The 115,343-nt window shown below is 65.7% G+C and carries 98 protein-coding genes and 1 tRNA gene (2 of these 99 cut by a window edge); 52 read left to right on the top strand and 47 right to left on the bottom strand.

Annotated features, from left to right (window positions below; genetic code table 11):
- The 6 genes from ALVIN_RS13095 to ALVIN_RS13120 form a co-directional block, all read left to right on the top strand.
- A protein-coding gene (locus ALVIN_RS13095; RefSeq protein WP_012971800.1) for a thiamine pyrophosphate-dependent enzyme crosses the window boundary here: on the top strand, positions 1-792 show its 3' end. It extends 837 nt beyond the left edge of the window; the window shows 792 of its 1,629 coding nt (coding positions 838-1,629); its start codon lies off the left edge, out of view; it ends in the stop codon at positions 790-792.
- Between the two features lie 14 nt (positions 793-806).
- Positions 807-1,292 (top strand): 2-oxoacid:acceptor oxidoreductase family protein, encoded by a 486-nt coding sequence (locus ALVIN_RS13100; protein WP_012971801.1) that lies wholly within the window; start codon positions 807-809, stop codon positions 1,290-1,292.
- 86 nt (positions 1,293-1,378) lie between these two features.
- On the top strand, positions 1,379-2,716 hold the full coding sequence (locus ALVIN_RS13105; protein WP_012971802.1) for a phenylacetate--CoA ligase family protein: 1,338 nt from the start codon (positions 1,379-1,381) through the stop codon (positions 2,714-2,716).
- A 22-nt stretch (positions 2,717-2,738) separates the two neighbouring features.
- On the top strand, positions 2,739-3,176 hold the full coding sequence (locus tag ALVIN_RS13110) for an ACT domain-containing protein (RefSeq protein WP_012971803.1): 438 nt from the start codon (positions 2,739-2,741) through the stop codon (positions 3,174-3,176).
- Between the two features lie 38 nt (positions 3,177-3,214).
- Positions 3,215-4,513 carry a phenylacetate--CoA ligase family protein gene (locus ALVIN_RS13115; protein ID WP_012971804.1) on the top strand — a complete coding sequence of 433 codons (1,299 nt, stop codon included), beginning with the start codon at positions 3,215-3,217 and terminating at the stop codon, positions 4,511-4,513.
- Between the two features lie 39 nt (positions 4,514-4,552).
- A complete protein-coding gene (locus tag ALVIN_RS13120) occupies positions 4,553-5,350 on the top strand; it encodes a DUF4412 domain-containing protein (RefSeq protein WP_012971805.1) in 798 nt (265 codons plus the stop codon).
- Between the two features lie 345 nt (positions 5,351-5,695).
- Here ALVIN_RS13120 and ALVIN_RS13125 read toward each other — a convergent pair whose 3' ends face one another.
- The 14 genes from ALVIN_RS13125 to bchF all read right to left on the bottom strand — a co-directional run bounded on the left by ALVIN_RS13125 (position 5,696) and on the right by bchF (position 22,560).
- The gene (locus tag ALVIN_RS13125; RefSeq protein WP_223295221.1) at positions 5,696-6,988 is read right to left on the bottom strand and encodes a TerD family protein; all 1,293 of its coding nucleotides are present in this window, start codon (positions 6,986-6,988) and stop codon (positions 5,696-5,698) included.
- A 94-nt stretch (positions 6,989-7,082) separates the two neighbouring features.
- Positions 7,083-8,444 carry an AMP-binding protein gene (locus ALVIN_RS13130; RefSeq protein WP_012971808.1) on the bottom strand — a complete coding sequence of 454 codons (1,362 nt, stop codon included), beginning with the start codon at positions 8,442-8,444 and terminating at the stop codon, positions 7,083-7,085.
- Between the two features lie 32 nt (positions 8,445-8,476).
- Positions 8,477-9,076, bottom strand: a complete 600-nt coding sequence (gene bchJ, locus ALVIN_RS13135) for a bacteriochlorophyll 4-vinyl reductase (protein WP_012971809.1) — start codon at positions 9,074-9,076, stop codon at positions 8,477-8,479.
- Positions 9,073-10,404 carry an oxygen-independent coproporphyrinogen III oxidase gene (hemN, locus tag ALVIN_RS13140; protein ID WP_223295222.1) on the bottom strand — a complete coding sequence of 444 codons (1,332 nt, stop codon included), beginning with the start codon at positions 10,402-10,404 and terminating at the stop codon, positions 9,073-9,075. Before hemN ends, bchJ begins: the two co-directional genes overlap by 4 nt.
- Before the next feature lie 393 nt (positions 10,405-10,797).
- Positions 10,798-11,628 (bottom strand): putative photosynthetic complex assembly protein PuhE, encoded by an 831-nt coding sequence (puhE, locus tag ALVIN_RS13145; protein WP_012971811.1) that lies wholly within the window; start codon positions 11,626-11,628, stop codon positions 10,798-10,800.
- 128 nt (positions 11,629-11,756) lie between these two features.
- Positions 11,757-12,215 carry a photosynthetic complex assembly protein PuhC gene (gene puhC, locus ALVIN_RS13150; RefSeq protein WP_012971812.1) on the bottom strand — a complete coding sequence of 153 codons (459 nt, stop codon included), beginning with the start codon at positions 12,213-12,215 and terminating at the stop codon, positions 11,757-11,759.
- Positions 12,216-12,227: 12 nt separating this feature from the next.
- Positions 12,228-12,887 (bottom strand): photosynthetic complex putative assembly protein PuhB, encoded by a 660-nt coding sequence (puhB, locus tag ALVIN_RS13155; protein ID WP_012971813.1) that lies wholly within the window; start codon positions 12,885-12,887, stop codon positions 12,228-12,230.
- Positions 12,884-13,663 carry a photosynthetic reaction center subunit H gene (gene puhA, locus ALVIN_RS13160; protein ID WP_012971814.1) on the bottom strand — a complete coding sequence of 260 codons (780 nt, stop codon included), beginning with the start codon at positions 13,661-13,663 and terminating at the stop codon, positions 12,884-12,886. Before puhA ends, puhB begins: the two co-directional genes overlap by 4 nt.
- Positions 13,664-13,897: 234 nt before the next feature.
- A complete protein-coding gene (bchM, locus tag ALVIN_RS13165) occupies positions 13,898-14,599 on the bottom strand; it encodes a magnesium protoporphyrin IX methyltransferase (protein WP_012971815.1) in 702 nt (233 codons plus the stop codon).
- The gene (bchL, locus tag ALVIN_RS13170) at positions 14,599-15,504 is read right to left on the bottom strand and encodes a ferredoxin:protochlorophyllide reductase (ATP-dependent) iron-sulfur ATP-binding protein (RefSeq protein ID WP_012971816.1); all 906 of its coding nucleotides are present in this window, start codon (positions 15,502-15,504) and stop codon (positions 14,599-14,601) included. Before bchL ends, bchM begins: the two co-directional genes overlap by 1 nt.
- Before the next feature lie 2 nt (positions 15,505-15,506).
- Positions 15,507-19,241, bottom strand: coding sequence for a magnesium chelatase subunit H (locus tag ALVIN_RS13175; RefSeq protein WP_012971817.1), 3,735 nt, complete (start codon positions 19,239-19,241; stop codon positions 15,507-15,509).
- Positions 19,216-20,796, bottom strand: coding sequence for a ferredoxin:protochlorophyllide reductase (ATP-dependent) subunit B (gene bchB / locus ALVIN_RS13180; protein WP_012971818.1), 1,581 nt, complete (start codon positions 20,794-20,796; stop codon positions 19,216-19,218). Before bchB ends, ALVIN_RS13175 begins: the two co-directional genes overlap by 26 nt.
- 4 nt (positions 20,797-20,800) lie before the next feature.
- Positions 20,801-22,045: a ferredoxin:protochlorophyllide reductase (ATP-dependent) subunit N gene (locus tag ALVIN_RS13185; protein ID WP_012971819.1), complete on the bottom strand. Its 1,245-nt coding sequence runs from the start codon at positions 22,043-22,045 to the stop codon at positions 20,801-20,803.
- A complete protein-coding gene (bchF, locus tag ALVIN_RS13190; RefSeq protein ID WP_012971820.1) occupies positions 22,042-22,560 on the bottom strand; it encodes a 2-vinyl bacteriochlorophyllide hydratase in 519 nt (172 codons plus the stop codon). Before bchF ends, ALVIN_RS13185 begins: the two co-directional genes overlap by 4 nt.
- A 449-nt stretch (positions 22,561-23,009) precedes the next feature.
- On the opposite strand from bchF, the gene ppsR reads away from it, so the two are divergent.
- From ppsR to ALVIN_RS13265, 14 genes are all read left to right on the top strand, one after another.
- Positions 23,010-24,443, top strand: coding sequence for a transcriptional regulator PpsR (gene ppsR / locus ALVIN_RS13200; RefSeq protein WP_043796315.1), 1,434 nt, complete (start codon positions 23,010-23,012; stop codon positions 24,441-24,443).
- A gap of 150 nt (positions 24,444-24,593) precedes the next feature.
- A complete protein-coding gene (gene chlG, locus ALVIN_RS13205) occupies positions 24,594-25,508 on the top strand; it encodes a chlorophyll synthase ChlG (protein ID WP_043795674.1) in 915 nt (304 codons plus the stop codon).
- Positions 25,509-25,606: 98 nt separating this feature from the next.
- Positions 25,607-26,797: a geranylgeranyl diphosphate reductase gene (locus tag ALVIN_RS13210; protein ID WP_012971823.1), complete on the top strand. Its 1,191-nt coding sequence runs from the start codon at positions 25,607-25,609 to the stop codon at positions 26,795-26,797.
- Positions 26,794-27,081, top strand: coding sequence for a hypothetical protein (locus ALVIN_RS13215; protein ID WP_012971824.1), 288 nt, complete (start codon positions 26,794-26,796; stop codon positions 27,079-27,081). The genes ALVIN_RS13210 and ALVIN_RS13215 overlap by 4 nt, the downstream gene beginning before the upstream one ends.
- A 59-nt stretch (positions 27,082-27,140) precedes the next feature.
- Positions 27,141-27,217: transfer RNA gene (locus tag ALVIN_RS13220), tRNA-Arg, on the top strand.
- 446 nt (positions 27,218-27,663) lie between these two features.
- Positions 27,664-29,742 (top strand): vWA domain-containing protein, encoded by a 2,079-nt coding sequence (locus ALVIN_RS13225; RefSeq protein ID WP_050750334.1) that lies wholly within the window; start codon positions 27,664-27,666, stop codon positions 29,740-29,742.
- Positions 29,743-29,755: 13 nt separating this feature from the next.
- Positions 29,756-30,523: an ABC transporter ATP-binding protein gene (locus tag ALVIN_RS13230; protein ID WP_012971826.1), complete on the top strand. Its 768-nt coding sequence runs from the start codon at positions 29,756-29,758 to the stop codon at positions 30,521-30,523.
- Positions 30,520-32,415, top strand: coding sequence for an FtsX-like permease family protein (locus ALVIN_RS13235; RefSeq protein WP_012971827.1), 1,896 nt, complete (start codon positions 30,520-30,522; stop codon positions 32,413-32,415). Before ALVIN_RS13230 ends, ALVIN_RS13235 begins: the two co-directional genes overlap by 4 nt.
- A complete protein-coding gene (locus tag ALVIN_RS13240; RefSeq protein ID WP_012971828.1) occupies positions 32,405-34,105 on the top strand; it encodes a formylglycine-generating enzyme family protein in 1,701 nt (566 codons plus the stop codon). The genes ALVIN_RS13235 and ALVIN_RS13240 overlap by 11 nt, the downstream gene beginning before the upstream one ends.
- 31 nt (positions 34,106-34,136) lie before the next feature.
- Positions 34,137-34,796 carry a glycine zipper domain-containing protein gene (locus ALVIN_RS13245; protein ID WP_012971829.1) on the top strand — a complete coding sequence of 220 codons (660 nt, stop codon included), beginning with the start codon at positions 34,137-34,139 and terminating at the stop codon, positions 34,794-34,796.
- On the top strand, positions 34,793-35,338 hold the full coding sequence (locus tag ALVIN_RS13250) for a hypothetical protein (RefSeq protein ID WP_012971830.1): 546 nt from the start codon (positions 34,793-34,795) through the stop codon (positions 35,336-35,338). The genes ALVIN_RS13245 and ALVIN_RS13250 overlap by 4 nt, the downstream gene beginning before the upstream one ends.
- The gene (locus tag ALVIN_RS13255) at positions 35,335-36,459 is read left to right on the top strand and encodes a S41 family peptidase (protein ID WP_012971831.1); all 1,125 of its coding nucleotides are present in this window, start codon (positions 35,335-35,337) and stop codon (positions 36,457-36,459) included. Before ALVIN_RS13250 ends, ALVIN_RS13255 begins: the two co-directional genes overlap by 4 nt.
- Positions 36,449-41,179 (top strand): coiled-coil domain-containing protein, encoded by a 4,731-nt coding sequence (locus ALVIN_RS13260; RefSeq protein ID WP_012971832.1) that lies wholly within the window; start codon positions 36,449-36,451, stop codon positions 41,177-41,179. The genes ALVIN_RS13255 and ALVIN_RS13260 overlap by 11 nt, the downstream gene beginning before the upstream one ends.
- A 34-nt stretch (positions 41,180-41,213) precedes the next feature.
- Positions 41,214-44,702 (top strand): PQQ-binding-like beta-propeller repeat protein, encoded by a 3,489-nt coding sequence (locus tag ALVIN_RS13265; RefSeq protein WP_012971833.1) that lies wholly within the window; start codon positions 41,214-41,216, stop codon positions 44,700-44,702.
- On the opposite strand, the gene ALVIN_RS13270 is transcribed toward ALVIN_RS13265, so the two are convergent.
- The 5 genes from ALVIN_RS13270 to egtB form a co-directional block, all read right to left on the bottom strand.
- Complete coding sequence (locus ALVIN_RS13270) at positions 44,674-45,798, bottom strand: phosphotransferase enzyme family protein (RefSeq protein WP_012971834.1); 1,125 nt, start codon at positions 45,796-45,798, stop codon at positions 44,674-44,676. The two genes, ALVIN_RS13265 and ALVIN_RS13270, sit on opposite strands and share 29 nt — an antisense overlap.
- Before the next feature lie 35 nt (positions 45,799-45,833).
- On the bottom strand, positions 45,834-48,065 hold the full coding sequence (locus ALVIN_RS13275; RefSeq protein WP_012971835.1) for a RelA/SpoT family protein: 2,232 nt from the start codon (positions 48,063-48,065) through the stop codon (positions 45,834-45,836).
- A gap of 3 nt (positions 48,066-48,068) precedes the next feature.
- Positions 48,069-49,310, bottom strand: coding sequence for a DUF1015 domain-containing protein (locus ALVIN_RS13280; protein WP_012971836.1), 1,242 nt, complete (start codon positions 49,308-49,310; stop codon positions 48,069-48,071).
- Between the two features lie 138 nt (positions 49,311-49,448).
- The gene (gene egtD, locus ALVIN_RS13285; RefSeq protein ID WP_012971837.1) at positions 49,449-50,480 is read right to left on the bottom strand and encodes an L-histidine N(alpha)-methyltransferase; all 1,032 of its coding nucleotides are present in this window, start codon (positions 50,478-50,480) and stop codon (positions 49,449-49,451) included.
- Positions 50,477-51,769, bottom strand: a complete 1,293-nt coding sequence (gene egtB / locus ALVIN_RS13290; RefSeq protein WP_012971838.1) for an ergothioneine biosynthesis protein EgtB — start codon at positions 51,767-51,769, stop codon at positions 50,477-50,479. The genes egtD and egtB overlap by 4 nt, the downstream gene beginning before the upstream one ends.
- Positions 51,770-51,978: 209 nt before the next feature.
- Between egtB and ALVIN_RS13295 the strand changes: the two genes are divergently transcribed.
- The gene (locus tag ALVIN_RS13295; protein WP_012971839.1) at positions 51,979-52,641 is read left to right on the top strand and encodes an LON peptidase substrate-binding domain-containing protein; all 663 of its coding nucleotides are present in this window, start codon (positions 51,979-51,981) and stop codon (positions 52,639-52,641) included.
- A 9-nt stretch (positions 52,642-52,650) separates the two neighbouring features.
- On the opposite strand, the gene ALVIN_RS13300 is transcribed toward ALVIN_RS13295, so the two are convergent.
- From ALVIN_RS13300 to ALVIN_RS13315, 4 genes are all read right to left on the bottom strand, one after another.
- Complete coding sequence (locus tag ALVIN_RS13300; protein ID WP_012971840.1) at positions 52,651-53,793, bottom strand: hypothetical protein; 1,143 nt, start codon at positions 53,791-53,793, stop codon at positions 52,651-52,653.
- Positions 53,790-54,293 (bottom strand): DUF4365 domain-containing protein, encoded by a 504-nt coding sequence (locus tag ALVIN_RS13305; protein ID WP_012971841.1) that lies wholly within the window; start codon positions 54,291-54,293, stop codon positions 53,790-53,792. Before ALVIN_RS13305 ends, ALVIN_RS13300 begins: the two co-directional genes overlap by 4 nt.
- 174 nt (positions 54,294-54,467) lie before the next feature.
- On the bottom strand, positions 54,468-55,178 hold the full coding sequence (locus ALVIN_RS13310; RefSeq protein ID WP_012971842.1) for a glutamine amidotransferase: 711 nt from the start codon (positions 55,176-55,178) through the stop codon (positions 54,468-54,470).
- Between the two features lie 24 nt (positions 55,179-55,202).
- Complete coding sequence (locus ALVIN_RS13315) at positions 55,203-57,437, bottom strand: PAS domain-containing hybrid sensor histidine kinase/response regulator (RefSeq protein ID WP_223295223.1); 2,235 nt, start codon at positions 57,435-57,437, stop codon at positions 55,203-55,205.
- A gap of 139 nt (positions 57,438-57,576) precedes the next feature.
- Here ALVIN_RS13315 and ALVIN_RS13320 point away from each other — a divergent pair, with 139 nt between their 5' ends.
- Together ALVIN_RS13320 and ALVIN_RS13325 are read left to right on the top strand one after the other, a co-directional pair.
- Entirely contained in the window at positions 57,577-57,903 is a 327-nt protein-coding gene (locus ALVIN_RS13320; RefSeq protein WP_012971844.1) for a HesB/IscA family protein, read from the top strand.
- 18 nt (positions 57,904-57,921) lie between these two features.
- Entirely contained in the window at positions 57,922-58,341 is a 420-nt protein-coding gene (locus ALVIN_RS13325) for a SufE family protein (protein ID WP_012971845.1), read from the top strand.
- Here the strand turns inward: ALVIN_RS13325 and ALVIN_RS13330 are convergent.
- The 4 genes from ALVIN_RS13330 to nifL all read right to left on the bottom strand — a co-directional run bounded on the left by ALVIN_RS13330 (position 58,338) and on the right by nifL (position 64,304).
- Positions 58,338-60,470, bottom strand: a complete 2,133-nt coding sequence (locus ALVIN_RS13330) for a xanthine dehydrogenase family protein molybdopterin-binding subunit (RefSeq protein ID WP_012971846.1) — start codon at positions 60,468-60,470, stop codon at positions 58,338-58,340. The genes ALVIN_RS13325 and ALVIN_RS13330 overlap by 4 nt on opposite strands.
- The gene (locus tag ALVIN_RS13335; protein ID WP_012971847.1) at positions 60,463-60,927 is read right to left on the bottom strand and encodes a (2Fe-2S)-binding protein; all 465 of its coding nucleotides are present in this window, start codon (positions 60,925-60,927) and stop codon (positions 60,463-60,465) included. The genes ALVIN_RS13330 and ALVIN_RS13335 overlap by 8 nt, the downstream gene beginning before the upstream one ends.
- A 122-nt stretch (positions 60,928-61,049) precedes the next feature.
- Positions 61,050-62,639, bottom strand: a complete 1,590-nt coding sequence (gene nifA / locus ALVIN_RS13340; RefSeq protein ID WP_012971848.1) for a nif-specific transcriptional activator NifA — start codon at positions 62,637-62,639, stop codon at positions 61,050-61,052.
- Positions 62,640-62,657: 18 nt separating this feature from the next.
- Positions 62,658-64,304 carry a nitrogen fixation negative regulator NifL gene (nifL, locus tag ALVIN_RS13345; protein WP_012971849.1) on the bottom strand — a complete coding sequence of 549 codons (1,647 nt, stop codon included), beginning with the start codon at positions 64,302-64,304 and terminating at the stop codon, positions 62,658-62,660.
- Between the two features lie 384 nt (positions 64,305-64,688).
- Here nifL and rsxA point away from each other — a divergent pair, with 384 nt between their 5' ends.
- From rsxA to ALVIN_RS13390, 9 genes are all read left to right on the top strand, one after another.
- Positions 64,689-65,264 carry an electron transport complex subunit RsxA gene (gene rsxA, locus ALVIN_RS13350; protein ID WP_012971850.1) on the top strand — a complete coding sequence of 192 codons (576 nt, stop codon included), beginning with the start codon at positions 64,689-64,691 and terminating at the stop codon, positions 65,262-65,264.
- Between the two features lie 99 nt (positions 65,265-65,363).
- A complete protein-coding gene (locus ALVIN_RS13355) occupies positions 65,364-65,900 on the top strand; it encodes an RnfABCDGE type electron transport complex subunit B (RefSeq protein ID WP_012971851.1) in 537 nt (178 codons plus the stop codon).
- The gene (rsxC, locus tag ALVIN_RS13360; RefSeq protein WP_012971852.1) at positions 65,897-67,411 is read left to right on the top strand and encodes an electron transport complex subunit RsxC; all 1,515 of its coding nucleotides are present in this window, start codon (positions 65,897-65,899) and stop codon (positions 67,409-67,411) included. The genes ALVIN_RS13355 and rsxC overlap by 4 nt, the downstream gene beginning before the upstream one ends.
- A 1-nt stretch (position 67,412) precedes the next feature.
- Entirely contained in the window at positions 67,413-68,504 is a 1,092-nt protein-coding gene (locus ALVIN_RS13365; protein WP_012971853.1) for an RnfABCDGE type electron transport complex subunit D, read from the top strand.
- Complete coding sequence (gene rsxG, locus ALVIN_RS13370) at positions 68,501-69,163, top strand: electron transport complex subunit RsxG (protein ID WP_012971854.1); 663 nt, start codon at positions 68,501-68,503, stop codon at positions 69,161-69,163. The genes ALVIN_RS13365 and rsxG overlap by 4 nt, the downstream gene beginning before the upstream one ends.
- Positions 69,160-69,870, top strand: a complete 711-nt coding sequence (locus tag ALVIN_RS13375) for an electron transport complex subunit E (RefSeq protein WP_012971855.1) — start codon at positions 69,160-69,162, stop codon at positions 69,868-69,870. Before rsxG ends, ALVIN_RS13375 begins: the two co-directional genes overlap by 4 nt.
- Before the next feature lie 21 nt (positions 69,871-69,891).
- Positions 69,892-70,173 (top strand): RnfH family protein, encoded by a 282-nt coding sequence (locus tag ALVIN_RS13380; RefSeq protein WP_012971856.1) that lies wholly within the window; start codon positions 69,892-69,894, stop codon positions 70,171-70,173.
- 120 nt (positions 70,174-70,293) lie between these two features.
- Positions 70,294-70,959, top strand: a complete 666-nt coding sequence (gene phoU / locus ALVIN_RS13385; RefSeq protein WP_012971857.1) for a phosphate signaling complex protein PhoU — start codon at positions 70,294-70,296, stop codon at positions 70,957-70,959.
- Positions 70,960-71,009: 50 nt separating this feature from the next.
- Complete coding sequence (locus tag ALVIN_RS13390; RefSeq protein ID WP_012971858.1) at positions 71,010-71,999, top strand: TIGR00341 family protein; 990 nt, start codon at positions 71,010-71,012, stop codon at positions 71,997-71,999.
- A 137-nt stretch (positions 72,000-72,136) separates the two neighbouring features.
- Here ALVIN_RS13390 and ALVIN_RS13395 read toward each other — a convergent pair whose 3' ends face one another.
- The 7 genes from ALVIN_RS13395 to typA form a co-directional block, all read right to left on the bottom strand.
- Positions 72,137-73,015 carry an HlyC/CorC family transporter gene (locus tag ALVIN_RS13395; protein ID WP_012971859.1) on the bottom strand — a complete coding sequence of 293 codons (879 nt, stop codon included), beginning with the start codon at positions 73,013-73,015 and terminating at the stop codon, positions 72,137-72,139.
- Entirely contained in the window at positions 72,996-73,532 is a 537-nt protein-coding gene (gene ybeY / locus ALVIN_RS13400) for an rRNA maturation RNase YbeY (RefSeq protein ID WP_012971860.1), read from the bottom strand. Before ybeY ends, ALVIN_RS13395 begins: the two co-directional genes overlap by 20 nt.
- On the bottom strand, positions 73,529-74,500 hold the full coding sequence (locus tag ALVIN_RS13405) for a PhoH family protein (protein WP_012971861.1): 972 nt from the start codon (positions 74,498-74,500) through the stop codon (positions 73,529-73,531). Before ALVIN_RS13405 ends, ybeY begins: the two co-directional genes overlap by 4 nt.
- A gap of 5 nt (positions 74,501-74,505) precedes the next feature.
- A complete protein-coding gene (gene miaB / locus ALVIN_RS13410) occupies positions 74,506-75,831 on the bottom strand; it encodes a tRNA (N6-isopentenyl adenosine(37)-C2)-methylthiotransferase MiaB (protein ID WP_012971862.1) in 1,326 nt (441 codons plus the stop codon).
- Positions 75,832-76,051: 220 nt separating this feature from the next.
- Positions 76,052-76,606: a cache domain-containing protein gene (locus tag ALVIN_RS13415; RefSeq protein WP_012971863.1), complete on the bottom strand. Its 555-nt coding sequence runs from the start codon at positions 76,604-76,606 to the stop codon at positions 76,052-76,054.
- A 70-nt stretch (positions 76,607-76,676) separates the two neighbouring features.
- Positions 76,677-77,243: an acetate uptake transporter gene (locus tag ALVIN_RS13420; protein WP_012971864.1), complete on the bottom strand. Its 567-nt coding sequence runs from the start codon at positions 77,241-77,243 to the stop codon at positions 76,677-76,679.
- Between the two features lie 159 nt (positions 77,244-77,402).
- Positions 77,403-79,214, bottom strand: coding sequence for a translational GTPase TypA (gene typA / locus ALVIN_RS13425; protein WP_012971865.1), 1,812 nt, complete (start codon positions 79,212-79,214; stop codon positions 77,403-77,405).
- 657 nt (positions 79,215-79,871) lie between these two features.
- Between typA and ALVIN_RS13430 the strand changes: the two genes are divergently transcribed.
- The 11 genes from ALVIN_RS13430 to mtgA all read left to right on the top strand — a co-directional run bounded on the left by ALVIN_RS13430 (position 79,872) and on the right by mtgA (position 90,358).
- Positions 79,872-80,828, top strand: coding sequence for an AAA family ATPase (locus ALVIN_RS13430; protein ID WP_012971866.1), 957 nt, complete (start codon positions 79,872-79,874; stop codon positions 80,826-80,828).
- A gap of 51 nt (positions 80,829-80,879) precedes the next feature.
- Entirely contained in the window at positions 80,880-81,284 is a 405-nt protein-coding gene (gene uraH / locus ALVIN_RS17225) for a hydroxyisourate hydrolase (protein WP_012971867.1), read from the top strand.
- 156 nt (positions 81,285-81,440) lie between these two features.
- The gene (locus tag ALVIN_RS13435; RefSeq protein ID WP_012971868.1) at positions 81,441-81,995 is read left to right on the top strand and encodes a hypothetical protein; all 555 of its coding nucleotides are present in this window, start codon (positions 81,441-81,443) and stop codon (positions 81,993-81,995) included.
- A 97-nt stretch (positions 81,996-82,092) separates the two neighbouring features.
- Complete coding sequence (locus ALVIN_RS13440; RefSeq protein ID WP_148217520.1) at positions 82,093-82,548, top strand: hypothetical protein; 456 nt, start codon at positions 82,093-82,095, stop codon at positions 82,546-82,548.
- A gap of 77 nt (positions 82,549-82,625) precedes the next feature.
- The gene (locus ALVIN_RS13445; protein ID WP_012971870.1) at positions 82,626-83,543 is read left to right on the top strand and encodes a DUF58 domain-containing protein; all 918 of its coding nucleotides are present in this window, start codon (positions 82,626-82,628) and stop codon (positions 83,541-83,543) included.
- A 1-nt stretch (position 83,544) separates the two neighbouring features.
- Positions 83,545-84,087: a DUF4381 domain-containing protein gene (locus ALVIN_RS13450; protein WP_012971871.1), complete on the top strand. Its 543-nt coding sequence runs from the start codon at positions 83,545-83,547 to the stop codon at positions 84,085-84,087.
- The gene (locus ALVIN_RS13455; RefSeq protein WP_012971872.1) at positions 84,080-85,120 is read left to right on the top strand and encodes a VWA domain-containing protein; all 1,041 of its coding nucleotides are present in this window, start codon (positions 84,080-84,082) and stop codon (positions 85,118-85,120) included. Before ALVIN_RS13450 ends, ALVIN_RS13455 begins: the two co-directional genes overlap by 8 nt.
- A complete protein-coding gene (locus ALVIN_RS13460; protein WP_012971873.1) occupies positions 85,113-86,186 on the top strand; it encodes a VWA domain-containing protein in 1,074 nt (357 codons plus the stop codon). Before ALVIN_RS13455 ends, ALVIN_RS13460 begins: the two co-directional genes overlap by 8 nt.
- The gene (locus ALVIN_RS13465; RefSeq protein ID WP_012971874.1) at positions 86,183-87,631 is read left to right on the top strand and encodes a tetratricopeptide repeat protein; all 1,449 of its coding nucleotides are present in this window, start codon (positions 86,183-86,185) and stop codon (positions 87,629-87,631) included. The genes ALVIN_RS13460 and ALVIN_RS13465 overlap by 4 nt, the downstream gene beginning before the upstream one ends.
- Positions 87,625-89,475 carry a BatD family protein gene (locus ALVIN_RS13470; protein WP_012971875.1) on the top strand — a complete coding sequence of 617 codons (1,851 nt, stop codon included), beginning with the start codon at positions 87,625-87,627 and terminating at the stop codon, positions 89,473-89,475. The genes ALVIN_RS13465 and ALVIN_RS13470 overlap by 7 nt, the downstream gene beginning before the upstream one ends.
- Positions 89,476-89,698: 223 nt before the next feature.
- Complete coding sequence (mtgA, locus tag ALVIN_RS13475) at positions 89,699-90,358, top strand: monofunctional biosynthetic peptidoglycan transglycosylase (protein ID WP_223295225.1); 660 nt, start codon at positions 89,699-89,701, stop codon at positions 90,356-90,358.
- 61 nt (positions 90,359-90,419) lie between these two features.
- Here the strand turns inward: mtgA and ALVIN_RS13480 are convergent, their stop codons facing one another.
- The 3 genes from ALVIN_RS13480 to ALVIN_RS13490 all read right to left on the bottom strand — a co-directional run bounded on the left by ALVIN_RS13480 (position 90,420) and on the right by ALVIN_RS13490 (position 92,844).
- Positions 90,420-90,932, bottom strand: a complete 513-nt coding sequence (locus tag ALVIN_RS13480) for a DUF4124 domain-containing protein (RefSeq protein WP_012971877.1) — start codon at positions 90,930-90,932, stop codon at positions 90,420-90,422.
- Between the two features lie 132 nt (positions 90,933-91,064).
- Positions 91,065-92,120, bottom strand: coding sequence for a 3-deoxy-7-phosphoheptulonate synthase (locus ALVIN_RS13485; protein WP_012971878.1), 1,056 nt, complete (start codon positions 92,118-92,120; stop codon positions 91,065-91,067).
- Between the two features lie 109 nt (positions 92,121-92,229).
- Positions 92,230-92,844, bottom strand: coding sequence for a histidine phosphatase family protein (locus ALVIN_RS13490; RefSeq protein ID WP_012971879.1), 615 nt, complete (start codon positions 92,842-92,844; stop codon positions 92,230-92,232).
- Between the two features lie 184 nt (positions 92,845-93,028).
- Here ALVIN_RS13490 and ALVIN_RS13495 point away from each other — a divergent pair, with 184 nt between their 5' ends.
- The 3 genes from ALVIN_RS13495 to ALVIN_RS13505 all read left to right on the top strand — a co-directional run bounded on the left by ALVIN_RS13495 (position 93,029) and on the right by ALVIN_RS13505 (position 94,469).
- Positions 93,029-93,328: a hypothetical protein gene (locus ALVIN_RS13495; protein WP_012971880.1), complete on the top strand. Its 300-nt coding sequence runs from the start codon at positions 93,029-93,031 to the stop codon at positions 93,326-93,328.
- Positions 93,329-93,416: 88 nt separating this feature from the next.
- The gene (locus ALVIN_RS13500; RefSeq protein ID WP_012971881.1) at positions 93,417-93,881 is read left to right on the top strand and encodes a hypothetical protein; all 465 of its coding nucleotides are present in this window, start codon (positions 93,417-93,419) and stop codon (positions 93,879-93,881) included.
- Positions 93,882-93,974: 93 nt separating this feature from the next.
- Complete coding sequence (locus ALVIN_RS13505) at positions 93,975-94,469, top strand: bacteriohemerythrin (RefSeq protein WP_012971882.1); 495 nt, start codon at positions 93,975-93,977, stop codon at positions 94,467-94,469.
- A gap of 21 nt (positions 94,470-94,490) precedes the next feature.
- Here the strand turns inward: ALVIN_RS13505 and tadA are convergent, their stop codons facing one another.
- Genes tadA through guaB form a run of 3 tightly spaced genes read right to left on the bottom strand, consistent with a single transcriptional unit; the run spans position 94,491 to position 98,052 of the window.
- Positions 94,491-94,955: a tRNA adenosine(34) deaminase TadA gene (tadA, locus tag ALVIN_RS13510; protein WP_050750337.1), complete on the bottom strand. Its 465-nt coding sequence runs from the start codon at positions 94,953-94,955 to the stop codon at positions 94,491-94,493.
- A gap of 53 nt (positions 94,956-95,008) precedes the next feature.
- Positions 95,009-96,583 (bottom strand): glutamine-hydrolyzing GMP synthase, encoded by a 1,575-nt coding sequence (gene guaA / locus ALVIN_RS13515; protein ID WP_012971884.1) that lies wholly within the window; start codon positions 96,581-96,583, stop codon positions 95,009-95,011.
- A 2-nt stretch (positions 96,584-96,585) separates the two neighbouring features.
- Complete coding sequence (gene guaB, locus ALVIN_RS13520) at positions 96,586-98,052, bottom strand: IMP dehydrogenase (RefSeq protein ID WP_012971885.1); 1,467 nt, start codon at positions 98,050-98,052, stop codon at positions 96,586-96,588.
- 165 nt (positions 98,053-98,217) lie between these two features.
- Here guaB and xseA point away from each other — a divergent pair, with 165 nt between their 5' ends.
- From xseA to ALVIN_RS13550, 6 genes are all read left to right on the top strand, one after another.
- Positions 98,218-99,567, top strand: a complete 1,350-nt coding sequence (gene xseA / locus ALVIN_RS13525; RefSeq protein ID WP_012971886.1) for an exodeoxyribonuclease VII large subunit — start codon at positions 98,218-98,220, stop codon at positions 99,565-99,567.
- A 135-nt stretch (positions 99,568-99,702) separates the two neighbouring features.
- A complete protein-coding gene (locus tag ALVIN_RS13530; RefSeq protein ID WP_012971887.1) occupies positions 99,703-99,993 on the top strand; it encodes a YMGG-like glycine zipper-containing protein in 291 nt (96 codons plus the stop codon).
- A 189-nt stretch (positions 99,994-100,182) separates the two neighbouring features.
- Positions 100,183-102,087 (top strand): ATP-binding cassette domain-containing protein, encoded by a 1,905-nt coding sequence (locus ALVIN_RS13535; RefSeq protein ID WP_012971888.1) that lies wholly within the window; start codon positions 100,183-100,185, stop codon positions 102,085-102,087.
- Complete coding sequence (locus tag ALVIN_RS13540) at positions 102,080-102,649, top strand: DUF2939 domain-containing protein (protein ID WP_012971889.1); 570 nt, start codon at positions 102,080-102,082, stop codon at positions 102,647-102,649. Before ALVIN_RS13535 ends, ALVIN_RS13540 begins: the two co-directional genes overlap by 8 nt.
- Positions 102,650-102,657: 8 nt before the next feature.
- A complete protein-coding gene (locus ALVIN_RS13545; protein ID WP_012971890.1) occupies positions 102,658-102,960 on the top strand; it encodes a hypothetical protein in 303 nt (100 codons plus the stop codon).
- Between the two features lie 40 nt (positions 102,961-103,000).
- On the top strand, positions 103,001-105,505 hold the full coding sequence (locus ALVIN_RS13550) for a glycogen/starch/alpha-glucan phosphorylase (RefSeq protein ID WP_012971891.1): 2,505 nt from the start codon (positions 103,001-103,003) through the stop codon (positions 105,503-105,505).
- 72 nt (positions 105,506-105,577) lie between these two features.
- On the opposite strand, the gene ALVIN_RS13555 is transcribed toward ALVIN_RS13550, so the two are convergent.
- The 7 genes from ALVIN_RS13555 to ALVIN_RS13585 form a co-directional block, all read right to left on the bottom strand.
- Positions 105,578-106,513, bottom strand: a complete 936-nt coding sequence (locus tag ALVIN_RS13555) for a 2-dehydropantoate 2-reductase (protein WP_012971892.1) — start codon at positions 106,511-106,513, stop codon at positions 105,578-105,580.
- 139 nt (positions 106,514-106,652) lie between these two features.
- Positions 106,653-110,048 (bottom strand): acyl-[ACP]--phospholipid O-acyltransferase, encoded by a 3,396-nt coding sequence (locus ALVIN_RS13560; RefSeq protein WP_012971893.1) that lies wholly within the window; start codon positions 110,046-110,048, stop codon positions 106,653-106,655.
- Positions 110,049-110,078: 30 nt separating this feature from the next.
- Positions 110,079-111,215: a glycosyltransferase gene (locus ALVIN_RS13565; protein WP_012971894.1), complete on the bottom strand. Its 1,137-nt coding sequence runs from the start codon at positions 111,213-111,215 to the stop codon at positions 110,079-110,081.
- A gap of 100 nt (positions 111,216-111,315) precedes the next feature.
- Complete coding sequence (locus ALVIN_RS13570; RefSeq protein ID WP_012971895.1) at positions 111,316-112,374, bottom strand: BPSS1780 family membrane protein; 1,059 nt, start codon at positions 112,372-112,374, stop codon at positions 111,316-111,318.
- A 24-nt stretch (positions 112,375-112,398) separates the two neighbouring features.
- Positions 112,399-114,381, bottom strand: a complete 1,983-nt coding sequence (locus tag ALVIN_RS13575; RefSeq protein WP_012971896.1) for a tetratricopeptide repeat protein — start codon at positions 114,379-114,381, stop codon at positions 112,399-112,401.
- Positions 114,382-114,492: 111 nt separating this feature from the next.
- On the bottom strand, positions 114,493-114,954 hold the full coding sequence (locus ALVIN_RS13580) for an OsmC family protein (RefSeq protein ID WP_012971897.1): 462 nt from the start codon (positions 114,952-114,954) through the stop codon (positions 114,493-114,495).
- A 23-nt stretch (positions 114,955-114,977) separates the two neighbouring features.
- A protein-coding gene (locus tag ALVIN_RS13585; protein ID WP_012971898.1) for a DJ-1/PfpI family protein crosses the window boundary here: on the bottom strand, positions 114,978-115,343 show its 3' portion. It continues 222 nt past the right edge of the window; 366 of the gene's 588 nt are visible here — the last part of the coding sequence; its start codon lies beyond the right edge, outside the window; it ends in the stop codon at positions 114,978-114,980.

Below are 115,343 nucleotides of genomic sequence, written 5' to 3' on the forward strand. Positions count from 1 at the left end.
ATCGAGGAAGGCGACCCGGTGCTGGTCGACGCCCTGCGTGCCGTCGGTCTGCCCGCCGAGGGCAAGCCCGAGATGTATCGCTTCGGCGAACTCAACGTCGAGCGCGTACGCCGCATCCTGGCCAACGACACCAGCCCCGAGGCCGTGCCGCCCAAGGGCAAGCCGCCCGAACTCTGCCCCGGCTGCTCGCATCGCGGCGTCTTCGAGACCCTGCGCGATCTCGACTGCATCGTCTCCGGCGACATCGGCTGCTACACCCTCGGCGTGCTGCCGCCCTTCTCGGCCATGGACACCTGTGTCTGCATGGGCGCGAGCATCGGCGTCGGTCTGGGTCTGCGGCATGTGCTGCCCGAGGAGCAGGCGCGGCGCGTGGTCAGCGTCATAGGCGACTCGACCTTCGTGCACTCCGGTCTCACCGGCCTCGCCGAGATGGTCTACAACCCGCCGCCGACCGGCCATCTGGTGCTCATCCTCGACAACGGCACCACGGCCATGACCGGCCAGCAGGAGCATCCGGGCACCGGGCGTCTGCTCGACCACTCGGCCACCAATCTGCTCAACTTCGAGGAGACGGCACGGGCCATGGGCGTACAGAACGTCCATGTCATCGACACCACCTCGCTCAAGGACGACTCGCTGCGCGATCTCATCACGGATCTGCTGGCGCGTAACGAGACCTCGCTGATCGTCACCCGTCAGCCCTGTGTGCTCGCGGCGCCCAAGATCCGGCTCTACGAGAAGGCCAACGCCGAACAACGGGCCGCCACCTGCTCGGCGGATCTGGTCGATTGAGGAATTGAGACACCATGAAAGTCAAGAACGTAGTCATCGCCGGACTCGGCGGTCAGGGCGTGCTCAAGGCGTCCGACATCCTGGCGGATGCGGCCTTTCGCGCCGGCTTCGACGTCAAGAAGAGTGAGCTGCACGGCATGAGCCAGCGCGGCGGCTCGGTGAGCAGCGACGTGCGCTATGGCGAGGGTCTCCTCAGCCCCATGGTCCCGCCGGGCGAGGCCGATGTGCTGGTGGTGCTGGAAGAGACCCAGGTCGAGATCAACCGCCCGACGCTGCGGGCGGGCGGTGTGCTCATCGGGCCGGACGTCATCGCCCCCGAGTCGCTCAAGAACAAGAAGAGCCTCAACGTCGCCCTGCTCGGCGCGGCCTCGACCGTGCTCGACATCGCCGACGAGCACTGGATCGCCGCCATGCACGCCAATCTGGCCGAGAAGCTGCACACGCTCAACGAGCAGGCGTTCGAGATCGGACGCGAGGCGGCACGCGCGCGCGCGGCCTGAGCTGAGAGGCAGGATGGGCATCGCGTTCGCGCGGCCCATCCCACGCCTCCCCCTTCTACAACCGACAACGCTTTACCGAGGCCCTCATGCTGAAAGAGCTTTGGAACGACGCCGAGGGCGGCTTCCATCCCGCGAGCGCCCCCGATTTCCTGCCCCAGACGGCGCTCAAGGAAGTCCAGCTACGCCGGTTGCGCGCCGTGGTCGCGCGCGCCTATGCCAACGTCCAGCTCTTTCGCGAGCGTATGGACGAACGCGGACTGACGCCCGAGTCGATCCGGTCGCTCCAGGACATCCGTCATCTGCCGTTCACGGTCAAGACCGACCTGCGCGATACCTACCCCTTCGGACTCTTCGCCAGCCCCATGAGCGACGTGGTGCGGCTCCATGCCTCATCCGGCACAACGGGCAAGCCGATCGTGGTCGCCTACACGCGCGAGGACGTCGAGGTCTGGTCCGAGGTCATGGCGCGCACCTTCGCCTCCTGCGGTCTGCATCGCGGCGACATCCTGCAGAACGCCTTCGGCTACGGACTCTTCACCGGCGGACTGGGCGCGCACTATGGCGGCGAGGCGCTGGGCGCGACCGTGATCCCGATCTCGGGCGGCAACACCGACCGCCAGATCATGCTCATCCGCGACTTCAACGTCACGGCACTCTGCTGTACCCCGAGCTACTTCACGCACATGGTCGAGCGCGCGCGCGAACTCGGCATCGATCTGCGCGATCTGCCGCTGCGCGTCGGCATCTTCGGCGCCGAGCCCTGGACCGATGGGATGCGCCATCACATCGAGGCCGAGGCGGGCATCAAGGCGTATGACATCTATGGTCTGTCCGAGATCATCGGCCCCGGCGTGGCCGCCGAATGCTCGGCCCAGGACGGACTGCACGTCTTCGAGGATCATTTCTATCCCGAGATCATCGACCCGGATACCGGCGAGCCGCTGCCCGACGGAGCGGAAGGCGAGCTGGTCATCACCACCCTGAGCAAGAAAGCGATGCCGATGATCCGCTATCGCACGCGCGACATCACCTCGCTCATCACCGAACCCTGTTCGTGCGGACGCACCATCCGCCGGATGCGGCGCATCGGGCGGCGCTCCGACGACATGTTCATCATCCGCGGCGTCAACGTCTTCCCGTCGCAGGTCGAGGCCGCGCTCATGGCCGTCGAGGGCACGCTGCCGCACTATCAGATCATCCTCACCCGCAAGGGCGGCATGGATCGCATGGCCGTCGAGGTCGAGGTCACGCCCGAGGTCTTCAGCGACAGCATCCGTGGACTGGAAGACATCCGCACCCGTCTGGCCCAGTCGATCGAGCGGATTCTCGGCATCCGGGTCGAACTGCGTCTGGTCGAGCCGCACACCCTCGCGCGCAGCGAGGGCAAGGCCAAGCGCGTGATCGATCGGCGCAACGAAGGTTGATTTCTCAAGCGAGCACACGGCTATGAAACTGCAACAACTCTCGCTCTTCCTGGAAAACCGTCCCGGACGGCTGGAAGCCCCACTGTCGGCCATCGCCGCCGAGGGCATCAACATCCTCACCCTGTCGCTGGCCGATACGGCCCAGTTCGGCATCCTGCGTCTGATCGTGCGCGACTGGGAGAAGGCCAAGCGCGTGCTGGAACAGGCCGGCTGGGTGGTGAACCTGACCGAGGTGGTCGCCGTCGACGTGCTCGACCGTCCGGGCGGTCTGGCCGAGGCGCTGCGCATCCTGGAAGACGCCGACCTCAACATCGAATACATGTACGCCTTCTCGCTGCGCCGCGGCGACAAGGCCATTCTCATCTTCCGCTTCGAGGATCCGGATCGCGCGATCCAGGTGCTGACCGACAAGGGTCTGCACGTGGTCGATGGCGAGGAGTTGATGTCCTTCGTGCCATGATGTCAGTGAGTTCAACGACGACGAATCAGGCCCATCCGATGTGGGATCGGGCCGCCGAAACCCTGCCGCGCGCCGAGCGCGAGGCGCTGCAACTCGAACGGCTGCGCGCCCAGGTCGAGCGCGCGCGGCGCGTGCCCTTCTATCGCGACATCCTCAACCACCGCGAGCTCGGGCCGCACAGCATCCGTTCGCTCGACGACGTGCGGCGTCTGCCCTTCACCACCAAGGACGACATGCGCCGCCAGCATCCGCTGGGACTGCTCGCGGTGCCGCGCAAGGAGCTGGCGCGCATCCACGGCTCGTCCGGCACTACGGGTAAACCGACCTTCGTCGGCTACACCGCCGGCGATCTCCAGATCTGGTCGGACCTGTGCGCGCGCTTCCTGGTCGCCGGCGGACTGCGGCCCGAATACACGGCACAGGTCGCCTTCGGCTATGGGCTTTTCACCGGCGGCTTCGGTCTGCACTACGGCATCGAGAAGGTCGGCGCCGCCGTCATCCCGGTGGCCGCCGGCAACACCCGCCGCCAGCTCGAGATCATGCGCGACCTCGATCCCGAAGTGCTCATCTGCACCCCGAGCTATGCCCTGACCATCGCCGACACCGCGCGCGAGATGGGGTTGGAGCCGCGTGCGCTGCCGATCCGCATCGGTCACTTCGGCGGCGAACCCTGGACCGAGGACATGCGCCGCGAGATCGAGGAGCAGCTCGACATCCAGGCGTTCAACAACTATGGCCTGTCCGAGATCATCGGCCCCGGCGTGAGCGGCGAGTGTATGGCGCGCACCGGGATGCACATCCAGGAGGATCACTTCCTGGTCGAGTGTCTCGACCCCGAGACCCTGGAGCCGGTTCCTGAGGGCGAGCCGGGCGAGCTGGTCATCACCGCGCTCACCCGCGAGGCCATGCCGATGATCCGCTACCGCACGCGCGACATCGCCCGGCTCTATCGCGATCCCTGCCCCTGCGGGCGCACCACCCTGCGCATGAGCCGGGTCACGGGCCGCACCGACGACATGCTCATCATCCGCGGCGTCAACGTCTTCCCGTCGCAGATCGAGGAAGCGCTGTTGCGCGTCGAGGGCACCACGCCGCACTATCTGATCGAGGTCAGCCGTCCGGGCACGCTCGACGAGGTCCACGTCAAGGTCGAGATCCATCCCGAGATCTTCTCCGACCGCATGGACCGGATGCAGGCGCTGTGCGAGCGCATCAGCCGCGAGATCCAGACCGTCGCCGGCATCCGCGCCCATGTCGATCTGGTCGAGCCGCGCAGCATCGAGCGCTTCGTCGGCAAGGCCAAGCGCGTGCTCGACAAGCGCGGCCTCACGGATTGAATCGCCCGACCCTTTTCACCCCACCATGAGAAACCACCGATGAAGCATCCTGTCCTGCGTTCAGCCCGATTCGTCTCGCTCGGCCTGACGGCGCTCCTGGCGAGTGCCCTGTGTTCATCCATCGCCCTGGCCGAGGAGGACGGCGTCTTCATCGAAACGGTGAATCGCAGTTCGGGACTGACCGGCGAGGCGCCGACCGAGGAAGTCAGCCAAACCTTCGTCGCTCACGGCAAGATGAAGGTCGCGAGCGCCGACCCGAACGGAACCGACATGATCCTCGATCCGGCCACGGGTGAGATGACCTTCATGAATCACGGCGTCAAGGAGTTCTACAAGATCAACGCCAAAAGCATGATGGAAGGGCTGTCCAAGCCGGGTATGGATCAGATGCGCGCCATGATGGAGCAGACCAAGGTCACGGTCGAACCGACCGACGAGACGCGCGAGATCAACGGCTGGAACTGCCGCAAGTATCGCGTGGCCAAGACCGGCATGATGGAGATCGAGCAGGAGATCTGGGCCACCGAGGACGTGGATCTGGACCTGGATCGTTACACCGATCTGATGAGCCTGTCCGGCCCCGATGGTCTGCTAGGTGATTCCGAGGCCGGACGCGCGCAACGCGCCGAGATGGAGAAGATCAAGGGCTATCCGATCCTGACCAAGTCCAAGATGCAGCTCATGGGCACCAACATGGAGAGCGAGACCGAGGTGCGCGTCATCCGCCGCGAGCCGATGGCGGCCAGCCTGTTCGAGGTGCCGGCCGATTACAAGGAACGTGAGATGAACATGCCGGGCGCGCCGAGTGCGCATGGTGCGCCGGCCGGGCATCCCTGAGTGTGATCGCGGCTTGCTCGGGCCATGCGCCCGAGCATAGCGTCGAGCAGCGTGACTCCCTGCATCGTCCTCGATCGTTCTGGCCCGTGACAGGGCTGGGCTGTAGCCACCATGCCGACGCGGGTGTCGGAGTTTTCGATGATCTTTTTCAGCGGGGGCATGGATTAGGTTTCAGGTTGGGGCATTGGCAGCCGCTGGGTCGGCGCCTGGAGGCAAAGACACCCCATCGATTTGCCACCGAGTAAACTGTTCGGGGACTTGACAGCGAACCCGTCGAGCAGGATTGGCGGCCAGGTCGAATCGGTCGGCGGCGTGGCGTTGGGGGCCGTCATGACGCTCTCCCGGTCATGGATGAATCAGTGTGTCTTCCACGACCTGCTGGATGACCTCGTTGTCGAAGCTGCATCCGGTGTCACGCTTGATGACGAGGCGGATCTTGTTGATGACGTCCTCGGTCAGGAGGGCACGGATGAGGCTTTCGCGTGTCAGGGCGCTGACCTCGTTCCAGTGTTTCTCCAGCATCCCCTTGCGCGTCATCCCAAAGCGCGAGATCAACAACAGGCGTTCGCAGTCCTCCAGACTGACATCAGGCAGCAGGTCAACCGAGAAGACCAGATTGGCCGTGACCATGTCATGCGTAGCGATATGGTAGACGCGCCAGGTGGCGAGATTGGTCAGCAGTGCCCAGCGGATGCCGGAATAGGCACCGTAGGAGGTGGACTGGAAGACATGCTTGTCGCGCAAAGTGAGTCCTGCACGCTTACTCTCGCCGACGATGAGATCCTGATCACCGACAGCCAGCACATAGTCGGCCTTGCGCCCCTGAACCTTCTGCTCGGCCTTGATCTCGTCCATTGAATACCCGAGCACGTCCATCAGGATCTTGTCGAGGATCATGCGGGTATTGCTCTCGTTGAGCTGATTGTCGACGGCGGCCCGGATTTGCGGCAGGAAGCGGCGCAACGCCTTCTGCAGGGCTTCGGCCTTTTCAGCGCGCACCTGCTTGGGTGAGCGACGGCGACTGAGGGTGACGGGTGGATTGTTCCTGTCGTCTTCGGAGGCTTCAGTTTCCTCGGCCGTCGACGACTGGAGGTTGACGCCAAGTGCTGTGGCCAGGGTGTCGAGTCCACCGTTGTACCCCTGCCCCACGGCACGGAACTTCCAGGTTCCCTGGTGGCGGTAGAGATCACCAAGCATCAAGGCGCGTTCCCGTCCGGCAGGCTTGAGATCGAAGCGAATCAATTCGTCTTCGCCGGCCAGATCCGTGAGACGAATGTAGAGTTGGTCGAGCAACCCGCAATGAGGGCAGCCTTCGACATCGGGTTCAGTCGCCAGGGTGACGGTGAAGATGATCTTGGTGACATCTTCGGGGACACGATCCAAAAAGGCGCGGAAACGGCGCTGGTCGTCGTCTGGCTCGCTCTCCAGAATGAGCGAGCCGCACGGTGTTTCGGCCTGGTTGTAGAAGACGAAGTCCTGATCGTGTCGTACCTGGCCTGTCGAACCGATCAGAAACGCACAGGCGTCGATGTCCCAGGACACCCCGGCATCCCACCCGATACCGACGAGGATACGGTTTTGAACCAGCGGCGCATTGGCCCCCTGTTGCAACTCCAGCCCCATGATCTCATCCCTCAACCTTGAACCATGACAGGATGATTGTAGCTACAAGCGTACTTGAACACACACCGATCGAACCGAGATCCGTCTCAACAAGCCCTGTCCTGACGTTTCAACAACCAGACGACTGAACCAAGGCCGCAATTCGGGCGCGGTCGTATTTGCCTGAATCGAGCAGCGGCAGCCACTCCAGTCTGAGAAAAGCGCGCGGACACTCGGGGCCGCTCAGATGGCTTTGGCACCAGTCGGCCAATTCGGTCTCATCACGTGTGCCGGCATAGACCGCCGTCAATCGATGCCCCCAAACGGGGTCCAGGCCGGCGACGATCTGCACCTCGCTCACGCCAGGCGCCTCCTGCACGACTTGGGCGACCTTGGTCAGTGACACATTCGTTCCGCCGATCACCCGCCTATCGTCGGTGCGTCCCAATATCCGCAACTGCTCCGTATCAGTCAGACAGCCGAGATCGGCCGGCGCGAACCAGCCCCCCTCCTCCAGTCCCTGCCCTGGCCGACGTTCAGGATTGGCGTAGCCGAGCATCAGCATGGGTCCACGGATGCGCAGACGTTCGGGCGATGCGTCACACCCCGGCGCCTCGACGTCGACATCGGGCAGGAGCGTACCGACGAGGCTGGTATCCAGCTCGCCATCATCCACCGCGAGCGGTCCACTGGTAGCGATCTGCGACCCGGTCTCGGTCATGCCATAGGTGAGCCGGATCGGCCAGCCGGCCGCCAGCGCGCGTTCGGCCAGCGGACGGCTCAGAGCCTGTCCGCCGACCAGCACCACGCGCAGACTCGGCGGCGCCCGCCCCCCCAGATCCAGCAGACGTGCGAGCATGGGCGGAACGAGCGAGACATGGGTCACACCATGCGCCTCCAGCTCGCGCCGCACGGTCGGCGCATCGAAGCCATCATGCAGCCGCAGACGCGCGCCCGCGCGCGCCGCGCGATAGAGAATGGCCGCGCCGCCGATATGACTGAGCCGCAGACAACAGAGCCAGGTCGACTCGGCCGTGACGCCGAGCCGCGCATTGACGCGACTGGCCGAGGCCCGCAGTCCGGCGTAGCCGTGCATGACGATCTGGGGATGACCGCTGCTGCCGCTGGTCTTGATCAGGAGCGCGGCGCGTGATTCGGGTGAGACGTGTGTGGTTTGGGTCGCGTCCGAGAGCGGGACCAAGCCGGTCGAATCAGGATTCCACAGCCATTCGACCCCAGCCAGCTTCGCCAGCGCCAGACGCTCGGTCGGGTCGAGGCCAGAACGATAGGGAAAGAGCCCGGCACCGATCCGGCCGAGCGCGAGCATCGTCAGGGTCAGATCGAGGGCAGGCGAGTCGGGCGCCATCACGACCTGTCCGGGTCTCAGGCCGCACTCCATGAACGCAACGGCACGCTCAGCGACCTGATGCGCAAACGCATCCGCCTCGAGCCGGTCCCCATCGGTGATGAGCACCAGCCCCGGATCGTTCAACCAGTAGGAATCGTGCGGAAGCGAGCGACGCGCTATGACCAGCGCCCCTCGAACAGGCAGCTTGGATCGCCCATGGCCTGACAGGCGGTCTCGGTGAAGACGGTATCCGGATGCACCAGCACCCGGAACAACCGCTCGAAGGTGCCGGCATAGAAGTCGCACAGCGGCTCATCGGCCATGGTCCCGCGACAGAGCGGCGAATGCGTGATCTCGATCCGTGGCGGACTCTCGGACGTGACGGCGAAATGCCCGGTCCCGACGAAGGTCCAGGCATTGCCCGAGATCGCCTTGAGCAGGGTGCGACTGGCCAACTTCGCCGGCAGGATCTTGAGCAGCGCCTGAGCCGGACGCGGAATGCGCCGCGCGAGCAGATAGTCGCCGGTCCGCCGCCCGGCATCGCGCGCGATCTCACGCGCCTCGGCGATCCCGAGTTCATCGCGCAACGCCTGTTGCAGCGCGATGACCTCTTCCTCCGGCACCATGGCCTCGGGGAGCGCATCGAGATAGCCGCCCAGGCCGGCCCGCTGGAACACCGCCTCGGCGACCGTGCGCCCGCGCTGTTCGTTCAGCGCCTCGAAGACGCGGATGATGGCATTGGGGCCGATACGGCCATGATTGTCTGTTTGACTCACGAGGACATCCTGAAACGCCACTGACTACTACTGCAATCGATCAGATCGTCCTGATCGGAACAGAGACCATGCAGGATGTAACGCCCCTGGGGCGTGACCCGAATGCCCTCCTCCGAGATCTCGACCAGACCCTGCTCGGCCTTGCGGCAGAGCTGTTCGTACTCGTGATCGAGATCGGCCGCCGAACTGGCCGGAAGCTGAAGATTGCACATGAGATGGAGCAGAGCCTGACGCCGACGCCGGTCGGCTTCGTCGAGACGCCGGCCCCAGGCCACGGGGAACTGACCATTGTTCAACCGCATCTGCCAGACACGCAGATCGCTTTCGTTGCGGATCAGCGCATCGGCCAGTTCGGCCGTGCCGCTCGGCCCGAACGCCAGTACCTGACGGTCTGCGCTGGTGGTGTAGCCGAGCGAGTTGCGATAGAGCCGCCCGTCGACCTGCGCCTCATAGAGCTCGTCGTCTTCGAGCACGAACAGATCCAGTCCGACCCAGCGATAACCGGCCTCGGTGAAGGTGCGCACGGCGCGATGGAAGAGCGCGAGTTTTTCGGCGGGGGTCGGGAGATGGGCGGTGTTGATGGCGTGCTGGTGGGGGCGGCGGGCGGGATCATGGGCATAGCTGAAACAGGCGACCCGATCCGGCCCCAGATCCAGCACCTGGTCCAGAGTCGCCTGGAAGCCGCGCGGAGTCTGGAACGGCAACCCATAGACCAGATCCAGATTGATGCTCTCGAACCCGGTCTGGCGTGCGGTCAGGAAGACATCGCGCACCATGTTGAGCGACTGTACCCGCCCGATGGCGCGCTGCACGTCGAGATTGAGATCCTGGACGCCAAAGCTGATACGCTCGAAGCCTAGGCCATGGATGAGTTCGAGCTGACCGACCGAGGCACGACGCGGGTTGCACTCGATGGAGGCGCAGGACTCGGGAGCCAGTTCGAAATGGCTCTCGACGATCTCCATCAATCGTGCCAGTTGCGGTTCGTTGAGATGGTTCGGGGTGCCGCCGCCGACATGGAGCTGCTGAATCGGACGACGCCGACCGATGCGCTCCGTCACCATGTCCATCTCGCGCTCGAGTGCGTCGAGATACTGGTCGACTTTCTCCAGACTATGCGTCACCGTCGTGTCACAGGCGCAGTAGAGACAGCGCACATGACAGAAGGGCACATGGATGTAGAGCGCTAGATTACCATCAGGTGCCTGACGAAGTGTGTCCAGGACGTCCAGATACTGCGTCTGTGTGAAAGGCTTGTCCCCGGCCGACCCCAGGGAGGACATCGGACAACCAGGCGCCGCGAGGTCGTGCCGTTCGAGGAATTCCAATGGAAGGCTCGTAGGGAGAGGAGGCGCCATGTCTGTCACCCACCGAATCGGTTTGAGTCGTTGTCATTCTAGTCCTCACAGCGGGAACCCGCACGATCGCCTGACCCCGACGCAAGCTCCTGAACACGCCTCACGCCGTCCACGCAGCGACTGTCATATCGGCGCGATTCGATCGCGCATCGCCAGCGATCACTCGACCGGACACGGGCGTTCAGATTGGATTGACTCGGGATGCACCGCAAGCGCTGGAGTGCGACGGTCCCCAAACGTCGAGCGGGGAGTATAGCGAGACTCGCCCCCAAGCTCCAGTGTATCGCCTAAAACTGAAAAAGTTCCCAAGCCATGGGGCGCCCAACGGGACTCACCGCGCGGCCGCTTCAGACCATGGTGCCGTCAGGGTGAGGCAACCACACGCTGGTGCGTCATCGCATCGTTTTCGGTCGTGCTCGGATGCTCAGTCTGGTCCTGGTGAGGCGGTAGCGCCCAGGCCCAGAGCGCCTCATCAGGCAACGGCAGCACCAGGAGCCAGTGCTCCAGGATCGCGAGTCCCAACAGACTGGCCACCAGGATCAGCCCCACGGCGTCGGCACCCGTGACTTCGGGCGAGAGCGCCTCCAGCACGATCAGCACATCGACGATGGTGGCCAGGGTGACGGAGACCGGAAACAGCAGATTCATCGCGCGCTTGACCATGTAGGTCTTGAGATAACGCAGCGGCTCAGGCAGCCAGTCCTCGTTGAGGTTGGGCACGCCCAGGAACAGATTGAGCTTGGCACTCCAGCGCATGATCCAGAGCACGATGAAGGTCCAGGTACCGACCTTGTTCGGCTCGCCCCAGGTGGCCAGCACCATGAACAGCACGGTGCCGAGGATCAGGAGTTCATGATAGAGACTGGTGAGGATCGCCAGTCCGAAGCGCCTCCACTTCGAGCAGCCCGGCGGGCAGGCCGTCTTGCGCGGCCCGGTGATCAGGCCGGTGAAGTAGCTCATCTCGATCACGCCCCAGATCACCACGCCCGCCGTAAAGGCGACATAGGCACCGGCCACGCTGGTCGAGGCACTACTCACGATCAGGACAAAAATAGCGATGGCCAGGACGACCGAACCGCCCATCAGCGTCCAGCGGAAAGTGCGTCCGGGCAGATTGTCGAGATAGAGCACGACCCCCGTACTGAACCACCAGAGTCCGAGCGCGAACAGGAGTGGGAAACCGTAATCAGCCATGCGTGAACTGCGTCTCGGAGGTAGTCGGCGTGGAGGATAGCGGAGAACGGCCCGATGACGGGCCGTTTGTGATCAGAGCCGACACGCGCACGCCCGCTTGCGGACGCACCCGTGTTCGGCCCTCCATCTCAGCGCTGCACGGGCGCCGAGGGCAGGAACACCGCGAACGACGCCTCGTTGTCCACACCATAGGCACGCAGGTCGAGCCGGATCCCCGTGATCGGGTCTTCGAGCGTCAACATGCCATCCTCGCGCCGCGCTAGATGGAAGGGTTCGCTGATGTCGGCCTTGAACCCCTTGCGCTGGCGTTCCATGCTCCGCAGCATGCCGCGCACGAATCCCTCTCCGCCGGGCGGCAGGGTCTGGATGAGCTCGCCCGAGGCCCCGTCACGCACGGCCATGGAGCCGTCCGTCTGCTCGACGAAGCGGATGTCGCGCGACTCGACCTCGGCCAGGAAGGGAGCCTGGGGCATCATGTAGCCGGTCAGACGCGCAAAGGCGATCATGACGATGGTGAAGCCCAGCAGGGCGCCGACAGCGATCAGGACGCCCTTGGGAAAGGTGCGCCCCTCGAATGCATCACTCACTCACTGACCTCATCAGGATAGGGTTTCGGTCGCGGATGCCAGGGCCGCGTCGTCCATCGCCTCGGTGCCGGATACCCGCGCCGTCGCTTCCGACTCCAGATAGTCCTGGAGCGCTTCGGCCAGGATGCCGGCGACCTTGGCTGCATCCGGTATGGTGCGCAGCATCGGCTGGACCGGGGCGAAGTGCCAGGGCCGCACATGCGGCCAGAAGATCATGTAGGACGGCTTGGCGGATTGATCCAGGAGCAGTGGAATGTCCCCGGTGCCGTCCTCGTAGACACGCAGATCCGCTGAACGTACCTGCTTGAACGGCAGGTTCATCATCATCGGCAGGGCTGCGCCGATACGCATGACCACACGCCTGTTGGTGATGGTGTAGAGACTGGAGCGCGCCATCGACCACCCCAACCAGGTCAGGGCGCCGATGGAGACGGCCGCCAGCAGCAGGATCCAGGTCAGTCCCTGGACCAGGCTGGCCAGGGTCAGACCGTCCGAGGCATCCACCAGCACGGCCAGGACCGCCAGCACGCCGAAATAGATCGCCACCTCACGGACATGAAAGGCTCGCCGAGCCAGGGATTTCCAGCTCGGCGAACCCTGCCAGAGCACCTCCTCCCCAGGAGGCAGGCGCTCGGGCAAGCCCGGAATGGGCTCGACGTCGTATTCCCTCACAGCAGAGGACCGGCACGCTCAGCTGTGGCGTAGAGCTTGCCGCCCGCGTAGTAGGCGCAGACCTTGTCTTCCTCGTAGAGGGTGATCTGGTCCGGCTTGGCCAGCGTCGGGACGTTGGCGAAGTGCGCAGCCTTGATTGCGGCGACCTTGACCTTACGTGCCTTCTTGTCGAAGCGGCTGAAGCCGATCGGCAGCAGGACGTTCTTGCCGCCGGCGGCGACCTTGACTTCCAGATAACGGATCTGCGGCTCGGAGCGGTCGACCCAGACGTCAGAGACAGTACCAGCGACCTCGCCGTCGAGACCGACGACGGTCATGCCGCGCGGATCGGGATCACGCTCGGCGATGGAGAAATCAGTGGCGACACGCAGCGGCACGATCTTGGGCAGACCCTCGAAGGTCAGATCGCAATGCTTGGCGCGATCGGGCGAAGCGGACGGACCGAAGCCGGAGAGCATGGGATCGCCGTTGGGCTCGAAGGGTGCGCCCGGGAAGGGAGCGACCGGCGTAGCGTTGATCGAGGTCGGAGCCTCGACGCGCGGAGCCATGACGGTGCCGGCATTGTGCGGCAGGACGAAGGTCTTGGGCTCAGCCAGATCGGGGAAGCCGACAACCTTGACGCGACCGCCTGAGCGCTCGGTGCGATCGGAGTCGAGCGGATAGCCTTCGCGCTTGTCTTCGCGACGCAGATAGATGATGAGACCGGCGAAGAAGAACCAGAAAGCCCAGATGGTGAGCTGGGCGACGTCCATATATTCAGTGATGGCAGCAGACATGAGTTAACCTCCGTAGGAGTAAATAGCTAGCCAGGACAACAGCTAGACCGATGCGTGGCGACCGCCGTGGACCGAATCCATTCGCCAGGCGCACGGACGGACCCAGGACGACCAGCGTAGCGAAACACAGATCTCGATTCCAACCGCCTTGGGTCTGCCGGAACAGCACGCCAAGGCCCCACACCCAACCGCCGCGATGGACAGCCCCCATCGCGAGCGTCTTACCGCAACGTCTCAGCGCGGGAGCAGCTCCAGCCCCTGAGACATATAGAACCCGACGGCGATGCGCCGTGTCCTCTCGGGCCGCCAACCGCTCAGCCCGGATTCCGCGCCGATCAACCCACGCAGTTTCGCCTCACTCACCGGCTCGATGGCCGGCGAGCGATCACTGCGCGGGAAGAGCTGACCGACCGCATGCATGATGGTCAGCGGAATCGTCCTCGGCGCGAAGGTGAAGACGATCGAACCGCTGGTACGCGCGGCCAGCCCCGCCAGGACTTTCACCACGTCCTCGGGACGATAGTGGATGAGCGAGTCCATGGCGACCACATGATCGAACCGACCATGGGCCGGATCGAGCATGTCGCCGGCCTGAAAATCGACCGAACCCGCCCCCAGATCGGACGGCAACCGCTCGCGGGCGATCTCGATCAGGGTTGGGGCGACATCGATGGCGACCACCTCGGCCCCGCGCCGCGCGGCCTCGACCGCCAGCATCCCGGTGCCGCAGCCGGCATCGAGCAGACGCTTGCCGGTCAGATCCTGCGGCAGCCAGCTCAGGAGCGTCTGACGCATGTCGTCGCGCCCGGCGCGCACCGTCTCGCGGATGCGGCTGACCTTGGCGTCCGAGGTCAGCTTGGACCAGGCGTCAGCAGCCGTGCGATCGAAATAGGTTTCGATCTTGCCGCGTCGTTCTTGATAGGAGGCGTCTGACATCAATTGAACCCCAGAAAATCGAAGATGTCGCGGTCGGCCATCGGACGGGCCTCCAGCGGCTCGACGCCATCCAACAACTGCTGCGCCAATTGCAGATACTGCTGCTGCGCCGCTTCCAGACCCGAGCCGGGTTCCGGCTCCATCTCGAACACGGTCGACTTTTTGAGACGACTGCGGCGGATGATGTCGAGATCCGGCAGATGGGCCAGACGCTTGAGCCCGACCGCCTCGGCGAAGCGGTCGATCTCGTCGGTGTTGCGACTGCGGTTGGCGATCACGCCACCGAGCCGGACCTTGTAATGCTTGGACTTGGCCTTGATCGCCGCCGCGATGCGGTTCATGGCGAAGATCGAGTCGAAGTCGTTGGCGGTGACGATGAGCGCGCGCTCGGCATGTTGCAGCGGCGCGGCGAACCCGCCGCAGACCACGTCGCCGAGCACGTCGAACACCACGACATCGGTGTCTTCGAGCAGATGGTGCTGCTTGAGAAGCTTGACCGTCTGACCGACCACATAGCCGCCGCAGCCAGTACCGGCGGGCGGACCGCCGGCCTCGACGCACATCACGCCGTTGTAGCCTTCGTAGACATAGTCGCTCGGACGCAGCTCCTCGGCATGGAAGTTCACCGATTCGAGAATGTCGATGACCGTCGGCACCAGACACTTGGTCAGGGTGAAGGTCGAGTCGTGCTTGGGATCACAGCCGATCTGGAGCACGCGCTTGCCGAGCTTGGAGAAAGCGACCGACAGGTTCGATGACGTCGTGCTCTTGCCGATGCCGCCCTTGCCGTAGACGGCGAAGACCTTGGCGCCCTCGATCTGCATGTCGGGGTCGAGCTGAACCTGCACGCTGCCCTCCCCGTCCGGGTGACTGGACAGGTGGAAGCCGCTGGATGATGCCTGCATCGTCACGCCGCCGCCTCCTGGAACACACCTTCGAGCCGATCTTCCAATTCTTCTCCCGCGCGTCGCAGCGCTTCGAGCGTCGCCTCGTCGGGCGACCAGTAGTTACGTTCATGGGCCTCGATCAGGCGATTCGCGACCTTGGCCGAAGCGGTCGGGTTGAGCGCCGCGAGCCGGTTGCGCATCTCCTCGTCGAGGACGAAGGTCTCGGTCAACTGCTGATAGACCCAGGGTGCGACCTGTCCGGTGGTGGCCGACCAGCCCATGGTGTTGGTGACATGGACCTCGATCTGGCGCACGCCTTCGTAGCCGTGCTTGAGCATGCCCTCGTACCACTTGGGGTTGAGCATGCGGGTGCGGGTCTCCAGTGCGACCTGTTCGGCCAGGGTGCGGACCACGCCGTCGCCGCGCGTCTGGTCGCCGATGTAGACCGGCACCTCGTCGCCCTTGTACTGACCGACCGCCTTGGCGATGCCGCCGAGCGTGTCGAAGTAGTGGTCGACGGTGGTCACGCCCAGCTCGACCGAGTCGAGATTCTGATAGGCCAACTGGACCTTGCCGAGACAGCTCTTGAGCAGTTCGGTCTGCTGCACCGGCTTGCCCGAGCGTCCATAGGCGAAGCTCTTGCGGCGGGTGTAGGTCTCGGCCAGCTCGCCCTCGTCGTCCCAGGTGCTGCTGTCGATCAGGTGGTTGACGTTGGCGCCATAGGCGCCGTCGGCGTTACTGAAGACGCGAAGTGCAGCGGTCTCCAGGTCGCCGCCGTGGGCGGCCTGATACTCCAGCGCATGCTTGCGGATGAAGTTCTGCTCGACCGGCTCGTCGGCACAGGCCGCCTGATAGGCGGCATCGGCCAACAGCTTGGTCTGCAAGGGCAGCAGGTCGCGGAAGATGCCCGACAGGGTCATGATCACGTCGACGCGCGGCCGGCCCAGTTCCTCCAGCGGGATCAGGGTCGCGCCAGCCAGACGGCCATAGTTGTCGAAGCGCGGACGCGCGCCGATCAGGGCCAGGGCCTGACCGATCGGACCGCCCTCGGTCTTGAGGTTGTCGGTGCCCCAGAGCACCAGCGCGATGGTCTCGGGGAAGCCGTTGCCCTCGGCCAGATGGCGTTCGATCAGGAGCGCGGCGTGTTTGAAGCCGTCCTTGACCGCGAACAGGCTCGGCAGCCGGAAGGGATCGAAGCCATGCAGATTGCGTCCGGTCGGCAGGATCGCCGGGGTGCGCAACAGGTCGCCGCCGGGCGCGGGCGGGATGAAACGTCCGTCGAGCGCGCGCAGGATGGCCGGGATCTCGGTGTCCTGGACCAGCAGACGGTCGATCTCGGCCAGCTCGCGGAAGAGCGTGACATTGTCCTCGGACGTCGCCATCTTGGCCGCCTTGAGCGCCTTCTCGGGCGACTTGCCGGCGATCAGGGCCTCCAGCGCGGCGCGCTCGGGGCGGATGTCCTTGGTGGACTCGGCGATCGCCATCAGCAGATCGACGCGCTCTTCCTCGGTCGGTCCCTCGCCGACGACATGCAGACCGTGCGGGATCAGGGTGTATTCCAGCTCCAGCACGTCCTCGTTGAGCTTGGCAATGCGCGACCCGACCTCGTCCTCGGTCCAGGCCGGCTCCAGTTGCGCCAGCTCCAGCTCGGCGGCCTGGGCCTGGATGATCTCGGCCAGGGATTTACGCTCATCGACCTCGGACGGCGGCAGTGAACGCCAGCGCTCCATCGAACCCTTGAGATCGATCAGGCCCTTGTAGAGTCCGGCATGGGCGATCGGCGGGGTGATGTAGCTGATCAGGGTCGCGGCCGAGCGGCGCTTGGCGATGGTGCCTTCGGACGGGTTGTTCGAGGCGTAGAGATAGATGTTGGGCAGATCCGAGATCAAACGATCCGGCCAACACTCGGCGGACATACCGGCCTGCTTGCCGGGCATGAATTCGAGCGCGCCGTGGGTGCCGAAGTGCAGCACGGCATGGGCGCCGAAGTCGTCGCGGATATAGCGATAGAAGGCCGTGAAGGCGTGGGTCGGCGCAAAGCCCTTCTCGAACAGCAGGCGCATCGGGTCGCCTTCGTAGCCGAACGAGGGCTGGATGCCGACGAAGACATTGCCGAACTGGGCGCCGAGCACGAAGATCGAGGCACCGTCGCTCTGCTGCTTGCCGGGGGCCGAACCCCACTGCTTTTCGATCTCGGCCAGATAGGGTTCGCGCTGGACGTGGTCGTCGACCGGGATGCGCGTATGCACATTGGCATGGGCGCCGTAGCGCGCGGCATTGCCGTTGACGATACGCTCGCGCAGATCGTCGACGCTCTCGGGGAGATCAACACTGTAGCCAGCGGCGTCGAGCGCGCGCAGGGTGTTGTAGAGCGAGGCGAAGACCGACAGATACGCGGCCGTACCCGTATTACCGGCGTTCGGCGGGAAGTTGAACAGCACCGCCGCGACCTTGCGCTGGGCGCGCTCGGCACGACGCAGACGCACCAGCTTCTCGACACGCGCGGCCAGCATCTCGGTGCGTTCCTTGTGCGCCTGCATGTCGCGCGCGCCGTCTTCCGCACCGCCGCCGCTGCGTCCGCCATAGACCAGCGAACCAGCGGCACCGTCGAGTTCGGGGATGGCGACCATCATGGTCGCCTCGACCGGCAGCAGACCCTGAGCCGATTCCTGCCACTGATCGAGCGTCTGGAACTCGACGGCGAGCGTGGCCAGATAGGGCACGTCGAGCCGCTTGAGAATCTCCTCGGCGGCATTCGAGTCGTTGTAGGCCGGACCGCCCACCAGCGAGAAGCCGGTCAGCGAGACCACGGCATCGACAGTCGCGATGCCGTCCTGCATGAAGAATTTCTCGATCGCCGGACGTGCGTCCAGACCGCTGGCGAAGGCCGGGACGACGTGCAGACCGCGCGCTTCGAGCGCCTGGATCACACCGTCGTAATGACCGGTATTGCTGGCGAGCACATAGGAACGCATCAGGAGCAGACCGACGCGGCCTTTCTTGGCGTCCTGGATGCCGGGCAACTGCGCGAGCTTGTCGGAGATGCGGCCCTTCATGCGCGGATGATAGAGACCGACCTCGGGATACTCGACCGGGGAGGCGACCTTGAGCGAACCGCGCAGATGCGCCCGCTCGCCACCGGCATAGCGGTCGACCAGGAAGCGGATCATGTTGCCCAGGTTCTCGTCGGAACCGGCCAACCAGTACTGGAGGGTCAGGAAGTAGGCGCGCACGTCCTGCGCGGTGCCGGGGATGAAGCGCAGCAGCTTCGGGATACGGCGCAGCATCGACATCTGCTGGGCGCCGGCGCTCTGCTGGCGCTCCTTGTTGCCACGCAGCTTCTTGAGCAGGGCCATCGGACCGCCGCTGGAGGAGCCGTCCATGCTGAAGCCGCCCATGCGGGTCATCTTCATCAGCTCCGAGGCCGACATGCAGACGATCATGGCGTCGCAGTGGTCACGGCGGGCAGAGAGCGCCGGCAGGATCGGCTTGAAGTGCTCCTCCATGACCAGCATGGTGACCATGATGATGTCACCCTCGGCGATGTCCTGCTTGCAGCGTTCGAGCGAGGCCGGATCGTCCGCCCACTCGGTGGCCGCGTGCAGCCTGAGCTGCAAACCCGGCAGATCGCGCTGAACCTGGGGGAGCGCGCGCTGCGTCGTTCCCGCCAGATGGCCATCGAGATTGACGATGACGACGCGAACCGGTGTCGCGTTGGAGCGGGTCTGATCAGCGGCCGAAGTGCGCTTTGGCATCGTAGAGCGTCTCCACAGTGATGGTCTGGATCCCGCGTTCTTCGGCGAAGCGCTCGGTGTTGCGCTTGGCTTTGCCACGCACGAAGAACGGGATCTTTTTCAGTTCCTGCTCGGCGTCCGGTGCCCACACCATAACCCCATCGGCGGCGACGGCAGTCTCCGTCGGCTCCGACTGAACTTCTGGCGCCAGCTGGCCCATGCGCGCGGTCGTTGGCCCCAGGTGTGAGGGTGTCGCGCCATCGTGAAACTCGAAATCCTCCCGGAACATGGTCACGAGGTGTTCCTCGAGTCCCATCATCAGCGGGTGGACCCAGGTGTCGAAGATGACGTTGGCGCCCTCGAAGCCCATCTGCGGCGCATACCGGGACGGGAAGTCCTGGATATGCACCGGCGCCGAGATCACCGCGCAGGGAACCCCCAGACGCTTGGCGATGTGGCGCTCCATCTGGGTGCCGAGCACCAGTTCCGGGTGCAGTTCGGCAACCTTGGCTTCCACCTCGAGGTAGTCGTCCGTGATCAGCGGCTCGACGCCGTAGCGCTTGGCCGCCTCGCGGACCTCGCGGGCGAACTCGCGGGCATAGGTGCCCAGGCCCACGACCGTGAAACCGAGCTCTTCGGCCGCGATCCGCGCCGCGGCCACCGCGTGCGTCGCATCACCGAAGATGAAGACCCGCTTGCCCGTCAGATAGGTCGAGTCGACGGACCGCGAGTACCAGGGCATTCTAGACGAGATTGGCTCGTGCGTCGTGTCGACTTCGAGCCCGGCGGCGCGCGCGGCTTCCTGGAGGAACTCACGGGTGGCGCCGATGCCGATCGGGACGGTCTTGACCACCGGCTGACCGAAGCTGCGGCGCAGCCAGTCGCAGGCTTGGTCGGCGACCTCGGGATAGAGACAGACGTTGAAGTCGGCCTCGGGGATGCGCAGCAGATCGGCGGGCGTGGCCCCGAGCGGGGCGACCAGATTGACGTCGATGCCGATCGAGTCGAGCAGGCGCGTCACTTCCAGAATATCGTCGCGGCAGCGATAGCCGAGCGAGGTCGGACCGAGCAGATTGGCCTTGGGCCGTGCGCCCTGAGCACGCAGTTCGCGCTCGGTGCCGGGTGCCGGGACACGGCTCTTGAGCAGACCGCGAACCATCTGATAGAAGGTCTCGTTCGCGCCCCAGTTCTCCTTGCGCGTATAGGCCGGCAGTTCCAGCGGCAGTACGGGCACCGGCAGCCCCATGCCCTGAGCCAGCGCGCCCGGCTGATCCTGGATCAGCTCGGCGGTGCAGGACTCGCCGATCAGGATCAGCTCCGGCTTGAAGCGCTCGTAGGCGGCCTCGACCGTGGTCTTGAACAGCTCAGCGGTGTCGCGTCCCAGATCGCGCGCCTGGAAGCTGGTATAGCTCACGGGCGGGCGCGAGGCACGGCGCTCGATCATCGTGAACAGCAGATCGGCATAGGTGTCGCCCTGCGGAGCATGCAGGATCAGGTGCACGCCCTTCATCGAGGCGGCGATGCGCATGGCGCCCACATGGGGTGGCCCTTCGTAGGACCAGAGTGTCAACTGCATGTCGTCAAACCTTCAGCAAGGCGCCGCGCACCAGGGGGCGCGCGAACAGCTCGGCCAGATCGGCCGCTTGATCGAAGCCATGGACCGGCGTGAACACCAGCTCGATCGACCACTTGGTGCGCAGGCCCTCGGCCTCCAGCGGATTGGCCAGCCCCAGACCGCAGACGGTGAGATCGGGCCGTGCCGCACGCACGCGGTCGAGTTGCCGGTCCACGTCCTGCCCCTCGGTCAGATGCAGATCCGGCGGCAGCAGCGGCAACTCGGCCTCCATGAGCTGACGATCCAGGAAGGGCGTGGCCACCTCGACCAGCTCCATGCCGCATTCGCGCTGGAGGAAGCGCGCCATCGGGATCTCGAGCTGTGAGTCGGGCAGGAAGCAGATGCGCTTGCCGGCCAGGAGTTCGCGCTGACGGGCCAGACCCTTCTCGGCGCGGGCGATGGCCGGAGCCGTGACCGCCTCCAGCCGCTCGGCGGGGATGCCCCAGGCGTCGGTCGCGGCCTTGAGCCAGGCGCGCGTGCCCTCGATGCCGAACGGATAGGGCGCGGTGAGCAGGGTCGCGCCGCGCTTCTGGAGCGCACGCGCCGTCTCGCCGACGAAGGGCTGGGCGAGCAGCATCAGGGTGCCGTTGCCGACCGACGGATACTCGGTCGCATGACGCGGCGGCAGGAATTCGACCGGGCCGATGCCCAGCTCGTCGAACAGCCGCTTGAACTGATCCTCGACCACATCGGGCAGGGTGCCGACGATCAGCAGCGAACGCTCGCCCGCCGGACGGGTCGGCAGTTCGGGCAGCAGCGCCTGCAAGCACGCATCCTCACCCTGGGTGAAGGCCGTCTCCAGCCCACTGGCCGAATAGTCGAGCACCCGCACCCGGCCGCGATAGACCTCGGACAACCGCTCGGCGGCCTTGCCCAGATCGAGCTTGATGACCTCGGACGGACAGGAACCGACCAGGAACAGGGTCTTGATGTCGGGACGGCGCTCCAGCACTTCGGCGGCCACGCGGTCGAGTTCCTGATTGCAGTCGGCCAGACCGGCCAGATCACGTTCCTGCAAAATCGCGGTCGCAAAACGCGGCTCGGCGAAGATCATCACACCCGCCGCCGATTGCAGCAGATGGGCGCAGGTGCGCGAACCGACGACCAGGAAGAAGGCATCCTGGATCTTGCGATGCAGCCAGACGATGCCGGACAGACCGCAGAAGACCTGACGCTGCCCCTGCTCGCAACGAATCTCGGGCGCGCTCATTCGGCGGCTCCGGCGAGTGCGCCGTCCTGGGCGCTATCCTTGCGCTGACCTTCGAGCCGGGCCATGCGCAGCTTGATCAGGAACTGACCGGCGTTGATGATGTAGGTCGCATAAGCGGCCAGGGCGATGAACATCTGAGTCTGACTGTCGAGCGTGAAGATCGCGATCAGATAGGCCGTATGCAGCGCCAGCACCAGCATGCTGAACACGTCTTCCCAGAAGAAGGCTTCAGCGAACAGATACTTGCCGAAGACCACCTTCTCCCAGATGGACCCCGTGATCATGATGGTGTAGAGCACCAGGGTCTTGACGATGACCGAAATGGTCGCGGCCAGATAGCCCTCGCCGGTCGCCAGATAACGCAACACGAGATAGAGGCTGATCAGGAACACCACGAACTGCACGGGCGCAAGGATCCCCTGAACCAGGGTCCATGACGATTCGTCCCGCCGCCGGCGCTCTTCCGGGGTGTAGAGTGGCCGACGCGGGGGCTGTGAGGCTGAATGCTGGGTCATCTGCTGTGCTTGGGCCGAAATGCGATTGAAAGATCCCCTAGATCTTCACTGAATCGTTAGCGGAAATCTAGTCCGCTTTCCCCGAGGCGTCAACCAAACTTTACGTAAACCTGACTTGACAACCCGGAACAAGCCACCAAAATAGGGGTCAAGCCCCGGATTGGGAGCCGCTCGACTCTGGCGTTTGCCCGATCCCCTACTCCTTAATAGGGAATAAAGATCTGCTTCCGTTCCAGTCCAGTGAGCCGGCCCGAACCGAGGATGAGAGCCTTGACGCGCCTGGGTATCGAGCCGAGCCGAATGAACACGAAAACTGGAGGTGACTGTCCATCGCGGCGGAAGATGCGTCCGATGGCCGCCGGGGAATCCATCGCGCCACTGGCCGTGGAGACTCCGCGCGCCTGTAGAGTCCTGGGTATGCCCATGTGGCTGTGGAGGGTCTGGTGGCCGTGAGTCCGTTCAGAGCTCCGACTGAAAGTCTCGGCACCCTCGATGCCGCAACGGCGGCAGCCTTGATCGAGGGACTGGCTGACGTCGCCGTTGTGCTCGACACGGCCGGGATAGTCCAGGACGTTTCCTTCGGCAGCGAGGATCTGCGCACCGATGTCGATGCCGACTGGATCGGTCAGCCGTGGCTGGCGACCGTTTCGCTCGACACCCGCCCCAATCTCGAAGCCCTGCTCGACGAGGTGCAGCGTGTCACGGTCACGCGTTGGCGCCAGGTCACCCATCTCGGCGCGCGCGGCACGGAGATTCCGGTCCAGTATCGCGCCCTGCGGCTCAAGGGCGACGACGGCCCGATCATCGCGGTCGGCCGCAACCTTCAGGGCATGGCGGCGCTCCAGCAGCAGCTCATCGACGCCCAGCAGGCCCTGGAGCGCGACTACTGGCGTTTCCGTCAGGTCGAGACCCGCTACCGGCTGCTGTTCCGCATGGTCTCGGAGGCCATCCTCATCATCGACGCGCCGACCCAGCGCGTGGTCGAGGCCAATCCGGCCGCCGGCCAGCTCTTGGGCGAAGCACCGGCGCGCATCATCGGTCGCCCCTTCCCCGAGGGCTTCGACACCGAAGGCACCCAGGCCATCAACGGCCTGCTGGCGGGCGTGCGCGCGGCCGGGCGTGCCGACGACGTGCGCGCGCGCTTGATCGACGGCACGGAAGAGTTCCTGGTCGCCGCCTCGCTGCTGCGTCAGGAAAACGCCTCCTTCCTGCTGGTGCGGCTGTCGCCAGTCCTGGCCGAATCGGCCTCCAGCGCGCCGCCTGACGCCAAGGCGCGCTATCTGCGCGTGCTGGAGGACGCCCCGGATGGCGTGGTCATCACGGATGCCGACGGGCGCATCCTGAGCGCCAACGCCACCTTCCTGAGCCTGGCCGAGCTCCCCACCGAGCAGCAGGCACGCGGTGAGTCGCTCGACCGCTGGCTCGGACGCCCCGGAGTCGATCTCAGCGTGCTCATGGCCAATCTGCGTCAGTACACCACGGTGCGGCTGTTCGCGACCCTGCTGCGCGGCGAATATGGCACCACCACGGATGTGGAGATCTCGGCGGCAGCCGTGCGCAATGGCGAACGGCCCTATTTCGGCTTTTTCATCCGCGACGTCGGGCGCCGGCTGCACAGCGAGCCGCCGGCCAGCCCCGAGCAGACACGCTGGCTGGATCAGCTCACCGAGCGCGTCGGGCGCGTGCCGCTCAAGGAACTGGTGCGCGAGTCGACCGACACCATCGAACGGCTGTGCATCGAGGCGGCGCTCAAGCTCACCGGTGACAACCGCGCCTCGGCCGCCGAACTCCTAGGCTTGAGTCGGCAAAGTCTGTACGTCAAAATCGACCGCTATGGCATCGTCGCGGATCATGCCGCACAGGCGCCTGCCGAAGAACCATAAAACCGTTTTGCCACGCCCGATACGCCTCACCATCGCGCCTGAATCCAACGACCTGTTTGCAGGTTCGGGGGTTCGCGCCTCGCGATGTCCAGGCGCCTCGGAGTCGGGCGATGCATGGATCAAACCGCACCCAAGACAGGTTTCCCCCGCATGAATCAGACCACGGTCATCGCGACCCGGACCTATCCCGAGCCCAAGGCCATTCTCGAAGTCCTGCATCCCATCACCTGGTTCCCGCCGATGTGGGCCTTCACCTGTGGTGTGGTCTCTTCAGGCGCACCGATCCTGGAGCAATGGTGGCTGCTGATCGCCGGGATCATCCTGGCCGGGCCGCTGATGTGCGCCACCAGTCAGGTCGTCAACGACTGGTACGACCGTGATGTCGACGCCATCAACGAGCCGGATCGCCCCATCCCCTCCGGGCGCATCCCCGGTCGCTGGGGTTTCTATCTGTCGCTGATCTGGACGGTGGTCTCGCTGGCGCTCGCCTATGCGCTCGGTCCCTGGGTGTTCGGCATGGCCCTGATCGGCATGGCCATCTCCTGGGGTTACAGCGCCCCGCCCTTCCGCTTCAAGGGCAACGGCTGGTGGGGCAATCTGGCCGCCGGCATCTCCTACGAAGGTCTGGCCTGGGTCACGGGCGCGGCGGTCATGATCGGCGGCGCCCTGCCCGGCTGGGAGATCCTGGTGCTGGCGCTGCTCTACAGCCTCGGCGCGCACGGCATCATGACGCTTAACGACTTCAAGGCCATCGAGGGCGACATCCAGATGGGCGTGCGCTCACTGCCGGTCCAGCTCGGCGTCGAGAAGGCGGCCTGGTGGGCCTGTGGCGTCATGGGTCTGCCGCAGGCCGTCGTGGTCGCGCTGCTGTTCTCCTGGGACAAGCCGGCCCATGCCATCGCCGTCGGCGTGGTGCTGCTGATCCAGGTCGCCCTGATGGTCCGTTTCCTGGCCCGTCCGGTCGAACGCGCCGTCTGGTTCAGCGGACTGGGCGTCACCGTGTATGTCACCGGCATGATGATCAGCGCCTTCGCCGTGCGCGGGCTGATGACGGCGGCCGGCTGAACCTCGCGGATGCGGGGCGGCGCTGGATGTTCAGCGAAGCGCGCGCCCTCCATCCTCCCTGTCAATCCTGAACGAACGCTCCAGCAACGAGATTCCCCATGTCCAACCTCGAAACCTTCGACGTCGTCGTGATCGGCGGCGGACCGGCCGGCGCGACCGCCGCCAATGATCTGGCCAAGGCGGGCCGCTCGGTGTGCCTGCTCGACCGTGCCGGGCGCATCAAGCCCTGCGGCGGCGCCATTCCGCCTCAGGCCATGCGTGACTTCGATCTGCCCGAATCGGTCCTGGCCAACCGCGTCAGCTCGGCGCGCATGATCTCGCCTTCGGACCGCAAGGTGGACATGCCGATCCAGAACGGCTATGTGGGTCTGGTCGACCGCGAGCACTTCGACGAGTGGCTGCGCGCGCGTGCCGCCGAGTCCGGCGCGACCCGTCGTACCGGCACCTTCGAGAAGATCGAGCGCGATACGGACGGCACGGCGATCGTCGTCTACCGTCCCGGTCAGGGGCGCAACGATTCGCCGAGCGAACAGATCCGGGCGCGCGCCGTCATCGGCGCCGACGGGGCCAACTCCTTCGTCGGCAAGCACTATGTTCCGGGCTATGAGACGGTCAAATACGTCTCGGCCTATCACGAGATCCTGCGCACCCCGCCCGGTTTCGACGGCAGCCGCTGCGATGTCTACTACCAGGGCGACATCTCGCCGGACTTCTACGGCTGGGTCTTCCCGCACGGCGATACCATCAGCGTCGGCGTGGGCACGGCCGTTCCCGGTTTCTCGCTGCGCGCGGCCTGTACCGAACTGAGCCGGCGCGCCGGACTGGGCGATGCCGAGATTCTGCGTCGCGAGGGCGCGCCGATTCCGCTCGAACCGCTCAAGTGCTGGGACAACGGGCGCGACATCCTGCTGGCGGGCGATGCGGCGGGCGTGGTCGCTCCAGCCTCGGGCGAGGGCATCTATTACGCCATGATGGGCGGGCGGCTGGCGGCGCAGGCCGTCGACGAGTTCTGTCGCACCGGCGATCCCAAGGCGCTCAAGCAGGCGCGCAAGCGCTTCATGAAGGATCACGGCAAGGTGTTCTGGGTGCTGGGCATCATGCAGCGCTTCTGGTATTCCAGCGACAAGCGCCGCGAGCGCTTCGTGAGCCTCTGCGCCGACCCGGACATCCAGTATCTGACCTGGGAAGCCTACATGAACAAGCGTCTGGTCAAGGCGCGTCCGGGCGCCCATCTGCGGATCTTCTTCAAGGACATGGCCCATCTGCTGGGTCTGGTGTCGCCGCGTTGAGTGACCTGTTCGCCAGCGGTCGGATCATCGATCTGATCCTGGTGCTGATCGTGGTCGAGGGCCTGGTATTGGCCCTCGTGCACCGGCGCACCGGGCGCGGGCTTCCGCCCTCGGATCTGATCGGCTTTCTGCTGTCGGGGTTCCTGCTGATGCTGGCGTTGCGGGCGGCGTTGGTGGGAGCCTGGTGGGGCTGGATCAGTCTGGCCCTGACCGGATCGCTCATCACCCATCTGGCCGATCTGCTCTGGCGCTGGCGGCGGGCGGGTCGGCGTCCGCCCGGCTGACTCAGGCGGGCGGCATGGCCCGGATGCCCGCCTTGCGCTAGAATGACCTCACTGTCAAAGCCCTCGTAGCTCAGTTGGATAGAGCAATCGCCTCCTAAGCGATAGGTCGCAGGTTCAAATCCTGCCGTGGGCACCAAATCCCCCTGCCGGCCTGAAAGCACTCCTTCTCATCGGCGCCTTACGGGTAGTGGGCAGCGCCATCGTCACCCCGACTCGAAAGCTCACGCCAGATCGGCCCCGCGCTCCGCGTATTTCGCTCTTCGCCCAACGGCTAGCGGCCCTCACGAACGGCTCGACTCCGGCCCCGTGAATACGACTCGGCGCGCAGAATCCATCTGTATGGTGCCAGATGCCGCATCATTCTGTCGCATTTGAACTCAGAGCGCGCACAACATACCAGCCTCGTTCTCGGCACTGAATTCGTCTCCGAAAACCTGGAAGCCTGACTATAATCTGACTGGCTTCTCGGTTCGTGAACAAGCTTGGGGACACATCATGCCTTGGAAGACAGAACACAGAGAAAGATCCTTCGCTCACACGTTCGCTTTCGGTAGCCTCCTGGCGGCAAGCTGCGTCTTATGGATGCCGGCGGCGCAGGCCGATCTGTCCGAACTGGAAGGCGATCACGGCCATCCGTCCCAGACCACCGGGACACCCTCGACACCACCCGCACAGCCGATCGACGACGGCCTCTCCTGTCCGGGCGATTCGCCCTGTATCGAGACCGCGACCCAACTGACGCTGCGGGTGTTGCCTCGCCCCTTCTCGAACATTTACCAGGAGCCGGTCGCCGATGGGGGCGCGATCGTCCAGGCCAATCCGCCGGCCTTCCGTCCGCTCTACGCCTTCGAGCGCCGTGACATCGATCTGCGCGAGGGCGCCGAACCGCGCGGCTGGTATCGCGTCGGGCGGACACGCACCCAGGCCGACGGCTGGATGCAGGCCAAGGATGTCTTCGAGTGGCGTCAGGCGCTGCTGGTCTCCTTCACCCATCCGGGCGATCCGATCGAGGGGCGTCACCCGGTGCTCATGTTCAAGGATCGCGAGACGCTGCAAGCCATCGTCGACGACATGGACATGGCCGCCAGCGCTCAGGCGCTCTACGATGAGATCGATCGCGGCGGAACGCCCGAGGCCGTCATCAGTCTGGAGCCGAAACGCTTCGTCGACATCACGACCCACTTCTACATGCTGCCGATCCTGCAATGGTCGCAGACCCAGATCGATGGCGACGATGTCCGCCTGCTGCAACTGGCCTCGGCCGTTCCGGGCGCGCGCGGCGCCGATACCCTGCAAACGCCTGAGTATCGCGAGCAGGCCCAGACCGGACGCGACACCGCCGATCAGGGCATCGAGGACATCGCCGTCGATATCGTCTTCGTCATCGACACCACGCGCAGCATGCAGCCCTTCATCGATATGACCCGCGACGCGGTGGCCAGGATGGCGCGCAATTTCAGCGAACGCACCCAGGATCGCTTCCGCTTCGGTCTCGTGACCTATCGTGATTCGCTCGAAGCCGTGCCCGCGCTCGACTATCTCACCCGCAATCACACGCCGACCCTGGTCACGGCCGAACGCCTGGCCGAGATCCTGGACACCGACGCCAAGGCGACGCGCGTCGGCAGTCTGGGGTACGACGAGGACGTCTTCGCCGGTGTGGATGCGGCCTTGCGTCAATCCCCCTGGCGCGAGAAGTCGATCAAGTTCGTCATCCTGATCGGTGATGCCAGTTCGCACCTCAAGGGCGATGCGCACAATTCGACCCGCAAGGACGAGACCGATCTACGGCGCGAATACGACGACGCCAACGTCCATCTGCTGGCGATCCATCTCCAGAACCCCAAGGCGGCCGAGGATTTTCCGCGCACCCTGCAGCAGTTCGGCACCCTGGCGCGCATCCGCGGCAACCCATCGGAACAGGCGCTGGAACAGGTCGACACGGCTCAGGAGGACGCCTATCGGCGGCTGGTCGACCGCGTGACCGCCGGCATCAATACCGAACTCGAACGCACGCTGGCGGCCAAGGCTCCGGTCGCGCCGACCTCTCCGGGTTCAGCGACGTCCCCAACCGTGCCGGGCACGCCTCCAGCCGAGACGCCCGAAGTCTTGAGTTCGGTCTCAGGCATCTGGCAGGCGGCCCTGATCGAGTACATCGGCCAGTCGGCCAACCCGCCCAAGGACATCGTCGCCTGGTCGCTCGACCGTGACCTGATCAATCCGGCCGACCGCGCCCTGGAAGTCCGGGTGCTGGTCACACGCGAGCAGTTGAGTTCGCTCGCCCAGGCGCTCGACAGCGTGATGCAGGCACTGATGCGTGCCGAGGTGACGCAGGCGCAGTTCCTCGAATCGCTGCAAAGCGTCTCGGGGCAGGCGATGAAGCGCCCGGACGATCTGGCACAGGCCCAGCGTCTGGCCGATACCGGACTGCTGCCGGCCTTCATCCAGTCCCTGCCCTATCGCAGCGACGTGCTGGCCCTGACCGACGAGATGTTCGCGAGCATGACCGCCGAGCAGCGCGCTCAGTTGGAATGGAGCATCCTGGCCAAGCTCGAACAGTATCGCGCCATCAACGATCAGGTCGACGCCTGGTTCAGGCTCAACGATACGGATGCCGACAGCGACATGGTCTATCCGCTGCACATCGACTATCTGCCCTGAGCGGTCGCTGAAGATGGGCGACGGACAGGCACCCATGGTCCGGATGGAGTCGATTGTCAAGCGGCGCGGTCAGGCCGACAGCGGGTTCGAACTGCGGGTGCCCGAGTTGCGGGTCGACACCGGCGAGGTGGTAGCCCTGATCGGCGAGAGCGGCTGCGGCAAGAGCACGCTGCTGGATCTGATCGCGCTCATCCTCGGGCCCACCTCGGCGGGGCGGTTCTCGCTGCACCTCGCCGGGGAGGGCGCCGGGCAGGATCTGGCGGCGCTCTGGGCTCGGGGTGACGAAGGCGCGCTGGCTGCGCTGCGGCGCGAGGCGCTCGGCTATATCCCGCAAACGGGCGGACTGCTCTCGTTTCTGAGCGTGCGCGAGAACATCCGTCTGCCCTGCCGCATCAAAGGCGTCAGTCTCGCGGATCGCGAACTGGAGACCCTGGCCAAGCGCCTCGGCGTGGCCGAGTGTCTGGATCGCAAGCCGCATGCGCTCTCGATCGGACAGCGCCAGCGGGTCGCGATCCTGCGTGCCATCGCCCATGGTCCGCGTCTGCTGCTGGCCGACGAACCCACGGCCGCGCTCGACAAGCCGCGCGCGCGCGCCGTCCTGGCCGACATGAACGCGCTGGCGCGCCAGCAGCATCTGGCCGTGGTGGTCGTCACCCATGATCTGGATCTGCTGGCCGAGCATGTCGACCGGGCCTATACCTTCGATCTCGAACGCCTCTCGGAATCCGAGACGCGCTCGACCTGCCGCGCCCTGGATGACGCGAAGCGAGTCCCGGCATGAAGACACATCGCCCAGGGCGTGCGCGCCTGGTGCCGGCCCTGGCGGCGGCGCATCTGCGTCACGACTGGATCCTCACGCTCTGTCTGGTCATCGCCCTGACCGCCGTCATCGCACCACTCCTGGTGTTGCTCGGACTCAAGCACGGCACCATCGAGACCCTGCGCGAGCGGCTGGTCGAGGATCCGGTCTATCGCGAACTGCGTCCGACCCAGACCCATCCCTATTCCGAGAACTGGTTCGCGCAGGTCGCGGCCTGGCCGGGCGTGGCCTTTCTGACGCCGACCATTCTGCCGCTGTCCTCGGTGGTGCAGGTGGTGCGGGCTGATGAGACGACGAGCCTGTTCGATCTGATCCCGACGGCGGCCGGCGATCCCTTCTTGCTCGAAAACGGCGTGCCTGTGCCGGGTGAAGACGAGGTGGTTCTCACTGCCGAGGCGGCGCGTCTCAGCGGAGCGACGGTCGGCGACCGGCTCAACGTCCGGGTCAGCCGCACCCGTGGCGGACGCTCAGAGAACGTCCAGGCGGAGTTGAAGGTGGTCGGCATCCTGCCGATCGGTGCCGGCACCCTGACCCGGCTCTATGCGCCATTGGCGTTCGTGCTCGACGTCGAGTCTTATAAGGAAGGCTATGCCACCGCGCGGCGCGGCTGGCCGGGCGATACGCCCGACCCCTATCCCAGTTTCGACGGCGTGGTGCTGCTGCTCGACGAGCCGCTCTCGCCGATCGTGCGCACCGGGGCCATCATCCAGACCGGGTTCGCGCGTATCGGGGAAATCACGCGCGATCAGGCCGAGACGCTGCTGGGTCTGCCGATTCCGCAGCGGCTCCATGCCTACGACCTGAGCACGCCCAACACGCCGATCACCCAATCCAACATCCGCGCCATCCAGACCAAGCTGCGCGGTCGCGAACCACTACTGCTGCCCTATGTCCGCGACCTCGAACTCATCGGTGCTGATGGTCGGCCGTGGCGTCCGGCCGGGCTTTCAGTGGACGCTGCACAGGCCGCGCGGCTCGATCTGCCGCCCGTGCCCTGGGGCGGTTTCCAGGCACGCCGTGAGCGGGCCGAGGAACTGACGTCTGTGCTTTGGCCGACAGACGCAGAGGCAGACACCGGCTCGGACATGGATTCGGACTCCAGCCCGGACGCCGCTCCCCGTCAGGAGACGGATGACGACCTCGCGGTCACGAGTCCGGGACGCGCGGAGCTGTCCTTCATCCTCCGGTCCCTGGGGCCGAGCCCCCTGTCCGAGCCGCTGGCGCCGATCGAACTGCTCGGCATCCTGCGCACGGCTCGGGATCGGGCCGTGACCTATGTCGCATCGGGCGGACGCTTCGAGATGCAGCGTGCCGGCTATCGGGGATTCCGGCTCTATGCCGCCGGCCTCGACGATGTGCCGCGACTCTATCGGCGTCTGCGCGAGCAGGGTCTGGAAGTCGATGCCGCGATCGAAGCCATCGAACGCATCCAGGTGCTCGACGGCGGAGCGACGCGCCTGTTCTGGCTGATCGCCCTGCTCGGGCTGTGCGGCGGAACGGCGGTGCTGGTCGCCAGTCTCTATGCCGCCGTCGATCGCCTGCGCGCCGAACTCGGCATCATCCGGCTGCTCGGGCTGTCGCGCGCGCATGTGGCCTTCTTCCCGATCGTCGAGGGACTCATGATCGCGGCCCTGAGTCTGGCGGTCAGCTTCGGCGCCTATGGCGCGCTCGCCGCCGTCATCAATCGCAGCTTCGCCAACGAGCTGGCGCCGGACGAGCGCTTCTGCGCCCTGCCCGCCTCACTGATTGCGCCCATCGTGCTGACCACACTGCTGCTGGCCTGTCTGGCCGCGCTGGTCGCGGCCTGGCGCTCAACCAACATCGATCCGTCGGAGGTCGTCCGTGCCGATTGAACGCCGTTCGATCCAGGGTTTGCGTCCGCTATTCGGACGGCTCGGGTTCTGTCTCTGCCTGTGCCTGATCGCCGTCCCTGTGCTCGCCGAACCGCCGCCGCGCACACCCGACAACCCCAAGCCGGCCGAGGGCGATGTCGTCATCGACCTGCCCAACGCATCCCAACTCGTCTTCCGGCGTCTGGCGGTGCCCGGTCCCGGCTTTTGGGGCGATCAGCAGCGCGTCATCCAGATCGGCGATGCCACAGGCGGGATCTTCGAGGGACTGCAACGCACCCAGATCAGCGGTTCTTTCCCAAACGCCGACGGCACCGGCTGGGAGATCCTGCTGGCCAAATACGAGCTGACGCGCGGTCAATACATCGCCGTCATGGGTCTGGAGCGTCTGCTCGCGGTCAGCGCCGATCCCGAGGATCAGAAGATCCCGACCCTGGACGGACGCGCCAAGCGCGAGGCCCTGATGCGTCCCCTGGCCTCGGTCAGCCATCAGGACATCCAGGACTTCATCCGCACGCTCAATCAGTGGCTGTTCGACCCCGCGCATCCGGAGCACGCCGCCAAGCTGCCGAAATATGACGGTGTCCCCGGCTTCATCCGTCTGCCGACCGAAGAAGAACTGGAATACGCCACGCGCGGCGGTCAACCGGCCCTCGAAGCCGGCACCTTCGATGATCGCCTGCCCTTCGATGCCGCTCGTATCGACGAGTACGCCTGGCATCTGGGCAATGCCAAGCATCAGTTGCGCCCGATCGGTCTGCGCCAACCCAATGATCTGGGCCTCTACGATCTCATCGGCAACGCGCAGGAGATGACCACGGGCGTCTTTCGTCCCGAGATCTGGCAGGGCAAGCCGGGCGGCGTAGCGGTACGCGGCGGGAGCGTCTCGACACCGCCTGCCGATCTGCGCAGTTCCTTACGCGCCGAACTCGACGTCTATGCCTGGAAACCCGACGAGGGCCGGATCGAGGAACGGCGCTCCTACAACACGGGCGTGCGTCTGGCGATCGGCTCGAACGTGGTTCTGACGACCGCGCAGCGCAAGGCGCTGGAGGATGAATATCTCGCCTACCGTAACGAGACGCGACGCGCCATGCCGGTCGGCCGCACGCTCGACAACCTGGTCGCCCAGGCCAGTGTGCAGCTCGGCACCGTCGATCCCATCATCGAACGGCTGATGGCCGAGAACCCGTCACTGCGCGAGCCGCTGCAAACGGTCCAGGTCTACATGGACCGGGCGCGCGACCGACTCGAACTGGCCCAGCGCGAGAGCGCCCGCAGTCTCGCCCAGGACGCGGCGCGCAACGGCGTCAATCTCAGCGTCTATCTCTCGCGCCTGGAACGTCTGGCCGCCACCCTGGAATCGGCCCGGAAGCTCGCCGAACTCTCGACCCGCTATCAGGACCAGGTCGAGGCCGTCGAACGTTCGATCCGGGAGATCGAGACCGCCGCGCGCGAACAGTTGCAGGGCTATCGCGACAAGATCGCCAAGCTCGGCGAGTACGAGCCGGACTATATCGCCCACGCCTTCGCGGCACTGGGCGAACGCGAGCTTCCGGTGCGCGAACGCGCGGTGATGGAACTGCTCGCCGTCCATGTCGAGGAGTTCGCCGAACAGCGCCGGGCCGACCCCGAACGCTGGATGGAGGAGTTCCGTGCACGTTTCAAGGACTTTCAGGACCAGAGCCACTGAATCCCGCCCCAAACACCCGAGGACATCGACCATGACCCAATCGACGCCCAGCTCGACCCGCATCCTGCCCTGGCTGCTGAGCGCAGCACTCGTCACGGGGTGCGCCAATATCCAGGACGACCAGAAACGCACCCAGGCCGAGGGAGCGGCGGCCGGCGCCGTGCTCGGCGCGCTCGTCGGCTATGCCATCGACAGGGAACGCGGCGCGGCCATCGGCGCCCTGATCGGCGGCGGCGCCGGTTTCGTCGTCGGCAACGAGATCGCCAAGCGCAAGAAGGCCTATGCCAATACCGAGGATTTTCTGAATGCGCAGATCGCCCGCGTGGCCGAGTTCAACCGCACCACACTCGCCTACAACGACAAACTGCACCGCGAGATCGCCAGTCTCGATCGTGAATCCAAACGCTTGCAGGCCCAGTACAAATCCGGTGCGGTGAAGAAACAGACGCTGGTCAGCAAGCGCAATGCCCTGAATGAGAAGATCGCCGGCAGCAAGAAGCTCGAACAGACCCTGGTCCAGGAACAGCAGGTTCAGTCGCAGATCCTGGCCGATGAGCGCAAGACACGCCCGGCGAACGATCCCTATATCCGCAAGCTCGAACACGAGGTCAAGACGCTGCAAGGCAACATCGATACGCTGCGCAGCAACAACACCCAGTTGGCCCAGATCGATCCGAGGTTGTCGGTATGAAGCCGTCCATTGGCTGGTCGATGGCACTCATCGCACTCTGGCTCAGCGGCTGCGCCTCGGTGTCCACCGATCCGCGCGAAGGCGGACTGGCGGGAGGTATCAAGGGTCTGAGCACGGGCGCCTATGACGCGCGCATCCAGGAGCGCGAGGATCGTCTGGCGGTTCTGCGTCAGGTTCAGGGCGAGCTGGAGACAGAGCGCAATGATCTCGAGTACACCAAGGCCCAGCGTCAACGCAAGGTTGCCGCCGAGCGTGCGCGCGTGCGCCGGATGAACCGCGACATCGCCGCTCTGAACCAGCGGGTCGACAGCCTCTCGGCTTCCGCGAACCGCAACGATCAGCGGGTCCGGACACTGCGCACGCGGGTTCCGCAGATCCAGAGCCAGTCGGCACGGCTGCAATCGGATCTGGATGCGCTGGAGGGCAGCGGTCTCGGAGACTCGGAGGCCGATCTGCGGCGCGCCCAGCTCGAACAGCAGCGGGCGTCATTGCAGGCTGAGTACGACCTGCTCAACCAGATGTCGCTGGATCTGGCCCGGTGACAAGGCACCGGACGCGCGCAGTCCGCACACTGGCGTTTCTGGCCGCTTGCGCGTTCGCGCTCACGGCCGGAGGCGCCGGGGTTCCGCTCGACGAGATCCGCCAGGTGTTGCGCGAGCAGGCACTGACGGCACCGGCAGAGTCGCGCTTGCGCGACCTGGACGCGACGAATCTCGCCATCGGGTTGCAGGCCATCGACCCGGCGGCGCGCTATTTTCCGCGCGCGCTCTATCGCTCGCCGAATCAGGGCCGCGACGCCATGAGCGGCATCGGCGCCGAACTCCTGCCGAGCGGTGACGATCTCTGGCTGCTGCCGTTCCAGGGTGGCGCGGCGGCGACGGCCGGTCTGACCGATCGCGCGCGACTGCGGACGATCGATGGTCGACCCATCGCGGGCTTGAGTCGGGATGAGATCGCCCAGCGACTGCGGGGGGCGGAGGGCTCGCAGGTCGTGGTCGGCGTCGAGGAGGCGGATGGTGGCGAGCGGCGTCTGACGATCGAACGCCGGTCGTTCCGCCCGCTGGATGTCGAGCTGGTGCAGCCGGGCGCGCATCGCATCCTGCGCGTGCGTGAGTTCGTCGCCGGACTCACCCGCCCCGCCCTGCTGGCCACGGTGGACTTCATCGAGAACACCGCCACTCACCAACCCGAGCACGCACCGCTCATCCTCGATCTGCGCGACGCGACAGGCGGCGATCTGTTCGAGGCTCTGGATATCGCCGCGCTCTTTCTGCCCGAGGGCGCGCATCTGGCGACCCTGGTGGCGCGCGGCGGGGTGACGAAGACGCTCCGCGCTCCTGCGGGTACGGATCTGGAACAGCCGTTGATCCTGCTGATCGGGCCGGGCACGGCCAGCGCCGCCGAGATCCTGGCCGGCATCCTGCGCGACCACGGGCGCGCCCGGCTCGTCGGCCAAACGACCTACGGCAAGTGCGACTCGCAAACCGACGTGCGTCTGTCCGACGGTTCGGTGCTGCGCTTCACCAACCGGGCGGTGCGCCTGCCGAGTGGCGAACACTGCTCCGGCGTCGGGGTCGCGCCCGATCTCTCAGTCGATACGGCCACGCTGAATGATCTGTCACGACTGGTCCCGAGGGCCATTGGAGCTGCTCATGTGCGCTAGCCGGCACCCATCCCTGTTTTGGCACCTGGTACTGTCAGCGTTCGCTCTGCTGGTGACACTGGCCGTGCCGGCCCCGGCCTGGTCGGACGATCCGGAAGCCGAGTTTCATGCGCTCGACTACAGGATGCGCGAGTGGGAAAGAATTCGCCAAAGTACCCAACGCATCGTCATTCCGCAACACTTCGAGCGGGATCTGGCGCGCTGGGAGCAGTTGTCCGGTCAGCTCGGTTTGAAAAAAGCCAAACAGGCCGGTGATATCGCCGAAGCCGAGGCGGCCAAGAATGCCCTGTTCGAAGTCATCAAAAGCGAAAAGACCGTCGAACTCGCTCTCAAGAGTGTCGACTTGGCCATCGAATCCGCTCAGCGCGAGCATGATTTCTATGCCGAGTGGGAGCGCAGCGCCTCCATCGATACGGGCGTCGCGATCACTGGAAACGATGCGGCAAGCGAGCGTGAAAAGCGGCGATTGAAATTCCAGCAGCTCAAGGACGAAGCCGTTGCGCGACAGCGTGAACTCCGTCAGCACATGGCGCGACTGGAGCAGCAGAAAAGTCACCTGACGCACTTCAAGTCGAGCGCCAAAGCGCTACTGACGGCCAAGGATATCAGCAGCGATGTCGAGCAGGGCAATTTCTTCGAGGCGGCTGAAAAAGCGATCGATCAGGGCAGCGCACTGGCCGAGACCTATTATTCCAAAGAAACCTTCGATGCCGTCTCCGAACGGCTGGAGGTCGGCAAGGGTTTTCTCGGCACGGCACAAAAGCTCAAGGATGGAAACTATCTCGACGGATCGATCTCGGCACTGGATACGGTCGACAAGCTCCTGACCGACCACTCGTCAAAGCTCAAAAAGGAAACCGAGACACTGCGACTGTTCATGGAGTCGGATTTCACGGATCAAGCCCTGAAGAAGCAAGCCTTACAGGTCATCTCCATCGCGAACGACCGCAAGAACCAGATGGAAGCCGCCATGGCTTTCAAGAACAAGGTGAAGTTTTCCTCCAAGGCGCTGCGTGAATTCAGGGAGGTCGTCAACGCCGTTCGTCTGATCGATGCCGAGATCCAGCATTACCAATCCCTGGCCGCTGTTCCAGGGCGCTCGGAGACGACGACCAAACTCATCTATGGCATGGAAGTCCTGGGCGGCGCCTTCGATCGACTGGCCGACAAACTGCCGCCCGGTTTGAAGGAAACGGTTGGAGAATTCCTGCATTTTTATGCCGATGCGCTGCGTCTTGGCAACAGCATCGATCAACTGGTCAGAGATTATTTCAAGAACAAGGGCTACTGCGACAACGATCAGGGCGATCATGCTTGGTCGGTTGCAACCAAGCATATTTTGAAAACCTGGCCGAGGGGCGAGCTGTGCCTCAATTTCGCGCCTGAGTTCGCCCAATCCGGACTGGCCGTCTATGAAAACACGGGAGAAGGAGCCGTAGATCCAATCTATTTCTTCATCCCGAACTGGGGTGACATTCCGGTCGACCTGACGCGCAGTCAATATGCCCGACTCGTCAAGATCGCGTCAGACTATACGGCCTACGCGCATTATGTCGAATCGAGTTATCGGCTGACAGCGAGCGATCTCGGGCAGATCATTGCGGCCATCAAGTCCGGGAGCAAGCACTTTACGCTCAATGACGGCTATCTCAGCGACACCACGATCGACATCGATGATCTGGCGCGCGATGTCGACGCGCTGATGCATCTCCGATCCGCACTGGGCGAGGAATTGAACGCCGGCAATCATCGCGCCATGATCGATGCCTGGCTGAAGTATTCACAAGACATCGAATTCTACGATCGACTCTACAGATCCACCTGTGAATTCGATCTGATTCCAGACAACAGCGTCCGGCACCGGCTGTTCGTCATCTGGCTCAAAGACAACGCCCAATACCGGCGTTTCATCGAACGTCAGCGTTATGCGAATCCCGCGTCCAAGTGCCGAGAATCCGTCGCCGACGACCCGGATGTTCCGGAGCAAAAGCCGGGGGAAAAGGATGAGGACGATTCGATCATCACGCCCCCTGAACCGGCGGCCAGTTGTTCCTACACCTACTCAGACTGGGGCGACTGCAACCGCACCACCAAGACCCAGACGCGAACGGTCACAGCCCGCGAGCCGGCCGGCTGCGCGGAGCGCCGGACGCCAACCCTCGAACAGTCCTGCACTCCCCCGCCGACTGAGGAGGAACTGCGCCACCGCTATTTCAACTGCCTCTGTCGCTGCTCCAGCGGCTGGGCGGGACACATCGGCGTCTGGTACGACCCCGAGGGCAAATCCGTTCCCGAATGCGAGAGTTCCGGACCCTGCTTCGGCGGCGCCGGCGCCTTCGGCTGCACCCGCCGGCATTTCTTCGCCGGGCCGAGCGACTGCGCCAAGGGCTGTTGGGAAGGCTCCTGGGGCAAGGGCACCTATGACCCGGCCAAGGCCGATGCGTTGCGCAAAGGCGAGAACCGCCAATACAAGAAACCCCTGAGCGTCCAGATCGAGGCGTCCAAGAACCCGGCCGATTTCGGCGACATCGTCGACCTGACCGCCAAGACCTCGGAAGGCTCGGGCGGCTACAGCTGGAGCTGGAGCGGCTGTGCCGAAGACGCCGCAAAAGACCGAGCCAAGGTGCCCTTCACCCAATCATGCCGACCCTGCACGGCCAATGTCACGGTCACGGATCAGGACGGCGATACGGCCTCCGACTCGCTGCCGGTGCAATGTACCGCGCTCAGCGTCAAGCTGACCAAGGAGCGTCCGGCCGAAAACACCATCCCGGTCGGCGACAAGGCGGCGCTGCTCGCCGAGGTGTTCTCGGGCGATCAGCCGGCCGGCGGTCGCTTCGCCTATTACTGGGAGCCGAACCCCGACGTCCAGTACGGCGGTGATCCGAAGAACCCGAGCTACGAGACCAGCGGCGGCGCGCAATCGCGCAACACGGCGCTGTTCCGTCAGACCGGCGCCACCCCGGTCTGGGTCACGGTGCTCAAGCAGGTCGGCGAGACCAAGGTCACAGTGGGCGAGTCCGAACAGATCCTGATCGACGTGATCAGCCCGCAACTCAGCCTCAAGGCCGACAAGACCAGCCCGCTGATCGGCGAGACGGTGGTACTCACCGTCGAGGAAACGCCGAAGATGAGCGACGATCTGGTCAGCTTCTGGTGGGAATACAGCGGCGAGGCCAGCAACCCAGGTGTCCACCCCAATACGCCCAACAGCCGCGCCTGGTCGTACAAGCCCAGGAACGACAAGCCCGTCACCATCACCGTGCATGCCAAATCGAAGGACAGCGGCGAGGAACTCGACAGCGCCTCTCTCACCCTCACCGCACGACGCATCCAGGTCAGCGTCAGCGGACCCAAGATCGCCGGTCCGGCGCCCATGATCTGGAAGCCGGGAGTCGGTCTGGTCGCCGCCGAACGTCAGGTCGCCGAGCAACAGCGGGTCGAGTTCGCCGCCACGCTCAACCCGTCCGTCGACAATCCGCGCTACCAGTGGCGGATCGAGCCGTCCGGCTGTTCGATCCATTCACCGAGCTCGCGCGACACCGGCGTCACCTGCGCCGGCACCGGCCGCTACAGTCTCAGCGTGACCGTAAAGAACGCCGACGGTGCCGAGCTGGGCATCGGCGCCGGTCAGCTCAGTGTCAGCGTCTCGCAGGCCTCCGTGGACTCCGGTCGGAAGACGGCCAAGGCGATCGAGGAAACACTCGCGCAGGCCCGCGAACAGGCCGGGCGCGGACGTCTGGACGAGGCGCTGTCGCTCGCCAAGCAGGCGCTCGCACTCGATCCCGCCTATGCGCCGACCAAGCAGTATGTCGCCAGTGTCGAGAAGGCCAAATCCAGTCTCGATCGCGACATCGCCGCCATCGAACAACTCATCGGGCAGGGCAAGCTGGACGCGGCACGCTCACGGCTCGACACGCGCGCGAAGGCGTTCCCCGAATATCCCCCGCTCATTGAAACCCGGAAGCGATTGGAACACGCGCTCGCGTCCTCCCGTAAGGAGGGTGGCAATACGGCGGCCAAGGGAGGCGACAAAACCTTCGACAACGGCAACATCTACGGTGTCCAGAACGGACCGACCTCACCCACGACCTTCGAGCTGAAGCAACCGCGCATTCTGACACTGATCCAGAACTACCACTGGAACTCGGGTCGTGGCGCGACACCCGGCACCCTCGCCCTGCGCGACGCCCAGGGTCGCCAATACGGCCCCTGGCCGGCCGAGGGCAGTCCGGGGCAGGGCGGCGTGCCCAATGCCTACTGGACGGCGCGTCCCATGATCCGGTTGCCGGCCGGCGTCTACACGGTCATCGACTCAGATCCGGCGTCCTGGGCGCAGAACGTGCAATCGGACGGACGCGGCTTCACGCGCATCGAGACCCAGCCGCCCGATGCGACGACGAACGCCATGCCATCAGGATTCATCGGTGAATGGGACACCAACTGGGGACCAATGCGGCTGGAGCCTGATCCGGACTCACCGAATGCCATCCGAGGAACCTACACGCATGACAGCGGGCGTATCTCCGGTCGACTCTCCGAGGATGGACGCCGCCTCACAGGCACATGGTCCGAGGCGCCCTCCTATGCGCCGCCCCGAGACGCCGGACGGCTGACTTTACAGCTTGCCGATGATCAGGGCTCCTTCACCGGAATCTGGGGCTATGGTGACCAGGACATGACCGGCGAGTGGTCTGGAACACGCCGGCACGAACCATGACGACATCCATACACCAACCATAGAGGACAAGACGATGCGCGATCGAAGACACAACGACTGGCGCTGGCTGTCCGCCGGACTGCTGCTCCTCCTGGCTCAGGGCGGCGTCTCGGCCCGCGAGACCTTCGAGGTCATGGAGGTCGAGGGCCGGGTCGAACAGGCGACGGGGCCGGCCGAATTGCAGCAGCTCGATGCCGAGAACCGGGTCACGGTCCGCGCCCTGATCGGATTCGGCCGTCTGCCCGAACCGCTCAGGAAACTGGTGCTCGAACTGCGGGGACTGGGTGTCGATGCCCTGGGCGCGGGTGCCAACGAGATCCGCGACTTCATCGCCCAGGCCGAAGCCGGGACGCTGAAAGCGGACCCGCAACAGTTGCAGGCGCTGCTGGCCCTGCTCGAACACCGCGACTATCTTGACTGGACACCGCTGGCCCCAGGCGCCACGGTCGAACTCGACGCGCGTGACTGGATTCGCGGCGATGGACGCGCCGTGCTGCAAGCGGCGTCCGGCCAGCGCCAGACGCTCGCGGCCGAGGAACGCCCGAGCCAGGCCGGCTCCACCGGCGCCGGCCCGGATCGGGAGCCGATCGCACCCGCGACCCCGATCGACGAAACAGTCGCTACCGTCCCGACCGAGCGGATCTGGACGAGCGACGGTCCGGGGATGCGTGTCTTCGACCATCGCCGCCCGGATCGCGGACTGTCGCTGGAGACGCTGGAAGCGGCCAGCCTCGCCGCCCTGCCCGATGGCGGCTATGTCGCGGCCGGCAGCGTCCAGGGGCCGGGGGGACGCGAGATTTGGGCCGCGCGCTTCGATGCCAATCAGGATCTGCTGTGGTCGCGCGCACTCGGCGGCGCCTTCGATCTGCACGTCACGGCCGCGACCGCGCTGGGCGACGAGGGTGTTCTGATCGGCGGCTCGCTCAACGAGAAACAGGCCGGGTTCCTGATCGCCCTGGACGCTCAGGGCGAACCGCGCTGGACACAGGTGCTGGGCGGGTCGACAGACACCCCTGCCGAGGTGCCGCTGGCACTGGCCACCGATGCCGCCGGCAACGCGCTCATGGCCGGCGAGACCCTTGCCGCCGATCGTCCACCCCAGGGCTTCGCGGCGCTCATCGCCGCCGATGGTCAGCCGGGATGGCGCCTCGACCTGCCTGCGACCGCCGGTGTGCGATCCGTCATCCTCACCGACACCGGCTGGTCGATCGCCGGCGCATCGGCCGGCACGTCCGGCGCACCCTGGGCAGCCGGTCTCGACCCGACGGGACATCTGACCTGGGAACGGACTTATGCCGATCTCGCGGCGCGTGGCGAACCCGTCCTGGCCGGTCTGGACGATGGCGGAATCGCGCTGGCGGTTCGAAGCGCCGAGGGCCATGGCGATCAGCTCTGGCTGCGCCGGCTTTCTCCCGACGGCGAGCCGCTGGAGACCCGGCGGCTGAGTCTGGCGTTCGGCGAGCAGGACGGTCTCGACACCCTGACGCGCCTGACGCGCGACGCCGAAGGTGCGTTGTGGCTCGCCGGCATGACCCAGGGACAGGACGCCTGGCTCGCGCGCCTGTCGAGCACGGGCGAGGTGCTCTGGAGCGGCCGCTATGGCCGCGCGGCCCTGGATCGCTTCACTGATCTGCATGTCCGGCCCGATGGTCTGATCGCCGTCGGCTACACCCAATCCGAGGACACCGACGCCCGTGGCCTGTGGGTCGTGACGCTCGACGCCACGGGTCAGCCGCGCCCCGCTCCCGAATACTCACCGGCGGCGCGCGACCTGATCGCCCGTTTCGAGTCCAACCTTGCATCGCTGGACGATGACGTGCGCCTCGGCGGCGCACCGCTGATCAGCCAACAGGCGGATGGCGGGTTGCGCTTCGCCCTGCCCTTCCTGCGCATCGACGATGGGCCATCCGACTCCAATGAATCGACCTCGCTGGATCTGAACTGGCTGCGTGTCGACTTGACCCCTGGGGCTGTTCCGAACACCTGGCAGGCCACCATCGACTGGCCCGAGACCCTGACACTGCGCAACGGCGACGGCAACGAGATCGGTACGGTCCGCACCGCCGGACATCGCCTGGAACTGGACTGGCCGGCCCCCGATGCCCTGCCCACACGCCTGGATTTCACCCTCGAAGATCTCCAGGTGCACATCGACGGTCAGGCCCGACTCCAGCCCATCCATCAGGCCCTCGGCCTCCCGCAGGGTCCGGACAGCCTGGGAAGCGATGACACCGACCTGGGGCTGATGACACTGGGTGCGCTGCATCTGGCGATCACCCCGGAATCGGCGCCTGAAGCCGCGCGCACGACAACCTCACAGTCCATGGAACTGGCCGATCTGCGCATCCAGAGCCGCTCGGGAACCGACACCGTGCAGCTCGGCGGTCTGCGCGTCAGCGCCGACTATCGTGACCTCGATCTGGCCGCGCTCACCACCGGCTATGGCTCACTGCTCGAACTGATCGAGTCCGATACCGAGACACCGGACATCGAGACGCTGCGCCAGACGATCGAACGCCTGCTCCAGGCCAGCGGCCAGGTCGAGACCTCCGTCGTCATGACCGATTTCGCCGCGAATCTGCCCAGTGAGGACATCGACTACCGGATCGCTGAATTCAGCGTCTCGGCCCAGGGCGGCCCGGCCGACGCGGCCGGTCGGTTGTGGAATCTGCGGACCGGCTATGGGTTGCGCGGCCTGACGATGAAAGAGGACGGGCAGGACAACAGGATCGATGCCTTCAGTGTCGATCTCGCCATCGACCGGCTCGCGCTGGCCGCGATCCTGGATGTCGCGCTGGCTCAGGCGCTCGAGCAGCCGCCCGCCGAGGCCAGTCTGGCACAGGTGCTCGGGCAGCCGGTCGCGGGCGCGAAGCTGGGCTTCGCGATCGACGCCCTGCACATTGCCACACCGGATGAGCCGCCGGTGAATGTCGATGCCATGCACTTTGCGCTGGCCCTGAGCGACGCCAATGGCCCAAGGCCCCAACTGACACTGCGCTACGACCACGCCGGTATCGGACCGATTCCCGATCTGCCGCCCGAGCTCGTTCCGGGCAAGGTCGACCTGGGTCTGGTGCTGTCGGGGCTGGCGCCCAGCACCCTGGCGCCGGTCCTGCTCCAGGGCGAACCCGATCCGGCTCAGATCCTCGGGCTACTGGCGCAACAGGCCGCCCGGCTCGACATCGAGACGATCGACGTCGACATGCCTGGAACCGGGGTCCGGATCACGGGCGTGGCCAACGCCGAGGAGACCGCCGCGCCGGATGATCCCGGCCTGATCCGCCTGGATCTCGACATCCAGGTGCGCGACTTCGATACCCTGATCGCGCGGATCGGCGAGACCCTGTCGCCCGACGAACAGCGCGACCTGAACGCCACGGCGGCCCTGATCAAGCTGATGGGCAACGAAGAGCCGCAGGCCGATGGTTCGACGCTGCACCGCTTCGAGGTGACAGGTGACAGCACCGGGGAGCTCAAGGTCAACGGCAAGGATCTCACGCCGATCCTCGAAGCGGTCCAGTAGCCGATGGCCGGCCGGGAGCCGGATGAAACGCAGCCTCGATCGCGGCCCGGATCGCCGACTCCCGGCGCTCGATATCGGCGACCAGGGCGAACTGGATGCGCGCCTTGATCAGATTGCGTCCCGGCCGGTCGACCTTGAAATAACGGTCGCCCTGGAGGTGATCGGTGAGGAAGCGTAGACCCAGCTCGAAGGGCATCACCCGGATGCCGTCGAACAGGCACGCGATGTCCCCATCGCTCAGCCAGCCGCGCGTCGCCTCGGCATAGCCGGCGAGGATCGCCTCGGCGAGCGCGAGATCGAACCGAACCTTCGAAGGATCGGTCTCGCCCTCGCCGAGAGCATTGCAGCAGGAACGCAGACAGTCGCCCAGATCGTGCTGGATCAGCCCCGGCTGCACGGTGTCCAGATCGATCAGCGCCAGCGCGCGCCGCCCGTCCAGGTCGAAGAGGATGTTGTCGAGCTTGGGGTCGCCGTGGGTCAGACGCGGCGCGATCCGGCCGGCCTGCACGGCACGATCCAGCGCTTCGGCCAGATCCAGCCGCGCCTCGATGAAGTCCAGGAGCGGGGCGCTCTCTGGCGCGGCAACTCCCGGATCGGACAACGCGCGCAGACGTTCGAGATAGCCCGCTGTGTCGTGATAGCCCGGCAGCGTAACCGCGAATTCCCGGCTTGGCAGCGCCGCCGCCCAGCGATGGAAGCGCCCGAGCACCCGGCCGACTTCGCGCGCCTGAGGCGCGCCCTGGAGCCGGGACAGAGTGCGGGTGTCGGGAACGAAATCCATCAGGCGCCAGACCGACCCCGCGTCATCGCGCACGAAGCTCGCGTCATCGCGGGTCCGGATCAGGGCCGGCACATGCAGTCCGAGCGATGCGGGCGGCTCGGGATGGCGCGCCAGTCGCGCCAGATTGGCCATGATCCGCTCCGGCTCGGGAAAGACCCGGCCATTGATGCGCTGGAGCACATAACGGCGTCCGCCCGCGTCCAGCCGATAGGTATCGTTGATCAGACCACAGCCCAGCGGAGCGATGGGGCCAAGGGGCGGATCGATCGCAAAGTGCTCGCACAGCGCGATCAGAGAACGGACATCGGCTGACATGACAAGCGCCTCACATGACGGCAGCGATCCGAGGATCAATGGAACCGGCGAACCTGATGGACCTCGGGGAGCTGCTGGAGCTTGGTCATGAGTCGCTCCAGATGCGCGTTGTCCTCGACCTCGATGGTGAAGCGCATCGAGGCCGTGTCGGTGCTGCGCTCAGAATGCGTCTCGACCCCGATCACATCGACGTCGGCATCGGCGAAGATCGAACTGACGTCGCGCAGCAACCCCTTGCGATCGGCGGCCACCACCAGCAGATCGACAGGATAGTGACTCGGCCCCGAGCGGTCGGCCCAATGCGCCTCAATCAGACGCTCGCGCTCCTCGGCGCCCAGATGACGGATGTTGCCGCAGTCGCGCCGATGGATGGTCACGCCGCGCCCACGGGTGACGAAGCCGATGATGGGATCATCGGGCACCGGCTTGCAGCAGGGCGCCATGTGGGTCATGAGATCGTCGACGCCCTCGATCACGACATCACTGCCCGCCCCCGGCTTGTGATGGCGCGGCGGACGCGGCTTGATCTCGGGTTCGCGCTCGCGTTCCTTGGCCTCCTCGGCCTTGGGTTCGCCGACCTGACGCGCCACCTGACCGACGGCCAGATCACCGCGTCCGATGGCGGCGAGCACGTCGTCGCCGCGCTTGAAGTTGAAGCGCAGCGCGATCTCGTCGAGATGCGGCTTGTCCGCGATGCCGAGCCGCGCCAGCTCGCGCTCCAGCAGCCCACGTCCCTCGTGCAGATGCTTGTCGAAGTCCTGCTGCTTGAACCACTGGCGCACCCGGTTGCGCGCGCGCGCCGTGGTCAGATAGCCGTGATGCGGACTGAGCCAGTCACGGCTCGGGGCGGTGTTCTTCTGGGTCAGGATCTCGACCGTGTCGCCACTGTGGAGTGTGTGGTTGAGCGGGACGATGCGGTCGTTGACCTTGGCGCCCCGGCAGCGGTTGCCGATCTCGGAATGGATGGCATAGGCGAAGTCGAGCGGTGTGGCGCCCTTGGGCAGCTCGACCACCTTGGACTGGGGCGTGAGCACATAGATGTGCGCCGGCTCGAACTCGGCCTTGAAGCGCTCCAGACGCTCGCCGGCAGCCTCATCCTCGTTCTTGGTCTCCAGCCACTGGCGCATCCAGACCACACGGCGCTGGAACTCGGCATCATGGCCCTTGGCCTCCTTGTAGGCCCAGTGCGCCGCCACGCCGAACTCAGCGTGCTGGTGCATGGCGTGGGTGCGGATCTGCACCTCCAGCGCCTTGGCCTCCGGTCCCTCGACCGCCGTGTGCAGCGACTGATAGAAGTTGCCCTTGGGGGTGGCGATGTAGTCGTCGAACTCCTTGGGGATATGGCGCCAGAGCCCATGCACCACGCCGAGCGCGGCATAGCAGTCGGCCACCGAGTCGACCAGGATGCGCACGGCGCGCAGGTCGAAGATGTCGGCGATGTCGACGTTCTTGCGCTGCATCTTCTTCCAGATGCTGTAGATGTGTTTGGGACGGCCGGTGATCTCGGCGCCGATGCCCAGCTCGTCGAACTTCTCGCGCAGGGTCGCCATGACCTCGGCGATATAGTGCTCGCGCTCCTCGCGCCGCTCGGCCAGCAGCTTGGCGATGCGCCGGTATTCCTCGGGCTGGAGATAGCGCAGCGACAGGTCTTCCAGCTCCCACTTGATCTGCCAGATGCCGAGCCGGTTGGCCAGCGGGGCATAGACGCGCTGGGTGTCGCGCGCGATCTTGGTGCGCCGCTCGGGTTCCAGATCCTTGATCGCGCGCATCAGATGCACCCGCTCGGCCAGCACCACCAGCACCACGCGCACGTCCTCGGCGATGCCGAGCAGCAGGCGACGCAGGTTCTCCTCGTGCTGGGGCTGGTCCTTGGCGGTGATCACGGCCTCGACGTTGGCGAGCTGATCGATGCGCGCCAGATCGTCGACCATGCGCGCGATGCCGGGACCGAACCCCTCCAGCAGCGCCGCTTCGGTCAGCTCGCCGCCGCTCCAGTCCAGACAGCCCTTGAGCAGGGCCGCGACCAGGGTCTCGTGATCCATGCGCAGGCGCGCCAGGATGTCGGCGGTGGAGAGTCCGTGGCGGATCGGAGTCTCGCCGGTATCGGGGCGCGGCTCGCCCCGGCAGCGCGCCAGCACCTCACAGGCACGGGCGAGACAGGCGCGCTCATCGACCGGATACTGCGTCTCCAGACTGTCGAGCCAGTGCCGGATCGCCTCGGCGTCGTCGGTGTGCGGCTCGGGGAGGTTGTAGAGTGGTTTGACCATCTTTTACAGAACGAGGCTGACCAGCCCATCGGCGAGCTTGGGTTCGAACCAGGTGGACTTGGGCGGCATGACGTCGCCCCGGTCGGCCACGGCCATCAACTCTTCCAGGCGGGTCGGATGCAGGGCGAAGGCCACGGCCATCTCGCCCGAGTCGACGCGCGCGGTCAGGCCGGCCAGTCCCCGGATGCCGCCGACGAAGTCGATGCGCTCGTCGCGGCGCGGATCCTGGATGCCGAGGATCGGGTCGAGCAGATGCTCCTGCAACCGGCTCACGTCCAGGGCCGCGACCGGATCGGCGGCGGGCGGGATGGCATCGGAGAGCGTCAGCCGGTACCAGACACTCTGGAGATACATCCCGAAGACGCCTGGGCGCTCGGGTGAGACCGGCGTGTCGAACGGCTCGACGGTGAAGCGCTCGGCGACCCGTTCCTGGAAAGCCCCGGCGTCCAGGCCGTTGAGATCGCGCACCAGTCGGTTGTAATCGAGGATGCGCATCTGATCGTGCGGGAAGACGACGGCGAGGAAGCCCTGATGCACCTCGGCGGCCTCTCCATCCTGATCCCCGCACCGTCGCGAGGCGGCCACGCGCGAAGCGGCGGCCGAGCGATGATGTCCGTCGGCGATGTAGAGACTGTCGAGCCGATCGAACGCCTGAGTCAGATGCTCGATCACGCCGCGTCCGACGACCGGCCAGAGCTGATGGCGCACACCATCGGCAGCGGTGATGTCGACCTCGGGCGGCTGATCGGCGGCGACGGTGGCGAGTGTCCGGTCGATGTCGGGCGTGGCGCGATGGACCAGCAGCACCGGCCCGGTCTGGGCGTCGAGCGCCTGGATCTGGCGCACGCGGTCGTCCTCCTTGGATGGGCGGGTGAACTCGTGCTTCTTGATGCGCCCGGCGTCATAGTCGGCGATCGAGGCCGAGACCACCAGCCCGGTCTGGACATGCTCGCCCCGGATCACCCGATAGACGTAGTAATACGGCTCAGGATCGCGGACCAGCACGCCTTCGGCCAGCATCCGCTCCAGGTTCTCATGGGCCTTGGCATAGACCTCGGACGCATAGGGGTCCGTGTCCTCGGGCAGATCGACCTCGGCGCGCGAGATGTGCAGAAAGCTCCAGGGTCGCCCCTCGACCAGACGCCGCGCCTCGGCGGTGTTCAGCACGTCATAGGGCGGCGCGGCGACCTCGGCCGCACGACCGGGCGCCGGACGCAGACCGGCGAAGGGTTGGATCAGTGACATGGCGCTCGCTCCCACACCAGTAGCCGTTGGAAAACCATCGAAGAGGCGATGGTATCAGGTCCGCTGGAAACGATGAAAACGGCCGTCGCCTCCAAAGCGCGGGCGAACGCCAGGCCGTCGCATGCCGTGCGACTGGGATCAGGCCTCCTCCACGATCAGACAGTGGACGCTGAACAGGTCGTCGGCGTCGGTCCATACCTGCTCGGAGACGAAGCCCGCCGAGCGCGCCAGCCGCTGGAAGTCCTCGATGCCGTATTTGTAGGAGTTCTCGGTATGGATGGTCTCGCCGAGCCGGAAGTCGAACACCTGCCCGGCCACGCGCACACGCTGGTTGCTGCGGCTGACCAGATGCATCTCGATGCGGCCGGCTTCCTCGTTGAAGAAGGCGCGATGGCGGAAGGCATCGACCTCGAAATCGGCGCCCAGCTCGCGGTTGAGCCGGGTGAGCAGATTGAGATTGAAGGCCGCCGTCACGCCCTGGGCGTCGTTGTAGGCCGCGTCCAGCACCGCGCGCTCCTTCTTGAGATCCACCCCGATCAGCAGGCGTCCGCCCGGACCCAGCACGCGTGCCACCCGCTTGAGGAAGGCGCGCGCCTCGTCCGGATCGAAGTTGCCGATGCTCGATCCGGGGAAGAAAGCGGCCAGATCGCGCCAGTCCGATTCCAGCGGCAGCTCGAAGGGGCCGGAATAATCGGCGCAGGCGGCGCGGATCGACAGCTCCGGGAAGCGCTCGGCGAGCGCCTGGGCCGATTCGAGCAGATGGGCCTTGGAGATGTCGACCGGGATGTAGACCCTGGGCTGGAGCGCGGCGAGCAGGGTCTGGATCTTGAGACTGCTGCCGCTCCCGAGCTCGATCAGTACCGAGCCGCGCCCGAGCCGGTCGGCCATGGCCGCGCCATGCTCGCGCAGGATCTGGATCTCGGTGCGGGTCGGATAATACTCGGGCAGTTCGGTGATGGCGTCGAACAGCTGCGAGCCGTGCTGATCGTAGAACAGCTTGGGCGGCAGCCGTTTGCGCGGCCGGCTCAGACCCTCCAGCACCTCGGCGCGCACGTCGGCCGTGGTCGGATGGAAGTCGAAGAAGCGGATGCGCGACTCGGCGCGCTCGCCCGGTCCGGTGTGTCCCTGCGTCATCGGTGAAGTCTTCGCTGCGGCCGTGTCCAGTCTCATGCTCCCACCTCCGCCAGCCGGAAGCCCATGAACTGCCAGCGTTCGTGGGGATAGAAGAAGTTGCGATAGGTCGAGCGGACGTGATCGCGCGAGGTCGCGCAGGAGCCGCCGCGCAGCACCATCTGGTTGCACATGAACTTGCCGTTGTACTCGCCGAGCGCGCCCGGCGCGGCTCGATAGCCCGGATAGGGCAGATAGGCCGAGCCGGTCCACTCCCAGACGTCGCCGAAGAGCTGCTTGAGGCCGGCGCCCGGTCGAGCCGGACGCGGATGCAGCACGCCGTCGTCGACGAAATTACCGGCGATCGGCTGGCCGTGCGCGGCGTGCTCCCACTCGAACTCGGTCGGCAGACGCTTGCCGGCCCAGGTCGCATAGGCGTCGGCCTCGTAATAGCTGACATGGCAGACCGGCTCGGCCGGGTCGAGCGGACGCATGCCGGAGAGCGTCATCAGCGACCACTCGCCGTCGCGTTCCTCCCAGTAGAGCGGCGCGCGCCAGCCCTGCTGCTTGACCGTCGCCCAGCCGTCCGAGAGCCAGAGTCCGGTGTTTTGGTAGCCGCCGTCCTGGATGAATTCCAGGAATTCGCCGTTGGTCACGGGCCGGTCGGCGAGCGTGAAGGGGGCGACGAAGACGCGATGGCGCGGTGCTTCATTGTCGTAGTGGAAGCCTTCGCCCGTGGCGCCGACCTCGATCAGACCGCCTTCGAAGTCGAGCCACTGGAGCTGTGCGGGTGCGCTCGGCGCGGCGACGGGTAGATCGGCGCGATAGGCTGGACGCAGCGGGTTGTGCGCGAAATGATGCTTGATGTCGGTGACGAGCAGTTCCTGATGCTGCTGTTCGTGGTTGAGTCCGATGCGCAGACGTTGCGCGACGGTCGACCAGTCGGCGGCCGGACACGCGGCGATCAGGCGCGTCATGGCCGCGTCGACATGCCGCCGGTAGTCATAGACCTCGGCCACCGTCGGGCGTGCGAGCAGACCGCGTTCGTGACGCGGCCAGAAGCCGGTGCCGGTCTGCTCGTAATAGCTGTTGAACAGATACTCGAAGCGCGGATGGAAGACCTGGTAGCCCGGCAGGAAGGGGCGCAGCAGAAAGGTCTCGTAGAACCAGGAGACATGAGCCAGATGCCATTTGGGCGGGCTGGCCTCGACCACGGTCTGCAAGCCATAGTCCTCGATCTCCAGCGGCTCGCAGAGTCGCTCCGAGAAACGGCGCACCCTGGGGTACTGCTCGGCGAGTGCCGCGCGCATGGCGTCGATCCGGTCCTGAGTGGCTGATGTATCCGACATGGGTTCCCTCGTGATCGATGGATGGCGCCCGCTTGGGGCCGTCGGTCGGGAAGGTGCGGTCGGACGCGGGGATTTCCAGGTTCGCCATGGTGAAAGGCTGGTGATTCGAGGGCGATGCCCCATTTCAGGACAGGTCAAGCGTGAAAAAGGATGTTTTCACCTCTACCAGATTCAGGATTCATCGCGCGGTTCGACTGGAGCCTTCATTGATGACTCGTACCCCGTTCTTCCCCAAGTTCTCCGACCTGCCGCCTGCCCTGCCGCTGTTTCCGCTGGCCGGGGCGGTGGTGATGCCGGGCGTGCAACTGCCGCTCAATATCTTCGAGCCGCGTTATCTGAGCCTGGTCGCCGATGTGCTGGCCTCGAACCATCTGATCGGCATGATCCAGCCGACCAGCGAGACCCTGATGGATGATGTGCCCGAGATCCATCGCGTCGGTTGCGCCGGGCGCATCACCTCGTATAGTGAGACGCCGGACGGGCGCATCATCCTGGTGCTCACCGGGGTATGCCGTTTCCAGGTGACGCGCGAGATCGAGGAGCACAACGGCTATCGGCGCGCGCGGGTGGATTGGGAGCGTTTCGCCGCCGACTATCATGGCGATGAGCAGCGCATCCCGGATCGCCCCGGCTTTCTCGGCTCGCTCAAGACCTATTGCCAACTGCATGGCGTCGAGATCCCCTGGGACGACATCGAGAAGCTGGCCGATCAGGAGCTGACCAATCTGCTGTGCGCCCACCTGCCGCTCAGTCCCGAGGACAAGCAGGCGCTGATCGAAACCCTGCCAACGACCGAGCGCGCGGTCCTGATGCGCGGGCTGCTCGACATGGCCTCGGCCTCCAGTATGCGGGTGGCCGAGCATCGGCATTGATGGCGTACATCAGTCAGGAGAGATGTCCTCGTCCTCCCCCAGTCCGACGCTGACCAACTCCGCGCTGGTGAGCCGCCAACGCTGCCCGCTGCGTTCCAGATCACCACGGATCAGCACCGGCAGTTGTTGGTCATGGGCCTGAACGGCTTGGCTGTAGCCGGCCTCGTCGAGAGTCGTTTGGACGGACTGAATCTTGCCGTCGATCACGGCCCGAAGCGTCACCCGGCCTTCGGCTTCCTTGTGGTCGCGCTGGAGCTGGTAGACGGTTCCAAACAGCTCCATGTCCGGGCGCGAGTGCCGTTCGCGAAAATTTCGCGCCGCTTCGCTCAGAATCGCGCCCGTACTCGGTGAGAAGCGCACGCGCTGATGGGGCGTGGCTCCGGGGCGGGTGCGCGCCCAGGTGACACCGACCTCCAGACGATCGGCGTATTGGATGAGCTTGGCGACCGCCTCACACAGATTGGCGCTGACTCCGACGCCGACGGCCCGCTCGAAGGCGTCCATGCCTGCCGTCGTGGCTTGCTCGGCGGCTTGGTTACAGGCCGTCAACGCCTCCATCAGGCGCCGCGTCACCTTGCGCTCATAGGGTTCGTCGTCGAAGGGTAGCCAAGCCGGATCGAGCGACGCCTGCAACAGTGGCGGCACAGGCGCCAGGAGCTTGACTACGAAACTGCCGTGCTCGGTCTGACCCAGGCGAACCCGCTGGACATACTCGTTGGCCTCGCGATTGGCGCCGGCGCGATACAGGGCGCGCGGATTGGAGACGGCACAGGCGGCGGCCAGCAGCATCTCGCGGGTCTGCGTCACCAGTCCCTCGCCCGTGGTCAGGCTCACTGAGCCATCTTCGCTGTTCCCGGCGGCACGCACCCGGATCACGTCGTGATCGGCGCCGAGCAGGTCTCGATAGAGTGTGAGCGCATCCCGCTCGGTGGCCTCGGTCAGAATCGCGATCAGTTCCGCGACGACCGAGGCGTAGTCGGCGATGGCCTGGGTGCGTGGGATGATCAGCTCGGGCTGATGTGGATGAGCGTAGACATCGGCATGTTGACCATAGGATTCGAGACGCTCCCAACCCTCGCCGCGCACATAGGCCGCAAGTGCGGCGGGCGTGATGGCGCGCAGAGCCTGGGCATCACGGATCTGGATCTTCATCGGATCGCTCCTCGTCTCGATTGCTCCATCAAATCGCGCAACGCATCGACATCGAAGCGCTGCTGGGCGGGCAGTGAGACCGTCACGGATGTGCGGTTGTCAGTTTCCGGAAGGTTGGTCAACGAGATCCAATAGGCGCAGCGGCGCAGAACCAATTCCTCGTCAGTGACCGTCAGCCACTCGGCCTCGTCCTGTGGCAGCGCGAGCACGACAAGCACCCGTGGGGTCTGGGTCGGCTCGCGCAGCAGGTCATAGTTGCGGCGTTTGAGGGCGTAGCGATAGTGTCCCTCGTGCGGTTCGCCGAGCTGGGTAGTGGCCTTGAGCTGGATCCCCAGCGCGGGACGCATCCGTCCACCGGCCTTGATGACGTAATCTATGCCGTCGCGATCGAAGTCCAGGCTAGCCACCACATAGCCGGCATCGGCGGCTACGGCTTGCACATAAGCGCGCGACAAGGCCTCTTCGCGGTCGGTCGAAGCGAGGAGTTGGTCCGAGGTCATGCGTTGGGTTCATCCGCTGCTTTACGTTTTGCGTCCGCGCGTTCAGATAACGCCAGACGCTGCTGTTCCGGCGTTGTTGTCGTGTCCTTGTTGTCGATGTCGCCGCTTCCAGCCGGTGGCATTCGGCTAGCCTAGCAACTTCAAGTTCCGCTGCCTACCGGACGAGCAGAGTGGCTATGGGCGTGGCTCGATCGTCGTGAGCCAAGCATCGAAGAACCGTCGGCCCTGTTGCTCCAGGGTCGGCGCCAGACGCGCACTCTCGGCGCGCAACTCCGGGATCGAGATCCCGGCGGCGGCCAGTTCACCGGCATGACCGATCAGCCAGCGCTCGAATTGGTCGGCGCGGACTTCCGGGTGACACTGGAGTGCGAGCACCGAACGCCCCCACGAGAAGGCTTGGTTGGGATACAGGTCGGTGGAGGCCAGTCGCGTGGCGCCACGTGGAAGATCGAAGGTGTCGCCATGCCAGTGCAGCATCGAGGTCAGGGCGCCATCGAGGGGCGCCAGCGGCGAGACCTGTCCCTCCGGCGACAGACGCAGCGGCGTCCAGCCGATCTCTTTGCACGGCCCCGGATAGACACGCGCCCCGAGCGCCCGCGCCATGATCTGCGCGCCCAGACAGATCCCGAGCGTCGGGCGATCGGCCTGCAAGCGTCTTTCCAGCAGGCGTAGCGCGTCGCGGATGAACGGATAGCTTGCCTCCTCGTAGGCGCCGATCGGCCCGCCCAGCACGACCAGCAGATCCGGCTCAATGGGATCGATGTCGTCGAACCGGTCGACGCCGGCCTCCAGATAGCGCAAGGCCCAGCCGCGCTGGGTCAGCACCCCGGCGAAAGCCCCCAGGTCTTCGAATGCCACGTGTCGAATCGCGACCGCTGTTTTCATCCATTTGCTCCGTTGATCGATTCATCACCCCAAGGACTCCAGGAGCGCGAGCAGCGCCTGTCGCCCGAGCGGCTTGACCAGATGCTCGTCGAAACCGGCGGCCAGCGAGCGTTCGCGGGCCTGCTCGTGGCCGAGCCCGGTCAGGGCGACCAGCTTCAGGCGTTTGGGATCCGGATACTGGGTGCGCAGGCGTCGCGCCAACTCCAGCCCGTCCATGCCGGGAATGCCGATGTCGAGCAGTGCCACACGCGGACACTGACGCTGCGCCAGCTCCAGGGCTTGCGGACCGGAACGCGCCACATCGACCGGATAGCCCAGGATCTCCAGCAGCATCGCCAGAGCATCGACCACGTCCGGGTCGTCGTCCACCACCAGAACGCGCGGTTTCTCGCCCGCTGGCGACACGTTCGGACAGTCCGGAGGCTCGTTCAGGTTCGCCGAGCGCGCACAGGTGAAGATCGGCAGCCGCAGACAGAGTTCGGTGCCGCGTCCCAGTCCCTCGCTGCGCGCTTCCAGACAGCCGCCATGCAGGTCGGCGAGCCGGCGCGCGATGGCCAGCCCCAGCCCCAGTCCGCCGCTGTCGGCATCGCCTGCATGCGGCCCGCGCGTGAAGAGTCCGAACAGCGAATCGAGCTGTTCGGCCGTCATGCCCTGCCCGTTGTCGCGCACCTGGATCAGCACCGAGTCGCCCTCGATGCGGGAGTCGATGCGGATCTCACCGCCGGGCGGGGTGTAGTTGGCGGCATTGACCAGGATGTTGAGCAGGATCTGCGACAACCGCACCGGATCGCCCAGGACACGCCAACCGGGCGCAGGCAGCCGACAGACGAATCGGTGCCGATGCTCCTCCATGAGCGCGCGCACCCCATCGGCGGCCTGCTGGACCAGTTCGCGCACCCGCAGCTCGACCGGCTCCAGCTCGATGCGCCCCTGCACGATCCGCGAGACATCGAGCAGATCGTCGAGCAGCCGGCCCATGTGCGCGGTCTGGCGGTCGAGCACCTCGATCGCCCAGCGGATCCGGGGATCGCCATCGACACCGAGCGCGCGCAGAATCTCGACGGCATGGCGGATCGGCGCCATGGGGTTGCGCAGCTCGTGTCCGAGCACGGCCAGGAACTCGTCCTTGCGCCGGTCGGCCTCGCGCAGCGCCTGCTCGGCGGCCTTTTCGGTGCGGATGTCGCGCGTCACCGTGGCATAGTGCAGCGGACGCCCGGTGTTGGGATCGTCGATGCGCAGCGCGTCATAGAAGACGTCGATCGGCTCGCCGGTGACGAAATGGCGGAACCTGAACTCCCCGGCCCAGCGCCCGGCGGTCTCCATCGCCGGCAGGATGGACTGGCGCAGCTGCTCCAGATCCTCGGGCATGAAAAAATCCTCGATCCGGATCTCGGTGATGTCCTGTTCCGCATCGAGACCGACCAGCGAGCGCCCGGCCGGATTGATATAGAGTCCACGCCGGTCGAGTCCGGCGATACCGATGAAGTCCGACGAGGACTCGACCACGGCGGCCAGATCACGCGCCCGGGTCTCGGCTTCACGCCGGTCGGTGATATCGAAGATAGCGGCCACGGCGCGCACCGGATCGCCGTTCGCATCCCGGATGAAGGTCGCGTTCACCAGCGCCCAGACCACGGTGCCGTCCTTGCGTACATAGCGTTTCTCGGTGAAATAATCGGTGTCCAGTTGCAACACCGCACGCCGGAAGCGCCGCCGGTCGTGCCAGCGGTCCTCCGGATGGGTGAGATCCTGGAACGACATCCCGAGCAGCTCCCCGGCCTCGTAGCCGAGGATCCGGCACAGGCGCTGGTTGACCCGCAGCACGCGGCGGGTGCTCGGCTCTATGACCGCCATGCCGACCGTCGCCAGATCGAACATGAGCCGGAACTGGGTCTCGCTCTCGCGCAGTGCCTGCTCGACGCGCAGCGTCTCGGTGAGATCGAGCACGCCGACGAAGGCGCCGGCCGTCTCGCCCTGCGGGCCGAGCATGGGCGTCAGGATCAGATCGAGCCGGTGTGTGCAACCGGCCTCATCCAGGGCAAGGGTTTGGCGAACCGGCTGGCCGCTGGCCAGCACCTGACGCGCCAGCGGCATGAACTCGGCGCTGGTCGTCAGGCCCGGCAGCGGTGTCTTCGGATCAGTCGAGGTCTGGAGCCAATTCAGACAGAGTGCCGTATCCAGCACACCCAAGGCGACCGGAACCTGGATGGCACGCTCGGATGGAGCTGGCGAGGACGGAGCAAGCGAATCGGGGAGCAAGACGGGCCTGAGCAGTGAGAACGAGATCGATGGCGGGGACGATACTCGTTGCCCGAACAGGCTTCAACCTTGAAAAGGCTCTCTGCCGGATGCAGATTCAGCCCCATCGATGACATTGATTTTCAGCGAGGCGAAAACGATGACGGTAACCCTGACCGAAGCGGCGGCCCGACACGTCGCCAGCCAGCTCGAACGACGCGGGCATGGCCTGGGTCTGCGCGTCGCGACCAAAAAGAGCGGATGCAGCGGCTTCACCTATGCGGTCGACTATGCCGACGAGCTCGGCGCCGACGACCGGGTGTTCGAAAGCCACGGCGTCAAGGTCGTGGTCGACGAGACGAACCTGAGCCGGCTCGACGGACTGGAGATCGACTTCGTCAAGACCAACCTGCTCAACCAGGGTTTCGAGTTCCACAATCCCAATGCCAAGGATCACTGCGGTTGCGGTGAGTCCTTCCGGGTCTAGTCGCGCGTGGTTTCGGGCATGAATGCAGACATCGGCGAGATCGTCGAGAACTTCGAGCTGCTGGGCGACTGGGAGTCGCGCTATCACTATCTGGTCGAACTCGGTGAGCGTCTGGCGCCGATGCCGGGCGCGCACAAGACCGACGCCAACCGCGTCGTCGAGTGCATGAGTCTGGTGCATGTGGCCGCCCATCCGCATCCGGAGCACGCCGGGCGACTGGCCTACTGGGGCGACTGCGACACAGCCATCATCAAGGGCGTGGTCGCCCTGCTGGTCGGGCTGTTCTCCGACAAGGCGCCGGATGAAATCGAAGCACTCGACGTCGACGAGCTGTTCCAGGGACTGCAACTCGAAGAGCATCTGAGTCCCAACCGCCATGTCGGCGTCTATGCCATCGTCAATAAGATGAAGGCACAGGCGCGAGTGCTGGCGGTTTAGAGCCGGATCGGCAGCGTTCTGAACGGACGCCCGAGCAAGGCCAGAAGCGCATTGGCCACGGCCGGGGCCACCGCCGGCGTGGCGATGGTACTGACCCCGCCGGGCGGGGCGTCGCTGTCGATCAGGATCGACTCGATCTCGGGCATCTCGTCGAAGCGCAACAGCGGATAGTCGCCGAAGCCGGTCTGCTCGACCCGGCCATCGCTGAAGGTGATGACGCCCTTGAGGGTGGCGGTCAGCCCGAAGACGATCCCGCTCTCGATCTGCGCCCGCACGGCGTCCGGGTTGACCACCTGCCCACAGTCCAGCACGGCGACGAAACGTCGCGCGCGCACCCGCCCCTCCTCGACCGCGACCTCGGCCATCAGGGCCAGCCGGCTGCCTGTGGCCTCAACCAGCGCCAGCCCTCGTCCCTGTCCATCGGGTACGGGCGCAGCCCAGTGTTCGGCGAGTCGGTCGAGCAGCGCCAGATGAGCCGGACTCTCGGCCAGCAGATTCCGGCGCAACGCCAGTGGATCGTGCCCGCCCGCGCGCGCCAGCTCGTCGAGAAAGCACTCGGTCGCAAAGGCATTGTGCGAATGACCATCGCCGCGCCACAGCCCGATCGGGACCGGCGTGTCGGCGCGCCTGTACTCCAGACGCCGATGCGCGAACCGATAGGGCAGACTCGCCGCGCCATCGATCATGAGCGGATCGATGCCATCGCGAATGCGACCCGGATCGCGCCGCGCGAGCACCGAAGGCCCGACCACGCGATGGAACCAGGCCACGGGTTCGCCGGCCGCGTCGAGCCCACCGCGCAGCCGGTGCAGCGTCATCGGCCGGTAGTAGTCGTGCTGAAGATCGTCGGCGCGCGTCCAGATGACCTGCACCGGCTGCCCGAGCCGGTGCGAGAGTTCGACGGCGTCATGCACGAAATCCAGCTCGCGCCGCCGCCCATGCCCACCGCCGAGAAAGGTGGTGTGCACCCGGATGCGCTCGGGCGGCAACCCGGTGAGACGCTGAGCCAGTTCCTGTGTGGCCGCAGGCGACTGGGTGGGCACATGGATGTCACAGCCGTCCGGGCGCACGTCGGCAGTGCAGTTCATCGGCTCCATGCAGGCATGGGCCTGGAAGGGCACCTCGTAGACCGACTCGATCTCCAGCGCGGCCTCAGCCAGGGCGCGGCTCACGTCGCCCTCCCTGAGCGCCACGGGCGCGCGTCCGTTCAGGCCGATGTGCAGACGCGAGCGCAGGCGCTCGGTCGCCACCGCCGTATTGACCCTGGGCCGACAGTCGATCTCCAGCCGCGCGTGCCCGGCCAGCGCCGCCCAGCTGGTCTCGGCCACGACCGCGATGCCATGGCGCACCGCGAACACGTCGATCACGCCCGGTACGGCGCGCGCGGCCTGTGCATTCCAGCCGCGGATTTCGGCGCCGATGACCGGACAGCGCGCGATCGTGGCATGGAGCATCCCCGGAAGCCGCACGTCGAGTCCGAAGCGCGCCGCGCCACGGACCTTGAGCGGCGTGTCGAGCCGGCGCTGACTGGTTCCGATCAGAGTCCAGTCGGACCTGTCCTTGAGCACGACCGAGGTCGGCACCGGCAGACTCGCCGCCATGGCCGCCAGCTCGCCATAGCCGAGATGGCTCGTTCCATCGGCATGGTGGACTCGGGCCCGACGCGCGCGACATTCGGATTCGGGCACGCCCCAGGTCCGGGCGGCGGCCGCGATCATGAGCGTCCGCGCCAGGGCGCCGGCCTCGCGCAGCGTCTCCCAGCCGTCGCGGGTGGAGGTTCCACCGCCGGTCGCCTGCTCACCCAGCAGATGGTTGGTATAGACCGGATCGATCGGTGCCGGCTCGATCTGGATCTGATCGAGTCCCGCTTCCAGCTCCTCGGCCAGCAGCATGGTCAGCGAGGTCATGACCCCCTGCCCCATCTCCGCGCGCGCGAGCCTCAACTGGATACGGCCATCGGCATGCAGGCTGATCCAGGCATTGGGTTCGAACCGCCTCGGGGCCGGCGTCTCGTTCGTCTCGGCGCGCGCCGGCCAGACCCAGCCGAGCGCCAGACCACCACCGCTCAGGGCGATGATCTTGAGCAGATCGCGTCGCGTGAAACCTGCCGCCGAGCCCGAATCAGCCACCCTGGACCTCTGGCGTGGCGGCCCGGTGGATGGCGCGACGAATGCGTGCGTAACTGCCGCAGCGGCACAATACCTCGGACATGGCGGCATCGATCTGGGCGTCCGTCGGCCGTGGATACCGGGCCAGAAGCGCCGCCGCCATCATGATCTGCCCCGACTGGCAGTAACCGCACTGCGGCACCTCTTCCAGCACCCAGGCCAGTTGCAGCGGATGGCGACCATCGGGCGACAGCCCCTCGATGGTCTGGACCGAGCGTCCCTCGACGGCCGATAACGGCGTGGAGCAGGATTTCACCGGCTCGCCGTCGAGCTGCACGATACAGGCGCCGCACGCGCCCTCGCCGCAGCCGTACTTGGTGCCTGTCAGTCCGAGATGATCGCGCAACACCCACAGCAGGGGTGTGGCCGGGTCGAGCGCGAGCGCCTGCGGCTCGCCATTGAGCGTGAAATGGATCATGGGTCCGAGACCGAGCGAACGAGAGACGCGCTAGCATTACAGATTTCACGCTCGTGTGAAAGAAAGGCGCCCGATTCCAGGCCGGTATGGACAGGAGTCGAGCCCATGACGGGCTCGACCGATCAGAACTGCCGCACCTTGATGTTGAGCGTCTGGATGCGATAGGCGATCTGGCGCGGGGTCATGTTCAGGAGACGCGCGGCCTTGGCCTGGACCCAGCCGGCCTCCTCCAGCGCGGCGATGACACGCTCGCGCTCGTCGAGATCCGGGTCGTTGAAGTCGACCGCACCGCTGCCTGGCACCGTCATCGCTGTCGCCGGGCGCGACGGTTCGGGCGCGCCGGCGTTCAGGTCGATGCCGGTGAGCCGGATGACGTCGCGATCGATGACACCGTTCTCGCTCATCACCGCCGCGCGCTCCATGCAGTTCTCCAGTTCGCGCACGTTGCCCGGCCAGTCGTAGCGCATCAGCACCCGTAGCGCGCTGTCGGTGATCTCCAGTTCGCGCCCCTGCATCCGCGCCACCTTGGCGACCAGGAAGCGCGCCAGATCCGGGATGTCCTCCATGCGCTCGCGCAGGGCCGGCATGCGGATCGGCATGACGTTGAGCCGGTAGTAGAGATCCTCGCGAAACTCCCCGGCGCGCACCTCGGATTCGAGATCGCGGTTGGTGGCGGCGATCACTCGCACATCGACCTTGAGCGTGCGCCCGCCGCCGACGCGCTCGAACTCACCCTCCTGCAACACCCGCAGCAGCTTGGCCTGGAAGGCGGGCGTGATCTCGCCGATCTCGTCGAGGAAAAGCGTACCGCCGTCGGCCTGCTCGAAGCGGCCCTTGCGCAGCGAGACGGCGCCGGTGAAGGCGCCTTTTTCGTGGCCGAACAGCTCGGATTCGAGCAGATTGTCGGGCAGCGCGGCGCAGTTGAGCTTGACGAAGGGCGCGCGGGCGCGCGGCGAGTTGTAGTGGATGGCGTTGGCGATCAGCTCCTTGCCGGTGCCGGATTCGCCACGGATGAGCACTGTGGTGTTCCATTTGGCGACCTGACGCACCTGCTCGAACACCAGCCGCATCGCATCGGCGCGGCCGATGATGCTGTCGAAGCCGTGCGAACCGCGCACCTCGCGCCGCAGCTTGTCGCGCTCCTCACGCAACGCCTGCTGCTCGGCCTCGACCGTGCGCGCCAGCCGCACCGTCTGGCCGATGAGGTTGGCGACCATCTCCAGGAAGCGCGCGCGGTCGTCCAGCAATTCGGCACCGACGGGCGGCTGGGCGGCGAACACGCCGATCGCCTGTTCGTCGCAGCGAATCGGCACGCCGATGAAGGGCCGATCCGGATCATAGAGATTGAGCCGGTCGAGAAAGCGCGGCTCATCGCCCAGACGCGGCAGCACCCAGGGCGCGTTGGCGGTGAGGATATGGCCGATGACGCCCTCACCGGGGCGGTAGCTGACGGCCTCGAACGGCTCGGCGTCCTGGCCGTGGAGCGCGCTGATCAGGAGTTCGCCGCGCTCCTCGTCGAGCAGCGACACCAGGCCCTGACGCAGACGCGCGCGCTCGTGCAGCACACCGAGCACCTCGCGCAGGGTCTGGCGCAGATCGAGCGAACGGCTCAGCACGCGGCTGACCTCGAACAGCGCCGCGAGTTGCGATTCGAGCAGGGCGAGCCGGCTCGTCTCCCCGGATACCCCAGGGGTGGTTGGATTGAAGCTCATGGATCGATCGGTCAAGGTTCAGTCGTCCGCCAGTACAGCGTTCAGGGACAGTCGAATCAAACAGCCACCAGTGAAATCGGGATCGACCTCGATCGATCCGCCATGGGCGTTGACGATCTCTTGAGCTAAAGCAAGTCCCATGCCGGACCGGCCACGTCGATCACGCCAACCGATGTGGAACGGCTCGAAGACGCGATAGCGGTCCTCGGGCGTGATGCCGCGACCATTGTCCTGGATCTCGACCTCGACGCCCCGGTCGAGCGGGCGCGTGGTCAGGATCAGCTCACGATTGGGCCGGCCGGATTCGCGCAGGGCCTGGATGGCGTTGTCGATCAGATGCTTGAACATGGCGCGCAACTGGTTCTTGTGGCCGTTCAGCTCGGGCAGCAGGGTCGCCGGGCGCCAGTCGACGACGATACCGCCAGCCAGCAGACGCTGAGTCTCCAGTTCGAGCACCTGGCGCAGGAGTGTGTTGACATTCACCCGCACCCCGGCCTCGCGCGGCTCCTCGGGCAGGGCCGCCGTCAGGGTCGCCAACGCCTTGATCCCGGATTCGTTGATCTGATCGAGCATGGTGGCCAGGATCTCGGGATTGCCGACGCCATCACGCAACATGCTGCCGGCGGCCTGGATGACGTTGAGCGGCACCTGGATCTGATAGACGGCGGCGGCCAGCGCTTCGCGCATGCCGTGCATGCGCTGCTGCTCGGCCAGACGCGCGCGCAGATTCTCCAGATGGGCGCGCTCGATCTCGCGACGGCGGCTGGTGATGTCGTTGGCCAGCAGCAGCAGACGGCGTTCGCCCTGCGCCGACTCGCCGAAATAGCTGCGCGCACTGGCGTCGGATTCGTCGACCGGGTTGAGCGAGCAGGCGAACCAGCGCGCGCCGGACTGGCCGCGAATGTCGAGATTGACCTCGATGTTCTTGAAAGCACGCCCGTGCTCCAGACAGGCGGCGAAGGGATCGACGCCGAGCTGCTCGCCGATCGCTGCGCGCAACACCTCGGCCGGCTCGCGCCCCTTGAGTTCGGTGAACAGCCGCTTGTATTCCTGATTGTCCAGGATCACCCGTCCGGCGCTGTCGAGCAGCGCCACGATCACGGGCGCGGCATCGAGCACGGTTTCCAGGCGCGCCTTCTGTTGGTGCACGGCACCTTCCAGCTCGTGCACCTTTGTCACATCACGGTGCATGCCGAGGAAGTACTTGAGATCGCCGTCGCGGTCGATGACCGGCGTGATGGTCAGTTCGGCCAGATAGTCCCCGCCCGACTTGGTGCGATTGACCAGGGTGCCGCTCCAGGTCTGACGCGCAAGGATGGTGCGCCAGAGCTGTTCATAGACGCTCTTGGGCGTGGCGTTGTTGGACAGGAGCGATTCGTTGCGACCCAGCAGCTCGTCGCGCGCATAGCCGGTCAGGGACTCGAAGGCACGGTTGACGTAGAGGATGGTCGCCCGTGCATCCGTGATCGAGATGGCGATCGGCGACTGCTCGACGGCTTCGAAGAACAGCAGCGGCGGCAGCGGATCGGCGCTGTCGCCGCCCATGCGGACCAGTGCCTCCACCACCTCGGGCGGGGTGCCGTCGGGCGGCGAGGCGATGAACTCGCCGAGCGTGTTGAGGATCTCGGTCGATGGGATGGGTTCCGGGGCGGATCGGGCCGGCACGGGTAGCTCCTGGTGGACGGCGGATGTGGTGATTCGGCTTTAATTAGAAGCAAAAGAAATGCCGAATTCGCTGACGCAAGTGCCATGTGACATGGGGCTTGTGCGTTTTCCAACAATCCAAGGGTACGCAACAAACACGAGCGTCGCTACAGCAACAGTCCGCTTCCACGACCGAAGCCGCTGTCCGACCTGTTGTCACCCGATCGTCCAGCCGGCTTCCCCAAGCAATAAATCGATATCGATCAGTCGGTTATTTCGAACCTTCGCCCCTCCGAACGCCGATGCACGCGGGCGCACAACCACGCATCCAACCGTGCATGATTCGAGCTGGCACTGGCTTTGCAGAGGGCGATGCATCGATGACATGCAGGGGCTGTTGGTGCAATGGGCGAGTATCTGCTACTGATCCTGGCCACCGCGTTGGTGAACAACGTGGTGCTGGTCAAGTTTCTCGGGCTGTGCCCCTTCATGGGGGTGTCGGGCAAGCTCGACTCGGCGCTCGGCATGGGGCTGGCGACCACCTTCGTCCTGACCCTGGCGGCGGTGGCCGGCTGGGTGCTGGAACACGCGCTACTCCAGCCGCTCGGCCTCGGCTTTCTGCGCATCCTCACCTTCATCCTGGTCATCGCCGCCGTGGTGCAGTTCACCGAGCTGGCGATGCGCAAGATCTCGCCGGCGCTCTATCAGGTGCTTGGCATCTATCTGCCGCTGATCACGACCAACTGTGCGGTGCTGGGCGTGGCACTCCTGAACGTTCAGGAGGAGCACGGCTTCCTGGAGAGCGCACTCTACGGCCTGGGTTCGGCGCTCGGCTTCACGCTGGTGATGGTCGTCTTCGCCGGGATGCGCGAGCGGCTGGCGCTGGCACAGGTGCCGGCGGCCTTCTCCGGCGCGCCGATCGCGTTCATTGCCGCCGGGCTGTTGTCGCTGGCGTTCATGGGTTTTGCCGGACTGGCCTAGAGGCGCTGTGGGTTCGTCGTGTTCAGTCAGTACTGGGCGGCGGGCCGTCGCACCGCCGGATACCGAAGATTCTGCGTCCAACTCGGAGACCACTGAGCCATGTTTGCCTCCATCGCCAGCCTCACCGCGCTCGGTCTCGCCCTCGGCGGTCTGCTCGGGCTCGCCGCGCGCTATCTGAAGGTCGAGGGCAACGCCCTGACCGAGCAGGTCGCCGCCCTGCTGCCGGGGTCACAATGCGGACAATGCGGCTATCCAGGCTGTGGCCCGGCAGCCGAGGCCATCGCCTCGGGTACCGCTTCCGTGACCATCTGCCCCCCCGGCGGACGCGCGCTGGCCGAGGAACTGGCCAACCTGCTCGGCGTCAGCGTCGATCTCTCGGGGGTCGCCGACAAACCACCGATGATCGCGCACGTCAACGAAGGGCTGTGCATCGGTTGCACCAAGTGTTTCAAACGCTGCCCGACCGACGCCATCATGGGGGCCAACAACATGATCCACGTCGTCTTCGCCGATGCCTGCATCGGCTGCGAACTCTGCTCCGAGATCTGTCCGACCGAGGGCATCGAGATGCGCCCGCTGGCTCCGACCCTTCAGAACTGGTACTGGCCCAAACCACAGGACGCGCTTCAGTCATGAAACTGTTCAAGATTCGCGGCGGCGTCCATCCCGATGACCGCAAACGCCTGGCCTCCGAGCAGCCGATCGAGACGCTGCCCCTGCCGGATCTCTTGCACATCCCGCTGCAACAGCACATCGGCGCGCCGGCCAGTCCGGCCGTGCGGCGTGGTCAGCGCGTGGCCAAGGGTGAGCTGCTGGCCCATGGTCAGGGCGTGATCTCGGCGCCGGTCCATGCCCCGACCTCGGGACGCATCATGGGCGTGGGTCAGTATCCGGCCCATCATGCGTCCGGACTCTCGGTGCCGACCATCACGCTCAAGCCCGATGGCGAGGATCGCTGGGCCGATCACATCCAGGGCGTCGAGGATCCATTCGCGCTCGCGCCCGAGGAGATCGCCGCGCGCGTGGCCGCCGCCGGCATCGTCGGTCTGGGCGGCGCGACCTTTCCCTCCGCCGTCAAGCTCGATCTGCGCAAGCGCTATGCGGTCCACACGCTCGTCATCAATGGGGCCGAATGTGAACCCTATCTGACCTGTGACGATCGCCTGATGCGCGAACGGGCCGAGTCGGTGATCGACGGAATTCGCCTCATGGCCCGCGCCCTGGGCGTGAGCCGGATCGTCATCGGCATCGAGGACAACAAACCCGAGGCGCAGGCCGCAATGGCGGTGGCGGCCTCGATCGATCCCGACATCCGGATCGCGCGCCTGCCGACCCGCTATCCGATGGGGTCGGAAAAACATCTGGTCCAGACCCTGACCGGACGCGAGACCCCGGCACGCGGTCTGACGGCCGACATCGGTGTGGTGGTGCACAACCCTGCAACCGCCTTCGCCGTGCACGAGGCGCTGCGGCTGGGTCATCCGCTGGTCGCGCGCGTGGTCACCGTCAGCGGTGGAGCCATCGCCCGTCCGGCCAATGTGCGCGTGCCGCTCGGCACCCGGGTCCAGGATCTGATCGCTCATTGCGGCGGTTTCAAGGACGAACCGGCGCGGCTCATCAGCGGCGGTCCCATGATGGGCCAGCCCTTGCCGAGCACCCGTGTCCCCATGGTCAAGGGCAGCAATGGCGTGCTGGCACTCACCGCCGCCGAGATCAATGGCGGCACGCCCCGTCCCTGCATCCGCTGTGCCGGCTGCGTCCAGGCTTGCCCCTGCGGTCTGGTGCCGCTGGAGATGGTCGCGCACATCCGCGCCGGCGATCTGGAGGGCGCGGTCAAACGCGGTCTGATGGACTGCATCGGCTGTGGTTCCTGCGCCTATGTCTGTCCGGGACATATCCCCCTGGTCCAGTATCTCAACCATGCCAAGGGCGAGATGGCCGCGCGCGGACGCGCCAAGCAGAAACAGACCGAGACCAAGCGGCTCGCCGAGCAGCGCACCGCGCGCATGGAAGCGATCAAACGCGCCAAGCGCGAACAGATGGAACAGCGCAAACGCGAGATGGCGGCGCGCAAGAAAGCCGAGGCCGCAGCCGCCGCGCAACAGGCGACTGCCGCCGAACCTGTCGCCGCCGAGACGGAGGCCTGAGATGCCGATCGAGACACCCGCCGCCCAGTGCGGCCCCTTCGCCCACGACACCGTCGGCATCCCACGCACCATGGGGCTGGTGATGCTGGCCCTGGTTCCGGCCACCCTGTTCGGACTCTGGCAGTTCGGCTGGCCGGCGATCTGGCTCTTTCTGGCCACACTGGCCGGTGCCCTGCTCGCTGAGATCCTGAGTCTGTGGTTCGCCGGCAAACCGATCCGGCCCGATCTGAGCGACGGCACGGCACTCCTGACCGGCTGGCTGCTGGCCATGACTCTGCCGCCCTGGGCGCCCTGGTGGATCGGCGTGGTCGGTGCGCTGCTGGCGATCGTGGTCGCCAAACAGGTGTTCGGCGGTGTCGGCCAGAATCTGTTCAACCCGGCGATGGTCGCGCGCGTGGCGCTCCTGATCGCCTTTCCGCTGGAGATGACGAGTTTCGTCGCGCCCACGCCGCTGTTCTCCGCCGAAGCGCCGGGGCTGGTCGAGAGTCTCGCCATCACCTTCGGCGGTCAGGGCTTCGACGCCTTCAGCGGGGCCACGGTACTTGGTCAGGTGCGCACCGAACTGGGTCAGGGCGAGACGCTGGCGACCATCCTGCCCGATCTCTATGCACCGCTCTCGGGCGCGGTCGGCACCGTCGCCGGCAGCCTGGGCGAGACCTCGGCGCTGCTGCTCCTGCTCGGCGGGCTGTTCCTGCTCTACAAGCGTGTCATCACCTGGCACATCCCGGTGGCGCTGCTCGGCACCATCGCCGTTCTGGCCGCGCTCATGCACCTGATCGATCCCGAACACTATGCCGGTCCGCTCTATCACCTAGTCTCGGGCGCGACCCTGCTCGGCGCCTTCTTCATCGCGACCGATCCGGTGACATCGCCCGTCTCGGCGCGCGGCCAGCTCCTCTTCGGCGCCGGTTGCGGACTGCTGATCTATGTCATCCGCACCTGGGCCGGTTATCCCGAGGGCGTGGCCTTCGCGGTGCTGCTGATGAACGCCTGCGCGCCGCTGATCGACCACTATGTCAAGCCGCGCATCTACGGGCGCGACCGGCGCGGCCAGCCACTCGAATATGCCAACGACGTGGAGACCTCCCGATGAGCCTGCTTGCCGTGCTGAACCAACGTCAGAGCATCGCCTATCAGGCCGTGCTGCTGGGCGGTTTCACCCTGCTGGCCGCCGTGCTGCTGGTAGCCGGCAATCTGGCCACGCACGAGACCATCGCCCTGCGCAAGGCCGAGGATCTCAAGGCGTCGCTCAGCCAGGTGCTGCCACCGGCGCTGCATGACAACGATCTGCTGGCCGACCCGCTGACCCTGCCCGGCGCCGATGGCGCGCCGGTTGTGGTCTATCGCGCCCTGCGTGGACTGGAGGTCACGGGCGTGGCCTATCGGGTGAGCGGTTCCGGCTACTCGGGCCTCATCGAACTGATCCTGGGCGTCGACCCGCACGGCCGGGTGCTGGGCGCGCGCGTGCTGTCGCACGCCGAGACCCCCGGACTCGGCGACAAGATCGAACTGGCCAAGGACGACTGGATTCTCGCCTTCGACGGACTGTCGCTGGGCGATCCGCCGCCCGAGCACTGGGCGGTCAAGAAGGACGGCGGCGACTTCGATCAGTTCAGCGGGGCCACCATCACGCCGCGCGCCGTGGTCGGCGCCCTGAAGCGCGGACTGGAATTCTTCCAGCGTCATCAGGTCGCCCTGACTGCGCCCGCCGCCGTCTCGGTCGCCTCCGATCCAGCCAGGAGTCCGGAATGAGCCTCGAACCCAATACCGCCAACAAGACCGCCTGGGGCCGCATCAGCCGCGATGGTCTCTGGAGCAACAACGTCGTGCTGGGCCAGTCGCTGGCACTCTGTCCGCTGCTCGCGGTCACGGGCACGGCCACCAACGGACTGGGCATGGGGCTGGCGACCACGGCCGTCCTGATCGCCTCGGGTTTCCTGATCGCGCTCATTCGCGGCTGGGTGACGCCGGAGGTGCGCATTCCCATCTTTGTCCTGGTGATCGCCGTGCTGGTGACGCTGGTCGATCTCGGGATGAATGCCTGGCTGCACGACCTGCACAAGATGCTGGGCCTGTTCATCCCGCTGATCGTCACCAACTGCGCCATCCTGGGCCGGGCCGAATCCTTCGCCTCGCGTCATCCGGTTCTGCCGGCGGCGTTCGATGGGCTGATGATGGGGCTTGGTTTCACCCTGGTGCTGGTGCTGCTCGGTGCCGTGCGCGAGATCATCGGCTCGGGCACCCTGTTCGCCAATGCCAGCCTGCTGCTCGGCGAAGGCATGGCCTTTCTGGAAACGACGCTGATCCCGGATTATCGCGGCTTCCTGCTCGCCATCCTGCCGCCGGGCGGGTTCATCGCGCTCGGTTTCATCCTGGCCGGCAAGCGGTTGATCGACACACGGCTCGCCGAAGCGCAGCGGCGTCGTGAGTCGACGGCCGGCACGGGCGCCCTGGCCTGATCATGACGGAGGATTAGAACCATGCTCGTCGGTGTCGCCTACGCGGACAAATTCAAACAGACCTGGCTCAAGCTCGACGTACCCGAGGGCAGCACCCTGCGCGAAGCCATCGAACGCTCGGGACTACTCGAACGCTTCCCCGAGATCGACCTGAGCGTCAACAAGGTCGGCGTCTTCGGCAAACTCAGCCGGCTCGACACCAGGCTCAACGACGGCGACCGGGTCGAGATCTATCGCCCTATCACCGTCGATCCCGAAACCGTCGAACGCCGTGACCGTCAGGACGCCGGCGACGAGGACTGACCTGCCGCCGATTCAGCGCCATTCGCCATCGGACCATCACTGGATTTATGATGACGCCTCGGAGCGGTCGCGTCGGCCCCTGACGCCGACCGACACACACTCATGACCGAGGACGGAGCAATGCCCGAAAGTTTGAATCTGGTTCAAAAGAGACGCTCACATCTACAGGAGTCGGTGGGCGATCTCGGCGCGCGGGTGGTCGAGGCGCTGCATCGGTCGGTCGAGTGTCTCAAGACGCAGGATCGGGATCTGGCCGCCGCTATCATCGCCGGCGATCAGCTCATCAACCAGCAGCGTCGCCTTCTGGAACAGGAATGCCTCGTCACCCTGGCGGCCTACAAACCGGCCGGCGAGGATCTGCGCGCGGTCGGCGCCTGCATGGAACTGGCCTCCGAACTGGAACGCATCGGCGACTACGCGGCCGATGTCGCGCGCATCATCGAGCGCGATGTCGAGGCACCGCTCCCCGCCGAGCCGGTGGCCGCCATCGTCGAGCTGGCTGCGGATGCCATCGACATGCTCGAACAGACGCTGGCCGCCTTCGTCGCCAACGGCAGCGAGGCTACACTGCGCGCAGCGGTCGAAAAGGAATCCCAGGTCGACCGCGAGGAAGACGAATTCATCGCCCAGGTGCTTGAGCGCATGCGTGCAGATGCCGCGTTCGCCGCCACCGGCACCTATCTGCTCTGGATCGTGCACAACTACGAGCGCGTGGCCGATCGCGCGACCAATGTCGCCGAGCGCGCCATCTATGTCGCCTCCGGGCATACACCCGATCTAGACTGAGCCTCACCCGCTCCCTTCTTGCCCGGATCCGTACTCATGCGGAGTAGCCGATGAAATATGTCGAGGTCATCGTCGGTGCCGGCAGCGCCGAGACCGTGCGTGCGGCGGCCGAGCGCGTCAAGGCACTGGATGTGCGTCTGGGGCCGGTGGGACCGGATGGTCTCCAGGCGATCCGCCTGCTGGTGACTGACAACCAGGTCCAGCGCCTGCTGGATCTGCTGCAGGGACTGCTCGGCGCCCAGCCCTCGGCGCGGATCCTGGTGCTTGCGGTCGAAGCGAGTCTCCCGCCGCCCGACGAAGAGGCGCGGAAAAAAGAGGACTCGGCCACGGCCGCGCGCGAGGCGCTCTACGAAGGCATGGACAAGAACTCGCGCCTCGGTCCGAATTATCTGATTCTGGTCATGCTCTCGACCGTGGTGGCGGCGATCGGTCTGATCGAGGACAACGTGGCGGTCGTGATCGGCGCGATGGTGATCGCGCCGCTGCTGGGACCGAATCTGGCGCTCAGTCTCGGCACCGCCCTGGGCGACGTGCCCCTGATGCGCCGCTCGGTCAGGACGGTACTCGTCGGCATCCTGCTCGCCGTGGCGCTCACCGCGATCCTCGGCTGGTTGTGGCCGACTGAGTTGAGCAGCCGCGAGGTACTCTCGCGCACCGAGGCCGGACTCGACTCGGTGTTGCTGGCCCTGGCCTCCGGCGCGGCGGCGGCGCTCTCGGTCACGACAGGACTGTCGAGTGTGCTGGTCGGCGTCATGGTCGCCGTGGCCCTGCTGCCGCCGGCGGCGACCGTGGGTCTGATGCTGGGCCAGGGTGAACCCGGCCTGGCGCTCGGCGCGGCGCTGCTGCTGGCCATCAACGTGGTCAGCGTCAATCTGGCCAGCAAGATCGTCTTCTTCTTCAAAGGCATCCGCCCGCGCAAATGGCTGGAGAAGGAAAAAGCCAAACGCGCCATGGTGGCTTATGTGCTGGTCTGGATCCTGACGCTGGCGGTGCTGACCCTGGTGGTGCTGGAGCGGCAGTATCGGCTGTTGCCGATTTAGATCGGATGGCGCCCGGACCTCAACATCAGAGAGCCACCCTGAAGGGCGGGGTTTCAACCCCAGAGGCTGCAACTGAAGCGAATGTCGACCGCCGACGCCGGCGAGCCGGACAGCATGAGCCGCACCAGGGCCGCGAATCAGTCCTCATCGCCTTCGGATGGAGGCTGAGGCTGTAAATCGAGTGACTCGATATTGAGCAGATGCACGCGCCGGCTGTCGGCGCGCATCACGGTAAAGCGAAAGCGCCCGAGTTCCACCGACTCGCCACGCTTGGGCAGATGCCCGAAGGCATTGACCACCAGCCCGCCGATGGTGTCGAACTCTTCGTCCGAGAAGTCGCTGCCGAAGTACTCGTTGAAATCCTCGATCGGGGTGCGCGCCTTGGCGCTGAAATCGTTCTCGCCGCGGCGGAAGATGCCCGAACCCTCGTCATAGTCGTGCTCGTCGTCGATCTCGCCGACGATCTGTTCGAGCACGTCCTCGATCGTCACCAGACCCGAGGCATTGCCGTACTCGTCGACCACGATCGCCATGTGATTGCGGCTGGCGCGAAACTCCTTGAGCAGCACGTTGAGCCGCTTGCTCTCGGGCACGAAGACCGCCGAGCGCAGTAGATCGCGGATATTGAAGGCGCGCCGACCGGACTCGACGCAAAACGACAGCAGATCCTTCGCCAGCAGGATGCCGACCACCTCGCCCTTGTCGTCGCCCGTGACCGGAAAGCGTGAATGGGCCGACTTGACTGCGATCTGGAGGATCTTCTCCAGCGGGTCGTCGCGGCGCAGCGCGACCATCTCGGCGCGCGGAACCATGATGTCGCGCACCCGCAGGTCCGAGACCTGGAGCACGCCCTCGATCATGCTCAGGGCATCCGTGTCCAGCAGTTCCCTCTGTCGCGCATCCTTCAGCAGCTCGATGAGCTGTTCCCTGTCCTGTGGCTCGCCACCCAGCAGTTGGCCCAGACGCCCGAGCCAGTTGCGTGATCGCGAACCCTCGCTAGATCGATCGCTCGTCATGAGAAGTCTTGTCATCCTCCAGGTTGCCCTGGTCTTCGTAAGGTGGGGGGAATCCTAACCCGCCCAGGATCGCCGTTTCCAGTGTTTCCATCACGGCGGCTTCGGCGTCCGTAACATGATCGTAATCAAGCAGATGCAGAACGCCATGCACCACCATGTGCGCCCAGTGCGCCTCCGGCGTCTTGCCCTGTTCCAGCGCCTCGCGCCGCACCACCTCGGTGCAGATCACCAGATCGCCGAGCAGATCATGGATCGGATCGTCCGCGTCCAGACCGGGTGGCGCCTCGAACGGAAAGGACAGCACGTTGGTCGGCTTGTCGCGTCCGCGATACTGGAGATTGAGCGCCTGACTCTCGTCGGGGTCGACCAGACGGATGGTCAGCTCGGCGCGCGCGCGCTGAAACGGCGGATCGACCTGCGCAAGCGCCGCCCGGACCCAGCGCTCGAACCGAGGCGGTAGCGGATGATCAGCGTCCTCGGTGGCGACCTGTAGATCCAGTTCCAGTTCGACGCTCATGGCTGATTCTCGAAGGCATCGTAGGCGTTGACGATGCGCTGTACCAGCGCATGACGCACCACGTCGCGGGCGTTGAAGAAGGTAAAGCTGATGCCCGGCACGTCCTTGAGGATCTCGACCGCCTGTCGCAAGCCGGACGGCTGGCCGCGCGGCAGATCGACCTGGGTCACATCGCCGGTGATGACGGCGGTCGAACCGAAGCCGATGCGGGTCAGGAACATCTTCATCTGCTCGGGCGTGGTGTTCTGCGCTTCGTCGAGGATGATGAAGGATTCGTTCAGGGTGCGACCGCGCATGTAAGCCAGCGGCGCCACCTCGATCACATTGCGCTCGATGAGCTTGTTGACCTTCTCGAAACCGAGCATCTCGAACAGGGCGTCATAGAGCGGACGCAGATAGGGGTCGATCTTCTGCGCCAGATCGCCGGGCAGGAAGCCGAGCCGCTCGCCCGCCTCGACCGCCGGACGCACCAGCAGCAATCGGCGCACCCGATCGGACTCCAGCGCCTCGACCGCGCAGGCCACGGCCAGATAGGTCTTGCCCGTTCCGGCCGGACCGACACCGAAATTGATGTCGTGCTTGAGGATGGCGTGCAGGTATTCCTGCTGATTGGGTCCGCGCGCCCGGATCAGACCGCGCTTGGTCTTGATGATCACCTCCGGCAGCCGGTCCTCGACTTGCTCCAGCAGTGCATCCACGCCGGAGTCCTGAAGCACCAGATGAATGGTCTCGGGTGTGAGCACCGACTCGGCGGTCTCGGCATAGAGCGCGCGCAGCACCTGCTCGCCGAGCCGCACCGCATCGCCCTCGCCGATCAGGCGGAAGCTCGATCCGCGATTGCCGATCTCGATCCCGAGCCGGCGTTCGAGTTGGCGGAGGTGTTGATCGAACTGACCGCACAGATTGGCCAGACGCGCGTTGTCCTCGGGCGTGAGCTCGAGGTCGATGGATTGGGGTTGAATGCTCAAGCGGCTCAGTGGGCCAGTTGCCCACGCAATGAATTGGGGAGTGATTCGGTGATGGTCAGGTCGACGAACTGGCCGATGAGTTCGGCCGGGCCATCGAAGTTGACCACGCGGTTGTTCTCGGTGCGACCGGCGAGCTGGGCCGGATCCTTGCGCGACGGCCCTTCGACCAGCACGCGCTGCACCGTGCCGACCATCTGGCGGCTGATGCGCTGGGCATTGGTGTCGATGCGCTGTTGCAGCCGCTCCAGACGCGCCTTCTTGACCTCCAGCGGCACCGCGTCCGGATAGTCGGCGGCGGGCGTGCCGGGGCGGCGGCTGTAGACGAAGCTGAAGCTGTGGTCGAAGCCGACCTGGTCGATCAGATCGATGGTTGCGTCGAAGTCCGCGTCCGTCTCGTTCGGGAAGCCGACGATGAAGTCGGATGAAATGCAGATGTCCGGACGCGCCTCGCGCAGCCGTTTGATCTTACAGCGATATTCGAGCGCGGTATGCCCGCGTTTCATCGCCGCCAGGATGCGATCCGAGCCGGACTGCACCGGCAGATGGACGAAGCTCGCCAGCTCGGGCACCTCGGCGAAGGTTTCGATCAGATCGTCGCCGAACTCGACCGGATGGCTGGTGGTGAAGCGGATGCGTCCGATGCCCTCGACCGCCGCCACATAGCGGATCAGCAGCGCCAGACTCGCCGTGGAGCCATCGGCCATCAGACCGCGATAGGCGTTGACGTTCTGGCCGAGCAGATTGATCTCGCGCACACCCTGTTCGGCCAGATCCGCGACCTCGGCGATCACGTCGTCGAAAGGGCGACTGATCTCCTCGCCACGGGTGTAGGGCACCACGCAGTAGGTGCAGTATTTGGAGCAGCCTTCCATCACTGAGACGAAGGCGGTCGGCCCCTCGGCGCGCGGCGCGGGCAGACAGTCGAACTTCTCGATCTCGGGGAAGGAGACATCGACCTGGGGCCGGCGGCTGCTCTCCAGATCCTTGAGCATCTGCGGCAGCCGGTGCAGGGTCTGGGGTCCGAACACCAGATCGACGTAAGGCGCGCGGGTGCGGATCGCCTCGCCCTCCTGACTGGCGACACAGCCGCCGACGCCTATCACCAGATCGGGCCGCGCCTGCTTCCAGGGCTTCCAGCGTCCGAGTTGAGAAAAAACCTTCTCCTGCGCCTTCTCGCGGATCGAGCAGGTGTTGAGCAGGAGGACATCGGCCTCTTCGGGCTGATCGGTCAGCTCCAGGCCCGCCGCGACACGCAGCGCCGTAGCCAGACGCGCCGAGTCGTACTCGTTCATCTGGCAGCCATAGGTTTGAATGAAAAGCTTACGCGGCATGGGAGTGCGTCTTATCGAAAGACTGTCGGTTGGCGGCGGACTCGGCGCCGGTGCGCCGGGATGGTCGGTGGAGCGGGCGTCTCATCGCTTGGGACGCGCGGAAGGTGCAGGCGATTTATCCTGCGGATAAGCGCGCAGACTGTCAAGCACACTGTTGTTGCTCAGTCTGACGGCGCATCCGCGTCCGGCGAATCGAGGCCGGACGCGTCTGGATCTCCGATCAGGGCGCGGCCTTCTGGAGTCTGGCCGCTTCCTCGGCAATCTTGTCCAACTCGGCCGGGGTCAGGGTGTCGTCGTAGATCCCCGCTCCGACCTGGATGTCGGACTTGAAGGAGACCGCCGCGCCATGAGCATAGGAAATCTTGCGCGAGGCCTTGGCCTCGCCCGGCTTCGGCCACCAATACTCGGCCCAGCCGCCATCTTTCTGGGCGCCGGCCTTGCAGAGTTCCTGGAACACCGGTCGGTCCTTGTCGTCGCGCATTTGCAGGATCGGACGCCCCACCAGATCCGGGCGCAGCGGATGGGCGATCATGACGTCCTCGCGGCAGCTATAGACGAACACATAGCTGTCCTTCCAGACCCAGCGGGCATCCTTGTTATTGTTGAAGTCCGCGAATCCGGCCAGTCCCTTGGCATTGAGGTATTGCACCGCCTCACGGACCTTGGTCACGACCTCGGCGGGCGTTGCAGCATCGGGGTTCTGCGCCCAGCCGATGGCAGGGACAGTGCCCAGCGCCAGGGTCAGGCCAGCCAGAGCAAAGGGGATGTGTCTCATGTCGACTCCTCGATAGGGATGGCGGCGGACGGGTCGAGCGGCGCGCGCCGCTCGAGCGAACCGCCGACGCTCAGCTCAACCAGGGACGCCCGGCGGGCAGGAGTTCGCGCCCGTAGAGCTCGTTCAGGATGATCCGCGCCATCATGTACCAGGCCACTAGGGCGCAGGCCATGAGCGTGTAACCTGCGGCTACCGTCAGAGCGGGGAAGCCGAAATGCGCCAGATCCAGCAGGATGAAACCGGCCAGCAGCAGGGTGAAGGTCAGCGCCATGGCGCCGTGGATGCGCAGCGAGCCGACCCAGAGGATGGTCGTGAACAGAGTCCAGGCCACCAGGAACCAGCCGACGTCCTCGGTGCTGGCCTTGAAGAGATCGTATTTGTTGGCGATCAGCATCAGCGCCAGGGCGATCCAGAAGGCGCCGTAGGACGTGAAGGCACAGTAGCCGAAGGTGTTGCCGGTCTTCTGTTCCTGCAATCCGGCGATGAATTGCGCCAGACCGCCGAAGATCAGTCCCAGCCAGACCACGGGACCGATGCTGGACATCCAGCCGACATTGTGGAATTGCAGCACCAGGGTGGTCAGACCGAAGCCGGCCAGACCGACCACGGCTGGATTAGCGAGTTTGGATTCCGCCATGATTCTTGCCCAAGCATTTTGGAGGAAAGGGACGCCCTGCACCAAGACAGGGCGACGCATGTTACCCGATTTCCATGGCGGCAGTGTGGTTGACTGGAGCGGACGCGAAAGCGGCGAGTCGGTTCGGTCAACCCGGACCGACCGCGCCGCGACCGGAGACTAGCCCCGGCTCGCCCGCTTGCGATCGCTCTCCTTGAGATGACGCTTGCGCACGCGGATGGCGTTCGGGGTGATCTCGACCAGCTCGTCGTCCTCGATGAACTCCAGCGCCTGTTCGAGCGTGAACTTGACCGGCGGGGTGAGCAGGATGTTCTCGTCCGAACCGGCGGCGCGGATGTTGGTCAACTGCTTGGCCTTGAGCGGATTGACGGTCAGATCGTTGTCGCGCGAGTGGATGCCGACCACCTGCCCCTCGTAGACCTCTTCGCCGGGCGAGACCATCATCCGTCCGCGCTCTTGCAGGTTGAACAGCGCATAGCCGAGCGCCTTGCCGGTGGCGTTCGAGATCATGGCCCCATTGCGGCGCGGCGCGATGCCGCCCATGTGCGCCGGACGATAGCGCTCGAAGACGTGGTACTTGAGTCCGGTGCCCGAGGTCAGGGACATGAACTCGGTCTGGAAGCCGATCAGACCGCGCGAGGGGATCTCATAGTCCAGACGCACCCGGCCCTTGCCGTCCGGCACCATGTCCTTCAGCTCACCGCGCCGCTCGCCGAGCGCCTGCATGATCGAACCCTGTGAGGTCTCGTCGATGTCGACCGTGAGCTGTTCGTATGGCTCGCAGATCTGACCGTCGATCTCGCGGAAGATGACTTCGGGACGCGACACCGCCAGCTCGAAGCCTTCGCGGCGCATGTTTTCGAGCAGGATCGACAGATGCAGCTCGCCGCGCCCGGAGACGCGGAATTTCTCGGGATCGTTGCCCTCCTCGACGCGCAGCGCGACATTGTGGATCAGCTCGCGTTCGAGCCGGTCCTTGAGCTGGCGCGAGGTCAGATACTTGCCGTCCTTGCCGGCGAAGGGCGAGGTGTTGACCTGGAAGGTCATGGTCACGGTCGGCTCGTCGACGGTGAGCGTCGGCAGGGCCTGGACGTGTTCGGGATCGCACAGGGTATCGGAGACGCCGGGCGCCTCGATGCCGGTCAGGGCGACGATGTCGCCGGCGGTGGCCTGGGGCACCTCGTGGCGGTCGAGCCCCAGATAGCCGTAGACCAGACCGATCTTGGCCTTGTGGCGCGTGCCGTCGGGCTTGACCACGACGACCTGCTGGTTGGGCTTGACGCGACCGTGGCGGATGCGCCCGACGGCGATGGCGCCGACATAGGCGTTGTAGTCGAGGGTCGAGACCTGCATCTGGAACGGCGAATCGGGATCGACCTCGGGCGCCGGGCAGTGCTGGACGATGGCCTCGAACAGCGGGGTCATGTCGCCCTCGCGCACGTCGTCGGTCAGGCCCGCGTAGCCGTTCAGGCCGGAGGCATAGACGATGGGGAAATCGAGCTGCTCGTCGCTGGCGCCGAGCCGATCGAACAGGTCGAACACCTGATCGATGACCCAGTCCGGACGCGCGCCCGGACGGTCGACCTTGTTGATGACCACGATCGGGCGCAGACCGTGGGCGAACGCCTTGCTGGTGACGAAGCGGGTCTGAGGCATCGGGCCTTCCTGGGCATCGACCAGGAGCAGCACCGAGTCGACCATCGACAGCACGCGCTCGACCTCGCCGCCGAAGTCGGCGTGTCCGGGGGTGTCGACGATGTTGATGCGGTAGTCGTTCCAGCGGATCGCGGTGTTCTTCGACAGGATGGTGATGCCGCGTTCCTTCTCCAGCGCGTTGGAGTCCATCACCCGTTCGACCGGCCCGAAGCGGTCGCCGAGCGTGCCGGACTGCTGCAACAGCTTGTCCACCAGCGTGGTCTTGCCATGATCGACGTGGGCGATGATGGCGATGTTACGAAGAGTTTCGATCACAGGACTGGACTCCGGGCGCGGCGGCTAAGGATTGACGATGGATTCGGGGTTGGGGGTCGGGATGTCTGGCGGGAAACTGAGGTCGCGGCCGGGATGGACGTGACTGGATTCGGCCTCGGTGGCGATTATATACGCTTGATGGGTAAATCGCGTGCTGTGTCTTGTGCGTCGGCGGCTGGGGGATGTCGGAGTGATGGTTGGTGAGGTGCGGCCGGGGTCGATCTAGCGGCGATTGCTCGGGTGTTGTCTCGTCATGATTCCGCAACACTTGGCCCAGCTTGGATTTTTCCGAGATACCAACAGCGCCTGTGGATAAGTCTGTGCACAACTTTCGTTCGTCGGCTTCCAGGGCGCGTGGTTGCTGGACGCGAAACAGATCGGTCGCATTTTGACCGCTTGAAAAAGCCTTTTATTGTCAATCTGTTGCGCGAGTCATTGACAAATTGGCTTGAGCCGATTGGAGCCGGGATCGTCGCGGCGGACGAGCGGATGCGGCCTGTGAACAAATCGTCGGGGCGGCGGGCTTGCACCGGCTCTGGAAAAGACTCAGCATAGGGCGCAGAGGACAGACAGACCCTGGATCGACCGGGGCACGCGGCCCGCTCCGATCCAGGGTGCACCATCCACAGCCACCATCGGAACCGAGAAGAAACGCGCATGACGCCAAGCGATCTCCAAGCCGTTCGCGATCACATCGCCTCACGCATCATCGGTCAGCAGGCGTTCATCGACAGCATGCTGGTCTGTCTGCTGAGCGATGGTCATCTGTTGGTCGAGGGCATGCCGGGGCTGGCCAAGACCACGGCGGTCAAGGCGCTGGCCGAGTCGATCGAGGGTGATTTCCACCGCATTCAGTTCACGCCGGATCTGTTGCCATCGGATCTGATCGGCACCGACATCTACCGCCACGAGAAGGGCGAGTTCGAGTTTCGTCAGGGGCCGCTGTTCCACAATCTGCTGCTGGCCGATGAGGTCAACCGGGCGCCGGCCAAGGTGCAGTCGGCGTTGCTGGAGGCGATGGCCGAGCATCAGATCACGGTCGGTCAGAAGACCTATCCCCTGCCTCAGTTGTTTATGGTGCTGGCGACCCAGAATCCGGTCGAGCAGGAGGGCACCTATCATCTGCCCGAGGCGCAGCTCGATCGCTTTTTGATGCAGGCGGTCGTGACCTATCCGAGCCGTGACGAGGAGTTACGGATTCTGGAACTCGACGGTGAGCAGCAGAAGCATAGTCCTGCGCCGCCGGCCAAGCGGTTGAGTCAGGTGGAACTGTTTGCGATGCGGCGCGATGTGGCTGAACTCTATCTCGATCCCAAGCTGCATCACTATATCGTCGATCTGGTGCAGGCGACGCGCAATCCGAAGCTCTATGACCGGGATCTGGGGCGCTGGTGTCGTTTCGGGGCTTCGCCGCGCGCGAGTATTGCGCTGGCGCGTTGTGCGCGGGCGCGGGCCTGGATGGATGGGGAGAGTTTCGTGGCGCCGCATCATATCCAGTCAGTCGCGCCGGAGATTCTGCGTCATCGCATTCTGTTGACCTTCGAGGCCGAGGCCGAAGGGGTGACGACGGATGCGTTTATCAAGCGGTTGTTGAGTTTAGTGGCGATTCCTTAATGATTTGACGTTAACACGCTGCAATACGATTTTTTCTCGTGGAGGAGAGCGATGCTGAACAAAATTTTGTTTGCACTTGCTATGCAGTCGGCTATGTCATCCGCAATCGCTGCTGGGAACCCGTTAAGTGTTCATGTCCTCAATATGCAAGATGGATTGCCTGGCCCCAATGTAGAAGTGACCCTTGAGCGTATGGAGGGTCGCGAATGGCAGTTTTTACGTGCTGTTCGCACAGATGAGCAGGGCCGTATTCGGGATCTCTACCCAGAAGACGCTCCATTGCAGGCAGGCGTCTATCGAGTCATTTTCAAAACGGGCGATTGGCTGAAACAAAAGGGTACAGCGAGCTTCTTTCCTGAAATTCCAGTGGTTTTCCGCGTTGATGGCACACTCGATCACTATCACATCCCGCTTCTTCTAAGTCCCTATGGCTACTCAACTTATCGCGGCAATTGACAGGCACTGCCTCGCTGTGCAATTTAGATAAAATTGCCAATGAAGCAGAGGGAAATCGTTGAATTTTGAGGGAGGGCGAGTATGGCTTGATGCTTCAAAAAGGGACCATGATGGAGTTTTGCACGAACATCAAACCCAACACGAAGGAATTGACAAATGGCAACTCATCAGAAAGCCTCCATAGAAATCGTCAACAACTGGGGCGGCACCTTGCTCAGCGTTTCGGTCGCTCACAAATATAGCGACGAATATAAAAACGACCATTCCTGGGAAAACATCATGAATGGCGAGTCAACTTCCTCAACGATGGTTGACTTCAATACGGGCTGGTTGACAACAGGTCGGGACTGGTGGGTTGTAACTTGGATTGATGATAAAGGCGACACCTATATAACCGACCCCATGAATTTTCGGGGCATCGTGGACTTCCTCGAGAGGATTGGTAGCGATATAGCGGAGCCGGTCGCAGCTATTTCTGCCTGGGTTGCAACCGGGAGTCCTGAACCCACCTCGAAAGCAATCGCTGCGGCTGTTGCGGTTACAAGTGCGGTTACAAAAAGATTTTTGAATTCCGAGGGAACAAACGGCTACAAACAGCATATTTTGCGCGAGGAAGACAAAAATGGGCCGACAAAAATAATAATCAAGAAGGGAGAGATTGAGTTCCAATCGAATTCTGGAACTTCCACGACCGGATTTAGAAAGATGTAATCCCGTTTTGCAGAGTGATTCTCAAAGGGGCGCTGCACACTAAGGCAGCGCCCTATTCCAGAGTTTGGGTGTGAGCTGAAATGCTATGACTCATCCCATGACACAACAGACCAAACCACCGAAATGGATTCTCTGGCTGTTCGCCGTCAGCCTGATCCTCTGGCCGACCCTGATGTACTGGCTCGCCAATGGCTATTCCGGCTGGTCGGATCTGAAAAGCTACCATGACGCCGGCTCAAGAGAACTGCGCCACTCCCAAGGCCCGACCAACGTAACCCTGGTCCAGTCCTCCGGGCGCAAATACGACTTCGCCTCGAATCAGTCAGGACGCGCGAGCTACGCCAGAACCGATGTCGGCTTCGATGATGAGGGTTTCTGGGTGCGGGGACGTCATGGCGGCTGGACCGGAGGTCCGCGCGGCGCGGTCTTCATCCCCTGGACGGCCGTCGAACGCTGCGATGGACTGCGCATCCATCTGAGCGATCCGCAGATGGCCCTGATCATTCATGATCAGTCGCTACTCGATACCTGTACGCGCCAGGTTTCCAGATAGCACACGCCTGAGTGCGTTCCCGACTCCGGGCGTTCACGATCCCGTTCACCTCAGTTCAAGGTCGCGCCCAACACCGCATGAGCCTCTACCCCAGACTCGACGATCTCCTGGAACTGCGCCATCAGGCCCATTCGCTGGGTCTGCCGTCGCATCATCTGGTCAACTCGGCCTTTGCCGGACTCTATGCCTCAGTGTTTCGGGGCGCGGGGGTCAACTTCGAGGAGGTGCGCGAATACCGCGAGGGCGACGACATCCGCTACATGGACTGGAAGGTCACGGCGCGCACCAACGAACCGCACCTGAAGATCTTCCGCGAGGAACGCGAGCGCTCGGTGGTGCTCTGTGTCGACAAGGGACCGCACATGAACTTCGGCACGCGCGGCACCTTCAAGTCGGTGCAGGCGGCGCGCGCGGCGGCGCTGATCGGCTGGGCGGCGAGCCGGCTCAACGACCGCGTCGGCGGGCTGGTGTTCGGCGATCCGCTGGCCGGACTGCAACACTTCCGCCCCTCGCGCGGACGCCGCGCGCTCTGGCAGGTGCTGCGCACCCTGACCGAACCCGGCGCTGAGATGGACCCCTCGATCGACTGTCTGAGCGGCGCGCTACGGCGCGCGACCTCGGGTCTGCCGACCGGCTCGCTGGTGTTCGTGATCGCCGATCTCAACCGCGAGGTAGCGGGTCTGGAACAGGTGCTGGGCGATCTCTGCCAGCGCAACACCGTGGTACTGATCCCGGTCGACGATCCGGCCGACTGGGAGATCCCGGCCATGGGCGTGGCGACCTTCACCGGCACCGACGGCGAGCTGGTCGAGATCGACACCGACGATCCCGAGGCCGCGCGCGGCTATCGGCGACTGTGGGAGGAACGGCGCGCACGGCTCCAGGCGATGGCGCATCGACTGCACATCCTGCTGCTGCCGGTGCGCACCGACGCCGAGATCCATCTGACCCTCATCCACAACCTCGAACAGCGTGCGCGCTCGCGGGCCGTCTGACATGGATACCCTCTTCACACCCATCGAACCGCCCTTGCAGGCTCTGCGCGACATCCGCGACATCCCGCCGATCCCCTGGTGGCCGCCGGCGCCGGGTTGGTGGCTGCTGGCGCTGGCCTGCGGCCTGCTCGGCTATGCGCTCTGGCGCTGGCGCGTTCCGCTCAGTCTGCGCGTGCCCATTCCCGGCGTCACGCTCGGCACCTGGCGCTGGGACGCGGCCAGGGCGCTGCGCGATCTGAGCCGACGGGCGCGCACGGGTCAGGACGTCAAGACCCTGGCCGGCGAGCTGTCGGAACTGTTGCGCCGCATCGCCATGGCGCGGCTCGGGCGCCCGGCCTGCGCCGGTCTGACCGGGACCGACTGGCTCGACTGGCTGGCGGCCCATGATCCGAACGGCTTTCCCTGGCACGAGCGCGGCCGGGTGCTGCTGGTGGCGCCCTATGCCCCGCCGGGTGCGGGTACGGCGGATCTCCGGGCGCTGATTGCCGCCGCCGAGGGCTGGGTGAGTGCCGGTGATCCCAAGCGAGGTGCGCGCGATGTTTGAGTTCCACTGGCCCTGGGCGGCGCTACTGCTGCCGCTCCCCTGGCTCCTGCCCGTTCTGTGGCCGGATCGGCGCACGCAGGTCGACGAAACGCTGGAAGGCCGGCGCCAGACCCTGCTCCATCCGCGCCTCGACGATCTGCGCACGGCCTTCACAGCACGCCGGCCCAGGCTCCAGCTCGCCGGCCGGCTCTATCGCGCGCTGCTCTATCTGCTGTGGATCGCGCTGGTCGTGGCCCTGATGCGCCCGCAGTGGCTCACGCCCTATACCGAAGTCAGCACGCCGGGCTATGACCTGATGATCGCGGTCGATGCCTCGCACTCGATGGAAGCACTGGATTTCACGGTCGAGGGCCGTCAGGTCAACCGCATGGCCGTGGTCAAGGGCGTCATGGGACGCTTCATCGACGCGCGCCAGGGCGATCGGGTCGGGCTGATCCTGTTCGGCAGTCAGGCGTTCATCCTCTCGCCGCTCACGCTCGACCGCCATGCCGCGCGCCAGTTGCTCGACGGCGTGGTGCCGAGCATCGCCGGACCGGCCACGGCGCTCGGCGACGCCATCGCGCTCGGCGTGAGCAAGCTGCGCGAGCGTCCCGAAGGCTCGCGGGTGATGATCGTGATCGCCGACGGCGACAACAACGCCGGCAGCTTCGCGCCCAAGGAGGCGGCACGGCTGGCGCGCGCGACCGGGACGCGGATCTACGTCATCGGCGTCGGCAGCAAGCAGCCGAGCATCCCGATCCTGGAAGAAGGCAGCGTGCGCTATCGCGACGACCTGACCATGGACGAAGGCACGCTCCAGGAGATCGCCGACCTGACCGGCGGCGGCTATTTCCGCGCGACCGACACCCGCGCGCTCGAAGAGATCTCGTCGCGCATCGGCCAGCTCGAAAAGACCGAGGCCGAGGCGCGCACCGCCTTCCTGCCCCGACCGCTCTACCGCTGGCCGTTGGGCGTGGCGCTCCTGGCCCTGCTCGGGCTGGGGCTGTTCCCCGAGGGTCGCAAACGCTTCGCGCGGAGGCTCGCCAGTGCTTGATCGAGGCTTTCATTTCGACCAGCCGCTGTGGTTCCTGGGGTTGCTGCTGATCCTGCCGGTGGCCATCTGGCTGGCGCGCAGTGCGGCTCAGGCGGCGCGCGCGCCCATCCATCGCTATGCCGATCCGCATCTGCTGCCGCATCTGACCGGCACGCGCGATCTGAGCGCACCCGAGCGTTGGGGCCGGTTTCTGCGCTGGAGTCTACTGTGGACGCTGCTGTTGACGGCGATGGCCGGGCCGCGCTGGGATTACACCGATCTGCGTCTGTTCCATCCGGGCAACAACCTGCTGGTGCTGCTCGACGTCTCGCGCTCGATGCTGGCCGAGGACGTGAGCCCGAACCGGCTCGGACGCGCGCGTCAGGAGTTGCAGGATCTGATCGTCCAGAACCGTCAGGTGCGACTGGGGCTGATCGTGTTCGCCACCGTGCCGCATGTGCTGGCCCCCATCACCGAGGACACCACGAGCCTGCTCAATGCACTGCCGGCGCTCTCGGCCGATCTGGCCAGTCCGGGGCTTCAGGGGAGCAGTCTGACCCGCGCCCTGATGCGCGCCGAAACCCTGCTCGCCGGGCTGCCCGAGGACAGCGCGCGGGCCGTGCTGCTGATCTCGGACGGGGATTTCGACGAACCTGGATTGCGCGAGCAGGTCGCCAGGCTGGCCGAACAGGGTGTGCGTCTGCATGTGCTGGGTGTCGGCACGCCGGGCGGTGCGACGGTGCCCGCGCCTCAGGGCGGCGTGATCGTCGATCCGGGCGATCCGCAGCGCCGGCCGGTGCGCTCGGTGCTGAACGAAGCGTTGCTGGAAGAGCTGGCTCAGACGGGCGGCGGACTCTATCGGCGCGCCGACTATCGCGACGGCGATACCCAGGCCATTCTGGAAGCGGCGACCGTCAGCCGTCTGCCGCCCGAGGCGAGCGACGCGCGCACCCGGATCTGGAACGAGCGCTACTGGCTGCCGGTGCTGCTGGTCGGGGCGCTACTGCTGCCGCAGTTCCGCGAACTCGCGCGACGACCGGCGCGGCGGCGGCCGGCCGATCAGGAATCGGGAGGACTGTCATCGTGATTCGCGCGCTGACCGCCCAATCCTGGCTCGTCTCCCTGGTACTCATCGCCCCGATGAGCGCCCACGCCGATTGGTTCCGCACCGACGAACAGCGGGCCTATGACGTCTATCGTTCGGGCGATTATGCGAGCGCCGCCGAGTCGTTCAGCGATCCCTATCGGCGTGGCGTGGCGCTCTATCGCGAGGGCGACTATCGGCAGGCCGAGCATGCTTTCAGTCAGGCCCAGGGCGGCGCGTTCGACCAAGCGGCGCGGTACAATCTGGGCAACACGCGCTTCAAGCTCGGTGATTACACAGGCGCGGCAGAAGCCTATGAATCCGTGCTCGCCACCAATCCATCGCACGAGGACGCCGCTTACAATCTGGCCCTGACCCGCGCCATGCTCGCGCGTCTGGAGCAGGAGCAGTTCCGCGAACAGACCGAGCAGAAGCCCGACGACAAGAAGGCGGACGACGCGCGCCAAGACAGGAAGGAATCGCCGCCGGATTCCAAGTCGTCCAGCGATCAGCGACAGGAATCCCAACCGCGCGAGTCCACGTCTCAGCCAGCGCAGGCCAAAGAGAAGCAAGCCTCCGAGCAACAGCAGAAATCAGAACAGAAACAGTCGGCTCAAGAGCAGCAGAGTCAGCAGCAGCAATCCAGCCAGGAACAACAGAGCCAACAGCAGCAGAGCGAGCAACAGCAGTCCGGTGGCGAAGGCCAGCCGCAGGAGTCGGGCGAATCCGGTTCCGAGTCCGAGCAGCAGGAGGGTCAGAAGGGCGCCGGCCAACAAGGCGGACAAGAATCGCAGACGGGCGAGTCCGGTGGTGAGTCGTCCGAGACCAGCGCCGGCCGCGAGCAGGACAGCACGCCGGGCGAAGGCGCCGACAGTCAGGAGCAGACCGGCGAACGCGGCGAGCAGCGTCAGGAGACGACAGGCACGGGCGGCGAACGCGGCGAGGACAGCGACCAGGCGCGCGGCGATCGCGACGAAACACGCGACCAGCAGGCCGGCAAGCGTCCTGACGAACAGCGGACCGACCGCGATCAGACCGGACGCGACCGCGACGCCGCCAAACAGGACACACGCGGTGCCGAGCGCGCCAGCGGCGGCGAGGACGAACCGCCCGAGTCCAGCCGTCCCAGCCGCTCGGGCGGTCGCACCGAACGCGCCGACATGCGCCCCCCGGATTCGCTCGACGCCGGCCGGACCGAAGCCGTCGACCAGTTCGACCAGCTCGGACTCCAGTCCGGCAGCGAGCGCGAGTCCGAGACGCGCGAGGGCCAGATGCCCGCGCTCGACGGACTCGGACTCATGGGCGGTCCCGGCATGGCGGTCATGGAGCAGCGGCTCAGACAGATCCAGGGCGATCCCAGCCTGTTGATGCGTAATCAGTTCCGAATCGAGGAGATGCGCCAGATGCCCGGAACGACCGGCCAGTGGCGGGAGACGCGCCCATGGTGATCCCACACGAGACATCCAGGCGAGCGGCGCTTCCGGCCGTCGTGGCCCTGATCGTCGCGAGCAGCCCGATCGGCGCTCAGCCCTACTATGGTCGACCCTACCAGGGAGCACCGGGACAGCCGTATTACGGCCCGCCCTATTACGGACAGCCATACTACGACCAACCGCCGCAGCCGACACCGAATCAAACACAGCCCCAGACTTGGCCGGTTCAGCCTGTACCACCCCAGTCGGCGCAACCGCCGCTGTCGTCCCAGCCCGGCCCTTCTCAATACCGTCCAATTGCGCCGAACCATGCCCAGGGCGTACCGCCGCGCTATCAGCCGCCGTCGACCTCGCCCGCTCAGGGACAAGGGCCGGCTCAGTCTCCCCAGGGTTATCCCGGCTACGCGCCCAACTGGCAACGGGGCTATACCCCCGGCTATCCCTCGGGCTACGCCCCCGGTTCGGTTCAACCGACCGCCGCCCGCGCCCCGACGCTCGAATGGTCGCTGGAATTCGCTGATCCCTATCTGCAACAGCCGACCATCCTCGAGCTCGATGTCGTCAGCCGCGACAACCTGAGCAGCGTCAATCTGGAACTGCCGAGCACCAGCGACGTGCTGATGAAGACCCTCAAGGGTCCGAGCACCGAGACCCGTTCCAATCACGGCCAACAGGAGATCGTCAACCGCTTCGTGCTCACGGTGGTTCCGTTGCGCACGGGCGATCTGGAACTGCCGCCGATCAAGGCCGCGGGCACCCTGGCCGGCCTGGGACTCGGCCAACGCTACGAGGCGAGCACCGAGCGCCCCATCCGCCTCCAGGTGCGTCCGCCCATGACCTCGGTGCGTCCCTGGCTGCCGCTCAAATCGCTGACGCTCAAATCCAGCCTCGATCGCGAGGGTACGCTGGAGCCGGGGCAACCCGTGACCCTGGCACTGGAGATCGCGGCCGTCGGCGGCACCGCCGTCCAGCTCCCGAGCCTGGAGAACCAGTTGAGCGGCCCGGACCTGCGGGTCTATCGCGAACAGACGCTCACCACCACCGAGCTCTCCCCGGACGGACGCCAACTGCTCGCCAACCGCACCGAGTACTACACCCTGGTTCCGCAGAGCGGCGGCCGCCTCACCCTGCCCGAGATGAGCCTCGCCTGGTGGAACGTCGATCTCGGCGTGCGCGAGGTCGCGCGGCTGCCGCTCAAGACGCTCGACGTGCGCGGCGGCGGTCCCTTCGGCTTCTCGGCGGCGACCCTGGCCGCTTCGCCCTGGGCCAGGCTCTGGATTCCGATCACGGGCGTGCTGCTGCTGATCGGCGGCTATTGGCTGGGGGTCTTCTATCGCGGACGGGTGCTGGATCTCGGGCGCGATCTGCTGCGGTTGAGCGGGCGCGGCCTGAGTCGCGGCTATCGACTGACGGCGACCTGGATCGGACCGCGTCTGCGTCCGCTCGCGCCCTCGGCCCTGCTCGAACGGGTGCATGAGACACTGTGGCGTGTGCGGCCGGCCGGCCAGTATGTCATTGCTCAGGTCCGCCATGCCAATCGCGCCGGCTGGACGGGCGAGTGGTACGCGCGCTTTGCATCGGCGCCATGCGGCGGGTGCGTACTCAGGGGCGAGAGCAATCAGCCGGCGGTCATCGCGCATATCCGCGCGCATCGACCGGGCGTCGATCCGGCAGAACTCGCGCGGCTCCTGAATCAACTGGACGCGGCCATCTATGGCGGTGCGCCGCTCGACTTCCCGCGCTGGAAACGCGCGTTCCTGCGTCAGGTGCGTCGTGGGACTGGAGTCTGGCGGCAAAGCGGTGCGTCCGGGCGTGTCCGCTGGGCGGGCTTGCCGGCGCTGAATCCGCGTCCGGCCTGAGCGTCCCATGGATCAACTGTATTCCCTGCCGCCGCGCTCTGTGCCTGATCCGGTGATTTCGGACCTGGAGAACGATCGAGAACCAACCGCTGCACAGCCTCCCGGCCCGACGCCGGTCGACACCGAGCCGGCGAGAGACGCCCCACCCGGACGTCCACAGCCGCGCATGGCGACCTGGCTCATACGGATTGGGCGATCATTCTGGCGCTGGAGTCGGCGCCTGATGGCGTTCTTCGTTCTGACGAGTCTGGTGCTGGTGCTGGGTCTGCGCTGGATCGATCCGCCGGCCTCGGCCTTCATGCTGCGTCATGCGTTCAATGTGTGGCGTCTGGATCAGACGCCGCCCTACTATCAGCACGCCTGGATCGACTGGGAGCACATCCCGTCCAGTGTCAAGCTCGCGGCCATCGCCGGCGAGGATCAGCGCTTTCCGCGTCACCTCGGGTTCGACCTGATCGAGATCCGGCACGCCATCCGCACCTATCGCGAGGGCCGACGACTGCGCGGGGCCAGCACCATCAGCCAGCAGACGGCCAAGAACCTCTTTCTCTGGCCCGGCTCGGGCTGGGAGCGCAAGGCGGTCGAGAGCTGGTTCACGCTCCTGATCGAGATCCTGTGGTCGAAGGAGCGCATCCTCGAGGTCTATCTCAACATCGCGCAGTTCAGTCCCGGCACCTATGGCATCGAAGCCAGCAGCCGGCGCTATTTCGGCCACTCGGCCGGCGAGCTGACACGCCGACAGGCCGCGCTCCTGATCGGCGTGCTGCCCGCACCCGGCACCTATCGGCTCGACCGTCCATCCGGGCGGCTCCAGCGCCGTGCCGAGTGGATACTGGATCAGAGCCGGCGGCTCGGCGGCGAAGCCTATCTGCGTCGGCTCTAGCGTTCGGCCTGGGGGGCTTGCTCGAACGGTCTGGTTGGCGCCAGACACAGGCACCGTGAACTCATGACTCGCAATAGCGCTCGACGAGCGCTTCGTGATGCGCGAGCTTGCTGTCGTTGTAGTCCTTCTCGTCGCGGGTGCGATAACCGCCCTTGACCTTTTGTCGCCACTTGGCGACTTCAGCCCGGTGGCGGGCGCATTTGGCCGGGTCGAAGTCGGTGTTGCGGTCCGGCTTGGCGGCGGCCTTGAGCGCCCTGGCCCGAGCCTCGGCCTCGCGCCGCGCCTGGAGATGTGCACGCTCGCGGGCCTCGCGCTCGGTGCGCAGACGCTCAGCCTGCGCCGCGACCGAATAGTCCTCACCGGATGACGCACTCTCGCGCCCGTCCGGTCCCCGGATGTCGACCTGGAGCCGGTCGCCCTCGGCCTGAGCGGCACAGGCCGTCTGCTGATAGCTGAGGCTCCCGTCGGGCTGGCGGCATTTGTAGAGTTCGGCCCAGGCCGGACCAGCCGTCAGCGCGAGCAGGACGCCGAAAAGCCGTGATGGAGGCACCGGGCGGGTCGCGCTCGCCATCATGATCTATCTCCTTTTGTGTCCAAGCCATGAGCGTCCGGCCAAGCTGACTTGGCTTTGCCGCTTCGGAAGACGTCGAGACAGACCCTATATCAAAAACGAAAAGTGCTCAACTGTGCCATGGATGCCGCACGTTCAGCAACAGTCGCGGCGCTTGGCGACCGCCTCGGCCAGTTCGTGCAGCATGGGTTCGGTGTCGTCCCAGCCGACGCAGGCATCGGTGATGCTCTGACCGAAGATGAGATCGTCGCAGGCCGATGGATTCTGGTTGCCGGCGACCAGGTGGCTCTCGATCATCACGCCGATGAGGCGCCGGTCGCCGCGCGCGACCTGGCCGGAGACGTCCTGACAGATACGGATCTGCTTCTCGGGGCGCTTGCCGCTGTTGGCGTGGCTGAAGTCGATCATGATCTTCGGCGTCAGTCCCGAGGCCGCGATCTGCTCGGCGGCGATGTTGACGCTCTCGGTGTCGTAGTTCGGCCGCTGACCGCCGCGCAGGATGATGTGGGTGTCCACGTTGCCGGTGGTGCTGAAGATGGCCGACTGCCCTTCCTTGGTCACGGACATGAACACATGCGGACGCGCGGCGGCATGGATGGCGTCGATGGCGACCTTCACGTCGCCATTGGTGGCGTTCTTGAATCCGATCGGACAGGACAGCCCCGAGGCCAGCTCGCGATGGCCCTGACTCTCGGTGGTACGCGCGCCGATCGCGCCCCAGCTCACCTGATCGGCGATGTACTGCGGGCTGATGAGATCCAGGAACTCGGTCCCGGCCGGCATGCCCATCTCATTGAGATCGAGCAGCAGTTTGCGCGCGATGCCCAGCCCCTTGTTGATCTCGAAGCTGCCGTCGAGATTGGGATCGTTGATCAGTCCCTTCCAGCCGACCGTGGTGCGCGGCTTCTCGAAATAGACGCGCATGACGATCAGCAGCTGCTCGGCGAGCGCCTCGCGCAGCGGCTTGAGACGCCCGGCGTATTCGAGCGCGGCCTCGGGATCGTGGACCGAGCAGGGGCCGACCACCACCAGCAGCCGCTCGTCGCGACCGTGCAGGATGCGCTGGATCTCGTGGCGAGTGTCGTGGACGGTGTTGGCGGCGGTCTCGGAGAGCGGGTATTCCTCGTGCAGCTCGCGCGGCGAGCGCACACGGGTGATGTCACGGATACGGAGGTCGTCGGTACGGTGCATGGTTGGATCGCGTGAGAAGTCGCAAAGCGATGCAGTATAAACCGGCCTGTGCATCCACGCGCCGGTTTGAACTCAGGTTTGGCGCGCCCAGCTCATCGGCCCACGTGCTTTATGATCCATCAGCCATGCTCGCCTGGATCGAAATGGCAGAGATCCCAAAGCGCCCCACACGAATACGGCTGATCGTGGCGTGACCGATCTGCAACCGATACCAGCGCTCCGGTCGCGCGTCCAGTGCATGCCCCAGAACAGCACGGATCACCCCGGCATGACAGACGATCAGCAGACGCCGTCCCGGATAGGCGGCAACCTGGCGCTCGTAGGCCGCGACGATCCGGCACTGAAACGGCCCCAGCGGCTCACTGCCCGGTGGCCGGAATGCCACGGGATCGCGCTTGAAGGCGGCGAATCGCTCCGATTCGGATGCGCGAATCTCCTGGTGTGAACGCCCCTCCCAAGCGCCCATACCGATCTCGCGAAACGCCGAGTCGACAGCCAGGGGCAAGGCGTGACGCGCCGCCAGCTCAGCCGCGAAGAGCCGGCAGCGGTGCAGCGGCGAGCTGATGATCTGATCCCACTGACAGTGCTCGCCGACCGCGCGACGCATCTGCTCCCAGCCGAGCGGTGAGAGTGGATCATCGATCCCATGTCCGCGATAACGCCGCCCGCCCACAGGCTCGCCATGCCGCATAAAATCGACCACGGTTTCGCCAGTCTCGTTCACAATGATCCCTCCCCTGCACATCGACCACCGATGCCTGCATGGGCAACCTAACGACACCCAATCGCTCATCTGGATTTTCGCGCCTCAGCGCCCATACTCGATGGCGGCACGAATCGCAGCGATGGACACGAAGATTCTTATCCAGCATCCATTTTTCAACGTCGAGAAGTCGAGCACGCATCCAATGAAGCCAAAGATCTACGAGGGCATCCACAACCAGGAACAGGCCATGACCCCGACGGCCAACATCATCCGCGATGCCTGGGTGTTCGGGATCATCCCCGAGGACGAGACCTGCGAAGGCTGGACCATCCAGGGAATCGATGCCCTCTACGACAAGGTGACGGCCGCCTGGCAGCCTTATGGCCATCTGGTCTCCAACCTGCCGCCCGAACTGCGCGAACGTCATGCGCGCATCTATGCCGAAGCCATCGAGCGGGCACGCGCCACCGGCTGGGATCCGGAACTCGACGAGACCGACTGACGTCGAACGGCCAATTCCGACCGCTCCGGGCAGGGTGTCGCCCGATGCCTGCCGGAGCGCGCTCCACCTCGATGAGGAAGCGCCAGCGATGTCCAGCTACTTCGTCCGGGAAGTCTTCTTCCGTCCCGATACCGAATATGCGCGCGAGCTGACCACCATCCCGGCCCCCATCCACAACGCCCTGCGCCGACTGCTGAAACAGGCGCGCGGATCGAGCGTCTTCGTCCCGATCCGCGCGATGCAGTATCTGGCCGTGATCGATGCCGAGGAAGTGATCTTCGTCGATGCCCAGGGCGGCTACGCCTATCACGACGGCGAGGGCGGACGGCTGATCCGACTGGCCTGGCGACCGTTCGTCGGACGGGCATCGCTGTGCGACCCCGTTTCCTGTGAGATGGTCTACTATTTCAATAATTTGAAGGCCGTACAGCGGCGGCTGTTGTCCGAGATCGGCCCGGCTCTCGATCAGTCGACACGCAAGCAGTCGGGCGGGCAGCCACCGTCTCAGGATGGGGCCGTTCGCATTCTTCCCTTCAAACCGCGTCGTGAGTGACTTCCGCGCGGTTTTTGGCATCAACCGGCGTCCCGGCGCCAATCTCGAAAAGATATAAAGCGGACCAAAAGAGTCTGCAAACTGGAGGATTTCATGACTAAGCTACTGACTTGGCACGATGAATGGTCGCTCGATATCGAGCTGCTCGATCAGGATCACCGCGCGCTGATCGAACAACTCGCCGATATCTGTCTGCGCTTCTGCCCCGAAGCCTCGCACGGACGCTCGGGAGACGCCAACGCGCTACTCGATGCCCTCACCCGCCTTGGCGAGTCGATGCGCGCGCATTTCCAGCGCGAAGAGGCGTTCATGCGTTCGTTCGACTATGAGGGCATCGGCGAACACCAATGCGAGCACGCCGTGCTCATGGCCGAGTTCACCGCCCTGCTGCGCGAGTGGCGCGAGGAGGGTCTGACGGTCTTCGACGAGACCAGTCAGGGCATCATCCGCGATTGGCTGCTGGCCCACGTCCTGGGTGCCGACCGCCATTTCGCCGAGACCTATTTCAATCTCTTCGGCGGGGGCGCGCCCGAAAGCCTGGGCACAATGCGTCTCTATCAGTCGAGCTACCGGGCAAGCCGGCGCTGAGCGGCGGGGGCGTTTTTCAGCTCAAGCCGTCGCGGCTTGGACCGACGCTGGACGGGTGCGGCGCGCGCGAAAGAAGGCTCTGAGCACCTCGCCGCAGTCCTCGGCGAGCAGACCGCCGCGCACCTCGGTGCGATGATTGAAGCGTCCATCGGACGGCAGCAGATCGAAGACGCTGCCGCAGGCGCCAGCCTTGGGGTCGGGCGCGCCGTAGATCACCTGAGCGACACGCGCATGGACGATGGCCCCGGCGCACATGACGCAGGGTTCGAGCGTGACATAGAGGATCGAGCCGGGCAGGCGATAGTTGCCGACGCGCCGCCCGGCATCGCGCAGAGCCTGGATCTCGGCATGGGCGCTCGGGTCGTGCCGGATGATCGGACGGTTCCAGCCCTCGCCCAGGATCTCGCCCTCCCGAACCAGCACCGCCCCGACCGGAACCTCCCCCTCCTCGGCCGCGCACCGCGCCAGCTCCAGGGCGTGGCGCATCCAGTGCACGTCTGCGTCAGCGAATGTGTCGCTCACGCCGATTCAGCCTCGGCTCATTCCCACTCGATGGTCCCCGGCGGCTTGCCGGTGATGTCATAGACCACGCGCGAGACGTTCGGCACTTCGTTGGCGATGCGCCGACAGACCAGATCCAGGAAGTCATAGGGCAGATGCGCCCAGCGCGCCGTCATGAAGTCGATGGTCTCGACCGCACGCAGGGCGATCACGGGCGCATAGAGCCGGTTGTCGCCGACCACGCCGACCGAGCGCACCGGCAGGAACACGGCGAATGCCTGCGAAACCTGATCGTAGAGATCGGCCCGACGCAGTTCCTCAATGAAGATGTGATCGGCCTGACGCAGCGTGTCGGCGTAATCCTTGTGCACCTCACCGAGAATGCGCACCCCGAGTCCGGGACCGGGGAAGGGATGGCGATAGACCATCTCATAGGGCAGACCCAGCTCGACGCCGATCTTGCGCACCTCATCCTTGAACAGCTCGCGCAGCGGCTCGACCAGCTTGAGGTTCATCTCCTCGGGCAGTCCGCCGACGTTGTGATGCGACTTGATGACCTTGGCCTTGCCGGTCTTGGACCCCGCCGACTCGATGACATCGGGATAGATGGTGCCCTGCGCCAGCCACTTGACGTCCTGGAGCTTGCTCGCCTCGTCGTCGAAGACCTCGATGAAGGTGTTGCCGATGATCTTGCGCTTCTGCTCCGGATCGCTGACGCCCTTGAGCCGACCGAGGAAGCGCTCTTCGGCATCGACCCGGATCACGCGCACGCCCATGTGCCGAGCGAAGGTGCTCATCACCTGATCGCCCTCGCCGAGCCGCAACAGACCATTGTCGACGAAGACGCAGGTGAGTTGATCGCCAATGGCGCGATGCAGCAGCGCCGCCACCACGCTGGAGTCGACCCCGCCCGAGAGTCCGAGCAACACCTTGTCGGTGCCGACCTGGGCACGGATGCGCGCCAGACTGTCCTCGATGATGTTGTCCGGCGTCCACAGCCGGCCACAGCCGCAGATGTCGTGGACGAAGCGCTCCAGGATGCGCTGCCCCTGACGGGTGTGGGTGACTTCGGGGTGGAACTGCACGCCATAGAAACGGCGCGACTCATCGGCGATGCCGGCCAGCGGCGCGCTGTCGGTCTCGGCGATGACGCTGAAACCGGGCGGCAGCACGTCGACCCGGTCGCCGTGACTCATCCAGACGTCGAGTAGCCCGTGCCCTTCGGGGCTGGTGTGATCCTCGATATGGCGCAGCAGCCGTGAGTGACCGCGCGCGCGCACCTGCGCATAGCCGTATTCGCGATGGGTCGAGGGCACCACGGCGCCGCCGAGTTGCGCGGCCATGGTTTGCAGCCCGTAGCAGATCCCGAGCACGGGCACGCCCAGCTCGAAGACGATGGGATCGGCGCGCGGCGTCTCGGCCTCGTGGACCGACTGCGGACCGCCGGAGAGGATGACGCCCTTGGGTGCGAATTCGCGGATGGACTGGGCGTCCATGTCCCAGGCATGGAGTTCGCAGTAGACCCCCGCCTCGCGCACGCGCCGGGCGATGAGCTGGGTGTACTGCGACCCGAAGTCGAGGATCAGGATACGATCGGCGTGGATATTGGCCATGTTTAGTTGTCGATCCGGTAGTTGGGCGCTTCCTTGGTGATCTGCACGTCATGCACATGGGATTCGCGCATGCCGGCAGCACTCACACGCACGAACTGCGGCTTGGTGCGCATCGCGTCGATGGTGGCGCAGCCGGTATAACCCATGCTGGAACCCAGTCCGCCGACGAGCTGATGGATGACGTTGAGCAGGCTGCCCTTGTAGGGGACGCGGCCCTCGATGCCCTCGGGGACCAGCTTCTCCTTCTCGGTGTTCTCCTGGAAGTAGCGATCGCTGGAGCCTTCGGAGGAACCCATGGCGCCGAGCGAACCCATGCCGCGATAGGACTTGTAGGAACGGCCCTGATAGATCTCGACCTCACCCGGCGCTTCATCCGTACCGGCGAAGAGTCCGCCGATCATGACGCTGTTCGCGCCGGCGGCGATGGCCTTGGCGATGTCGCCCGAGAAGCGCAGCCCGCCATCGGCGATGAGCGGAATGCCGGTGCCCTTGAGCGCCTCGGTGACATTGGCCACCGCCGTGATCTGTGGCACGCCGACACCGGCGACGATGCGGGTGGTGCAGATCGACCCCGGTCCGATGCCGACCTTCACCGCATCCGCGCCGGCCTCGGCCAGTGCACGCGCCGCATCCGCCGTGGCGATGTTGCCGCCGATGACCTGGAGATCCGGATAGTGCGTCTTGACCCAGCGCACCCGATCGAGCACGCCCTGCGAATGACCGTGCGCGGTGTCGACCACCACCACGTCGACGCCCGCCTCGACCAGCGCCGCGATCCGCTCCTCGGTGCCCTTGCCGACGCTCACCGCCGCGCCGCAGCGCAGACGTTCGTGATCGTCACGCGAGGCTTTCGGGAAGTCCTTGGCCTTCTGGATGTCCTTGACCGTGATGAGTCCGCGAAGCTCGAAGCGATCGTTGACCACCAGCACCTTTTCGATGCGATGCTTGTGCAGCAGGCCGAGCACCTCTTCGCGGCTGGCGCCCTCCTGGACCGTGACCAGGCGTTCCTTGGGGGTCATGATGGCCGAGACGGGTTCGCCCATGCGGGTCTCGAAGCGCAGATCGCGCCCGGTGACGATGCCGACCAGCTCGCCCTTGTCGGTGACGGGGACACCGGAGATGTTGTTGGCATGAGTGAGTTGCAGCACCTCGCCGATACTCATGTGCGGCGAGACGGTGATCGGATTGCGGATGATGCCGCTCTCGTACTTCTTGACCGCCAGCACTTCGCGTGCCTGACGCTCAGCACTCATATTCTTGTGTATGATGCCGATGCCGCCTTCCAGGGCCATGGTGATCGCCAGACGCGATTCGGTGACGGTGTCCATGGCCGCCGAGACCAACGGGATGCGCAGATCGATCGCGCGGGTGAGTTTGGTGCTGAAGTCGACCTCGTTCGGCAGCACGGTGGAGTGGGCTGGAACGAGCAGGACGTCGTCGAAGGTGAGTGCTTCCTGGATCAGGCGCATGGCTGGAGGCTCCGCGGATCGCGTCGAGAGACTGGGGGGGCCGGAGCAAACGCGCAGAAAGCCCCGGCGGCCTGGCGCCGCCCGGTCGGAGCCGGCTCCCCCGCCCCAACCGGCGGTGCTCTAGATAAACGGGGCAGTGTAAAATAACCGACGCAAAGAGTAAAGATGGAATTCTCACGCGACATCCACAGCGTTTCGCGCCTCGTCAGCGAAGCGCGTGCCGTACTCGAGACCGGCTTTCCGCGGCTCTGGGTGCGCGGCGAGATCTCGAATCTGGCCCAGCCCGGCTCGGGGCATCTCTATTTCAGTCTCAAGGATGCCGGGGCGCAGGTGCGGTGCGCGCTGTGGCGTTCCAAGCGCCAGCGGCTCGCCTTCGGTCTGGCCAACGGGCAGCAGGTGCTGGCGCGCGCGCAGGTTTCACTGTATGAGCCCAGAGGCGAGTTCCAGCTCCTCATCGAGCATCTGGAGCCGGATGGCGAGGGTGCGCTGCGACTGGCGTTCGAGCAGCTCAAGCAGCGGCTCGCCGCCGAAGGGTTGTTCGAGGCGGCGCTGAAGCGTCCGCTGCCGCCCTTTCCGCGTCAGGTCGGACTCATCACCTCGCCGAGCGGCGCGGCGGTGCGCGATCTGATCACGGTACTCGGACGGCGCTTCCCGGCGCTGCCGGTGCTGATCTATCCGGCGCAGGTCCAGGGCGAGTCGGCGCCCGAGTCGCTGATCGCCGCACTCGAACTGGCCAACGTGCGCGCCGAATGCGATGTGCTGATCCTGGCGCGCGGCGGCGGCTCGCTGGAGGATCTCAACGCCTTCAACGACGAGCGGCTGGCGCGTGCCGTCCGGGCGTCCCGAATTCCGGTCGTCAGCGGCGTCGGACACGAGATCGACGTCACCATCGCTGATCTGGTCGCCGACCAGCGCGCGGCCACGCCTTCGGCGGCGGCCGAGCTGGTGGCGCCCTCGGGCGCGCATCTGCGCGAGCGCGTCGCGACACTCTCCAATCGGCTGATCGCCGCCCAGCGGCGGCGACTCGACGCGGCTCGCCAGCGTCTGAACGCGAGCCGGCGCCATCTGAGTCTGCTGCACCCGTCCGCACGGCTCCAGCAACAGGCCCAGCGGCTGGATCGCGCCGAGTGGCGACTGCGCACGCTCATCGCCAATCGGATCAGCGAGGCCCGCCGACGTCTGCAACCGCTCGTCGAGCGACTGGAACGTCAGGCGCCCGCACATCGGATCGAACGCGCACGCTGCCAACTGGAGGCACTGGAACGCCGTCTGCACCGCGCTCAGTACGAGCTGCTGACACATCGGCGCGAACGGCTGTGGCGCGCCGTCGCCGGACTGGAGGCACGCAGTCCGCTGGGCACCCTGAGCCGTGGCTATGCCATCCTGACCCGCTTGCCCGAGGGCGAGATCGTCCGCGATCCGGCTCAGGTCGCGCCGGGCGATCGGCTCCAGATCCGGGTGGCCGGCGGACGCATCGAAGCGGTGGCGCGTCCGAGCGCTCCCGCCCTCGATTGAACTGTCCTTCGCCTCGAAGGCTCTAACAATCCTGACTACAATATTCGGAAATTTTGCATCTGCACTGATAGCGGCCTGTTGTAGTCCATCATTCCTTCCGCGACCGAGGTTGCGGGTTTTCTAGTGGAGTTTTCGATGAAAATCATCACCTTGACCATACCGATCACCCTGAGTCTGTTTTTGATGGGCTGCCAAACGACGACAGCAAACCGAACCGGCACTGGCGCCGCCATGGGCGCGGTGGGTGGAGCCGCGATCGGCTCGCTGAGTGGAGATGCCGGCAAGGGCGCGCTGATCGGAGCCGGCGCCGGCGCGCTGGGCGGCTATCTCTATGATCAGCAGAAAAAGCAGGAAGAACAGAACTACTACTACCAGCAACAACAACGACAGTATCAGCAACCCTATCAACGCCAATACCGCGACTGAACCTGAGTCCGGCACAGGATGCGCGGATGACCGGCCGGCCGAACGATCCGGAGATCGTCGCCCGACCGGAACCGCGCGGCGCCTGCCGGCCTCCGCTCGGCTTTCTCGACAAAGGATTGTTCTCAATTCTTTCGATCGTGTCTAATCCGCTCAGGCAAGCAACATTCCAGCGCGGAGATAACGCGGTTCATGCTGCAACTGAAAGACCTGAGTTTCCGTCGCGGCCCCAATCGGCTGCTCGAAGCATCCACACTCACCATCTATCCGGGCTGGAGGGTCGGTCTGGTCGGGGCCAACGGCTGCGGCAAGTCGAGCCTGTTCGCCCTGCTGCGCGATGAGCTGCACGCCGACACGGGCGAGGTCGTGATCCCGGCCGGCTGGGAGATCGCCCATGTCGCCCAGCACACCCCGGACACCGACCGCCCGGCGATCGAGTTCGCGCTCGACGGCGATCGCGAACTGCGCCGGCTCCAGTCCGAGCTGGCCGAGGCCGAAGCGGCCGGCGAGGGTCTGCGTCAGGCCGAGCTGCACGGACGGCTGGAGTCGATCGGCGCCTATGAGGCCGAGAGCCGGGCCGCGCGGCTGCTGCACGGTCTGGGCTTTGCGCCCGGCGACGAACGGCGTCCGGTCAACAGCTATTCGGGCGGCTGGCGGATGCGTCTGGCTCTGGCCCGCACCCTCATGTGCCGCTCCGATCTGCTGCTCCTCGACGAGCCGACCAACCATCTGGATCTCGACGCCGTCATCTGGCTCGAAGGCTGGCTCAAAGCCTATCCCGGCACCCTGCTCCTGATCTCGCACGACCGCGATTTCCTCGATGCGGTGGTCGGCCACACCCTGCATCTGGAACACCAGCGTCTGACGCTCTACACGGGCAACTACTCGGCCTTCGAGCGCCAGCGCGCCGAGCGTCTGGCCCAGCAGCAGGCGGCCTATGTGCGCCAGCAGCGCGAGATCGCCCACATGCACAGCTTCGTCGAGCGCTTCCGCGCCAAGGCGACCAAGGCGCGTCAGGCCCAGAGCCGTCTGAAAGCCCTGGAACGCCTGGAGCTGATCGCCCCGGCCCATATCGACTCGCCTTTCCGCTTCGGCTTCGAGCCGGCCGAGAACCTGCCGCGCCCGTTGCTGCGGCTCGATGAGGCCGTGGCCGGCTATGGCGAACGGCCGATTCTCGATGGAGTCGGATTCAGTCTCGACCCCGGCGACCGCATCGGCCTGCTCGGACGCAACGGCGCCGGCAAGTCGACGCTCATCAAGCTGCTGGCCGGCACCCTGCCGCTTCAGTCCGGACGCTGCGAGCGCGCCCAGGATCTGCGGATCGGCTATTTCGCCCAGCATCAGCTCGATCAACTGCGTCCCGACGACAGCCCGCTCGCCCATCTGCGCCGTCTCGACCCGCAGGCGACCGAACAGGCATTGCGCGACTATCTCGGCGGCTTCGGCTTCGCCGGCGATCGCGCCCTGGAGCCGGTCGCGCCGCTCTCGGGCGGCGAGAAGGCCCGTTTGGTGCTCGCCCTCATCATCCGCCAGCGGCCCAATCTGCTGCTCTTGGACGAGCCGACCAACCATCTGGATCTGGAGATGCGTCAGGCGCTGGCCGAGGCGCTCCAGGAATTCGATGGGGCACTGGTGCTGGTCTCGCACGATCGCCATCTGTTGCGCGTCACCAGCGATGATCTGTGGCTGGTCGACGGCGGTGCGGTGCGTCCGTTCGACGGTGATCTCGACGACTACCCGGCCTGGCTCGCCGGGCGTCAGTTCCAGGACGAGCAGAAGGGGTCGACAGCAGGCCCGAGCGAACGCGGCGGTGAACGCAAGCAGCAGCGCCGTCAGGCCGCCGAGGCGCGCAAGGCGCTGCAACCCCTGCGCACGCGCGAGAAGACGCTGGAGCGACGACTCGGCGAGCTGGGCGAGCGCCGCGCCGCGCTGGAACAGGAACTGACCGCACCCGAACTCTACGAACCGGCGGCCAAGGATCGCCTGCTGACGCTCCTGGCCGAGCAACGCCAGCTCCAGGCCGACCTGGACGCCACCGAAACGGCCTGGCTGGAGGTGTGCGAGGCCATCGAGCAATTCCAGACCGACGATGCCTGAAACTGGAGCGCGCCGGCGGACCTTCGCCCTGCACTGGAATCGACCGCACTGGCCCTGGCTGGAGCGGTTCTGGCTAGGCACGCGCCACAGGCTCACGAATGCCGCGATCCTGCTCCTGGTCTTGACGCTGTGCTATGGCGTCTGGCCCTATGGCACGCTCTGGCGCCTGGAGCACGCGGTCCTGGCCGGCGATCAGGCCACGGTCGCCGCCCTGGTGGATCTGGATGCGGTGCGCGACGAGATCGCCCGCCGGCTCGACAAGGATCAGGACAGCCTCATCACGGCGGTCTCGGACGCCTTCATCGACTGGCTGGAGGCCGGGCTCCGTCAGCATGGCGTCGACGTGCTCCAGCGGCTGGTGACGCTCGATTGGGTGCGCGAACAGTTCCTGCTGATCCCAACGCTCCAGGGGCCGGGACTCTGGGCGTCGATCTCGGAGATCTTCTTCAGCGCCCCGGACGACCTGCGGGTTCGGATCGAGCGCGCGCCCCTGGCGCCGCCGCTCAACCTGAGACTCCAACTCGAAGGGCTTGCCTGGCGAGTCACCCTGATCCACGACTGAAAACACCCATGAGCGTTCAACACAAAGCCTCCAATCAGGCCCGTCGGATCGTCGCTTCACTGCTGGTGCCGACCGAGGTGCCCTTCAAGGACTATCTGAAGGCGACCGACTATTGCACCGCGATCATGCTCTACACCGACCGCCCGGCCGATTACGAATACATGGTCCAATGGCGTGCGGCCTTCGCGGCCCTGATGGTGGCCGGCGCCGACGAGCGTCAGCGTCTGCTCAAACGCTTGCGCGAGGACTTCAAACAGGGCCACTCGCCGCTGCCGAGCCTTCAGCCCGATGCCTCGACGACGTCCAACTGAACGACCCCATCGACCACTTCGCAACCAGGAGTCCAGGCGCATGTCTTCATCGACCAAGCTCATCCAGAACTGTCCCAACGAATCGACCTTCGATCTGCCGCCCCTGTCGCTCGATCCCGAGGGGATCGCGCACGACTTCAGGCACTATTACGTCCACACCTTCGGGCGCGACCGTGACTGCCTGTCGGCCTACTACCCCTATCGGGCGCTGGCCACCACCCTGCGCGACCGGCTGATGGAGCGCTGGAAGACGACGCGTCAGGCCTATGACAAGACCGGCTGCAAGCGCGCCTACTATCTGTCGCTGGAATTCCTGATGGGTCGGGCGCTGTCCAACGCCACCTTCAACCTGGATCTGGACGAGGCCGTGGCGCGTGGTCTGCACACCCTGGGGCTGGAGCTGGAGGAGATCGCCTCCACCGAACCCGATCCGGGGCTGGGCAACGGCGGCCTGGGCCGGCTCGCCGCCTGCTTCCTCGACTCCTGCGCCACACTGCAACTGCCGGTGCGCGGCTACGGGTTGCGCTACGAATACGGCATGTTCCGCCAGACGATCGAGAACGGCGCTCAGGTCGAGGAACCGGACCACTGGTTGCGCGAGGGCAATCCCTGGGAGATCGAGCGCCCCGAGTTCACCCAGCGCATCCAGTTCGGCGGCCACACCGAGACCCATCGCGATCAGAACGGACGTATCGTCGTGAGCTGGGTCGACACCCATGACGTGCTGGCCGTACCCTATGACGTCCCGGTGCCCGGCTATCGCAACGACACCGTCAACACCCTGCGGCTGTGGAAGGCGGCGGCGACCGACGAGTTCGATCTCGACGAGTTCAACGCCGGCAGTTACACCGAATCCGTGGCGCAGAAGAACGCCGCCGAGCACATCACCATGGTGCTCTACCCCAATGATGCCAGCGAGAACGGCAAGGAACTGCGGCTGCGTCAGCAGTACTTCCTGGCCAGCGCCAGCCTCAAGGACGTGCTGCGCGACTGGATCCGGCTGCACGGACAGGACTTCAGCCGCTTTGCCGACCTGAACTGCTTCCAGCTCAACGACACCCATCCGGCGGTGTCGGTGGCCGAACTCATGCGCCAGCTCATGGACGAGCATCATCTGGAATGGCACGACGCCTGGGACATCACCCGCCGCACCATGGCCTACACCAACCACACCCTCCTGCCCGAGGCGCTGGAGCGCTGGCCGGTACGGCTGTTCCGCCAGCTCCTGCCGCGCATCCTGGAGATCATCTTCGAGATCAACGCCCGCTTCCTCGCCGAGGTGGCGCTGCGCTGGCCGGGCGACGTGGACCGTCAGCGGCGCATGTCGCTGATCGAGGAAGGACACGACCCCCAGGTGCGCATGGCCTATCTGGCGATCGTCGGCAGCTTCTCGGTCAATGGCGTGGCCGCGCTGCACTCACAACTGCTGGTCGAGGGACTGTTCCGCGACTTCCACGAACTCTGGCCCGAGAAGTTCAACAACAAGACCAATGGGGTCACTCCACGCCGTTGGCTGGCCATGTGCAATCCCGGTCTGCGCGACCTGCTCGACGAGACCATCGGCACAGGTTGGACGCGCGACCTGGAACAGTTGTCGCGTCTGGCGCCCTATGCCGAGGACGCCGCTTTCCGCGCGCGCTGGCACGCGATCAAGCAGGCCAACAAGGCCCGGCTCGTCGAGCAGATCGCCGGGATCTGCAAGGTCGAGTTCCCGCTGGAGGCCATGTTCGACGTCCAGGTCAAGCGTATCCACGAATACAAGCGTCAGCTGCTCAACGTCCTGCACGTCATCCATCTCTACAACCGCATCAAGCGCGGTGACACGGCCAACTGGACGCCGCGCTGCGTGCTGATCGGCGGCAAGGCGGCGCCCGGCTATTTCATGGCCAAGCAGATCATCAAGCTGATCAACCATGTCGCGCGCGTCGTCAACATGGACCCGGCGACCGCCGGTCTGCTGCGCGTGGCCTTCGTGCCCGATTATCGGGTGTCGCTGATGGAGGTGATCGCTCCGGGAACGGATCTGTCGGAGCAGATTTCGACCGCCGGCAAGGAGGCCTCGGGCACCGGCAACATGAAGTTCATGATGAACGGTGCCGTGACCATCGGCACGCTCGACGGGGCCAATATCGAGATCCGCGAACAGGTCGGCGCAGACAACTTCTTCCTGTTCGGCCTGACGGCAGCGGGTGTGGAGTCACTGCGCGGTCACTATGACCCCAATGCCATCATCGCCAGTGATCCGGCGTTGTGGGATGTGATGAACCTGCTCGAATCCGGGCATTTCAACCAGTTCGAGAACGGGGTCTTCGACTCGGTCATCCTCTCGATCCGCAATCCGCACGACCCCTGGATGACGGCAGCCGACTTCAGGAGCTATGTCGAGGCCCAGGAGCGCGCGGCAGCGGCCTATCGCGACCGCGAACACTGGTTGCGCATGAGTATCCTCAACAGCGCGCACAGCGGGCGGTTCTCGTCGGATCGCACCATCGCCGAGTACAACAGCGACATCTGGCATCTGGAGACGGTAGCGCCGAAGCGTTAAAGCCAAAGCGATCCGCGTCTCCAGCGGCATTCCCGCCCTCTTCCAGCCGGCAGAGGGCGGATGGCATCAGCATCAAACGCCTCGATTCGCCCGATCGAGGATGCTCAGCTGACTGGCGATGGTCTCCACGCCCGGCATCCGCACGCCCTGTACCGCCGCCTCGCGCAAGGGACGGCGGTACATGTACTCGATCTCCAGCGCGCGCTTGCCCAGGAAATCCAGCCGCATGCTCGGCGCATAGGGCGCCATGCGCTCGGTGGTCGCCAGCAGCTTGGGGATGAAGTCCGGATCGAAAGGGACACCACAGGCGGCCGCCCCCTCGGCGACCTCGTGCATCAGCCGCTCGGCCAGCGCGCGCGCCTCGGGATCGGCCATGATCGCGTCGGTGTTGCGATCGAGCAGCACCGACAGACCATTGAACGGGATGTTCCAGGCCAGCTTGCGCCAGCGTGCCGCCGACAGCGAGGGCTGGACATCCGTCTCGATGCCGCCGGCACCGAAGGCGGCCTGCAGCCGTGGCAGCCAGTCGACCCCGCGTTCGTCCAGCGCCGCCAGACTGACGCGGCCATAGTCCAGATGCACGATATGTCCTGGCCCGACCTTGTTGGAGCACAGAAAACAGAGTCCGGCGATCACGACGGCCTGGGGAAAACGCGCGGCCAGTTCGTCCTCCAGCGTCAAACCATTCTGCCAGTTCAGAATGACCGTGCCCTCGCCCACCAGCGGTGCCAGCAGTTCGGGCAACCGGGCATTCCGGGTCGTCTTGAGTCCAATACAGACCACGTCGCTCGGCGGGATCGGGTCCGAGTCGGCATAGACCTCGACCGGATGATGCAGTCGGTCGCCGAGCGGTGAGTCGACGCGCAGGCCCTGTGCGCGAATCCAGTCGACATCGCTGTGCGCAATGAAACGCACGGTCGCGCCGCCCAGGAGTAGCCGAGAACCATAAAAGCCGCCAAGCGCGCCCGTACCCAGGATGGTGAAGCGGAGGGGGGTGGAGGAAGACATCGCGATCGTTGATTTCCCAAATGTTAGAGGCCGGCGATGGCCAGCCTCGTTGCCGTCACGCCGCGCTAAGCAGCAGATTCAACAAACCACCAGCGCTAGCCGACGCGCCGCGCCGAAATCGGTCTTGCCGCTGCCAAGCTTAGGGATCGCCTCGACACGCCGGACTTCGGCCGGGATGGCCAGCGGATTGGTCCCGCCCGCCAGCATGGGCACGGCGCAGGCTGTCCGGATCGATAGCGCCCTCTTCGGCGACGAGCAGGACGATGCGCTCGCCCTTGCGCTCGTCGGGCACGTTGACCGCGACCAGCTCCAGGTCCGGTTGCTCCAGCGCCTTCCGCACTGAATCCTCGACGACCGTCAGACTGATCATCTCGCCGCCGAGCTTGGCGAAGCGCGAATAGCGGTCGACGATGGTCAGGAAGCCGTCGGCGTCGAGATGGCCCTTGTCGCCGGTCTTGTACCAGCGCATGCCGTCCAGCTCGACGATGGCCTCGGCGGTCTTCTCAGGCGCGCCCAGATAGCCCTTCATCACCTGCACCCCGCCGATCAGGATCAGACCATCCGCGCCGGGCGGCAGGGTCTCCAAGGTCACAGGATCGACGATGCGGAAGCTGGTGCCCGGCAGCGGCATCCCGACCGTGCCCGGACGCGAGCCGGTCTGGACCTTCCAGGTATCGGTCTCCAGCGCGTCGGGCACGTTGACGCTCGCCACCGGAGTGGTCTCGGTGGCGCCATAGCCCTCCAGGATCTCCTTGTGGAACTTGAGCGCAAACCCCTCGCGCACCTCGGGCGCCAGCCGCTCAGCCCCGGCGACGACGATCCGCAGCGACTGGAGCATCAGCGGATGCACCTTGGGACTGCGCGCATAGAGCCGCAGGAAGGTCGAGGTGCCGCAGAGCACGGTGGCGCGATAGCGGGCGATGGCCTTGGCGGTGCCGACCGCATCGGTCGGATCGGGATGGCAGACCATCGGCACACCTTCGAGCAACGGCATGAAGGTGGTCGCCGTCAACCCGAAGGCATGGAACAGCGGCAGATTGGCCAGCAGCACGTCGTCGCGCTCGGTGTTGAGCACGTCCGAGATCTGCCGCACGTTGGCCAGGATGTTGCGATGGGTCAGCTCGATGCCCTTGGGCGCGCCCTCGCTGCCGCTGGAGAAGAGGACGGCGGCGGTATCGTCCGGGCGGCTCGGATGGCCGAACAGGCGTCCGATGGCCGCCGCCGGCAGCAGGCTCGTCAGCCCCAGCGTCAACAGCGCCTCGACGCGCCCGATCCGGGCGCGCAGTCCTTCCATCGGATGCAGGGTCACGCCCGGCAGGGCGCTCGCCGGATCGATGCCGCGCTGTTCGAGCTTGCGCAGGAAGCGGTCGGCGGTGATGACATGCCGCACCCCGGCCTGCTCGACGCTGGCCTGTAGCGCCTCAGGGCTGGCGGTGTAATTGAGGTTGACCACGGTCTTGCCGGCAAGCAGCGCGGCCAGATTGGCGATGGCCCCGGCACTGCTCGCCGGCAGCAGGAGACCGATCGCCGACTCAGGCGCCAGACGTCGGATTCGGCGCGCAAACAGTGCCACGGCCGTCAGCAGGCGGCGGTTGGTCAACGTGGTTCCGACCGAGTCGACGATGGCCAGTGCTCCTGGATCACGCTTGGCCGTTTCAAGCCAGACCGCCGGCAAGGTCGGCAGGGTCTCGACATAGGCCCGCCAGGACGTCACCGACAACTCGAACACCGCCTGCTTGACCCGCTCGGCGCTCGACTCCAGCGGCAGCGGCGACCCGAAGGCGACGATCACCTCGCGCACCCGCCCCTGGCGGCGATTGGTGCGCAGCTTGCCGCTGGCATAGGAGAAGCGGCTGCCCCAGAGTCCGCGCTGATAGAACGGCAGGATGACACCTGAGCCGGCCGCCCGCGCCGACAGCTCGAAACCGCGCTTGAACTCCGAGAGCTGACCGTTCTTGCTCAGCGTCCCCTCAGGGAACAGACACACCACCTCGCCGGCATCGATCAGCTGTGCGATGGTCTGGATCGCCTGACGGCTGCTGGCGCGCGAGATCGGCACCACGCCGAAGAAGTCCAGGAACCAGCGCAGATACCAGCGCTCGTAGATCCAACGTTCCATCACGAAGCGCACCGGACGCGGGCTGGCCAGCTGCACCATGGCCCAGTCGATCCAGCTCACATGGTTGCCGAGCAGCAGCACCCCGCCCTGGGCCGGCATGTTCTTCAGCCCGATGACGTTGAGCCGGTAGCGCGTGGCCATCAGGCGTCCGATCAGGAAGCGCACCAGCGACTGCGGGAGCTGATGGATGGTATAGAGCGCCCCGCCGAGCGCGATGACCGCCAGCGCCAGCATCAGGACCAGACCGCCGACCTCCAGCCAGGCCGCCAGCACCGTCAGCCCCAGGAAGCCCAGCATCACCAGGTTCTGCACGAAGTTGTTGGCCGCCAGTACCCGTCCGAGTCCGGACTCACCGGCGTTGAACTGGATGAGCGCGTTGAGCGGCACCAGGAAGAACCCGGCCAGAACCCCGAGCACCAGGAAGTTGAGCGCATGCGCCCAGCTCGATCCCAGCCCCGGCAGCAGGAACAGCGCCAGCGCGATGCCGCCGGCGCCGACCGGGATCAGCCCGGTCTCGATGTGATGGCGCGAGACGCGCCCGGCGATGATGGAGCCGAGAATGATGCCCACGCCCGAGCAGGCCAGCATCCCCTGGATGACCACGGTGTTGGTCTCGCCCAGAGTCTCCTTGGCGAAGGCCGGGAAGGCGGCCAGGATCACCTGCGAGATGGCCCAGAAGATCGACAGCCCCACGATCGACAGCCAGATGACCTGGTTGTCCCAGGCCGCGCGCAGGTTGTCGCGCAGATAGCGCCCGCTTGCGTAGCGTCCCCAATCGAAGCCGAGTGCTCCGCCCTCGCTGGTGCGCGGCAGCCGGTAGGCGATGGCCAGTTCCACCACCGAGCACAGCACCAGCGCCCAGCCGAGCGGCGCGATCAGCCCCATGATCGCGTCGGGCGTGTCGAAGGTCGCACCGGCGAGTCGGTTCTCGAACAGGATCGAGAAGACGAAGATCCCTGCCAGGATGGCGGTGGTGGTGGTCGCCTGCACCCAGCCGTTGGCCGTGGCCAGCGCTTCCTTGCCGACCAGTTCCTTGATGTAGCCGTACTTGGCCGGCGAATAGAAGGCGCTCTGCGCCGCCAGCAGGAAGGTCATGGCGAAGGCCGGCCAGAACCAGCCCAGGTAGTAGAAGAGCGTGATGCAGAGCGTCAGACCCACCGCAACCCAGGCCGTTGCGCGCATCACGCGATTCTTCGGGAAGCGGTCGGCCATGAACCCCGAGGGCGTGAACAGCAGCACGAAGGGCAGCAGGATGAGCGCATTGACGATGGCCGTCAGCAGGATCTGCGCGTCGCCGTCATAGGTCTTGAACAGGGTGTTCTGGATGACGATCTTGTGCCCCAGGTCGACGAAGGCATTGAGGAAGATCATCAGGACATAGGGCAGGAATCCGGCGATGCGAAAGAGTTGACCCACGGCAAGCCCCCTTCAGAGATGTGACAGGATTCAGACCGGCGCCGACACGCCCAGCGCCTCCAGATAGGCCCGCGCGCTGTGCATCCATTCGTACTCGGCCACGGCGGCACGCAGGTCGGACGCCGGGTGCGGATGGGCCAGCGTCTCCAGCATGGCCGAGGCCAGTGCCTCGACATCGCCCACGGGCACCAGCGGCCCATGACGCCCGCCGGCCAGGATCTCCGACGGCCCGCTCGGGCAGTCGGTCGCGACCACAGGCACGCCCAGCGCCAGCGCCTCGGTGAGCACGTTCGGCGAGCCTTCCCAGGCCGATGAGAGCACGAACAGCGCCGCGCGCGCCAGATAGGCCGGAAGCTGGGGCTGGAATCCAGGCAGCGCGACATCGGCGCTCAGGCCCAGCTCGGCGATCAGCGTCTCCAGTCCGGCGCGCCCGCCGCCCTCGCCCAGGATCATCAGCCGACAGTCGCGCTCGGCCCGGACGCGGGCGAAGGCGCGGATCAGGGTCGGAAAGTCCTTCTGACGCTGAAAACGCCCCGCGCCCATGATGACCGGCGGCTGTCCGGGCGCCAGCCAGGGGTGCGGACAGGGAGCCGCCGCCGCTTCGTACAGACTCGGCGTGATGACCGGATTGCGGATGACCTGAATCCGCGCGCGCGGAATCCGGGCGATGCGCGCCGTGTCCTCGGCCACACCTTCGGAGACGGCGACGATGCGGTCGAGCGCCGGATAGAGCCGGCGAATCGGCCAGTAGCGCAGCCGGCGTTCGACGGCGCTACGTTCGGCCATGGCGGTCGAGAGATTGGTTCCGAGCCGCAGCACCAGCCGCGTATCCACACCGCTCAGGGCGCGCGCCAGCACGGCGGCACGTCCGGCGCGATCCTTGGCCGCCAGCAGGGCACGCGGTCGGTGTCGACGCAGATAACCTGCCAACTCAGGCACAGCCAAAAGCGTATGGCGCGCGTGCAGCCGGATTTGCTCGACCGATGCCGGACAGTGCGCCAGATGCGGACTCTCGTCACGGATCAGCACCAGCTCCACCCGCTCGCCCAGCGCGACGAAGCCATGCAGCAGATGGATCAGCATGCGCTCGACCCCGCCCGCGCCCGAGAACGAGGCGAAGACGGCGATCGGGCGTTCGGTGTCGTTGATCAACGGTTGACTGGGCATACAGCGACTTGGATTCCAAGATCGACGGCCGGGCTTGACGCTTCCATGTGCCGGCCGCGTCTGGTCACGCGGCACTGGCCTGGATGAAGCGACGCCGGACTCAATGGAAGATGTCGCGATAGGCGGTATAGGCCGCGATGGTCAGCACGGGCACGATCACGAGCCAGCCCAACAAAAAAGGGATCGAGCCGACGAAGAACAGGACGAACGCGATCAGCCCGAAGACCAGGAACGGCAGGATGTTCTTCAGACAGCCCATGAAACTGAGCTTGAAGGCCTGCATGACGGGCACGGCGTCCAGGGCCACGAGCGCCGGGGCGAAGAACATGGCCATGGCCAGTGGGATGCCGAGCAGCAGCGCAATCAGGACCGGCAGCATGAACGACGGACCGGCGGCCATGGACTCGAACGGCTCGGGCGTCATGGTCATGCCTGGAGCCATCTCGGGAACCATCATCCCCGAGCCGCCGACCATGACGATGTACAGCAAGCCGATCACCAGCCCGATGAGCAGCACCAGCCCCAGATAGACGACGCCGACGAGTGCCAGCGGCCCCGGTCGCACAGAGAACCCGGCAAAGAGCCGACCGACGCCGAATCCCTCGCCGCGATCCTGAGCCTGGGCGCCGAGCATGAGACCGGCGGTGAGCATGGGACCGAGGACAGTGGTCGCCAGCCCGCCGACCAGCGGCACCAGACCGACCACGATGACGATCAGATAGAACAGCAGCAGGGCGCCGATCCAGGCCCAGGGCGCCTGCCTGAACAGTCCCCAGGCGTCCTGTATCCACCCCCAGCCGCGACCGGCCTCGACCGCGTTCGGCTCGCTGATCCGATCCGTGAATCCGTCGACATCGATACGCGGCGACACCCCGGAACCCGACGCCGCCGGCTTGTCCAGCGACGGTCCGGATGCAACCGACTGCGCTTCGACATCGACCTCCAGCCCCACCGAGGCCAGCACCTCCCGATAACGCTCGGCCTTGGCGGCACTCAGATCATGCTTGATGACCCGTCCGCTGCCGTTCATCACCAGCTCGCGCGCCTCCTCCTCGCTCATGTTGAACGTGCGCGCCAGTTGCTCCACGACCTCGTGATGACTGTGGCCCAGCGACAGCCGCCCCGAATAGACGATGCGATAGCGAGTGTCCACCTGCATACCCCCTATGTTGCGTTGTGACCGTTAGACCAGGCAGCGTTTCAACCAGTCGAGCACGCCCGGCTCGGCGGCCCAGACGTCGCGCATGGCCTCGCGATACAACCAGGCCTGATCCTCGCCGCCGAGGGTGACGCCGAGCGGATCGAGGCGCGGTTGCTTGATGCGCTTGCGCGTCAGATAGCGCGGGATGCGCGGCAGGCGGCGGATGGCGGTCTTGAGCACGGTGCGCGCCCGCTCCTCGCGTCCGAGCCGATAGAGCGCCAGCACCTCGCCGTAGGCCAGGTCGGCGAGCAGATCGTCCGGGAAGCGCCGCGCCAGGGCCAGGGCGCGCTCGTCCTCGCCGTCGCGCAGATAGAGGTTCATCAGCTCGGCACGCGCGCCGTGGTTGTCCTGAGGGTTGAGACGCAGCAGGGTTTCGAGCGTGCGCCGCGCTTCCTCGGAATGTCCCTCCTGGGCCTGCGCCAGATAGCGCCGGAACAACAGCCGCAGCGCCGGGCGGTTGGCCTCGATCGACCAGGGCAGTTGCCGACCCGAGTCCGGCGGCAGCACCTGCTCCAGGATCGACCAGGCGCGATCGAGTACGGGCGTGAGCAGGGCATGGGCGATCCAGGGCAAGGCGCTCTCGGGATGCACATAGAGCGCCGTGGCCAGATCATCGAGCACGTCCAGACTGTCGGCCAGTTCGGGATGACCGAGCAGATGGTCCAGCCAGCCCGGTTCGGACCAGACATCGATCTCTTCGGTCCGGGTCAGATGGATCGAGCGCGGCTTGCCGCCCGGATAGAGCCGGCGCCAGAGCGCCTCGGACGACCTGACCTCGACCGGGGCGCGCAACCCGACCGGACGGCCGGATTCGGCCCACATCTCGGGCAGCGCCTCGGCATCGTCGACGACGACGGCCTGCGTCTTGCGGGCCTCCAGCCCATCGAAGAGTTCGAGCTGTGTGGTGTGCGTCGGCGTCGCCGGGCGGGCGCGTCGACGCCGGTTGACCAGCGCATAGTCGGGGAGCGGCCGCGCCATGGCGACCGCGACCCAGTCGTGCAGATCCACCAGCGCCGGGTCGAGCACGTCGGACTGGGTGTTGACCATCGCCTCCTGCGGATCGACGATGACCTGCTCCAGAAACTCCATGAAGCTCTCGGATTCGAGCCCCCGCCGTTTGAACCGATGGCGCCAGAAGCGCGCCCGCTCACGCGCCTGGACATCCTTGTGCTGGGCCACCAGCAGGGTGATCTCGAGCAGGGCCGTGCCTGGGCTGTCCGGGTCGCTGCGAAGCGCGGCGGTGAAGGCGTCCTGGGCCAGGGCGTAGTCGCCCGCGTCGATGTGCATGGTGCCGAGCCGCTGCCAGGCCGCCGCCTGGAGCGCACGGCTGCCTTCCTCGCAGACGCGCTGGAGCAGCGCGAGCTTCTTGCGCCAGTGGTCGAGCCGGTCATAGGCGTCGCAGAGCAGATCCAGTGCCGGTTCGTAGCGGCCGTCGAGCGGCTCCAGTGGTCCGGCGAACAGCGGCTCCAGCAGGGCCACCACCCGCCCGGGCCGATCCTCGTCGAGCCAGCGGTCGGCGATGCGCGCCAGCAGCGGCTCGGGCACGGCGCCGCTGGCCAGGGCCGCGCGCACGGCGTCCTCGGACAGAAGCTCGATGACGATGTCCCACACCAGATCGGTCGAGAGGTGCGGCATCTCGTCGAGATTGCCGCAGCACTGGCCATAGGTGAAGCCGGAACCGCAGAGACAGGGTTCCTCGGGCGCCGGCTGGGGCAGCGGACGCGGCCGGAAGGCGTTGGACGGCTGGGGCGTGGCGTCCCAGATGAGGGTGGCGAGCATCCGCGTCAGACGCGCGATCTCGGCGGGATCGAGGCTGGAATCCCACAACCCCAGGGTCTCGGGGATATAGTCATCCGCCCAGTCGATATAGTCGCGCGGATCGGGATGCTCCAGGATGTGTCGAACAGACTCCACGATGACTCGTTCGAAACGTTCGGCATCAGCCGCATCGTGCTGGACTAGCATGACACACTCCTCCACTCAGCAGTGAGGTGGTCATTCTAAACCGCCTGCGGCCCGAGTAGGCATGTTTTGATACGGTACCCGACAGGGTACGCCCGACGCACCCTGCCGGTCTCAAGACGAGGCATGGAGGATGGCGCCCGCCTCGTCCTCGACCGTCACCCGCATCGGAATGCCCTGACGGATGCTGGCCGAGACCACGCAGAAATCCTCGAACAGATCCTTGCAGCGGGCGAAGCGCGCCGACTGCGTGACCAGATTGCTGACGATCAGCCGGATCTCCATGGAACCGATGCGCAATCGCTTGCGCTCGTTGCGCACCATGATGCAGGTGGCCTCGGCACGCAGACAGTTCTCGGGCGGTTCTTCTTTGAAGACACAGTAGAGCAGGCTGGCGCTCAGACAGTTGGCCGCAGCGGCAGCGAGCATCCGCGAGGCGTTCGGCCCCTGTTGTTCGCCGAGCGGCGGCGGCTCGTCCATCAGGACGTCCGGCGCGCGCTTCCAGTCGAAGGCGACGTTGATCAGGAAGCCTTCCTGCTGCTGGAGATGGATGGTGAAACGGCCTTCCTCGGACATATGAGGTTCCTCGACGGTCGGGTTCAGGGTTCGATGCGGCTGCCCAGGACGTCCAGGAACTTGCGCATCCATTCCGGATGGGCGGGCCAGGCCGGAGCCGTGACGAGCTTGCCGTCGACATAGGCGTTGGAGACGGTTTCGTTGACTTCGCACCAGGTGCCGCCGGCACGCTCCAGCTCAGGGCGCACGGCCGGGTAGGCGGTGCACTGGCGTCCGTCGAGCACGCCGGCAGCGGCCAGGATCTGCTGGCCATGACAGACCGAGGCGATCGGCTTGTCGCCGGCGGCGAAGTGACGCACGATCTCGATGACACGCGGATTGAGGCGCAGATATTCGGGCGCGCGTCCGCCGGGGATCACCAGGGCGTCGTACTTGGCCGGGTCGACGGT

This window comes from Allochromatium vinosum DSM 180 (assembly GCF_000025485.1).
Taxonomy (GTDB): domain Bacteria; phylum Pseudomonadota; class Gammaproteobacteria; order Chromatiales; family Chromatiaceae; genus Thermochromatium; species Thermochromatium vinosum.

Coding starts and splice junctions, on each gene's coding strand:
- bchF (WP_012971820.1), bottom strand. CDS start 22,560: ATGACCCAGCATTCAGCCTCACAGCCCCCGCGTCGGCCACTCTACACC.
- ALVIN_RS13100 (WP_012971801.1), top strand. CDS start 807: ATGAAAGTCAAGAACGTAGTCATCGCCGGACTCGGCGGTCAGGGCGTG.
- ALVIN_RS13435 (WP_012971868.1), top strand. CDS start 81,441: ATGGCAACTCATCAGAAAGCCTCCATAGAAATCGTCAACAACTGGGGC.
- guaA (WP_012971884.1), bottom strand. CDS start 96,583: ATGGCCAATATCCACGCCGATCGTATCCTGATCCTCGACTTCGGGTCG.
- ALVIN_RS13555 (WP_012971892.1), bottom strand. CDS start 106,513: ATGTCTTCCTCCACCCCCCTCCGCTTCACCATCCTGGGTACGGGCGCG.
- egtD (WP_012971837.1), bottom strand. CDS start 50,480: ATGAGACTGGACACGGCCGCAGCGAAGACTTCACCGATGACGCAGGGA.
- ALVIN_RS13575 (WP_012971896.1), bottom strand. CDS start 114,381: ATGCTAGTCCAGCACGATGCGGCTGATGCCGAACGTTTCGAACGAGTC.
- ALVIN_RS13540 (WP_012971889.1), top strand. CDS start 102,080: ATGCCTGAAACTGGAGCGCGCCGGCGGACCTTCGCCCTGCACTGGAAT.
- puhA (WP_012971814.1), bottom strand. CDS start 13,663: ATGTCTGCTGCCATCACTGAATATATGGACGTCGCCCAGCTCACCATC.
- ALVIN_RS13280 (WP_012971836.1), bottom strand. CDS start 49,310: ATGTCACTGATCCAACCCTTCGCCGGTCTGCGTCCGGCGCCCGGTCGT.
- ALVIN_RS13550 (WP_012971891.1), top strand. CDS start 103,001: ATGTCTTCATCGACCAAGCTCATCCAGAACTGTCCCAACGAATCGACC.
- ALVIN_RS13390 (WP_012971858.1), top strand. CDS start 71,010: ATGAAATATGTCGAGGTCATCGTCGGTGCCGGCAGCGCCGAGACCGTG.
- ALVIN_RS13530 (WP_012971887.1), top strand. CDS start 99,703: ATGAAAATCATCACCTTGACCATACCGATCACCCTGAGTCTGTTTTTG.
- ALVIN_RS13225 (WP_050750334.1), top strand. CDS start 27,664: ATGCCGGCGGCGCAGGCCGATCTGTCCGAACTGGAAGGCGATCACGGC.
- ALVIN_RS13485 (WP_012971878.1), bottom strand. CDS start 92,120: ATGCACCGTACCGACGACCTCCGTATCCGTGACATCACCCGTGTGCGC.
- miaB (WP_012971862.1), bottom strand. CDS start 75,831: ATGCCGCGTAAGCTTTTCATTCAAACCTATGGCTGCCAGATGAACGAG.
- xseA (WP_012971886.1), top strand. CDS start 98,218: ATGGAATTCTCACGCGACATCCACAGCGTTTCGCGCCTCGTCAGCGAA.
- ALVIN_RS13495 (WP_012971880.1), top strand. CDS start 93,029: ATGAAGCCAAAGATCTACGAGGGCATCCACAACCAGGAACAGGCCATG.
- ALVIN_RS13335 (WP_012971847.1), bottom strand. CDS start 60,927: ATGATCCATTTCACGCTCAATGGCGAGCCGCAGGCGCTCGCGCTCGAC.
- ALVIN_RS13110 (WP_012971803.1), top strand. CDS start 2,739: ATGAAACTGCAACAACTCTCGCTCTTCCTGGAAAACCGTCCCGGACGG.
- ALVIN_RS13395 (WP_012971859.1), bottom strand. CDS start 73,015: ATGACGAGCGATCGATCTAGCGAGGGTTCGCGATCACGCAACTGGCTC.
- ALVIN_RS13305 (WP_012971841.1), bottom strand. CDS start 54,293: ATGACCTCGGACCAACTCCTCGCTTCGACCGACCGCGAAGAGGCCTTG.
- ALVIN_RS13310 (WP_012971842.1), bottom strand. CDS start 55,178: ATGAAAACAGCGGTCGCGATTCGACACGTGGCATTCGAAGACCTGGGG.
- ALVIN_RS13250 (WP_012971830.1), top strand. CDS start 34,793: ATGAAGCCGTCCATTGGCTGGTCGATGGCACTCATCGCACTCTGGCTC.
- ALVIN_RS13505 (WP_012971882.1), top strand. CDS start 93,975: ATGACTAAGCTACTGACTTGGCACGATGAATGGTCGCTCGATATCGAG.
- ALVIN_RS13355 (WP_012971851.1), top strand. CDS start 65,364: ATGTTTGCCTCCATCGCCAGCCTCACCGCGCTCGGTCTCGCCCTCGGC.
- ALVIN_RS13235 (WP_012971827.1), top strand. CDS start 30,520: ATGAAGACACATCGCCCAGGGCGTGCGCGCCTGGTGCCGGCCCTGGCG.
- ALVIN_RS13415 (WP_012971863.1), bottom strand. CDS start 76,606: ATGAGACACATCCCCTTTGCTCTGGCTGGCCTGACCCTGGCGCTGGGC.
- rsxA (WP_012971850.1), top strand. CDS start 64,689: ATGGGCGAGTATCTGCTACTGATCCTGGCCACCGCGTTGGTGAACAAC.
- ALVIN_RS13260 (WP_012971832.1), top strand. CDS start 36,449: ATGTGCGCTAGCCGGCACCCATCCCTGTTTTGGCACCTGGTACTGTCA.
- guaB (WP_012971885.1), bottom strand. CDS start 98,052: ATGCGCCTGATCCAGGAAGCACTCACCTTCGACGACGTCCTGCTCGTT.
- ALVIN_RS13295 (WP_012971839.1), top strand. CDS start 51,979: ATGACTCGTACCCCGTTCTTCCCCAAGTTCTCCGACCTGCCGCCTGCC.
- ALVIN_RS13115 (WP_012971804.1), top strand. CDS start 3,215: ATGTGGGATCGGGCCGCCGAAACCCTGCCGCGCGCCGAGCGCGAGGCG.
- ALVIN_RS13230 (WP_012971826.1), top strand. CDS start 29,756: ATGGGCGACGGACAGGCACCCATGGTCCGGATGGAGTCGATTGTCAAG.
- chlG (WP_043795674.1), top strand. CDS start 24,594: ATGAATCAGACCACGGTCATCGCGACCCGGACCTATCCCGAGCCCAAG.
- mtgA (WP_223295225.1), top strand. CDS start 89,699: ATGGCGTTCTTCGTTCTGACGAGTCTGGTGCTGGTGCTGGGTCTGCGC.
- ALVIN_RS13265 (WP_012971833.1), top strand. CDS start 41,214: ATGCGCGATCGAAGACACAACGACTGGCGCTGGCTGTCCGCCGGACTG.
- ALVIN_RS13470 (WP_012971875.1), top strand. CDS start 87,625: ATGGTGATCCCACACGAGACATCCAGGCGAGCGGCGCTTCCGGCCGTC.
- ALVIN_RS13480 (WP_012971877.1), bottom strand. CDS start 90,932: ATGATGGCGAGCGCGACCCGCCCGGTGCCTCCATCACGGCTTTTCGGC.
- ALVIN_RS13440 (WP_148217520.1), top strand. CDS start 82,093: ATGACACAACAGACCAAACCACCGAAATGGATTCTCTGGCTGTTCGCC.
- ALVIN_RS13450 (WP_012971871.1), top strand. CDS start 83,545: ATGGATACCCTCTTCACACCCATCGAACCGCCCTTGCAGGCTCTGCGC.
- ALVIN_RS13245 (WP_012971829.1), top strand. CDS start 34,137: ATGACCCAATCGACGCCCAGCTCGACCCGCATCCTGCCCTGGCTGCTG.
- puhE (WP_012971811.1), bottom strand. CDS start 11,628: ATGGCTGATTACGGTTTCCCACTCCTGTTCGCGCTCGGACTCTGGTGG.
- ALVIN_RS13275 (WP_012971835.1), bottom strand. CDS start 48,065: ATGGTCAAACCACTCTACAACCTCCCCGAGCCGCACACCGACGACGCC.
- uraH (WP_012971867.1), top strand. CDS start 80,880: ATGCTGAACAAAATTTTGTTTGCACTTGCTATGCAGTCGGCTATGTCA.
- ALVIN_RS13420 (WP_012971864.1), bottom strand. CDS start 77,243: ATGGCGGAATCCAAACTCGCTAATCCAGCCGTGGTCGGTCTGGCCGGC.
- ALVIN_RS13375 (WP_012971855.1), top strand. CDS start 69,160: ATGAGCCTCGAACCCAATACCGCCAACAAGACCGCCTGGGGCCGCATC.
- rsxG (WP_012971854.1), top strand. CDS start 68,501: ATGAGCCTGCTTGCCGTGCTGAACCAACGTCAGAGCATCGCCTATCAG.
- tadA (WP_050750337.1), bottom strand. CDS start 94,955: ATGCGCCACGCCCTGGAGCTGGCGCGGTGCGCGGCCGAGGAGGGGGAG.
- ALVIN_RS13565 (WP_012971894.1), bottom strand. CDS start 111,215: ATGCCCAGTCAACCGTTGATCAACGACACCGAACGCCCGATCGCCGTC.
- ALVIN_RS13365 (WP_012971853.1), top strand. CDS start 67,413: ATGCCGATCGAGACACCCGCCGCCCAGTGCGGCCCCTTCGCCCACGAC.
- rsxC (WP_012971852.1), top strand. CDS start 65,897: ATGAAACTGTTCAAGATTCGCGGCGGCGTCCATCCCGATGACCGCAAA.
- bchL (WP_012971816.1), bottom strand. CDS start 15,504: ATGCAGGCATCATCCAGCGGCTTCCACCTGTCCAGTCACCCGGACGGG.
- ALVIN_RS13270 (WP_012971834.1), bottom strand. CDS start 45,798: ATGTCAGCCGATGTCCGTTCTCTGATCGCGCTGTGCGAGCACTTTGCG.
- ALVIN_RS13380 (WP_012971856.1), top strand. CDS start 69,892: ATGCTCGTCGGTGTCGCCTACGCGGACAAATTCAAACAGACCTGGCTC.
- ALVIN_RS13580 (WP_012971897.1), bottom strand. CDS start 114,954: ATGTCCGAGGAAGGCCGTTTCACCATCCATCTCCAGCAGCAGGAAGGC.
- nifA (WP_012971848.1), bottom strand. CDS start 62,639: ATGAGCTTCAATCCAACCACCCCTGGGGTATCCGGGGAGACGAGCCGG.
- ALVIN_RS13455 (WP_012971872.1), top strand. CDS start 84,080: ATGTTTGAGTTCCACTGGCCCTGGGCGGCGCTACTGCTGCCGCTCCCC.
- ALVIN_RS13300 (WP_012971840.1), bottom strand. CDS start 53,793: ATGAAGATCCAGATCCGTGATGCCCAGGCTCTGCGCGCCATCACGCCC.
- ALVIN_RS13320 (WP_012971844.1), top strand. CDS start 57,577: ATGACGGTAACCCTGACCGAAGCGGCGGCCCGACACGTCGCCAGCCAG.
- ALVIN_RS13430 (WP_012971866.1), top strand. CDS start 79,872: ATGACGCCAAGCGATCTCCAAGCCGTTCGCGATCACATCGCCTCACGC.
- ALVIN_RS13570 (WP_012971895.1), bottom strand. CDS start 112,374: ATGCAGGTGGACACTCGCTATCGCATCGTCTATTCGGGGCGGCTGTCG.
- ybeY (WP_012971860.1), bottom strand. CDS start 73,532: ATGAGCGTCGAACTGGAACTGGATCTACAGGTCGCCACCGAGGACGCT.
- ALVIN_RS13175 (WP_012971817.1), bottom strand. CDS start 19,241: ATGCCAAAGCGCACTTCGGCCGCTGATCAGACCCGCTCCAACGCGACA.
- egtB (WP_012971838.1), bottom strand. CDS start 51,769: ATGTCGGATACATCAGCCACTCAGGACCGGATCGACGCCATGCGCGCG.
- bchB (WP_012971818.1), bottom strand. CDS start 20,796: ATGCAGTTGACACTCTGGTCCTACGAAGGGCCACCCCATGTGGGCGCC.
- ALVIN_RS13105 (WP_012971802.1), top strand. CDS start 1,379: ATGCTGAAAGAGCTTTGGAACGACGCCGAGGGCGGCTTCCATCCCGCG.
- phoU (WP_012971857.1), top strand. CDS start 70,294: ATGCCCGAAAGTTTGAATCTGGTTCAAAAGAGACGCTCACATCTACAG.
- ALVIN_RS13325 (WP_012971845.1), top strand. CDS start 57,922: ATGAATGCAGACATCGGCGAGATCGTCGAGAACTTCGAGCTGCTGGGC.
- ALVIN_RS13210 (WP_012971823.1), top strand. CDS start 25,607: ATGTCCAACCTCGAAACCTTCGACGTCGTCGTGATCGGCGGCGGACCG.
- bchM (WP_012971815.1), bottom strand. CDS start 14,599: ATGTCAGACGCCTCCTATCAAGAACGACGCGGCAAGATCGAAACCTAT.
- ALVIN_RS13185 (WP_012971819.1), bottom strand. CDS start 22,045: ATGAGCGCGCCCGAGATTCGTTGCGAGCAGGGGCAGCGTCAGGTCTTC.
- ALVIN_RS13500 (WP_012971881.1), top strand. CDS start 93,417: ATGTCCAGCTACTTCGTCCGGGAAGTCTTCTTCCGTCCCGATACCGAA.
- ALVIN_RS13120 (WP_012971805.1), top strand. CDS start 4,553: ATGAAGCATCCTGTCCTGCGTTCAGCCCGATTCGTCTCGCTCGGCCTG.
- ALVIN_RS13445 (WP_012971870.1), top strand. CDS start 82,626: ATGAGCCTCTACCCCAGACTCGACGATCTCCTGGAACTGCGCCATCAG.
- ALVIN_RS13545 (WP_012971890.1), top strand. CDS start 102,658: ATGAGCGTTCAACACAAAGCCTCCAATCAGGCCCGTCGGATCGTCGCT.
- ALVIN_RS13535 (WP_012971888.1), top strand. CDS start 100,183: ATGCTGCAACTGAAAGACCTGAGTTTCCGTCGCGGCCCCAATCGGCTG.